General features: G+C 50.5%; 78 protein-coding genes and 2 pseudogenes. 40 read left to right on the top strand and 40 right to left on the bottom strand.

Annotation, left to right across the window (positions count from 1 at the left end; genetic code table 11):
- Positions 1-281 precede the first annotated feature (281 nt).
- Entirely contained in the window at positions 282-1265 is a 984-nt protein-coding gene (gene yiaK / locus P1P86_10580) for a 3-dehydro-L-gulonate 2-dehydrogenase (GenBank protein MDF1575620.1), read from the top strand.
- A 17-nt stretch (positions 1266-1282) separates the two neighbouring features.
- Here yiaK and P1P86_10575 read toward each other — a convergent pair whose 3' ends face one another.
- From P1P86_10575 to P1P86_10565, 3 genes are all read right to left on the bottom strand, one after another.
- Entirely contained in the window at positions 1283-2560 is a 1278-nt protein-coding gene (locus P1P86_10575; GenBank protein MDF1575619.1) for a hypothetical protein, read from the bottom strand.
- Between the two features lie 55 nt (positions 2561-2615).
- A complete protein-coding gene (locus P1P86_10570; GenBank protein ID MDF1575618.1) occupies positions 2616-4007 on the bottom strand; it encodes an aspartate kinase in 1392 nt (463 codons plus the stop codon).
- A gap of 98 nt (positions 4008-4105) precedes the next feature.
- The gene (locus tag P1P86_10565; protein ID MDF1575617.1) at positions 4106-5182 is read right to left on the bottom strand and encodes a hypothetical protein; all 1077 of its coding nucleotides are present in this window, start codon (positions 5180-5182) and stop codon (positions 4106-4108) included.
- Positions 5183-5341: 159 nt separating this feature from the next.
- Here P1P86_10565 and leuC point away from each other — a divergent pair, with 159 nt between their 5' ends.
- From leuC to leuB, 4 genes are read left to right on the top strand one after another with little or no spacing between them, the layout of a single operon-like run.
- Complete coding sequence (gene leuC / locus P1P86_10560) at positions 5342-6742, top strand: 3-isopropylmalate dehydratase large subunit (GenBank protein MDF1575616.1); 1401 nt, start codon at positions 5342-5344, stop codon at positions 6740-6742.
- A gap of 44 nt (positions 6743-6786) precedes the next feature.
- Positions 6787-7380, top strand: coding sequence for a 3-isopropylmalate dehydratase small subunit (leuD, locus tag P1P86_10555; protein MDF1575615.1), 594 nt, complete (start codon positions 6787-6789; stop codon positions 7378-7380).
- Positions 7381-7392: 12 nt separating this feature from the next.
- On the top strand, positions 7393-8910 hold the full coding sequence (locus P1P86_10550; protein ID MDF1575614.1) for an alpha-isopropylmalate synthase regulatory domain-containing protein: 1518 nt from the start codon (positions 7393-7395) through the stop codon (positions 8908-8910).
- Positions 8911-9969, top strand: a complete 1059-nt coding sequence (leuB, locus tag P1P86_10545) for a 3-isopropylmalate dehydrogenase (protein ID MDF1575613.1) — start codon at positions 8911-8913, stop codon at positions 9967-9969.
- A gap of 7 nt (positions 9970-9976) precedes the next feature.
- Here the strand turns inward: leuB and P1P86_10540 are convergent, their stop codons facing one another.
- The 3 genes from P1P86_10540 to P1P86_10530 are packed head-to-tail and all read right to left on the bottom strand — an operon-like array spanning position 9977 to position 12826.
- On the bottom strand, positions 9977-10567 hold the full coding sequence (locus P1P86_10540; GenBank protein MDF1575612.1) for a hypothetical protein: 591 nt from the start codon (positions 10565-10567) through the stop codon (positions 9977-9979).
- 17 nt (positions 10568-10584) lie between these two features.
- Positions 10585-11715, bottom strand: a complete 1131-nt coding sequence (locus P1P86_10535; GenBank protein MDF1575611.1) for an alkaline phosphatase — start codon at positions 11713-11715, stop codon at positions 10585-10587.
- Between the two features lie 58 nt (positions 11716-11773).
- Entirely contained in the window at positions 11774-12826 is a 1053-nt protein-coding gene (locus P1P86_10530) for a hypothetical protein (protein MDF1575610.1), read from the bottom strand.
- A gap of 153 nt (positions 12827-12979) precedes the next feature.
- On the opposite strand from P1P86_10530, the gene P1P86_10525 reads away from it, so the two are divergent.
- The 3 genes from P1P86_10525 (at position 12980) to P1P86_10515 (ending at position 16085) form a co-directional block, all read left to right on the top strand.
- Positions 12980-13705, top strand: a complete 726-nt coding sequence (locus P1P86_10525) for a DUF1080 domain-containing protein (protein ID MDF1575609.1) — start codon at positions 12980-12982, stop codon at positions 13703-13705.
- A 71-nt stretch (positions 13706-13776) separates the two neighbouring features.
- Positions 13777-14769 (top strand): sugar phosphate isomerase/epimerase, encoded by a 993-nt coding sequence (locus P1P86_10520; protein ID MDF1575608.1) that lies wholly within the window; start codon positions 13777-13779, stop codon positions 14767-14769.
- Positions 14770-14771: 2 nt separating this feature from the next.
- Positions 14772-16085, top strand: a complete 1314-nt coding sequence (locus P1P86_10515; protein MDF1575607.1) for a PQQ-binding-like beta-propeller repeat protein — start codon at positions 14772-14774, stop codon at positions 16083-16085.
- Here the strand turns inward: P1P86_10515 and P1P86_10510 are convergent.
- The 5 genes from P1P86_10510 to nikR are packed head-to-tail and all read right to left on the bottom strand — an operon-like array spanning position 16080 to position 19988.
- The gene (locus P1P86_10510; GenBank protein ID MDF1575606.1) at positions 16080-16784 is read right to left on the bottom strand and encodes a sulfite exporter TauE/SafE family protein; all 705 of its coding nucleotides are present in this window, start codon (positions 16782-16784) and stop codon (positions 16080-16082) included. The genes P1P86_10515 and P1P86_10510 overlap by 6 nt on opposite strands.
- 29 nt (positions 16785-16813) lie before the next feature.
- A complete protein-coding gene (gene larB / locus P1P86_10505) occupies positions 16814-17566 on the bottom strand; it encodes a nickel pincer cofactor biosynthesis protein LarB (protein ID MDF1575605.1) in 753 nt (250 codons plus the stop codon).
- Positions 17566-18744, bottom strand: a complete 1179-nt coding sequence (gene larC / locus P1P86_10500; protein MDF1575604.1) for a nickel pincer cofactor biosynthesis protein LarC — start codon at positions 18742-18744, stop codon at positions 17566-17568. Before larC ends, larB begins: the two co-directional genes overlap by 1 nt.
- Positions 18745-18757: 13 nt before the next feature.
- Positions 18758-19585, bottom strand: a complete 828-nt coding sequence (gene larE, locus P1P86_10495; GenBank protein ID MDF1575603.1) for an ATP-dependent sacrificial sulfur transferase LarE — start codon at positions 19583-19585, stop codon at positions 18758-18760.
- 1 nt (position 19586) lies between these two features.
- A complete protein-coding gene (nikR, locus tag P1P86_10490; GenBank protein ID MDF1575602.1) occupies positions 19587-19988 on the bottom strand; it encodes a nickel-responsive transcriptional regulator NikR in 402 nt (133 codons plus the stop codon).
- Positions 19989-20117: 129 nt separating this feature from the next.
- On the opposite strand from nikR, the gene P1P86_10485 reads away from it, so the two are divergent.
- The 9 genes and pseudogenes from P1P86_10485 to P1P86_10445 all read left to right on the top strand — a co-directional run bounded on the left by P1P86_10485 (position 20118) and on the right by P1P86_10445 (position 26321).
- Entirely contained in the window at positions 20118-20327 is a 210-nt protein-coding gene (locus tag P1P86_10485; GenBank protein ID MDF1575601.1) for a dodecin family protein, read from the top strand.
- Positions 20328-20694: 367 nt separating this feature from the next.
- Positions 20695-21603, top strand: coding sequence for a homoserine O-succinyltransferase (metA, locus tag P1P86_10480; protein ID MDF1575600.1), 909 nt, complete (start codon positions 20695-20697; stop codon positions 21601-21603).
- Between the two features lie 84 nt (positions 21604-21687).
- Positions 21688-22569, top strand: a complete 882-nt coding sequence (locus tag P1P86_10475; protein ID MDF1575599.1) for an alpha/beta hydrolase-fold protein — start codon at positions 21688-21690, stop codon at positions 22567-22569.
- 7 nt (positions 22570-22576) lie between these two features.
- A pseudogene (locus tag P1P86_10470) lies at positions 22577-23116 on the top strand (ABC transporter ATP-binding protein).
- 27 nt (positions 23117-23143) lie between these two features.
- Complete coding sequence (locus P1P86_10465) at positions 23144-23434, top strand: hypothetical protein (protein MDF1575598.1); 291 nt, start codon at positions 23144-23146, stop codon at positions 23432-23434.
- A gap of 13 nt (positions 23435-23447) precedes the next feature.
- The gene (locus P1P86_10460) at positions 23448-23597 is read left to right on the top strand and encodes a hypothetical protein (protein ID MDF1575597.1); all 150 of its coding nucleotides are present in this window, start codon (positions 23448-23450) and stop codon (positions 23595-23597) included.
- A 19-nt stretch (positions 23598-23616) separates the two neighbouring features.
- Positions 23617-24279 carry a hypothetical protein gene (locus tag P1P86_10455; protein ID MDF1575596.1) on the top strand — a complete coding sequence of 221 codons (663 nt, stop codon included), beginning with the start codon at positions 23617-23619 and terminating at the stop codon, positions 24277-24279.
- Positions 24280-24299: 20 nt separating this feature from the next.
- Positions 24300-25310: a nucleoside hydrolase gene (locus tag P1P86_10450; GenBank protein MDF1575595.1), complete on the top strand. Its 1011-nt coding sequence runs from the start codon at positions 24300-24302 to the stop codon at positions 25308-25310.
- 48 nt (positions 25311-25358) lie between these two features.
- On the top strand, positions 25359-26321 hold the full coding sequence (locus P1P86_10445; GenBank protein ID MDF1575594.1) for an aldo/keto reductase: 963 nt from the start codon (positions 25359-25361) through the stop codon (positions 26319-26321).
- A gap of 13 nt (positions 26322-26334) precedes the next feature.
- On the opposite strand, the gene P1P86_10440 is transcribed toward P1P86_10445, so the two are convergent.
- The 4 genes from P1P86_10440 to P1P86_10425 form a co-directional block, all read right to left on the bottom strand.
- Positions 26335-28575 (bottom strand): glycoside hydrolase family 2 TIM barrel-domain containing protein, encoded by a 2241-nt coding sequence (locus tag P1P86_10440; GenBank protein ID MDF1575593.1) that lies wholly within the window; start codon positions 28573-28575, stop codon positions 26335-26337.
- A gap of 10 nt (positions 28576-28585) precedes the next feature.
- Complete coding sequence (locus P1P86_10435; protein ID MDF1575592.1) at positions 28586-29398, bottom strand: hypothetical protein; 813 nt, start codon at positions 29396-29398, stop codon at positions 28586-28588.
- Positions 29399-29449: 51 nt separating this feature from the next.
- Positions 29450-30217, bottom strand: coding sequence for a hypothetical protein (locus P1P86_10430; GenBank protein MDF1575591.1), 768 nt, complete (start codon positions 30215-30217; stop codon positions 29450-29452).
- A 176-nt stretch (positions 30218-30393) separates the two neighbouring features.
- Positions 30394-31197 carry an SDR family oxidoreductase gene (locus P1P86_10425; GenBank protein ID MDF1575590.1) on the bottom strand — a complete coding sequence of 268 codons (804 nt, stop codon included), beginning with the start codon at positions 31195-31197 and terminating at the stop codon, positions 30394-30396.
- A gap of 45 nt (positions 31198-31242) precedes the next feature.
- Here P1P86_10425 and P1P86_10420 point away from each other — a divergent pair, with 45 nt between their 5' ends.
- The 4 genes from P1P86_10420 (at position 31243) to P1P86_10405 (ending at position 35250) form a co-directional block, all read left to right on the top strand.
- The gene (locus tag P1P86_10420; protein ID MDF1575589.1) at positions 31243-32325 is read left to right on the top strand and encodes a hypothetical protein; all 1083 of its coding nucleotides are present in this window, start codon (positions 31243-31245) and stop codon (positions 32323-32325) included.
- 72 nt (positions 32326-32397) lie between these two features.
- Positions 32398-34500 (top strand): S9 family peptidase, encoded by a 2103-nt coding sequence (locus P1P86_10415; protein MDF1575588.1) that lies wholly within the window; start codon positions 32398-32400, stop codon positions 34498-34500.
- A gap of 15 nt (positions 34501-34515) precedes the next feature.
- A complete protein-coding gene (gene crcB, locus P1P86_10410) occupies positions 34516-34896 on the top strand; it encodes a fluoride efflux transporter CrcB (GenBank protein MDF1575587.1) in 381 nt (126 codons plus the stop codon).
- A 3-nt stretch (positions 34897-34899) separates the two neighbouring features.
- On the top strand, positions 34900-35250 hold the full coding sequence (locus tag P1P86_10405) for a DUF190 domain-containing protein (GenBank protein MDF1575586.1): 351 nt from the start codon (positions 34900-34902) through the stop codon (positions 35248-35250).
- Positions 35251-35271: 21 nt separating this feature from the next.
- On the opposite strand, the gene P1P86_10400 is transcribed toward P1P86_10405, so the two are convergent.
- A complete protein-coding gene (locus tag P1P86_10400) occupies positions 35272-37086 on the bottom strand; it encodes a glycoside hydrolase family 9 protein (protein ID MDF1575585.1) in 1815 nt (604 codons plus the stop codon).
- A gap of 60 nt (positions 37087-37146) precedes the next feature.
- Here P1P86_10400 and P1P86_10395 point away from each other — a divergent pair, with 60 nt between their 5' ends.
- From P1P86_10395 to P1P86_10380, 4 genes are all read left to right on the top strand, one after another.
- Complete coding sequence (locus P1P86_10395; protein ID MDF1575584.1) at positions 37147-38544, top strand: Gfo/Idh/MocA family oxidoreductase; 1398 nt, start codon at positions 37147-37149, stop codon at positions 38542-38544.
- Between the two features lie 143 nt (positions 38545-38687).
- Positions 38688-40307, top strand: a complete 1620-nt coding sequence (locus tag P1P86_10390; GenBank protein MDF1575583.1) for a LytTR family transcriptional regulator DNA-binding domain-containing protein — start codon at positions 38688-38690, stop codon at positions 40305-40307.
- A gap of 124 nt (positions 40308-40431) precedes the next feature.
- A complete protein-coding gene (locus P1P86_10385; protein ID MDF1575582.1) occupies positions 40432-41070 on the top strand; it encodes a hypothetical protein in 639 nt (212 codons plus the stop codon).
- A 25-nt stretch (positions 41071-41095) separates the two neighbouring features.
- Entirely contained in the window at positions 41096-42586 is a 1491-nt protein-coding gene (locus P1P86_10380; protein MDF1575581.1) for a sulfatase, read from the top strand.
- On the opposite strand, the gene P1P86_10375 is transcribed toward P1P86_10380, so the two are convergent.
- Positions 42583-43716 (bottom strand): ATP-dependent 6-phosphofructokinase, encoded by a 1134-nt coding sequence (locus P1P86_10375; GenBank protein ID MDF1575580.1) that lies wholly within the window; start codon positions 43714-43716, stop codon positions 42583-42585. The two genes, P1P86_10380 and P1P86_10375, sit on opposite strands and share 4 nt — an antisense overlap.
- A 75-nt stretch (positions 43717-43791) precedes the next feature.
- Positions 43792-46125 (bottom strand): glycoside hydrolase N-terminal domain-containing protein, encoded by a 2334-nt coding sequence (locus tag P1P86_10370; GenBank protein ID MDF1575579.1) that lies wholly within the window; start codon positions 46123-46125, stop codon positions 43792-43794.
- A 378-nt stretch (positions 46126-46503) separates the two neighbouring features.
- Here P1P86_10370 and P1P86_10365 point away from each other — a divergent pair.
- Positions 46504-49118, top strand: a pseudogene (locus P1P86_10365) (PAS domain S-box protein).
- A gap of 93 nt (positions 49119-49211) precedes the next feature.
- Positions 49212-49613, top strand: a complete 402-nt coding sequence (locus P1P86_10360) for a response regulator (GenBank protein ID MDF1575578.1) — start codon at positions 49212-49214, stop codon at positions 49611-49613.
- Between the two features lie 23 nt (positions 49614-49636).
- Here the strand turns inward: P1P86_10360 and P1P86_10355 are convergent, their stop codons facing one another.
- Positions 49637-50758 (bottom strand): Gfo/Idh/MocA family oxidoreductase, encoded by a 1122-nt coding sequence (locus tag P1P86_10355; protein MDF1575577.1) that lies wholly within the window; start codon positions 50756-50758, stop codon positions 49637-49639.
- A 4-nt stretch (positions 50759-50762) separates the two neighbouring features.
- The gene (locus P1P86_10350; protein MDF1575576.1) at positions 50763-51794 is read right to left on the bottom strand and encodes a galactitol-1-phosphate 5-dehydrogenase; all 1032 of its coding nucleotides are present in this window, start codon (positions 51792-51794) and stop codon (positions 50763-50765) included.
- Positions 51795-52050: 256 nt separating this feature from the next.
- On the opposite strand from P1P86_10350, the gene P1P86_10345 reads away from it, so the two are divergent.
- Together P1P86_10345 and P1P86_10340 are read left to right on the top strand one after the other, a co-directional pair.
- Positions 52051-52488 (top strand): Dabb family protein, encoded by a 438-nt coding sequence (locus tag P1P86_10345; GenBank protein MDF1575575.1) that lies wholly within the window; start codon positions 52051-52053, stop codon positions 52486-52488.
- 28 nt (positions 52489-52516) lie between these two features.
- Positions 52517-53029 (top strand): VOC family protein, encoded by a 513-nt coding sequence (locus tag P1P86_10340; protein ID MDF1575574.1) that lies wholly within the window; start codon positions 52517-52519, stop codon positions 53027-53029.
- A gap of 123 nt (positions 53030-53152) precedes the next feature.
- Here P1P86_10340 and P1P86_10335 read toward each other — a convergent pair whose 3' ends face one another.
- Positions 53153-54754 (bottom strand): M28 family peptidase, encoded by a 1602-nt coding sequence (locus tag P1P86_10335; protein MDF1575573.1) that lies wholly within the window; start codon positions 54752-54754, stop codon positions 53153-53155.
- Between the two features lie 89 nt (positions 54755-54843).
- On the opposite strand from P1P86_10335, the gene P1P86_10330 reads away from it, so the two are divergent.
- The 3 genes from P1P86_10330 to P1P86_10320 all read left to right on the top strand — a co-directional run bounded on the left by P1P86_10330 (position 54844) and on the right by P1P86_10320 (position 57660).
- Complete coding sequence (locus P1P86_10330) at positions 54844-56112, top strand: paraquat-inducible protein A (GenBank protein MDF1575572.1); 1269 nt, start codon at positions 54844-54846, stop codon at positions 56110-56112.
- Positions 56109-57305, top strand: a complete 1197-nt coding sequence (locus tag P1P86_10325; protein ID MDF1575571.1) for a DUF2961 domain-containing protein — start codon at positions 56109-56111, stop codon at positions 57303-57305. Before P1P86_10330 ends, P1P86_10325 begins: the two co-directional genes overlap by 4 nt.
- Positions 57306-57444: 139 nt before the next feature.
- Positions 57445-57660: a hypothetical protein gene (locus P1P86_10320; protein ID MDF1575570.1), complete on the top strand. Its 216-nt coding sequence runs from the start codon at positions 57445-57447 to the stop codon at positions 57658-57660.
- Here the strand turns inward: P1P86_10320 and P1P86_10315 are convergent.
- Positions 57657-57797 carry a hypothetical protein gene (locus P1P86_10315; GenBank protein ID MDF1575569.1) on the bottom strand — a complete coding sequence of 47 codons (141 nt, stop codon included), beginning with the start codon at positions 57795-57797 and terminating at the stop codon, positions 57657-57659. The genes P1P86_10320 and P1P86_10315 overlap by 4 nt on opposite strands.
- Positions 57798-57885: 88 nt before the next feature.
- Between P1P86_10315 and P1P86_10310 the strand changes: the two genes are divergently transcribed.
- A complete protein-coding gene (locus P1P86_10310; protein MDF1575568.1) occupies positions 57886-60375 on the top strand; it encodes a TonB-dependent receptor in 2490 nt (829 codons plus the stop codon).
- A gap of 8 nt (positions 60376-60383) precedes the next feature.
- Here P1P86_10310 and P1P86_10305 read toward each other — a convergent pair whose 3' ends face one another.
- The 7 genes from P1P86_10305 to P1P86_10275 all read right to left on the bottom strand — a co-directional run bounded on the left by P1P86_10305 (position 60384) and on the right by P1P86_10275 (position 67965).
- Positions 60384-63149 (bottom strand): phosphoenolpyruvate carboxylase, encoded by a 2766-nt coding sequence (locus P1P86_10305; GenBank protein MDF1575567.1) that lies wholly within the window; start codon positions 63147-63149, stop codon positions 60384-60386.
- Between the two features lie 23 nt (positions 63150-63172).
- On the bottom strand, positions 63173-63724 hold the full coding sequence (locus P1P86_10300; GenBank protein ID MDF1575566.1) for an archaemetzincin family Zn-dependent metalloprotease: 552 nt from the start codon (positions 63722-63724) through the stop codon (positions 63173-63175).
- A 5-nt stretch (positions 63725-63729) separates the two neighbouring features.
- Entirely contained in the window at positions 63730-63966 is a 237-nt protein-coding gene (locus P1P86_10295; GenBank protein ID MDF1575565.1) for a helix-turn-helix domain-containing protein, read from the bottom strand.
- A 9-nt stretch (positions 63967-63975) separates the two neighbouring features.
- Complete coding sequence (locus tag P1P86_10290) at positions 63976-65067, bottom strand: sigma-54 dependent transcriptional regulator (protein ID MDF1575564.1); 1092 nt, start codon at positions 65065-65067, stop codon at positions 63976-63978.
- Positions 65068-65078: 11 nt separating this feature from the next.
- The gene (locus P1P86_10285) at positions 65079-66224 is read right to left on the bottom strand and encodes an ATP-binding protein (GenBank protein ID MDF1575563.1); all 1146 of its coding nucleotides are present in this window, start codon (positions 66222-66224) and stop codon (positions 65079-65081) included.
- A 68-nt stretch (positions 66225-66292) separates the two neighbouring features.
- Positions 66293-67696, bottom strand: coding sequence for a hypothetical protein (locus P1P86_10280; GenBank protein MDF1575562.1), 1404 nt, complete (start codon positions 67694-67696; stop codon positions 66293-66295).
- An 11-nt stretch (positions 67697-67707) separates the two neighbouring features.
- Positions 67708-67965 (bottom strand): hypothetical protein, encoded by a 258-nt coding sequence (locus P1P86_10275; GenBank protein MDF1575561.1) that lies wholly within the window; start codon positions 67963-67965, stop codon positions 67708-67710.
- 439 nt (positions 67966-68404) lie between these two features.
- Here P1P86_10275 and P1P86_10270 point away from each other — a divergent pair, with 439 nt between their 5' ends.
- Together P1P86_10270 and P1P86_10265 are read left to right on the top strand one after the other, a co-directional pair.
- On the top strand, positions 68405-70027 hold the full coding sequence (locus tag P1P86_10270; GenBank protein ID MDF1575560.1) for a M20/M25/M40 family metallo-hydrolase: 1623 nt from the start codon (positions 68405-68407) through the stop codon (positions 70025-70027).
- A gap of 22 nt (positions 70028-70049) precedes the next feature.
- Complete coding sequence (locus P1P86_10265; protein MDF1575559.1) at positions 70050-70751, top strand: NUDIX domain-containing protein; 702 nt, start codon at positions 70050-70052, stop codon at positions 70749-70751.
- Between the two features lie 8 nt (positions 70752-70759).
- Here P1P86_10265 and P1P86_10260 read toward each other — a convergent pair whose 3' ends face one another.
- Together P1P86_10260 and P1P86_10255 are read right to left on the bottom strand one after the other, a co-directional pair.
- Positions 70760-72328: a carboxylesterase family protein gene (locus P1P86_10260; protein ID MDF1575558.1), complete on the bottom strand. Its 1569-nt coding sequence runs from the start codon at positions 72326-72328 to the stop codon at positions 70760-70762.
- A 13-nt stretch (positions 72329-72341) separates the two neighbouring features.
- A complete protein-coding gene (locus tag P1P86_10255) occupies positions 72342-73523 on the bottom strand; it encodes an alpha/beta hydrolase-fold protein (protein MDF1575557.1) in 1182 nt (393 codons plus the stop codon).
- A gap of 135 nt (positions 73524-73658) precedes the next feature.
- Here P1P86_10255 and P1P86_10250 point away from each other — a divergent pair, with 135 nt between their 5' ends.
- Positions 73659-74423, top strand: coding sequence for a hypothetical protein (locus tag P1P86_10250; GenBank protein ID MDF1575556.1), 765 nt, complete (start codon positions 73659-73661; stop codon positions 74421-74423).
- Positions 74424-74457: 34 nt separating this feature from the next.
- Here the strand turns inward: P1P86_10250 and P1P86_10245 are convergent, their stop codons facing one another.
- The 4 genes from P1P86_10245 to P1P86_10230 form a co-directional block, all read right to left on the bottom strand.
- Entirely contained in the window at positions 74458-75711 is a 1254-nt protein-coding gene (locus P1P86_10245) for an MFS transporter (protein ID MDF1575555.1), read from the bottom strand.
- 33 nt (positions 75712-75744) lie between these two features.
- On the bottom strand, positions 75745-78504 hold the full coding sequence (locus P1P86_10240) for a glycosyl hydrolase (GenBank protein MDF1575554.1): 2760 nt from the start codon (positions 78502-78504) through the stop codon (positions 75745-75747).
- A 116-nt stretch (positions 78505-78620) separates the two neighbouring features.
- Positions 78621-80375 (bottom strand): DUF5060 domain-containing protein, encoded by a 1755-nt coding sequence (locus P1P86_10235; protein ID MDF1575553.1) that lies wholly within the window; start codon positions 80373-80375, stop codon positions 78621-78623.
- A gap of 177 nt (positions 80376-80552) precedes the next feature.
- Positions 80553-82091 carry a T9SS type A sorting domain-containing protein gene (locus P1P86_10230; GenBank protein ID MDF1575552.1) on the bottom strand — a complete coding sequence of 513 codons (1539 nt, stop codon included), beginning with the start codon at positions 82089-82091 and terminating at the stop codon, positions 80553-80555.
- A gap of 137 nt (positions 82092-82228) precedes the next feature.
- Here P1P86_10230 and P1P86_10225 point away from each other — a divergent pair, with 137 nt between their 5' ends.
- Both P1P86_10225 and P1P86_10220 read left to right on the top strand, forming a co-directional pair.
- Positions 82229-83395: a helix-turn-helix domain-containing protein gene (locus P1P86_10225; GenBank protein MDF1575551.1), complete on the top strand. Its 1167-nt coding sequence runs from the start codon at positions 82229-82231 to the stop codon at positions 83393-83395.
- 13 nt (positions 83396-83408) lie between these two features.
- Positions 83409-85238 (top strand): alpha-L-fucosidase, encoded by a 1830-nt coding sequence (locus P1P86_10220; GenBank protein MDF1575550.1) that lies wholly within the window; start codon positions 83409-83411, stop codon positions 85236-85238.
- A gap of 200 nt (positions 85239-85438) precedes the next feature.
- Here the strand turns inward: P1P86_10220 and P1P86_10215 are convergent, their stop codons facing one another.
- On the bottom strand, positions 85439-85960 hold the full coding sequence (locus P1P86_10215) for a hypothetical protein (protein ID MDF1575549.1): 522 nt from the start codon (positions 85958-85960) through the stop codon (positions 85439-85441).
- A gap of 143 nt (positions 85961-86103) precedes the next feature.
- On the opposite strand from P1P86_10215, the gene P1P86_10210 reads away from it, so the two are divergent.
- A complete protein-coding gene (locus P1P86_10210; protein MDF1575548.1) occupies positions 86104-86427 on the top strand; it encodes a hypothetical protein in 324 nt (107 codons plus the stop codon).
- 93 nt (positions 86428-86520) lie between these two features.
- Positions 86521-87765 carry a PQQ-like beta-propeller repeat protein gene (locus P1P86_10205; protein ID MDF1575547.1) on the top strand — a complete coding sequence of 415 codons (1245 nt, stop codon included), beginning with the start codon at positions 86521-86523 and terminating at the stop codon, positions 87763-87765.
- Positions 87766-87840: 75 nt separating this feature from the next.
- On the opposite strand, the gene P1P86_10200 is transcribed toward P1P86_10205, so the two are convergent.
- The 4 genes from P1P86_10200 to P1P86_10185 all read right to left on the bottom strand — a co-directional run bounded on the left by P1P86_10200 (position 87841) and on the right by P1P86_10185 (position 90435).
- Positions 87841-89061, bottom strand: a complete 1221-nt coding sequence (locus tag P1P86_10200) for an OmpA family protein (GenBank protein ID MDF1575546.1) — start codon at positions 89059-89061, stop codon at positions 87841-87843.
- 137 nt (positions 89062-89198) lie between these two features.
- Positions 89199-89762: a DUF3592 domain-containing protein gene (locus P1P86_10195; GenBank protein MDF1575545.1), complete on the bottom strand. Its 564-nt coding sequence runs from the start codon at positions 89760-89762 to the stop codon at positions 89199-89201.
- Positions 89747-90265, bottom strand: coding sequence for a DUF3137 domain-containing protein (locus tag P1P86_10190; GenBank protein ID MDF1575544.1), 519 nt, complete (start codon positions 90263-90265; stop codon positions 89747-89749). The genes P1P86_10195 and P1P86_10190 overlap by 16 nt, the downstream gene beginning before the upstream one ends.
- Positions 90265-90435, bottom strand: a complete 171-nt coding sequence (locus tag P1P86_10185; protein ID MDF1575543.1) for a hypothetical protein — start codon at positions 90433-90435, stop codon at positions 90265-90267. Before P1P86_10185 ends, P1P86_10190 begins: the two co-directional genes overlap by 1 nt.
- Positions 90436-90626: the final 191 nt, after the last annotated feature.

Raw genomic sequence — 90626 nt, 5'->3', positions numbered from 1 at the left:
AGGTACAAGCTGATTGCTCAAGGGTATGAAGAATTGATCAAATCAACAACGCAAAATTAAACTATAGCCTTTTTCTTTCTATATCTTGTTAGTTTTCAACATCTAAGAGAACTGCGAAACTTTAATAACAGAAAATAAAGCTGGTACTTATTAAAGGGGTGCAGTTTCATATATGGGGGATTTATAAACAGGGCTTGAAGATATAAAAGAATTCCAGGCTTCGTATCTTTGAAAGTAACTTATTAGTCTATGTGCTTTAATAAACCTGCAAAAACTTCCTGATGATCATCCGCTTCCGGACTCTTCTGGACACCTTTAAAACTATCCTTATCCAAAATGGCTTTCCCGGAAGCCAGGCGTCAGAACTATCCCGGGTTTTTGCCGAGACCACCATGGACGGGGTATTTTCCCATGGGATAAACCGTTTCCCCAGGTTTATTGAGGATGTGAAGAAGGGGACGGTATATCCCGGAACCACGCCGGCACTCATCCATAATCATCATGCACTTGAACAGTGGGATGGTCAGCAGGGAGCCGGTATTTCGAACGCCCTTTTTTGTACAGACAGGAGCATGGAACTGGCCACCCTGCAAGGGATCGGAGCTGTGGGCCTCCGCAACACCAATCACTGGATGCGGGGAGGAAGCTACGGATGGAGGGCCGCCGAAAAGGGATTCCTGTTCCTGGGCTGGACCAACACCATGCCTAACATGCCGCCCTGGGGAGCTTCGTCCCCGAGACTGGGGAACAATCCATTCATCCTGGCCATCCCAAAGCGCAGGGGACCTGTGGTTCTGGACATGGCCATGAGTCAGTATTCTTATGGAAAACTGGAGTGGCACAAGAGAAGCGGAACTGAGCTTCCCGAATATGGAGGGTATAACCTTCAGAACAGACTGACAAAGGATCCCGGCGAGCTGCTGGAATCAAAGCATCTTTTGCCTGCCGGACTCTGGAAGGGAAGTGCCCTGGCACTGGTGCTTGACCTTTCTGCGGCCATTATCTCAGGCGGGAACACCACGCAGCAAATTGGAGAACTCAGCTCCGAAACCTCACTTTCACAGGTATTTATCTCCATTGATACCAGGCGGTTCATGGCTGAAGAGCAACAAGAACTGCTTATAAAGGAGACCCTGGAATACATAAAGGCCCGGCAGGAACAGCTTCGCTATCCGGGTCAGAGGGCACTGGAAGACCGGAAAAAAAATATGGCACAAGGGGTGGATATTCCAGATGAGCTGTGGAAGCAGATTATGGCGCTGTAGTGCTCACTACCTTGCCTTTAGAAAAAACCTCTTCTGCCGTTGCCAAAACGGGGATTGACAATATTGTTGTAGATGGAGCCAAAGGTGTAGGTGATCCCAACACCAACTTCAATATTGTAACTGGTTTCAAGCTCCTGCAACTGCAAGAGGATTTCTGCCTCCGAGGCTTCTCCCCTGACCAGGGATAGCTGGTCATTGATTCTGGCCACTCCTCCTCCGACCCGAAGGGAAAGTCCCTTCAGGATCCGAACGTTTACGAAGCCATTTAACTCGACCCTGTTCTTTGTGAAGTCATGGAAAAAATTCGATCCTTCCAAGGCGATGTTGACCGAGCCCCATTTTTCCTGCACCTGGTAGGCCACCTGCAGCTCCTGTTTCCATAAAAGCTCCTCCACCTGATCATAAATGGTCGTATCGTTGTAAAGCTGGTACGAGCTGCCAAGGCCGTATAAGAAACGCAACTGGCGATGGGTCGATTTGGAGTAGGGAAAAAGATTATACTCCACAGATGGTAAAAATTCCACGGCCAGGCGGATATTGTTGTAGGAGGAGGACAGCTGGTTGACTCTCAGGCCGGCGGACCAGTGTTCCCCCAGGCTTTTCACGGCCAGAACTTCCAGTCCCTGGTAACTTTTATCATTGGTATACAGGGTATCATCATAGGTGTACTTGGTCCTGGTGTACCGGTGATCAAAATCAACTTCAAGCTTCCAGTCATGGGTAATTTTGGTTGCCGAGACGGAACTTCGCAAGGAGAGCTCCTTGTAGGACTCTTCACCTTCAAAGTCGGGTTCAGCCTCCAGCTCAAACACCCAGTTGTTCCAGTTATCTTCAACCACCTGGTTCTCAATCCGCCCGGTCGGATCGATCAGCACTTCACTGTAAAGGGGTGTTTTAGCCACATAGGGCATCAATCCCATTTTCAGCATCTGGGTCCTCCATATCCTTTCATAATCCCGGTTATCGTCGGGTCTGCTTGCATAAACCAGGGTATCATTGTAGCCCTGAAAATCCTGCTGACCAACAAATGAAAAGGTATATTTTCTGCCGCCGCTGCCGGTGGTCTCCCGGGTCTCCAGAATGTATAGCTGGGCCTCCTTTACATCCCTGACATAGTTCACATAAGGAATCTCTTTACGGATGTAATTCATATCACAGCGGGCACAATCAATAAATATCCGGAGGGCATTCTCCCGCTGTACCGAAGAGTCTGCCTCCAGATCCTGACCGGCCAGTGAAATGAAGGAAAACAGGAAAAGGACCAGGGAGCTTAGGGAAATAGTGTTCTTTATCATAAAGCAAGGAATCGTTTTCAACTTAAAAAGTTTGACAGCCAAAAAAACAAAAGGTTTAAATTAAACCCTCGTTGCAGAGTGCCTGGTTCAGTGCCCTGACCGCATTGCGGTAGTCCTTCCGGTTAATTACAAACTGCATATTCACCTGCATCAGCGACTGGGAGACCGCCTCCACGTTCACCCCGGCTTTAAAGAGCGCGGTAGCTGCCTTGGCCAGGGAGCCCGGATAGGTAATGTTGGTGCCCAATGCACAGACCAGCGCCGTCTCCTTAACGGTCACCTTGTGATAGAGTCCCTTTAATTCGGTCAGCATTCCGGAGGTGACATCCTTTTGCCAGAAGACCATGGTAATGCTGTTGGCGTTGGTGGCCTTCAGGATATAGGAGAGCTTGTACCTCTGAATCACCTTCATCAGGTTCAAATCGTAGCCCACCTGTCCCACCATAAACGGATCGTGAATCTCCATGGCCAGCACCGCATCGGATCCCGAAATAATCTCCACCCTTGACTCTTCTCCCCGGTAATCCTTGGAAATAAGAGTACCGGGATGATCCGGTTCAAAAGTATTTTTGATCCGGATATTGATCCCTGCAAGTTCCAGGGGTTTTGAGGCCTTGGGATGTATGGCCTCCATGCCGATATCCGCCAGCTGATCGGCTACATTGAAGTTCGTTGCACCTACTGGCCTGGAATACTCCACTCCGACAATGGCCGGATCGGCACTTGAGAGGTGGTACTCCTTATGAATCACCGCCTCACCGGCCTGAACCCGAACGGCAATCTTACTAAATGTAACTTCCGAATAGCCACGGTCAAACTCCCGCATAATTCCCTCCGTGCCTTTTGTATACCCGGTAGCAACGGGAACAATCCTGGAAAAGTCGATGTCAGCAAAAGCCTGTCTGATCCTTTCATCAATGCTCAGATACTCGGCGTCATGAAAGCCGCATAGGTCCACAAAGACAGATTCTATTCCGTTATTTTTCAATATATTAACCGAATTAAAGGCCGAATGGGCCTCTCCGATGGATGCCAGGATCTCCCTGGCAGCCAGGAGTATATTCTGCTTATCCACATATCCGGAGGCCATCACCTCCTCCAGGCTGACCAGGTAGTTCCTGCACTGCTCCACCCGCTTCCGGATAAAGGCGTCGGCCACCTCCAGGTCCAGTCCGATCGCCTCAAAGCCATGATTGATGCCCAGCAGTTTTTCCAGCAGCGCTTCCAGGGCCTTCCGGTAATCCAGGTTCCTTACAAAAAGATCATAAACGCCGGGTTCACCTGTTTTCTTATGCTCAAGCAACCAATTGGTTACATGATTGTAAGCCGAAACCACAAAAATCCGCTTATAATAAAAACCCCCGGGTGCCTGCCTCTTGACAATATTCTCCAATACATCTCCGAATCTGGACATGGATGAGCCACCTATCTTATGAACTGTCAGCATATCGTAATCATTAGTTTCAATCCATCAAAAATATGGAGAATTTTCAGGAAGATTGCACTTTTTTGCTCTATATCCGCGAAGAGCTATAAAAAGCATTCCTAAATGCAGGTCCTTTCCAGGGAGTTGATCAGTGCTCCGGGATAGGCAGAAAGATCAAAAAACTGCTCCAGGTAGGACAAAACCTTTTTCTTGTATTTATCCTCCAGGTATTCAAAATCCCGGACCAGCTGCAGAATCTCTTCCCTGTTCAGGTTAATATGCTCGATGGCTGCCAGATAGGCCTTATCTTCCCGGCAGGGACCCAGGTAATAACGTTCCCTGACCGAGCTGATCCCTAGCTCCTCAGTTGGTATGGCATAGTAAGTATCCACCAGGCCCGTGTAATCAAAATCATAGGGGACCGGAGAATATCCGGCAGATCCGTATGCAGGCAAACCCAGGAACTTCAGATTGTGACGGCCATAAACAGAATAATCGACATTTCCGATCATGTACTGGAACAGGGCCAGGATATCGATCTCCCAGGGCCGCAACAGATGGGTGGTTAAATCATCCCTTTTGATCAGCACTGCATTCAAACGCTTCGCCAGCATCTCCTCAGGTTCAATCATAAAGGCCCATCCCTCCGTTACTTTATTATTTCTTCCGGTATCCACGTAGGTCATCCGGATCAACCTGACCCTGAAACTGACCGGAGAAACAATATTATATATCTTATAACACAAAAACTCCTTCAGTACATACTCCTCATAAGCCCTTGAACCCTTGCAGTGGGTTACAATTTTGATTCGTTCGATATCCTCCAGTTCCTCCTTCCTCAAACTGGTCTTCCGGATATCCAGCCAGAAGGGGGCAAGACTGCAATGGTTTCTCCTGAAACTTCCCCGGGCCTTCAAACGCATCTCCTTCTCCAGAAGAAGGCTGTCATTGATCTGGTAGCTGAAACACACCGGCATATACTCACCCTTGTACTTTTCTCTCTGATACTTCTTCAGGTCCAAAGTCAGTGTAATATGCATGGGGTCCGACTCACCAAAGAGGTCCAGGGATGTTTCAATGGTATCTACCTGCCGGACATGCTCTACCTGAATCTGAGCGTACAGGAGCCCTGAATTCAGAACACCTACGCTGAATATAGCCAGGTACAGGAGATAAGAACTGGGTTTAAGGCGCATATTCAAATATATAAAATTCAGACTTGAATAGAAAGTCTTTTCCATGGGATTCCATTATTGAAACGCAGAGTGATAATTTGATATTAAAACGGTCTGTTTTTTGTCAATTTGTAGCAAATGTTTCTTACATTTGCGGTTTACGTTACATTTTGACACAAAATGGCAGGAAAAACATTATTTGATAAAATCTGGGATCAGCATGTGGTGGAAGAGATCAAAGGAGGGCCCTCGGTGCTCTATATTGACAGGCACCTGGTTCATGAAGTTACAAGTCCCCAGGCCTTTTCCGGTATTGAAAAAAGGGGGATCCGCCTGTTCCGTCCAGAGAAAACAGTGGCAACTCCCGATCACAATGTTCCCACTCAGGATCAGCACCTCTCCATCAGGGATGAGCTCTCCCGCTTCCAGGTGAACAAGCTGACCGAAAACTGTAAGAAACACGGAGTCACTCTCTATGGCCTCAACCATCCCTATCATGGCATTGTGCACGTCATAGGTCCGGAGCTGGGCCTTACCCAGCCGGGACTGACCATGGTTTGCGGGGACAGCCATACTTCCACACATGGCGCCCTTGGGACTGTGGCCTTCGGAATAGGGACCTCCGAGGTGGAAATGGTACTGGCCACCCAGTGCATCCTTCAGCCAAAACCCAGGAAGATGCGTATCACCGTAGACGGAAAGCTAAGCACAGGGGTTACTGCCAAGGATGTGGTCCTTTATATCATCTCCAAAATCTCTGCCAGTGGTGGAACCGGCTACTTCATTGAATATGCCGGTTCGGCCATCAGGAGCCTCTCCATGGAGGGCCGGATGACCATATGCAACATGAGTATCGAAAGCGGGGCACGGGGCGGACTGATTGCCCCGGATGAAACCACCTTTGAATACTTAAAGGGACGTGAATTTACCCCGGCAGGTGCAGATTTTGACCGTGCCGTGGAACGCTGGAGGCTTCTGAAGAGTGACAATGACGCCGTCTTTGATAAGGAACTGCACTTTAATGCCGCCGATATCGAGCCGATGATCACTTACGGGACCAACCCGGGAATGGGTGCAAAAATCAAGGACCGGATCCCGGCACTGGAAGAGATTGATCCTGCTGCCAGGGAATCCTTTAAAAAATCACTTGCCTATATGGATTTTGAGGCCGGAAGTCCTATCGCCGGCCGCAAAGTGGATTATATCTTCGTTGGCAGCTGTACCAACGGCAGAATGGAGGATCTGCGCGAAGTGGCCGGGTTTGTCCGGGGGAAACAAAAAGCCGCTCATGTAACTGCATGGATCGTACCAGGTTCCAAACAGGTTGAGGAGCAGGCCCACAGGGAGGGGATTACGGCAATACTGGAAGCTGCCGGTTTTAAGCTGAGGCAGCCCGGTTGTTCCGCCTGCCTGGCCATGAACGACGATAAGGTGCCTGAAGGAATGCTGGCCGTTGCCACCTCCAACAGGAACTTCGAAGGCCGGCAGGGACCCGGCTCACGAACCATGCTGGCCAGTCCGCTTACTGCAGCGGCTGCAGCTGTTACCGGGAAAGTTACAGACCCGAGAACCCTGTTATAAAACAACAAAAACGGCCCAGAATTGTAATACTTTAAAGACTGCAGATGTCCATTACTAAATTTCAAACCATAGAATCCACGGCAGTACCTCTGCCCATCGAGAATGTGGATACCGACCAGATCATCCCTGCCCGTTTTCTGAAAGCCACCACCCGCGACGGATTCGGGGAAAACCTCTTCCGCGACTGGCGCTTTGATAAAACCGGCAGGCCCATAGAGGACTTTGTACTGAACAGGAAGATCTACTCCGGGAGCATTCTGGTAGCCGGAAAAAATTTTGGCAGTGGATCTAGCCGGGAACACGCTGCCTGGGCCATTTTTGACTATGGATTCAAAGTGGTGGTTTCCAGCTTCTTTGCAGATATCTTCAAGAACAATGCCCTGAACAACGGGCTTCTTCCGGTCCAGGTTCCGGAATCTTTTCTCTCCACACTTTTCAGGGCCCTTGAACAGGATGCCGCGACCCTGATCAGGGTAGATTTGGAAAAGCAGGATATCACCCTGGCTGCCTCAGGTCAATCAGAAAGCTTCGATATAAACCCCTATAAGAAAGAGTGTCTTCTCCATGGATACGATGATATCGATTTCCTCTTGAGCATTAAAGATAAGATCATTCAATTTGAAAAATCAAGAAGTTAAATCTGTCAGCTCATGAAAATCACCATCATGGATACCACCCTGCGGGACGGTGAACAAACCTCCGGGGTTTCCTTTACAGCAACAGAAAAACTCAACATTGCCAAAGTGCTCCTGGAAGAACTTCAGGTGGACCGCATTGAAGTGGCCTCGGCCCGGGTTTCGGAAGGAGAGTACCAGGGGGCCAGGAAGATCTTTACCTGGGCCAGGAAGCATGGTCATCTGGACAAGGTGGAAGTGCTGGGATTTATTGACGGGGATATTTCACTGAAATGGATCAAAGATGCGGGTGGAAAGGTTGTCAACCTTCTGATGAAGGGTTCTCTGAAGCACTGTCAGAATCAGCTCAGGAAAACTCCTGAACAGCATATTGCTGATGTTAAGGAGGTTTTGCGACTGGCCAGGGAGATGGGTATCCGGATGAATGTCTATTTCGAGGACTGGTCCAATGGCATGCGCAACTCCCCCGAATACATGTACCAGTTACTGGATGCCCTGAGGGATGAGAGCATCGACAGGTATATGCTTCCCGATACCCTGGGAATCCTGAACCAGCAGGAAACCTATGATTTCTGTCTGGATATGGTTAGCCGCTATCCGGAGCTCCGTTTCGACTTCCATGCACATAATGATTACGACCTGGCAACGGCGAATGTATTTTCAGCCATCAAGGCAGGAATTACAGGCATCCATACGACCTTGAACGGATTGGGAGAACGGGCCGGAAACGTTCCGCTTTCCAGTGTTATTGGAGTGGTCAAAGACCATTTTAAATATCAGATGAACGTGAAAGAGGACCGGCTCTATCATGCCAGCAAAATGCTGGAATCCTTCTCCGGGGTCCGGATACCACCAAACAAGCCCCTTATTGGCGAAAATGTTTTTACGCAGACCAGCGGGATACATGCCGACGGGGACCAGAAAGACGACCTCTACTTCAACGACCTGCTTCCTGAAAGATTTGGCCGGAAAAGGAGTTATGCTCTTGGGAAAATGTCGGGAAAGGCCAGTATATTGAAGAACCTGGAGGAGCTTGGCATTGAGCTTAGCAAGGAGGATGCCAGGCTGGTCACTGAACGGGTCATTGAGCTGGGTGACAAAAAGGAGATTATCACCAGGGACGATCTGCCCTATATAATCTCCGATGTACTCCGCGGAAAACGGGTTCAGGAGCGAATTAAGATCATGAATTTCCAGCTCTCTGTAGCCCGCGGCCTCCGTTCTGTAGCCACCGTGGCCATAGAGATCGATTGCCAGGTATATGAAGAGACTGCTTCGGGCGATGGCCAGTATGATGCCTTTATGAAGGCCCTGTGGAAGATCTATGATAAACTGCATAAAAAGCACCCGGTGCTTACCGATTATGTGGTTACCATTCCCCCGGGGGGGAAGACGGATGCGCTGGTAGAGTGCATGATTACCTGGAACTACGAAGGAAATATCATAAAGACCCGTGCACTGGATTCGGACCAGACGGTGGCAGCCATTAAATGCACCACCAGAATGCTTAATATTATTGAAACTGATAAATAAATGGATTTTAACATTGCTGTATTACCCGGGGACGGTATTGGTCCCGAAATAGTCGAACAGGCCATTAAAGTACTTCAGGCTGCCGGTGCCAGATACAAGCACAATTTCAGATTTACGCAGGCCCTGGTGGGTGCTGCCGCCATCGACCAGGCAGGAGATCCGTTCCCGGAAGAAACTTTCCAGCTCTGTTTGAAATCTGATGCCGTTCTGTTTGGAGCCATCGGAGATCCCAAGTATGACAACGATCCCAGGGCCAGGGTGAGACCCGAGCAGGGACTGCTGGCCATGCGCAAGAAACTGGGGCTCTATGCCAATATCCGCCCGGTAAGCACTTTCAGCTCACTGATCCATAAATCCCCCCTGCGCAAGGATCTGGTAGAAGGTGCTGATTTTGTAGTGATCAGGGAACTTACCGGAGGTATTTATTTCGGCGAGCCCAGGGGCCGTTCGGAGGACCAGAATACCGCATTCGACACCTGTGTCTATACCCGCCATGAGGTGGAGCGCATCCTGAAGCTGGGATTTGAATATGCAGCCAGGAGAGACAGGCGCCTGACCGTGGTAGACAAGGCCAATGTACTTGCCAGCTCCAGGCTGTGGAGAGAGATCGCCCAGGAGATGAGCCCGGCGCATCCGGAAATCGAAGTGGACTATATGTTTGTGGATAATGCTGCCATGCAGATCATTCAGTGGCCCAGGAAATTCGATGTGATGGTGACCGAAAATATGTTTGGAGACATCCTCTCCGACGAGGCCAGTGTAATCTCCGGATCACTGGGTCTGCTGCCTTCTGCTTCTGTAGGGATCCATACCTCGGTATTCGAGCCCATACATGGCTCCTACCCCCAGGCGGCAGGCAGGAACATTGCCAATCCGCTTGCTACGGTGCTTTCGGCGGCCATGCTGCTGGAACTGGCCCTGAACCTGACTGAGGAAGCACAGGTCATACGAAATGTGGTGAACCGTTCCATGGACGAAGGAGTCGTTACCGAGGACATTGCGGAGGGGAAATCCTATGGCACTTCCGAAGTAGGCGACTGGCTGGCAGCGAACCTGTAGCACAGGATCAGGCCCGCTTGGGAGGATGAACCATCCGCTTCAGGAACCAGACATTGATCCCTGCTCCGGCATCCTCCCACTTATGATACTCTTCAAATCCCACATAATGATAAAGTTTCCGGACTTTATCCACGGTGGTCTCAATCAGGATCGGAAGCTGGAGTTTTTCAGAAAGGCCGAAGAGGTGGTCCCTGATATCGGCCAGGCCCTTGAGGCTTTTATTATTGGGAACACTTCCCAGGACCCAGACATAGATGTAGTCTTTGTAATCGGGTCGTAAACTGGCAATATATTTTTCCCGCCTGAGGGTAGGAAATAACTGGGAAAACCGGATGGCCTGAAGGAACATCCTGGCATAACGGAGATAATCGGTCAATCCTCTTTTATACTGGCTCTTCGTATAGTAAAAGAGCACCGTTGTCTTGTCTTCTGAAAGATAGATCCCATTAAACTTCTCTACCAGGGTATAGGCATATTCAGTCATCAGGCGCACACTTCTGGCGGGATTCTTCTTTTTCATCATCGCCACGGCACGTGGATTCTGTTCAAAAGCACTGGAGACAATCGATATGATAATCTCCCTGTCAGACTGATTCATACTACAGGGTGTTGAGATTACTCAGATTCCATCAATTCTACTAATTTGTGATAAATTTCTGTATTCTCGTACACCCCGATGAAGTTTTCTGCACCGGGACCATAGGCAAATACAGGTACCAGGGCTGCAGAATGATTGGTGGAGGCAAAAGTCGGTTCAATCACCGAGTAGTCAGAAGTCCCCTGACTGTTGTTTCCTGCAGCCCCCAGTGTAAATCCACCCGTTTCATGATCGGCAGTTACAATAACCAGGGTTTCCCCATTCTCTTGCGCATAGTCCATCACGATCCCGACTGTACTCTCAAAATCATTGACTTCTGCTTTCATATACTCCACCTGATTCCCATGACCGGCCCAATCAATCTGTGATCCTTCCACCATCAGAAAATATCCTTCCGTTCCTGTTGCTAGAAAATCCATCGCTATGGAAGTTGCCCGGGCCAGAAAATCTCCACGGCCATGCAGCATGGTTGGCATATGTTCCTGGCCCAGTAAAAAACCATATCGGCGCCCCTCTTCCGGTTTTTTGATTTTCTTCAGTTTGCGATAGTTAATTTCAATGCCATACTCCTCAAAGGGAAAGGCTCCGGTGGAGTCCCTGAAATATTTGGAGCCGCCGCCAGCAAAAAAATCGATCTCCGAGTTTAATAAGTCCTTAGCAATTTCGGCCTGCATATACCGGTCGGGCTGATGGGCATAAAATCCTGCCGGTGTGGCATCGGTAATATGGGAAGTGGCAATGACCCCGGTCATATATCCCCGGAGGGACAGTATTTCGACAATATTTTCACGCACCACGGTATCCAGGTCCACACCAACAGCCATGTTGTAGGTTTTGTAACCGGTAGCCAGCGCTGTTGCTGCGGCGGGGGACTGGGTTACCACTTCCTGCCCGGAAGAAGTCCTGGCAAGTCCGATATACTTAAAACGGCTGAAAGCCGGCTCCTCTTCTTTTCCTTTCTCATCCGGGAAATAGTAGGTGGAAGAGAGCTGTGAAATCCCCATGCCATCGCCGATCATCAGGATCACATTTTTAGGTCGCTCCATCCTGCCAGATTCATATTGCCCCTTTAAGGGCAGCCATAAAAACAGTCCTGACAACACAAATGCCAGAAATCCTGCATGCCTGATAAAAACTAATTGCTTCATCCTGTCCTCCTTTATGAAACAACCTTAGCAAAGCAAAAATGTTTGTTGGAAAATACGCTTAGCGGCAGGTGATATTGATATTTCTTTGAATGAAATTAATATTTTCACTCTCTATGTAATAGCTTTCAAGATAGTTGATCATATCCACTTTCCCATCTTCATCCAGGTATTCAAAATCCATGATCAGGTTCTTGATTTCATCCCGGTACGAGGCAAGCCAGTCGATGGTCTTCTGATGGACCTCTTCACTCCGGCATGCCCCTAAATAGTACCTCTCCCTGACAGAAGTAATACCCAGATTATCACCCGGTATGGCATAATTTGTATGGACCAGACCCGTGTAATCAAAATCGTAGGGTACCGGGATATAACCTGTAGGGCCGTACTCCTTCAATGTAAGAATTTTAAGGTTGTGCCGCCCGGTCACAGAATAGTCGCACTGCCCTATCATATAATGAAAGAAAGCCACCTTGTCTATCCACTCCTTATTGACCGTGCGGATGGATAGTTTATCGCTTTTAATCGACATGGCCTGGTTTCTCTCCGCCATCATAGCCTCCGGCTCAATGATAAAGCCCCAGTCTTCCGTAACCTTATTCTTCCTGCCAGTATCTATATATTTGAGTCTGACCAGCCTGGTATTAAAACTGTAGGGAGAGAGAAGGTTGTATATCTGGTAAACCAGGTACTCCCTGAGTACATAATTCTTATAAACACTTGCTTGCCGGCAGCGGGTCACTACCTTCATCTTTGTTACCCCTCTGAGATCCTCGGCTTCAATTCCGGCATACCGGATATTCAGCCAGTAAGGAGGCATCATGCAGATATCCCTTCTGTTATTTCCGCGAGCCCTGACCCTCACCGTATGGTTCACTTCAAATGAATCGTTCACATGGCAGGTCATTTTCGCCGGATGGTACTTTTCATTTCTTTTGGACTTCTGGAACTCCTTTATATTGAATTCCAGGGTCAGAGACAAGGGCTCCTTAATGCCAAACAGATCCTGGTATACTTCGAGGGTATCTTCAAAGCTTGGAACCTCATCGTACTGCCCGCAAATTGGTGTGAATATAATTAATAACAGTGCGGTTAGAGTGAAAAGGCAACGCATGAAATCAAATTTATAAAATATAACCTGATGTTTCGCGAATTGTTCTCCGCTTTTTGATGCTTTGAATTGAGATTACAATTTAGTCATAGATTTGCAATTCGTAAACTTTATTAAATTAGAGCTCTGTTAGTCATACCAAATCGAAAAGAACCCATGAAAAAAATGATTGCCCTTGCATGCCTGTTTGGCCTGATAGTGAATACTCAGGGCCAGAAACCCGAAGAGACCGAAGACTGGTCCAGAAAGCCGGAGGTGGTCACCCCGGGAAAAGTAACCCTCCCCCCCTCCGATGCCATTGTTCTCTATGGCGGACCCGGGGACCTGGTCAATTGGGAGAGCGAAAGAGAGGGACCTGCCAGGTGGATGGCAGGGGACGAACTGACCGTAGCCGCGGGGACCGGAGGCATTAAGACGAAAAAAAGTTTCGGTGATATGCAGCTGCATATAGAGTGGCGTTCCCCTTCCGAGGTAAAAGGGGACGGCCAGGGCCGCAGCAACAGCGGTATATTCCTGATGGGTAAATATGAGGTCCAGGTTCTGGACTCCTACAACAACGAAACTTACTATAACGGACAGGCGGGCAGTATATACAAACAGACCATCCCCCTGGTAAATGCCTGCCTGCCCCCGGGTGAATGGCAAAGCTACGATATCATTTTCAGGGCACCGGTATTTGCCGGGGACGGATCGAAAATCTCCTCCGCCTATGTGACTGTGATTCATAACGGGGTTCTGATCCAGAATCACGTGGAGATCCTGGGAACGACGGAATATATCGGAAAACCGAAAAACGACTCCCATCCGGAGAAATTACCCCTCCACCTGCAGGATCACGGAAATCCCGTCTCCTACCGGAATATCTGGGTTCGCCCTCTTTAATGCCCTGCCCGTAGCCGGTAAAAATAAGATATACATACGAACTGACTGCATAACTTATAAACTTAAACACCATGCCACGACCAGTAACACTATTCACCGGCCAGTGGGCCGACCTTCCACTGGAAACCCTGTGTGAAAAAGCAAAATCCTTTGGATACGACGGGCTTGAACTGGCCTGCTGGGGAGATCATTTTGAGGTAGAGAAAGCCGACCAAAATTACTGCAACGAGAAACTGGCCCTTCTGGATTCTTACGGATTAAAGGTCTTTGCCATCTCCACCCACCTGGTCGGACAGGCGGTCTCGGACCGAATCGATGAGCGGCATAAAAGCATTTTGCCCGGCTACATCTGGGGCGACGGCGACCCCAAAGGGGTGAATATCCGTGCTGCCGGGGAGGTAATTAAGACCGGTGAGGCAGCTGCCCGGCTGGGAGTGAAAGTGGTAAATGGATTTACGGGAAGCCCTATCTGGCATATGCTTTACAGCTTCCCGCCCACACCTGCATCCATGATCGATGAAGGATTTGAGATTTTTGCAGCACAGTGGAAACCCATCCTGGACAGATACCAGGAACTGGGTGTGAAATATGCCCTGGAAGTACATCCCACAGAGATCGCCTTTGATATTGCTTCCGCGCGCAGAGCGCTGGAGGCCCTGGACCACCACCCGGCCTTTGGATTCAACTACGACCCTTCCCACCTGGGATACCAGGGCGTCGATTACGTGAATTTTATCTCAGCCTTCAGTGAACGGATTTTCCACGTGCATATGAAAGACGTTGGCTGGTCGGACGTACCCGTGGAAGCCGGCGTGTTCGGAGGCCATACCGAATTTGGTGCTCCCGGCCGGTTCTGGGATTTCAGGTCCCTGGGACGTGGAAAGATCAATTTCGAAGAGATCATCAGGGCCCTGAATCGCATGAATTATCAGGGCCCCCTTTCGGTCGAATGGGAAGACAGCGGGATGGACCGGGAACATGGTGCCACGGAAGCAGCCGCTTTTGTAAAAAAAGTCGATTTCCCACCCTCCAGTATTGATTTTGACGCAGCTTTTGAAGAATAAATATGCCTGCCATCACCGTTTACAGAAATATCTTTGTATCACTTCTCCTCCTGCTGCCGGGTTCGATCCTGTGGTCTCAGGAGCCGGCTTCCTGGACCCACTTTCGCGGATCGGAGCTGAACGGGATTACCCGGGAAAAGGGATTTCCAGACCATTGGGATGATTCGCTGAACATCGCCTGGATGCTTCCTGAATCAGGAAAGGGATGGTCCTCTCCGGTGGTTTACGGGAAGCAGGTCTGGTTCACCACTGCTATCGTTGAAAGACGGGAAATGCGGGCAATCTGTGTGGACCTGAGAACAGGCGAAAAGCTGCATGACCGGCTGATTTTTCAACCCGCTGAACTATTCAGGATACATACGGTGAACAGCTACGCAACCCCCACTCCGGCTATCGAAGAGGGCTTTGTTTATCTGCATTTCGGCCGTTACGGCACCACCTGTCTGAACAGCAGCACCGGTGAAACAGTATGGGAACGGACGGATTTGCTCTGCGAACATGTACAGGGACCCGGCTCCTCCCTCTTCCTCTACCGGGATAAGCTTATCGTGCACCTGGAGGGAACAGATGTGCAACAGATCCTGGCACTGGATAAAAAAACCGGAGAGACCCTCTGGATCAGTGAACGACCGGCAGATCTCTATGCTCAAATGCCTCACATCGGCAAAAAAGCCTATATCACCCCCGTGATTTTGAATGTTAAGGGACGCGATTTGCTGATCAGCAATGGCTCCGGAGTATGTATGGCCCTGGACCCGGAAACGGGCCGGGAGATCTGGCGTATCGTCCAGGGAGACGATTCCACTATCTCCATGCCGGTTGCCGGCGATGGACTGGTCTTCTTCTATACCAGCTTTGTCACCGGCATCGACGGGGTAAAGTATGCGGAACTGTTTGCCGTGGATCCGGATGGTAAAGGAGATATCGGGGCCACCCATATCCGCTGGCGTATGAAAGCTCCCATTCTTCAACTTTCCACCCCGGTGTATGTGGATGGACTGCTCTATACGGTCGATTCAAAGGGGGTTTTTTACTGCCTCGACGCCAGGACAGGAAAAGTGCACTGGTCCGAAAACCTGAAAGGCAAATTCCATTCCTCACCCGTTTACGCGGACGGACTTCTCTATATCAGCTCCACCCGTGGTGAGACCTTCGTGTTCCGGGAAGGACCCCGCCCCGAACTGCTGGCAAAAAACGTGTTACAGGGTGAAATCTGGGCTACTCCGGCCTTCACCGGGGGAGCCATTCTGATGCGGACCAGTAAATACCTGTATAAGATTGTCAGGAAAGAAGTCCGGGCGAAAGAAAGCCTATAATCCCATAAACTGCATTCCTGCACCCGCCAGCAGTATGACCACACCGGCGAAAAGATGCAACTGGTGCTCCTTCCCTTTAAATCTGACCAGGGAAAGCCCCTGGTAACCCAGAAATACCACCAGCATCATGGTTCCCACGGTGGCTATTCCAAACACCAGAGCCACCAGGAAAACCCCCAGACCGCTATGATTGGCAGCCGGATAGATAAGCATGGGGATCAGGACCTCACAGGGGCCGAATACAAAAATCAGAAAAAGGATCCATGGCGTCAGCCTGCCGGTGCTATCCTCTTCCATGTTGTTCATATCCAGATGCAAATCTTTGTGCCTGATGGATCTGGGACGCAAAAAAGCGGGAACATGCATATGAACTCCCCCTCTGAAATACTTATAGATTCCATAGGCGCTGTAAAGGATCCCAAAGGCAATGAGCATCCAGCCCACCAGGCTCCCCCTGCTGGCTTCAAATGCTTCCAGTTTGCTCAGGCTGATCCCCATGGCGATCCCGATCATTCCCAGAATCACGGAGCCGGCCACATGGCCCACCCCTGAAACAAAGGTGATCCAGAGGGTGCGGGCCCTGGTCCACTTCCGCGCTTTACTCAATACAATGAAGGGTAGATAGTGATCGGGACCCAGCAGGGTGTGGATTACCCCCAGGCTTGCAGCCGACAACAGAAGGACCATCATTTCACTCATAACACGAAAACTATTTAGTTTAAAACCATTTATCCATTTTGCCTTATAATCAGGTGGGCCTGGCAGGCCGCACCAAAACCATTGTCTATGTTCACCACACTAACTCCCGTGGCACAGCTGTTGAGCATGGCAAGCAGAGCCGATACTCCGCCAAAATTTGCGCCATAACCGGCACTACAGGGCACCCCTATGACCGGTTTATCGACCAGTCCGCCCAGCACGCTGGCCAGTGCTCCCTCCATGCCGGCTACCACGATTACCACGGAAGCGTTTTTGATCAGGTCCATCCTCTTAAAGAGCCGGTGAATGCCCGCCACTCCCACATCGTAAATGCGTTCCACCCGGTTGCCCAGAAACTCAGCGGTCACCGCAGCCTCTTCCGAAACAGGCATGTCAGAGGTGCCGGCGGAGACCACCGCCATATATTTTTCAGAAGCAGCAGAGTTCAAAGTACCATGAACAATGGCCCTGGCCAGTTCATGGTAGATGGCTCCGGGCAACTCTTTCAGAACCGCTTCATACTTTTCCCGGGTAGCCCGGGTGGCCAGAACCGGGATACCCCTGGCATCCAGCCTGGTAGCAATTTCGGCAAGCTGACGGGCTGTCTTCCCTTCCGAGTAGATCACCTCCGGGATCCCGGTCCTTCTGAGACGATCCGTATCCAGGGTGGCAAATCCCATCTCTTCCAGTCCGCCCGAAGAGAGCACTTCTGCAGCATCCTCCAGTTTAAGCTGACCCCTTCCATATTGCTCCAGGAGCCTGATAATTTCAGATCGGTCCATTATAGCTTTTTATATACTTCGTTACGAACCTCCTCCAGGGGGACTCCAAACACGGCAGCCAGTTTGCGGCACTGTTCAAATTCGGGTTTCTCATTAACCACCCTGCCATTCCAGTAACTGCGCTTGACCTCCACATCCCCGAACTTCGTCGAAACCACCACCAGCTCCCTTCGCAACATACTTTTTCTGACCCTGTACTCTCTTAAGCCAATCCCCGTGGTTTCTGTAAAAAGGATCTCCTTCATAAGCTTCACTGTCTGGTGATTGCAAAGGACACCCAGCAGGTGCCCGGGTCTTGATTTTTTCATCACCACAGGGATGATAAACACATCGGCTGCCCCGGCTCCGAACAGCAGGTCCATCACATGGGTATAGCTTTCGGGATTCATATCATCCAGGTTGCACTCCAGCATCACGGCCTCTTCCACCAGGACATCCGGCGAATCTTCTTCCCGACTTTCAGCCAGGTATACACGAAGCACATTGGGAATTTCCCCGTCGCGCTGACCGATCCCATAGCCGGTTTTTATAATGCTCAGCTCCATGCGCTCATAAAACTGGTCCACCGTGGCCGCAAGGATCGCGGCTCCTGTGGGCGTGGTCGCCTCATAGTCCACCAATCCGGACTTCACAGGAATGCCAGCAACAATCTCCGCCGTGGCCGGTGCCGGGACCGGCATGATGCCGTGAGCACATTTTACCATGCCGCCTCCAAGCTGCACCGGAGAGGATAGGATTTTTTCCACCTGCAGGTACTCCTGGCAGATGGCTGCCCCCACAATATCGGCCATGGAGTCCAGGGCCCCCACCTCATGAAAGTGAACCTGCTCTTTTGGTATATGGTGAACTTTCGCTTCCGCCTCGGCGACCAGGTTAAAAATAGCCAGGGACTTCTGCTTGACATTTTCCGGCAGGCTGCTGTCGTTTATCAGGGCTTCGATGTGACTCAGGTGCCTGTGTTTCTCATTATCCGGGTGATCCACCACCACAGTCACTTTTGTTCCGCTGATCCCCTTTCGCATATCGGGCCTTACCTCCAGCCTGAAGCCCTCGATATTCAGTTTTGCAAGTTCCTGTTCCAGATGCCTGGAATCCACACCCAGATCCACCAGGGCTCCCAGGTTCATATCCCCGCTGATCCCCGCAAAACAATCGTAGTAAAGTATTTTCTTTCCCATGATTCCGTACGATTTACTTTTTCAATTTAATGGACCGGTTCAGTTTCCCGGACACCAGTCCCTCCTCATCGATCACTACCGCTGGAAATCCGATCTCCCGGATCTTTTCCTCCAGCATTTCCTTCATTTCCAGCAACCTGGGAAGCTCCTCGCTGCGCACCTCAATTTTTCCATGATCGCCGTAATGCCGGACACGTACATCCTCGAAGCCGAAACTGTTCAGCAGATCCTCGGCCTCCTCGATCTCTGCCAGTTTCTTCCTGGTGATGGAATGAGCATAGGGTATCCTGGAACTGAGGCAGGGACTGGCTGGCTTGTTCCAGTTGGGAAGTCCGAAAAATCTCGCCATCTCCCGGATCTCCGTCTTGGTAATTCCGCAATCCGCCAGCGGTGCCCGCACCTCGTATTCCACAGCGGCCTTCATGCCCGGACGATAATCCCCGTAATCATCGGCATTGGTCCCGTTTAACACAGGAAAGCCCGGATATTTACTACTGATCGTCTTCAGATCCGTATAGAGATGCTCCTTGCAGAAGTAACACCGGTCCACCGGGTTCTGATTGTACCTTTCATCCTCCAGTTCACGTGTTTCAATAAGCTCCAGGATAATATCAAACTGCTTGCTGAATGACTTCGCCAGCTGAAAATCCTTTCTTTTCAGGCTCTCGGAATCTGAAATCACCCCGATGGCAGCCTGCCTGCCCTGCCATTTCCTGGCCAGGAAAAGCAACAGGGAGGAGTCAATCCCCCCCGAAAATGCCACGATGGAGCCTGGTTGTTCCTTAAACCACTCCTCCAGTCTCTGAAGTTTTTCTCCCGTATCTTTTTTCAAAGCTTCCATATCAGTCAAATCTGCTCATTGTCAGTTTTCCGTGCTGGATCCCCTTTTCAGAAATCAGCTTCTCTGCCAGCTCCGTGAGCCTGGCAGAAATTCCATTTAAGGCTACCACCTCCATGCTATACTGCCCGTTCAGGGTAAATCGCTGCACGGAGAGGATCTCTTCCGGATATTGCAGCTGTATGTCTCCCAGGTGGTTGGCGATGTCTCGCCGGTGATGGTCATAGACCAGGGTCACGGTACCGGCCACCCGGTTGTTGCACTGCCACTTCTTCTCCACGATGTGACGGTTCACCAGCTGGCGAAGAGCCTGGGAACGGTTGGAGAACTGGTTCTCAGCAACATATTCATCCAGTGCATCCAGCACCTCCTTTTCAAAGGAAACTCCAAAGCGTAGGACCGACATCGTGCTACTTTTTTATAAAAAGGTGTTAATAGCTGGCAATATAGGGAATTTTCCGGAAGTGCAAAAGTCATCTCCTTGACTTCTTAAACATTAGCTTGTAACTTGCAGTAAACCAAAACTAACAGCCTTATGTCCGACAGCGTTTACAAGATTATCGAACTGGTTGGCACCAGTACCAAATCCTGGGAAGATGCCGCCCAAAATGCCATAAACCAGGCATCAAAGAGTTTGCGGGACCTGCGCATTGCAGAGGTCGCCGCCATGGACATCCACCTGAAGGACGGTAAGATCGAGTTCTACCGGACCAGGGTGAAACTCTCTTTCAAATTTCAGTCCTGACCTTCTCCTGATAACTGGAAAACTGAAAGATCCTCTAAAGGCTCATAAAGACAGTATCGACTTTTTGCGTCCGGTTTTGTCCGGATAGCAGGAAGGGGTATTGTACTTATTATCTTATTGTGTACCTGCATTTTACTTGCTTATGGTACAATACCGGTGCCGGAAATTCCAACACTTCCTGCCCATGATTCCAACAATCCTTTAAATTTGCATCAGATTTTAAAGGCACAGATTGCCGGAAAAGCGGGACAGTGGGAAAGAAGCTTCCGGCCTGAACCAGGTATTAATGGGGCAAAAGCACCTGGACTCAGGCGTGGAAAGAATTAAATAATAAAACACATTCAAGTTAATTAATGAAACAACCGTCATGCCAATAAATGTACCAAGCAACCTTCCGGCCATAAAAGAGCTTAAAAAGGAGAATATCTTTATCATGGAGGAGAACCGGGCCCTCCACCAGGATATCCGGCCTCTGCGTGTGGCCCTGCTGAACCTGATGCCGGTAAAGATGGTAACCGAAACGGACCTGCTGAGGTCCCTGGCCAATACCCCCCTGCAGGTGGAGCTGGACCTGCTATATATGGACGAGCATCATTCCAAAAATACCCCCCGGGAACATATGGAAGTCTTTTATAAAACCTTCGACCAGGTGCAGAATCAGAAATACGACGGACTGATTATTACCGGGGCCCCGGTGGAACTGATGGAATTTGAGGAGGTCGATTACTGGGATACCCTCTGCCAGGTGATGGAATGGAGCAAGACCAAGGTTAGCAGCACCATGCACATTTGCTGGGGAGCACAGGCCGGCCTCTACTACCACTATGGCATTCAGAAGTACCCGCTTCCTTCCAAGGCCTTCGGCATATTCGATCATCAGATTACCGACCGGAAGCATCCCCTGGTGCGTGGTTTTGATGACCTGTTCCCTGCCCCGCACTCCAGGTACACTGAAAACCGGCTGGAGGATATCAAAAAACATCCCGATCTGATCCCCCTGGCCTGGTCGCCCGAGGTGGGATCCAACATTGTCCTTTCCCGTGATAACCGGCAGATTTTTATCTCCGGCCACCTGGAATACAATCCACTCACCCTGAAAAATGAGTTTGAGAGAGACCGGGCCAAAGGGCTGGATACAGCGGTGCCCGAAAACTACTTTCCCGGCAACGACCCTTCGAAAGAACCGGTGATCCGCTGGCGGGCCCATGCCAGCCTACTGTTTTCCAACTGGCTTAACTACTACGTCTATCAGGTGACCCCCTACGACTGGAAGTAAAAAAAAGCCCGGGAGTTTCGGCTTAAATGATTTAAGAGTATACCTTTATGGGCAGACATGTTAAACCCATTTAATCCGACCATCATGATCAGAAATGCTGTTTTTTTTACTGCCCTTTTTATAGCGGCCCTCAACCTGTATGCACAGACAGGTAAAGTATATGACAATCTCTCCATGGAGAGCAAGATCCTGGATATGGAGCGTAAATACGCCATATATCTCCCTCCTGACTATGAAAGTTCCCAGCGGAGCTATCCGGTCCTTTACCTCTTGCACGGAGCCGGAGATGACCAGAGCGGATGGGTGCAGTTCGGTGAAGTACTGCTGATTGCCGATAAGGCCATCCTGGAAGGTTCGGCCACTCCCATGATCATTGTGATGCCGGATGCCAGTGCCGGGCAGCGGGGCTATTTTAACGATCCGAAAAATGAATGGCGCTACGAAGATTTCTTTTTTGAGGAGTTTTTGCCCTATGTGGAAAAAACCTACCGGATCAAGGGAGAAAAAAGATTCCGGGCCATCTCGGGACTCTCCATGGGCGGAGGGGGTACTTTCATGTATGCCCTTCACAGGCCAGACCTTTTCTCTTCTGCCTGTCCCCTCAGTGCCAGCTGTGGCCCGCTGAGTATGGAGGATATGAAGCAGCAGGCACAGCGAAGAGGCTGGAAAGACATGAGCGATAAGCAACTGGAGGCCTGGTACAAAGGTCACAGCGTCCTGGAACTGATCCATGCAGTGGACACGGAAGCTCTGCAGGAGAACCGGCAAAACCAGGTCAGGTGGTACATCGACTGCGGGGATGATGATTTCCTGTTCGAAGGAAATTCCCTGGCCCATGTGGCCATACGCAAAAAAGAGATCCCTCATGAGTTCCGGATCCGTGACGGCGGACATACCTGGACCTACTGGAGAGAATCCCTGCCCGAGGTGCTCGCGTTTATCTCGGCCGCTTTCCACCAGCATTAAGCTTCTTATGATACAGGTTCAAAACCTGAGCTACAGCTATCCGGGAACAGAGAAGCAGGTTCTGAAAAAAATCAGCTTTGAAATCAGGAAGGGAGAGATTTTCGGATTCCTGGGCCACTCCGGAGCGGGAAAAAGTACCACGCAAAAGATACTGATCGGACTGCTGAAGGGCTTCGAAGGGAGCGTCCGTGTCAACGGGACCGACCTCTCACGCATGGAACGTTCTTTCTATGAGAAGATCGGGATAGCCTTTGAATTTCCCAACCTCTACCTGAAGCTCAGCGCCCTGGAGAACCTGCAGCTCTTTGCCTCCTTTTTTAAATCCCCAACCCGTGATCCGGATTAGCTGCTGCATATGGTTCATCTGGAGGAGGACCGCGATACCCGGGTCGAATCCTTTTCCAAAGGAATGAAAATGCGCCTCAGCTTTATCCGGGCCCTGCTGAACCGTCCCAGTCTGCTGTTCCTGGATGAACCCACTGCAGGACTGGATCCGGGCAATTCCCGGGTGATGAAGGATATCATCCTGGATTTACAGAATCAGTGAGTCACCATCTTTCTGACCACACACCACATGGATGATGCCGGGGAACTATGCAACCGGCTGGCTTTTATGGTAGAGGGCACCCTGCCGGTCATCGACTCCCCGCAAGTCCTTCGCTTGCAGCACGGAAAAAAATCCGTGAGGCTGGAGTACAAAGAAAAGCGGGACTCCGTAAGGCCAGAATTTCCCATGGACCAGCTGGCCTCCAACCGGGAATTCCTGGAAGTTTTACAGAACAGGGAGATACTGACCATCCATACCCAGGAAGCCTCCCTGGAGGATATCTTTATCCGGGTCACCGGTCAGTCCCTGAAGCAGTAAAGCAGAGGAAGAAATGAAAGAGTTGTTGAAAAAAGAAATCACACTGCAGTGGCGCCAGGGCTTCTGGCTGGTTTATTTTGTGTTTACAGCCATCTATGTGGCTGTTCTTCTGAACCTGCCCGAAAAAAACCGGATGCTTGTGAGCCATCAGATACGATTATAAACTACTGAAAGGGGATCCCATGCTGATTCTCTGCCTGGCAGTACCCTTTATCCTCTGGTTACTGATGCATTTCCTCTTTCCCTTCCTGGAAACCCTGATGGAACAGTGGAGCCTGGATATCTCCCCTTTTTACAGGCAAACGGGCACCTTTTTCCTGATGCTGATTCCCATGATGACGGGCCTGGTCTACGGATTCATCCTGCTGGATGAACGCGACGGGGGGATCATCACAGCCATATCGGTCACCCCCACCGGAAAAGCAGGCTATCTGAAGTTGCGAATGGGGATCCCGCTGGTCCTCAGCTTCCTGTTTATTCTCCTGTTTCTGCTTTTACTTCGTCTCACGGGAACTCTGAATATCTTTCAGCTGATGGTCATTTCTCTGCTGATTTCCAGCCAGTCCCTGATCCTGCTGCTGGTGCTGGGAGCCTTCGCCCACAATAAGGTGATGGGGATGGCCATTGCCAAGGGTTTCGGTATCCTGCTGATGGGACCACTGCTGGACTATGCCCTGCCGGCGCCCTATAACTGGTGTGGACTCTATTCTCCCCTATTCTGGGCCGGCCGTGCCCTGCTGGCAGAGTCGCCGGGAACATTCTGGCTCAATGCTGGTATTACATTTCTGTTTCACCTGCTTCTTATCTGGATCCTATTTCGTAAATTCACTGCCCGAAGAGACTAACATAAATCCATATATTTACCATGAAAAAATCTTTCCCTCTGCTATCGGTCCTGTTTATTCTTATCCTGGTCAGCAGCTGCAACAGCAGCAAAGATGTCTCCGATCCCGGTATTCCTGTCATCTTCGATACCGATGCCAATAACGAGCTGGACGACCAGCATGCCCTGGCTTACCTCTTGCTCAACGATCAGACATTTAATGTACTTGGCATCACCGTGAATGCCACCTACAATGGCGGAAATATTGAAGAGCATATGAAAGAGGCCCAGCGCGTTGTGGACCTGGTAGGCTGGAAGGGAAAGGTTCCGGTTATACGGGGTGCCAACAGCAATTTTCAGGAAATCAGTGAACAGCTTGGCCAGGAGGTCTTTGATGGATCCGAAGCGGTGAACTTCATTGTGCAGGAAGCCATGAAAAACAGAGATGAGCCTCTGGTGCTGCTGGCCGTTGGAAAACTGACCAATGTGGCTCTGGCCCTTGAAAAGGAGCCATCCATTGCTAAAACCATCCGGATCGTCTGGCTGGGTTCTAACTATCCAGCCCCGGGCGAATACAACCAGGATAACGACATCGCAGCCATGAACTACCTCCTGGACCTCGAGGTACCCTTTGAGATGGTCACCGTCCGGTATGGAGAAAGCTCAGGTACAGCAGCGGTAAAGGCGAAACGGAAGAACATCTATGTTCGAATGCCTGGGCTGGGACCTGTGGTGGAAAAGCCGGTTACCGGAAGACACGGAGGTACATTCACCTGCTTTGGCGACTATTCGGTGGATTTGTTCAGGCACATTACCGAACTGGAAGATGGATGCTTCAGGTCCCTTTTTGATATGGCAGCCGTGGCCATTGTGAAAAATCCTGCCTGGGCAACAGCTGTTGAGACTCCCTGCCCCATTTATAACCACAGGGAATGGATCGACCAGCCCGATAACAGCAGGATGATTACCATCTGGGAAAACTTTGATGCAGAAGCCATCATGGATGACTTCTATGCCACTCTGGAAAAAGTTGCAGAACCTGACTCCGAATAATTTGACATAGAGGATCTGTTTTCATAACTTGGGCTAAAACCACCTGCCATGAGAAGAAGAAAATTTATAGAGACTTCAGCTATGAGCTTACCACTGATCAGCTTGTTTCCGGCCAATCTCTCAGCCATTGCCCGGGAAAGGGGAAAGGGGAAGATTGAAAAACGGGCCCTGGGAAAAACGGGCGAAATGCTGTCGATGATCGGATTCGGGGGGATTGTCGTTGACAATTCAAGCACCGAACAGGCAGCCAGCCGGGTCAGGGAAGCTATCGATTACGGGGTAAACTACTTTGATGTGGCACCTTCCTATGGCAATGCCGAGGAGATGCTGGGTCCCGCCCTGGAGCCCTACCGCAAAGATGTTTTCCTGGCCTGCAAGACCGGCGAAAGAAAAAAAGAAGGAGCCCGGCGTGAGCTGGAGCAATCACTGAAATATCTCCGTACGGACCATTTCGATCTCTACCAGCTGCATGCGGTAACCACCCTGGAAGACGTGGACATCATCTTTGGCAAGGGCGGAGCCATGGAAACCTTTGTGGAAGCCCGCGATGAAGGTAAAGTAAAATACCTGGGATTCTCGGCTCATTCGGTGGAGGCGGCCCTGGCACTGATGGAAGGTTTTGATTTTGATACCATTCTCTTCCCCTTCAACTTTGCAGCCTGGTACCATGGAAATTTTGGCCCCCAGGTCATGGAAGAGGCACAAAAACGGGGGATGGGTATTCTTGCCCTGAAAGCGATGGCCTGGAGAAGATGGGAAGAGGGCGAGGAGAGAACCATAGACAAGACCTGGTACAAACCGCTTACTGAAAAAGAGCAGGCCCGTGAAGGGCTGAGGTTTACCCTGTCGCACCCGGTCACTGCCGCCATCCCTCCCGGTCACGAGGATCTGTTCTCCATGGCCCTGGAGCTGGCCACAGAATTCCATCCCATGGACAAAAAGGAGATTGGAGCCATCAAGGAGAAAGCGATGTTGACCGAACCCATCTTCAGTTATCCCATGCACGGCTGAACTGGCTTACGGACTAATCGGACAGGATAAAGGAATAGCTTGAACTATACTCGGGATGCCCTTCCACCTCCAGGAGAAGGATAAAGCCATCGGATCTCCATCGGGGCAGTAGCTTTTTTAATACAGGCCCTTCCAGATTACTATTTGCGGATACCTTCCCGAACTCCCATGTTCCCAGCTCCTTCAGTTTATTCCCGGACATCAGGATCGCCTTCATAACCCCGGCTTCAAGCTCCTGATAACTGTCATTTAGTATCCATAGCTGGGTGGAAAAGAATTCTTCACGCCTCCATTTCAGCTGATAATTTCTGGCACTGGCCAGAACCGGGCGGCAGGCATTCCTCACTGCCGAGAAAGCAGGCTTGGGCCAGTTGGGCCAGCTGATCAGGCTGTTATTGGCCGCCGCAGGCCATGGCTCATTAAAGCACCAGTTGAGTACCATGGAACAATAGGGCTTCTGTCTGCGGGCTTCTTCATAGATCGCCTTATATCCTTCACTTTGCAACAACTGTCCCTTCTCCACAAGTAAATCCAGGCTTTTAGCTTTGCCAAAATATCCTTCAATCATGTCTTTCATCAGCCAGGTATCTCCTACCCAGGCATTGTAAGCATGGTGGCTCTCCCAGGCAGTTCCGGGAGCCGGGGGCCACAGATCCTCAGGCGGGATAATGGTTTCCAGGATGGCCACCGGGGAGGGTCCCGGGACTCCAAACTCGGTATAGGCCGTGTGGCGGGCCCTCTGCATGATGGAATATACCTCCTCGCCCGTCACCGGGTCGCGAAACACATAGTGTCCATGTCCCATCCCCATCAGCGGCGAAGTACTGATAAAGGGCGTATTGGGGTCCAGCTGCAGGCACTGGCTGTTCAGCATCCTGATAGCCAGGGATTGATCGCTCATCCCGCTCCAGGCATTAAAGAGCTCATTTCCACCCGACCAGATGGCCAGGGAGGGATGCTCCCGAATGCGCCTGATGATCGATTCCGACTCCTGCTCCAGCACTTCCAGGTATTCCGGATTATCCTCGTAATTGTTACAGGCCAGCGGAAACTCCTGCCATACCAGGATCCCTTTCTTATCGCACAGATCATAGAAAACCTCCTTATTCACAATGCCACCACCCCATACCCTGAGCATGTTGAAATTAGCCTCCAGGGCCAGGTCGATCAGCTCCGCGTACCTGGAAGGCCGGATGGTCCCGGGAAATATCTCCGGATTCACCCAGTTGCTTCCTTTGCAGAAAATCTTTCTCCCGTTGATCTCAAGCTGTATGGGAGCCACGCTTCTGGTTTTCGGGAAGCCCACCGGTTCGTTCCATGCACCTTCGTTCATGAGTAGTTTCACCCTCCTGAATCCTATATGACCGCTATGGGTCTCCAGCAGTTTTCCGGACGGGTCAGTAAGTACCAGGGTGTAGGAGTAGAGGTGGGGATCTCCGTGGTCGTGTGGCCACCACAGTACCGGATTGGCCAGTTCACTGTAAAGCACCCCCTGATCCTGGTAGGTGTTCAGATAGCCCATATTCACCTTGATTCCGTCTGAGCCGAATAGATTCCAGGCGATTTTGCATTCTCCAAGATTACGGCCCCTTGCGTCTACCCGGATAAAAGCCTTGTCCAGCTCCTCATTCAGACTGTAACGCACCGAAATATCCTCTACATGCGATCCCGGAAGAATCTCCAGCCAGGTATCCTCCCAGATTCCACTGGGTATCAGACGGGGGTGCCAGTCCCATCCATAACTGACAGCCGGTTTTACCGAAGCCGCGGCCTGACTGCGGTCGGCAGGTTCCGGATGCTTCTTGGGAACGGGGAATATTTTGATTTTCAGACTATTATTTACCTGGAGCCGCGATGTAAGGTCGAGCCGGACCGGCGTAAACATCCCTTCCTGGTGAAGCAGTACCTCTCCGTTCAGAATGATTTCAAATTCATAATCAATCCCCAGGGAACGAAACACCAGCCTCTCACCGGGATCCATCCTGGGCTTGAAAAAACGGGTCACATAAGTAAATTCATGGTCCTCCATCCACAGGTAATCTCTCCAGTTATCTGCATAATAATAGGGACCGTAACCCTCTGCACTGGCAATATCCAGCTGAACAGCTCCGGGAACAGCGGCCGCAACTCTGAGCAGTTCACCTGAATCGCTATCCTTTTTATATTCCACCCACCACTCCAGGTCCAGATTTCCCTGGGCGGAGAGTCCCCCTGATAAAACCAGGCCAGTTAGAATCCAGATGAATTTGCGCATATGAACGGAATTAGACAGTTCCCTTTGCTTTCAAGCTTCTGAACAAGAGCAGTAAGAAACTAATACTGGTGAGCGTTAAGACCCCAAAGACAAGGGAAATGGTGAAGTCCTCCTGGATTCCCCGGACCATCAGCAACAGGACCATGGCTGCCAGGGCCAGGGTCAGCAGCACCATAAATACCAGGGCGATGGAGGCAATGATATAACCTGATCCGCGTTCAATTCTGATCAGCACCGCCCCGATAATCAAGCCCGGCAGGGCAAATACGAGGTCGATCACATGCACCGGATTCACCAGCAGGCCATAATCCGACACATCCCCCGGAACCTGGTTTTGGATAATGGCAGGGATGATGGATTTCAGCCATAACACATAAAAAATGAGTGCCACAACAATCAGGTAGATCGATACAAGCCGGACCGGCGCTCCTTCAAACCACCTCTCCACCTTTTGTTGTCTCAGCTCAGAAAAAAACAGGATAAAGGCATAGAGGGACAGGGAGAGTGTCAGGCAATAAAGGAGGAAGAAGCGATTGAAATGAAAACCAAAACAATAGATTACAAAGGAGTACATGATATAAAACAGGGTACCCCCGTAAATCAGAGCAGCAGCCCGGCTCCCCCTGGCAGTGTAATAAAAGGAGATCAGGAGAAGCGGGACACCCAGGAACAGGTCCACCAGGTCCTGCCCGGCCCCCTGGGCCCCCAGAGAGGGGTTGTCGCGGGCATAAGTCCCTGGAAAAAAGCCACCGGCAATGGAAACCACAGACAAAGAAATGGCAAGCAGGATCGTGAGAATCCTGAGGATCTTTATATTTTTCATGAAATTAAATTAGTAAAAATCCCCAAGATTCTCAGCAGCTGCCCCTGAATCCTATCCCGCGGTCCAGGACCCCGTCTCGTCGAGTCCCCCGAAATAATAATGCCAGGAACCATTTCCTGCTGCATCCCATTCCATATGGTAATAGAGCTCATCCAGAAAGTAGTAATCGAGCTCACCCGAACCATCCGCATTAATCACAATACTGTAATTCATGTAGTAGTCATATTCGATGCCATCCGAATCATAGCTCCAGGTGAAGTAGTAATTACCCATGGAATCCAGATTCCAGCTATAGGTCCAGTGAAGGTCCACATAATCGCTTTGCTCCTGGTCATAGATCTGTACCCAGTTGAAACTGTACACCACCTCACCGCCGGTTCCGTCTTTGTTCTCCCAGGCGGTGATATAGTCGTACCTCGGCCCATCTCCAAACTGGATCTCCATGGTCCAGTAGCGCATCGAATTGTCTTCATCAAAGGTCCAGTAAAAGGTCCAGGTCCCTCCCATATAGGAGAAGGTCCAGTACCAGGTTTCCCCGGATGCCTTCTTTGACGAACGCTGAGCATTGTCGGGCACCAGCAGATTGGACTGAAAAGCCGACATGTCCAGGGCCTCTTCGATCATCTCCACACACTCCTGTGCCTTTGGATCCGTCGAATTCAGCAAGCCATCCGGCAAGCGGTCAAGGACCGCCTGGTCATCAAAGGAGAGCTCTGCAAAATCGGGAGGCAGTTCCTCCTCATCTTTGTTACATCCAGTAACAAGTATGGCGAAAAGGAAGAAAAGCACCCATCCTCTTAATAAATAGTTTCTGTTCATGATCTGTCATTTTATGGATTTATAATATAAGCTTCAGGAACACCCTGGTTTCAAAGATAGCTGAACCGGAGCCAAATATCAATATCCGGGCCATACCATAAAGATGTTAAAAAAGTTAATTGTGCTGTCTGCGCCCGGGGTTGGATGCTCAGGCCGGCTAAACCGAAACAGGAAAGCTATACAGCCTCCTTTTTCCTGATGCCCTCCTGGATCTTCCGAAGCGCCACCAGCATCAGGTTCCGAGGCAGAATCCGGGGAGCCAGGGCCAGGAGTTTATTTGAAAACCCGGGAATTACCCGGATCCTTCCTTTCATCATCCCTCTCAGTGCTGCACGGGCCACCTGGTCAACGGTGGTGGTTACGATTTTCTCTTTTTTCTCCGGTGAACCGGAAACCCTGGCGGCCGTGCTGGCAAAATTTGTGTTAAACAGTCCGGGCAAAAGAACCGTCACGCTAACCCCGGTACCTTTCACTTCGTTGGCCAGCGCCTCGGAAAAAAAATGGATATAGGACTTGGAAGCATAATAAATATTCATCAACGGGCCCGGCTGGAAGGCTGCCAGGGAAGAGATATTCATAATCCTGCCCGAACCCCTGGCGATCATTTTCTGAACGATCAGTTTGGTCAGGTGGGTCAGATTCAGGATATGCAATTGCAGCATGCTCTCCTCCACCGACCAGTCGGTCTCCGCAAAAAAACCAAAAAGCCCGAATCCGGCACTATTGATCAAAACATCAAATTCCAGCTGATCCACCATCCCGAAGAGCCGCTCAGCAGCCCGGTATTCGCCCAGGTCCAATACGACGGCCCTGGTTTCCGCACCATGACTCTCCCGAATGGATTGAGCTGCATGCTCAAGTCGCCCGCCATCCTTATCCACCATGACCAGGGCATATGACTCTGCTGCCAGCAGTCTGCAGAACTCCAGCCCGAGTCCCGATGCAGCTCCCGTGATTAAAGCCTGTTTCCGGATCATCATATATAAAAGTTAAGCACTATATTTAAAGACTGCAATATAGCGACAATGATAAAATATCTCCTTGCCTTCCTGTTTGTTCTCCGGTTTCTGGCACCAGGCTGTTCCCACAAAGCCGACCCTGCCCTTATCGGCGTTAAGATCTATGAACACGAAGGTCCCTGTGAGGAACTGTTCCGGCAATGGAAAGATATGGGCATCAATACCGGATTCTGCAGCGAAAAGCTTATCTCGGACAGAGCGTTTATGGACGCGGCCAGGGAGCATCAGATTTCCACCTTCCTTATATTTCCGGTATTTCATAATCCGGAGGCCATTGCCAGAACACCGGATATTTCAGCCATCACCCGCTATGGAGAACCGGCCGCCGATGAGTGGGTGGAGTTTGTCTGTCCCTCCAGGAAGGATTACCGCCGGGAGGTGGTGGAGCATGCCCGGCAGATCGTCCGTGCATATCAGCCAGACGGGATCAGTATCGATTTTATCCGACACTTTGTATACTGGGAAAAAGTCTATCCTGGCCGGGATCCGGAATCATTCCCCCTTTCCTGCTTTGATTCTGTCTGCCTGACAGACTTCCAGACCGAAACCGGAATTCACATTCCGGAAGAATTAAGCGACCTCCCTGCAAAAGCAGACTGGATCCTGGACAATCATGAAGAAGAATGGACCGGTTGGCGCTGCCGGTTGATCACCAGCATGGCCGCAGAGATTGTCCGGGCGGCCAGGGAGGAAAAACCCGGCATCCTGGTTAATATCCACCTGGTTCCGTGGGCAAAGGATGATTTCAATGAGGCGATTAAAAGAGTGGCCGGACAGGACATTTCCGCCCTCTCAGAATTTGCCGATTTCCTCTCCCCCATGACCTATGCCCATATGCTCAGGCAGCCGCCGTCCTGGGTTCATCACATGGTGGAGGAGGTATTTATGCAAACGGGTGGAACGGTACTGCCCAGCATTCAGGTGGGTCAGGCCTACCTGGAAACCAGATTTGACCTGGAGGAATTCCGGGAGACGGTGGAAGCAGCGCTGCAACCACCCTCCTCAGGAGTGATTATCTGGTCGTGGGAACGTTTGATTAGTGAACCGGCAAAGGCCGACCTGTTCAAGGACATGATCAGATCCCGTTGATTTGCTGCTATCAATGCCGTATACTCCGCTCAATTCTTCCTACATTTATCCGTCGATAAACTCTAAAAAATCATGAAAAGATCTGTTCTTATTCTATCTGTTCTCGGCTTACTTGGCGCCTGCCAGGTCCAGGTAACACAGGAAACCGAATCTCCCCTGATTACTAAAAACCAGCTAAGCCTCAGCTCTGATATTATGAGCCCCGAAGTGCTCTGGTCCTTCGGCCGGCTGAGCGATGTGCAGGTATCTCCCGATGGAGAGAAGATCCTGTACGGGGTCAGTTATTACAGCATGGAGCAGAATCGAAGCAACCGGGAGCTGTTTGTGATGAACAGGGATGGATCGGGGAAGGTACAGTTAAGCGAAACACCTCAGAATGAATTTAATGCCGTCTGGCACCCCGACGGCAGCCGGATCGTCTATTTATCCGGCGCTTCGGGAGAGGTTCAGGCCTGGATAATGAATGGGGACGGAAGCGGGAAAAAGCAGATATCGGAAGTGGAAGGCGGATTTAACAGCCTTATTTTTTCGCCCGATGGAACCCGGGTATTGCTTACCAAAGACGTGAAGATTGATCCCACCACCAAGGATACTTATCCGGATCTGCCAAAGGCAGACGGCCGGATCATAAACGACCTGATGTACCGCCACTGGGATGTATGGGAAGATGGTTCCTACAGTCATATTTTCGTTGCAGACTTCGATGGGGAGAAGATCAGTGCGGAGAAGGATATCATGCCGGGAGAACCCTTCGATTCTCCGCTGATGCCCTTTGGGGGCATGGAGGAAATTGCCTGGAGCCCGGACGGGAAGAGCATTGCCTATACCTGCAAAAAGTTAAGCGGCAGGGAATACAGCTTCAGCACCAACTCGGAGATCTACCTTTACGAGCTGGAAAGCTGGAATACCAGGAACCTGACCCTGGGAATGCCCGGATACGACAAGGCGCCCTTTTTCTCTCCGGATGGGAAAAAAATCTACTGGCTCAGCATGGAGCGGGCCGGATTTGAAGCAGACAAGGACCGCCTGTTTGAGATGGACCTGGAGAGCGGACAAAAACGCTACCTGACTAAAAACTTTGACCACAGTCCCTCAGGTCCCGTCTGGGAAGATGACGGGGAAACACTGCTGTTTGTAGCAGGCGTACAGTCGACCTTCCAGCTGTTCAGAATGCATGTGCCCAGCATGGAAATCGCTCCCATCACCTCGGGCGACCACGACTACTATTCCGTGGCGGTGGCAGGGGAGCAACTGATCGCCACCAGGGTGGATATGACCAGACCCCAGGAAATCTACAGCGTTCATCCCACCAGCGGTGAAGCCAGGGAGCTAAGCTTTGAGAACAAGCATCTGCTGGATCAGCTGACCATGCCCACCGTGGAAAAGCGCTGGATCACCACCACCGACAACCTGGAAATGCTTACCTGGGTGATCTACCCGCCCCATTTCGACAAGAATAAAAAATACCCCACCCTGCTATACTGCGAGGGTGGCCCCCAGTCACCGCTGAGCCAGTTCTGGAGCTACCGCTGGAATTTCAGCCAGATGGCCTCCAACGGCTATATCGTTGTGGCCCCTAACCGCAGGGGAGTGCTCACCCACGGGCAGGAATGGACCGACCAGATCAGCAAGGATAACAGCGGTCAGGCCATGCAGGACCTCCTGGTGGCCATGGATGTAGTCAGCAGGGAAAGCTATGTGGATGAAGAGAGACTGGGCGCTATCGGAGCCAGTTTCGGCGGATTCTCGGTTTTCTGGCTGGCTGGCAACCATCAGAAAAGATTCAAGGCATTCATCGCCCACTGCGGGGTATTCAACTCGGAAATGGAGTACATGACCACCGATGAAATGTTCTTTGACAGCTGGGAGAAGGGTGGCGCCCCCTGGGAGAAGGATAAGCCGGTGGCTAAAAAATCCTATGCCGGATCGCCCCACCAATTTGTGGCAAACTGGGATACCCCCATCCTGGTCATCCATGGAGAGCATGATTACCGGATCCCTTATACCCAGGGCATGGCCGCATTCAACTCGGCCCAAATGCTGGGGATTCCGAGCAAATTCCTGTTCTTCCCTTCTGAAACCCACTGGGTACTGAGCCCACAGAACGGCATCCTCTGGCAGAGGGAGTTCAAGGGCTGGCTGGACCGGTGGCTGAAAGATCCTGCTTATGAATAAAACCGTAAACAGACCATGTTGAAGCAGCTCTTACTGATCGGGACCGGAGGATTTATCGGAAGCGTGGCACGCTACCTGGTTTCCCGTCTAAACACCCGCATCGATTGGCTTTCTATTCCCCTTGGGACACTTACCGTAAATGTAGCGGGGAGTTTCCTGATCGGGTTCCTGATCGGCATCTCCGAGAAAAGTCCCATCCTGACCGTCGAGTGGAGGATGTTCCTGATGGTTGGCCTTTGCGGAGGCTTCACGACCTTTTCCTCCTTCACGGGAGAGAATCTGGTCCTGTTGAAAAACGGTCAGATCCTTCCCATGCTGCTCTACACGGGATTAAGCATCTTCCTGGGATTCGCTGCCGTATACCTGGGATATATTTCCACCAAGTTAATGGGATAAAACATGGCAAAAAAAGATTCCAGATACAGCAGGCTGAAGATCAAAGCCAGTACCACGGATAAGATCGGATCCAAATTACTCTATCAGTACCTGGTTGAGAAAGCAAAAGAAAAAGGGATCAACGGAGCCACGGTTTTTCGCGGAATCATGGGCTATGGTGCCAGCAGCAAGATTCACTCTTCCCGCTTCTGGGAGCTTACCGAAAAACTGCCGGTGGTCATCGAACTGGTCGATGAGACCATTAAACTGAAAGCCTTCTATGCCGAAATTGAAGAGGAGCTGAAGAAGATGCCCAAGGGTTGCCTGGTCACCCTGGAGCCCACCGAGGTCCTCTTGCAAAAAAAAGGCAGCTAACACCCGATCTCCCGGGAATTGCTACTGACCCGCAAAATGGGCCATCATCAGAATGGAACCGGCGGTGCCATCCATGGTGGGTTCATTGGTCGAGTAGTCGCCCATATCATCGTGATAAACCACATAAGGGTTCTGCAACACAGCGAATTCATCCGGATCATTCAGCTGCAGCCCGATTAAAGAGCGGAATATGCTTCCGTACACCGGTCCGTCGACCAGTCCCCCGGGTACTTCCAGACCCCTTAAGGCCCAAATGCTGGTATGTATATCCAGGGGATACTCCCCGTCCGCCGGAATCCCGGTAAACATGGAGGTACCCCAGGGATTTCTTCCGAAGAGCCAGTCGCGCTGTTCCAGCAGAAAAGAATCATATCGCTTATCACCGGTCATTCGTTCATACAGGATCACTTGAGTGATCAGACTGGTAAGCAGGTTGTTGGAACACCATATAAAGGGAATCCCGATCCCGTATGGATTTTTCGATCCTCTGCGGAGGCAGCTTTCAATCCCCTGCCGGTAGTATCCGGAAAGAGTATCCCTGAAGGAGTCTTCCACCAGATAAAAAAGGGCAAAATGTCCCATATTGATAAAGGGGTAATAGCGGTAATGCTCCGCTGTGTCCAGGGGCATCCATGAAACTGTCCCTGCCATCCGGGCATACTTTCGTGCATCTTCCAGGTATTCTCCTTCTCCGGTGGTCTTGTAGAGCTCGGCAGCACCCCATTCCATATCATCCGCCCAGCTTTGCTCTCCATAGCGGTAAGGCGCCCCATAGGAGTTCCCCTGCTGAAATCCCTCCTTCTTCCTTCCAAGGCTATAAAGTGATTTTGCAGCCTCCAGGCATCTTTGTGCAAAAACGGGATCCTCCAGGTCTTCCTCCCAGATTCTTGCTGCCAGGGCCATCGCTGCAGCGCAGCGACCCGCCAGATTGGAAACCCCCGTGGCCTCACTCTGATATCGATTCAGTCCCTGCGGTTCTCCGGTAGCAAAATATGCAGCACGGTAACTATCAGGTCCCCATCCGTAATCGGAGCGGTCCTTATCGGGCATCTTCCATCCCACGTGATCCCGGTCATCGGCCAGCTGGTGCACCAGCTGGTCCGGAGCCGGGTGCAGCTTGAAAATCCAGTCCAATCCCCATCTGGCTTCATCCAGCAGGTCGGGGATCCCGTTGCCCCCGGGCTGCCCCAGGGCATTAAAGCGGTCCTCAAACTTGTCGGGATACAAGTCGTAACTCAGCAGCATATGGGCCGTGGCATAAGATCCTGTAATCAGATACTTGAGCATATCTCCTGCATCATGCCATCCCCCGCTCACATCCAGATAGCTGGAGTCGGGCATGGGACCATAGAAGGACCGGCCGTCGTGCTGGTGACAGACCATATCCAGGGTGGGATTGTATCCGCAGCGCTGCTGGCGCATAAATGCCAGCAGATCCTCCTGCAAATGATCATAGCTGTGATCGGAGATCCGGAAAACCGGGCTGCGGGTTCCCGAGCGTTTCCCTTCCAGCAGGTAGACCCCGGGTTCCGTCACCCGGCTGAAATCGCAGGTGTAATAGTAATCAAATGCCCCCCAGGTTTCTGTCAGACTTCTTTCAGGTTTCAAAATAAGTACTTCCCTGCCGGTTTTCGCCTGAATCAGGGAAAAATTCTCCCGCACAGGGCCAGCGGAAAACAGGATGGCCGATTTATGCTCCCCGGCCAGGTATCCCACCTGGTTGATCCGGATATATATTTCATTCCCCGGATCCCTTGCCCCTTCCATGGACAGCCAGGGAAACAGAAGCAGCCATATTTGTATAAAAACAGACAGCACAGCTCTAAAGTTATGCATTTTTCATGCTAAATTGCATGCTGGACAAATACTTTTCCACTCACCTAAAAGCTCACGGATATGAAAAAAAGCCTGAAAACGACTCTGTTTCTGCTGCCGGCTCTGACCCTGATCATTGGCCTGGGAGCATGTACCAGGACCCATACACCGAAGGATGAAATTTCATTTAAAGCCCGGGAACTATTTCCGGAACCTCCCCGGCCGGAGGGACAATCGGATGTGATTGAACTGCGCTGCGACCCCATGGATACGGTCCGGGTGGCTTTTATTGGAGTGGGCTCCCGGGGCACCGGGGCGGTTCGCCGTTTCACCTTCCTGGAGGGCGTGAAGATTGTGGCACTTTGTGATCTGGAACCGGAAAACCTAAACCGGGCACAGGATATCCTGCAAGAGAAGGGATTCCCGGACGCTGATACCTATTCCGGTACAGAGGACTGGAAGAAAGTCTGTGAAAGGGAAGATGTGGACCTGGTGTATGTATGCACGCACTGGGACCTGCATACCCCCATCGCGGTATACGCCATGGAACAGGGGAAACATGTGGCCACCGAGGTTCCGGCAGCCATTTCCATCGAAGAGTGCTGGCAGCTGGTAAACACCGCGGAAAAGACCAGGCGTCACTGCATGCAGCTGGAGAACTGCAACTACGATTTCTTCGAGCTGGCCACCCTGAACATGGTCAGGCAGGGCCTGCTGGGCGAAATAGTGCATGCCGAGGGAGCCTATATTCACGATCTGAGATCCTCCATGTTCAACGAGGAGGATGGTTACTGGGATATGTGGCGGCTTCGTCATAATGAGAAGCGGAACGCCAACCTCTACCCCACCCATGGCTTCGGTCCGATCTGTCATATTCTGAATATTCACCGGGGAGATAAAATGGAATACCTGGTCTCGGTAGCCAGCGACCAGTTTGGCATGACCGAATTTGCCAAAACAAAATTCGGGGAAGATTCGGGATACGCAAAGAGAAATTACCAAAGGGGCGATATGAATACCACCCTCATAAAAACGGCAAAAGGTAAAAGCATCATGATCCAGCACGATGTGACCAGTCCGCGCCCATACAGCAGGATCCACCTGCTCAGCGGCACCAGGGGCTTTGTTCAGAAATGGCCCGTGCAGGGAATTGCCCTGGATCCCGAAGCACACAGCTTTTTGGATCAGGAGCAGATGGAAGAATTGCTTGCCGGGTACGAGCATCCCATTACCAAAGAGGTGGGAGAACTGGCCAGACGAGTGGGCGGACACGGCGGCATGGATTTCACCATGGACTACCGGCTGATCCACTGCCTCAGAAACGGATTGCCGCTGGATCAGGACGTTTACGATGCCGCTGAATGGTCGTCTATCATCGAATTGTCCGAGAGGTCCATCGCCAACCAGGGAATGCCAGTGAAAATCCCCGACTTCACCAGGGGCGCGTGGAACAAAGTCAGCGAGCTACGCTATCACTGAACCCCGGGAAAAGATTTTAATCCCAAAGTTCCCGTTTATCCGGACATAGGACCACTTATCCCCAGTTTCTGCTGACTCGGAGATATACTTTTTTTTCCGCCTCATGCAGCTCATAATTTTACATAATCAAAAATTATGGACGCATGAGACCAATTTATACCCTGATACTGATCCTTCTGGCCATCAGCGCCAGTGCCCAGCAGCAAATCAACGGAAACATTACCGACCGGAATGGCAGTCCGGTTTCATTTGCCAATGTGTACCTGGAGGGAAGCTACGATGGAAGCACTTCAGATACCACCGGATCCTTTACACTAAAAACCACCCTGTCGGGCAGACAAATACTTATCGCCAGTTTTATCGGCTTCGAAAAACAATTGGTGGAACTGGACCTGGATACTCTTGGATCGCCCCTTCACATCGTATTAGAAGAGGCCGTCAGCGAATTGAACGAGGTGGTCATCACTGCAGGTATTTTCAGTGTCAGCGATGAGAAAAAGTCGGCCACCCTCAGCTCCTATGACATAGCCAGCACAGCCAGCGCGGTGGGTGATATCTACGGGGCCTATGCCACCATGCCCGGATCGCAGAAGGTGGGCGAAGAGGGGATGCTCTTTGTACGCGGAGGAGAAAGCTATGAGACCAGGACCTATATGGACGGGATGGTGGTCCAGTCGCCCTATTTCTCAAGCATGCCCCATGTACCCACCCGGGGGCGCTTCTCGCCCCTGCTCTTCTCTGAAACCCTCTTCAGCACTGGGGGCTACTCGGCCGAGTACGGTCACGCCCTCTCATCCATAGTGGACCTGAGCACTAACGGACTGGAGATTGAAGATAAGGCGAGCGCAGCCCTGATGAGCGTGGGAGCCAACGCCTCCTGGGCCAAACGCTGGGAGAAGAGCTCGCTGGCTGTGACCGGCCTGTATGCCAACAACTTTCTCACCAACAAAGTATTCAAAACCAACATGGACTGGACCAAAGACCCGGTCCTTGGAGACGGGATGCTGATGTTCAGACAACAGGTGGGGGAAAAGGGATTGCTAAAATCGTTTGGCTCCTTTAACTCCATGACGATGCGAATGAATTATGACAACTTTGAAGCCGGTACCCTGGACGATGTACAGATGGACAATCTGAACCTCTATACCAATACCAGCTATACCGATCAGCTGGCCGACGGACTCTCCTTTGATATTTTCGATGCAGTGAAGATCGATGTTCCGGTCATATTTATCACGGCCTTCCAGGAATACGCGATCAAAGCCTTCAAGGTGAACAGCGTGGATTATCTCCTGAAGCCCGTTAGGGTGGAGGATCTGCAGGCTGCCCTGGATAAATACAGGCGCTACTTTAACCGTGAACTTAAGGCACCTTCCATCGGGGGAGACCTGCTTCACTCGATCCGTGAGATGATCAGCAGGCCCTGTAAAACGCGCTTTATGGTCCGGGCAGGCGAGCACATCAGATCCATCGAGGTCGAAGATATCCTGTATTTCTTCAGCCTGCAGAAGGGCACCTTTCTGCACACTTCCGATAAGCGGAATTATGTAATTGATTACACACTCGGGGGACTGGAAGAGGTTCTTGATCCCCGCCTCTTTCACCGGATCAATCGCAAGTTCCTGGTCTCGCACCGTGCCATTACCGACCTGACCACCCTTTCTTCCAGCAAGCTTAAGGTGAGGCTGATGCATGCAGAGGACGAAGATATCTTTATCAGCAGAGACCGGATGGCCAGTTTCAAAGAATGGCTTGACAGGTAGCCGGAACAATTCACCGGTGCATTATCCCGATTCATCCACCAAATACGATAAGCTGCCGAAAATTTCTTTTTTCACTGCACCCTGCCGTATATTTTTACAGTGAACATTTAAAAACCGCTATGTCATGAAAAAACCTCTTTTGTTTGTTGGTCTTCTCCTGCTGGTACTCCCTTTGATGTCCCAATCCAGGAAGTATATAAAAGCCATGAAACCGGCTGTTGAAACGATGCATTCAGCTTTGGACGCTGCCAATGAACTGGAACTTGCCGGCATATTCGAAGAAATCTCGGGCACCTATCCTGACCAATGGCTTCCTGCTTATCACGCCGGACGGATTCTTACGGTGAACAGCTTTGTGGAAACAGATATGAAAAAAAAGGAAGCCCTGCTGGAACGGGCTAAAAAATCTCTGGATATGGCCCTGGAACTGGTTCCGGATGAATCCGAAGTTCAGGTGCTTAATGCCTTGTATTACATAGGTTTAATGAGCACTGATCCTGAAACAATGGGACCTGCTTATTACCAGGATGCCCTGGATGCCATCGAAAAATCAAAAAACCTTAATCCAGGGAACCCCAGAGCGTGGTATATGGATGGAATGATGACCATGAACATGCCTGAGTTCCTGGGTGGCGGTCCGGAAGCAGCCAAACCCGCCTTCCAGGAGGCCATGAATAAGTTCGGGACCTTCCGGAATGAAGATCCTTTCTGGCCCGATTGGGGAAAAGATCTGGTTCAGACCGAACTGGAGAGAATGAAGTAATCGAAAGATTGACTATTTTCAGGCTATGAAAATAGCTCCATTATTCAGAAAAGGTGCACTGCCGGTCCTGGTAGTAATGGCACTGCTTGCAGCCGGATGCAAACAGGAACAGACTCAGAAACCTAACATACTCTTTGCAATCGCCGATGACTGGGGATGGCCTCATGCGGGTATCTATGGCGACCCGGTGGTACAGACCCCGGTATTCGACCGGATAGCCCGGGAAGGTGTGCTCTTTAATCATGCCTATATTTCCTCTCCTTCCTGCACCCCGTCGAGGAATGCCATCCTTACAGGACAATACCACTGGAGACTGGGCCCCGGAGCAAATCTGTGGAGCACCCTGGATCCCTCCACTCCGGTGTATCCCCTGCTGCTGGAGGATGCCGGGTACAAGACCGGACGATTCCGGAAAAGCTGGGGGCCCGGGGATATCAGCAACTGGGAGCGCCACCCGGCAGGCCACGACTATACAGAAAGCGGCTTTGCTGCCTTTATGGCTGAACGCACCGGGGACCAGCCCTTCTGCTTTTTCCTGGGAACATCCGATCCTCACCGCCCCTACGACCAGGGTACAGGGGTTCAGAGCGGTATGGAGCTGGAAAAGATCCGCCTGTTTGAGTGCCTTCCCGACCATGAAGTGGTCCGAAGCGATGTGGCCGACTATTACTACGAAGTTCAGCGCTTTGATACCCTGGTGGCCAACGCTTTGAAGATTCTGGAGGAGTACGGGGAACTGGAGAATACCATTATTGTGATGACCGGCGATCATGGCATGCCCTTCCCCCGCTGCAAATCCAATAATTATGATTCAGGGGCCCGGATCCCCTTTGCAGTTCGCTGGGGATCAAAGATCAAAAAGCCGGGACGGGTGCTGGATGATTTTATCAGCACCACAGACCTGGGCCCTACCTTCCTGGAACTGGCCGGAGTTGATATTCCGGCGGTGATGACCGGACAGAGTTTCGCCGCTTTGCTTGCCGGGGAGGAAGACGGTTTTGTGGACCGGGAGAACCGGAGCTATGTGCTGCACGGGAAAGAGCGTCATGTACCGGGACAGGAAGAAGATCTGGGGGGCTATCCGGTCCGGGCCATCCGTACCCACGACTATCTCTATATCCGGAATTTCAGGGAGGAGCGCTGGCCCTCGGGAACCCCCAATTACCTGGAGGCTGCAATTCCCTACTGCTGGCTGGGAGATTGCGACAATGGACCCACCAAAAGCTACATGGTGGAATACCGGGAGAAGGATCAGCAGCATCAGGAACTCTATGACCTGGCCTTTGGCAAGCGGCCTTCCGAGGAGCTCTATGATTGCCGCAAAGATCCGGAACAGCTGGTGAACGTGGCCGATAATCCTGCTTACCTGGAAATCAGGGAGAAACTTTCCGGATTGCTTTTGGAACAGCTAAAGGCCACGGGCGATCCCAGGGCCACAGGCGGCGGGGAGGAATTTGACCAGGTCCCCTACCTCGGCCAGGGCCCCAGGCACCCTTCCTATAAACCGGAACCTTAATCTCCAAAACTGGTTGCCAGATTCCTGGCGGTGACCACCCAGGAATGATCCGGGGGAACATAGTTGATTTTCCCGGCCACATCCTCCAGGGGAACGGCTTTCGTACCCTCTCTGTCCACTCCCACCATAATCCCGAACTGCTCCTCCCGGATATAATCAATGGCAGCCGTTCCAAGACGTGTGGCCAGTATCCGGTCCAGCGCCGAAGGAGTGCCTCCCCGTTGCAGGTGTCCCAGTATGGTTACCCGGGTTTCCAGACCGGTGATTGTTTCCAGTTCCTGGGCCAGTTGCATGGTGGACCCCCGGTACTCTTTATCCAGGGCTGACAAACGGGCCTTTAATCTGGCCCGCTCCTCCCCCTCCACAGCATCCAGCTTTTTCTCCATGGCCCGGATCTTACTGGATCCTTCCACGGTAATGGCCCCTTCTGCAACGGCAACAATGCTGAATCGCTTACCCCGGCTCACCCGTTCCAGGATGCTGTTGGCAAGCTTTTCAATGGTATAGGGAATTTCGGGAATCAGAATGGCATCCGCTCCACCGGCCATTCCGGCGCCCAGGGCAAGCCATCCCACCCGGTGGCCCATGATCTCAACGATGATGATCCGGTGATGGCTGGAGGCCGTGCTGTGCAGGCGGTCGATGGCATCCACAGCGATTCCGAGGGCCGTATCAAAGCCAAAAGTCACATCGGTGCCTACGATATCGTTGTCAATTGTTTTGGGAAGGTGAATAATATTACAACCGTTTTTTGAAAGCCTGTATGCATTCTTCTGGGTACCTCCACCTCCCAGACAAACCAAAGCATCCAGGTGATTCTTGTGGTAGTTCTCCACAATCACATCGGTCATATCCACCAGTTTTCCTCCCATGGGCATCTTGTGTGGCTTATCCCTGCTGGTTCCCAGGATGGTGCCCCCCAGGGTCAGGATTCCCGAAAGCATACTATTATCCATTCGAACAGAACGGTTTTCCATCAGTCCCCGGAATCCATCCCTGAATCCGATCACCTGCATGGAATACACTTGTGATGCCTTCTTTCCGATTCCCCGGATCGCTGCATTTAATCCCGGGGTATCTCCTCCGGAAGTCAGGATCCCGATATGTCCTGAACGTACCTGTTTGCTCATCATAAAAGAGTTTATATGCTGCAAGTTATGAAAATCAATGATCCGCTGCCAGGCAGATAAAACCCTGGCAGCGGACTAGAGTACCGGAAGAACCTCCTCCAGGGTGATGAACTGGCCCGGTGTGGTAGCCAGAGATGCCTCGCCGGAGCCCAGGCGTAACTCCAGGGTCTGGCCCAGTTTAGATAAGATTCCCAGCTTGATAAGCTCTCCATCCTTCCATTCCATATCAACCTGGAAACCTCCACGAGCCATTAAACCTGTTACTTTTCCGTTCTCCCAGGCTTTGGGAAGAGCAGGCAGCAGTTCCACATATCCTGCATGGGACTGAAGCAACATCTCGGCTATCCCGGCAGTCCCCCCGAAATTCCCGTCAATCTGAAAGGGAGGATGATTATCAAACAGATTGGGAAGTGTGGACTTTTCAAATAGTTTCTGTATATGATAATGGGCCTGTTTTGCATCCTTCAGGCGGGCATAAAAATTGATTATCCAGGCCCTGCTCCAGCCGGTATGGCCCCCTCCGTGATCCAGTCGATAATCAAGCACCTTCTCCGCAGCCTTCATATAATCCGGGGTTTCGGCCCAGTTATACTGAGGCGATGGATAGAGCCCATACAGATGTGATATATGTCTGTGTCCCGGCTCAAGCTCGCTAAGCCCCTCCCCGGACCACTCCAGAATCCTTCCGTCCTGACCAATCTCCACGGGTGCCAGCTGCTCCAGTTGCGAGCTCAGGAGCATTCTGAATTCCTCATCCCTGTGGAGCACTTTGCCGGCTTCTATAACAGAGTTAAAGAGGTGCCAGACAATCTGGAGGTCCATGGCCGGACCCATGTTGATGGCGGCTGTATCTCCGGCCGGTGTGGTAAACCGGTTCTCAGGCGAAATGGAGGGACCGGTGACCAACTTTCCGGTTCCGGGGTGCTCCACCAGGAAATCGGATATAAAGAGGGCCGCTTCCCGCATGACTTCATAGCCATATTCTTCCAGATAGGTGGTGTCGCCGGTAAACAGGAAATGCTCCCAGATATGGGTGCTCGACCAGGCGGCTCCCATGGGCCACATGCCCCAGTTGGGCGATCCAAAAAGCTCGGTCTGGTGCCACACATCGGTGGTATGATGGGCTACGAAACCTCTGCAATTATACGTTTTACTGGCTGTCTCCCTGCCACTCTCCCTGAGTTCTCCGATAAACTCCAGGAAGGGCCGGTGGCACTCCGGCAGATTGGTGATCTCGGCAGGCCAGTAGTTCATTTGCAGGTTGATATTGATATGGTAGTCTGAATTCCAGGGAGGCTGCAGGTGCTCGTTCCAGAGCCCCTGAAGGTTGGCCGGCAGATTCCCCGGACGGGAACTGCTGATCAGCAGGTAACGGCCATAATTGAAATAGAGCGCCGCCAGTCCCGGATCATCCTTCCCTTCCGAAACCAGTACCAGCCGCTCATTGGTTGGCCGGTCGCGGAAGGGTGATGCACCCAGGTCCAGCGAGACCCGGTTAAACAATCCCTGGTATTCGCTTACATGCTCTCTCAGGACCCGGTTGTAGTTGCATTTCATGGAATGGTTCATACACCTCTCGCACTCTTCCCAGGTCGCCTCACCCCTGTAATCCGTGGCAGCAAATATCCGGATTTCCAAATCGCTGGTTCCGTGCACCTCCAGTCCGAATCCGTCTGAGTGGAGATGACCATCCTTCATGATCACTTTTAAGCGGGTTTCAAACAGAACACCCTGTCCATTCTCCACATGCTGTTTCATGATGATCATATCGTCCTTGTACATAATCACCTCCCCTTCGCCCGGTCTGGACAATGTGATGGTACAATCAATTTTTCCTCCATTTACAGCCTTCTCCCTGAAAACAATCACATTGTCAAATGCCGAAGAAAATACGCGACGCTGGTAATCAAACCCACCCCGTGTATAATCCACTTTAACCAGGGCACTGTCGAGACGCAGGGTTCTTTTGTAATTCGACACGGCCGAAGTATCTCCATAGGTAAGGGTCAGATCCCCCATGGTCTGGTAAGCATTGCTCCCATCGGGAAGCCGCTCCTGCAAAAGTTCCTTTACAGCCAGATCCTGTGCTTCCCGGTACTTTCCCTCAAACAGGAGCTCCCTGACTGCAGGAATGGCCTCAGTTCCGTCGCTGTCCTCGTAAGAAGCCTTTCTGCACCAGAGCGACTCCTCATTCAACTGAATACGCTCCACATCGGTCCGCCCGAAAACCATGGCCCCCAGCCTTCCGTTCCCGATGGGAAGTGCCTCGGTCCATTCGGCTGCAGGTTCATTATACCATAAAAGAACCTCTGGTCCGGCAGGTACAGGCTCTTCTGTCGAACAGGAGGAAAAAAACACCGGCATTAAAAATCCGGTCAATAGCATTCGTTTTAGAAAAGATCTATCCATGGCCGATTCAGATTTGGGAAGGAGTGTGGTGACAATATAAGGCTCTTTTGGCTAATTTCCATATGGAATTCTCACTCATCCATCCCTTGAATGAAGCCTTCGTACAACTTTTTATCAGAAAAAGCTGACAATGAAATAAATCGCAGAAGTTTAAAAGCAGTTTATTTCATTTGAAAACTATTATGTTTATAAATGAATCCATCTCCGCTCAAATACATTCCTGTTCCCGCGCTGCTTGTTCAAAAGGACAAGCATAAGATCCTCTAAGGAAACCGTTTTGCCGCTGAAATATTAAACATCCCTACCGGAGAACTTTCCGGAGTTGATGCAACAAGTGTAATTCCGCTTTCAGCATTGAAACCCGGGGAACATGAAGGGGTGCTTTTTAAAGCCCGCCAGGATCACCCATTCGAGGTCGATATCACCGTAAATCCATACGAAAACGAAGGCATATCCTGCTATATCCTCACTATTCAAAAGAAGCTCTGCCACCTGAGAGACCTGATGGAAGGTACTCTGGACGGCATAATTATCACCGACAAAAAACTCAAGGTGCTGGAGGTGAACCCAGCCTTCTGCTCCATCGCTGAATTAAGCCCGGAGGAGATCCTTGGCAGCAGCGGCTTTTCACTTGCGCGCAAGTTTGTCGCCCTGGATTCCCTTAAAACCGTTCTCGCCGCACTGAAAAAAATGACCTCCGGCGAAGCGGTCCAACAGTTTGAAATAGAATACAAAGGGAAAACCCTGCTTATATTTTCCCACATCCGGAAAGAATCCAGGACTTATGTCGGCTTTGTCAGGGATGTTACTCAGGAGAGGAGGATTCAGCGGGAGTTGAGGGAAAGCGAAGAGAAATTCAAGTTCTTTGCAGAATCCTCTTTTGAAGGCATTGTGGTGCACAACAGGGGCATTGTTCTGGAGACCAACGAATCCTTTCTGGAAATGAACGCTTATTCCCGCGATGAAGCCATCGGTAAGAATTTACTGGACTATGTCCCCGGGGCCAGCGACAAAGCTAAAATATTGGCCAATATGCTGAAAAAAAGAGCAAAACCCTACCATGTAACCGCCAGGAAAAAAGATGGGAGCCACTTCATCGCAGAGATCGAATCCAGGGAAGTTATGTTCAAGGATAAGAAGGCCCGGATCTCTGCTATCAGAGATGTAACCAAGCAGATCTCGCTGCAGGAAAAGGTGAAAGAGAGTGAGGAGAGTTACCGGACTGTCTTCGAAAAAACAGGAACAGCCACTGTTATCGTTGAAAAAGAGAACCTGATTTCTCTGGCCAATTCGAAATTCTCCAGGCTGGTCGGATATACGGTCAGGGAGATAGAGAACAGGATGAAATGGTCTGATTTTGTGTTACCGGATGACATTGAAAAAATGAAACGCTGGCATGAAATTCGCATAAGAGAGCCGGACAAAGCCCCGAATGAATATGAATTCAGGCTGGTGGACCGCCAGAACAGGCTCAAATACATCAGCCTGTTGGTGGACCTTATACCCGGTACCGAGCAGAGTATCGCCTCTCTAATAGATATTACATCAAGAAAAGAAGCAGAAGCCAAAATCCGGGAAAGCGAAGCCGGCCTGAAGAAGGCACAGAGCATCGCCAAACTGGGCAGCTGGATCCTCAACCTCCATAACCATGAGGTCACTGGCTCAAAGGAGGCCTTCAAGATATATGGGTTGCCCGGTCAAATCACAAGCTTTGAAGTGATCCGGGAGATCCCGTTGCCTGAATACAGGGAAATGCTCAACCAGGCGATGTCGGATCTTATAAGGGGAAAGGAGAAATACGATATTGAGTTTAAGTTAGAAAATAAGAAAACCGGTCATATTATTGATGTGCACTCCATAGCTGAGTATAACCCGGAAGAAAATATAGTAACCGGAGTGATCCAGGATGTGACCAGCCTGAAGGAGGCGGAATTCCTGATTCATCAGCGGGAACAATACCTCAAGAGTATTTTCCGTGCTGCTCCCGTTGGGATTGGGGTGGTGGTCAACCGGCATTTTACGGCGGTAAATGAAAAAGTCTGCGAGCTGAGCGGTTACACCGAAGAGGAACTCCTGAACCAATCGGCCAGGATGCTTTATCTGTCAGATAGTGACTACGACTATGTGGGTTCCGTAAAATACGGGGAGATCGCTGAACGGGGTACGGGAAGCATTGAAACCCGCTGGAAATGCAAAGACGGAAGCATCAGGGATATCCTGATAAGCTCCACTCCCATGGACGCGGAAGATCTGCAGAAAGGGGTCACTTTTACCGCCATGGATATCACTGACCGCAAACAGGCAGAACTGTATCTGATCTCGAAAGACAGGGAGCTGAGGCTTGCCCGGGACAAAGCGGAGGAGAGTGACCGGCTGAAATCGGCCTTCCTGGCCAATATGAGCCATGAGATCAGAACCCCCATGAACGGAATCCTCGGCTTTACAAACCTGCTTTCCAAGCCCTCTCTTTCAGAGGAAAGCATGCAGGAATATATCGATATTATTAATAAAAGTGGTGAACGCCTGCTGGCCACGGTGAATGATCTGATAGATATTTCAAAACTGGAGACCGGACAGGTAAAAATAGAAATTGACAATGCCAACATTCATGAGTTGCTGGATACCCTCTATCAATTCTTCCTCCCGGAGTCAAGCCAGAAAGGACTTCAGCTTAGCTGTAAAAAAGGCATTCCGGACCGGGCTTTGATCCTCCGGACCGACGAACAGAAACTTCATTCCATTCTGACAAATCTCATCAAAAATGCCATTAAATATACCCGGGAAGGCTTCGTGGAATTTGGCTATACTCTGGACCATGCAGAAGCTGACAAGTTGCTGCAGTTCTATATTAAAGATACCGGCATTGGAATCCCGAAAGAGCGCAAATAGCTGTATTCAATCGTTTCGAACAGGCCGATATTGAGGACCGGAATGCTTACGAGGGATCCGGACTGGGACTTTCCATCGCAAAAAGTCTGGTGGAAATGCTGGGTGGAAAAATATGGCTTGAATCAGTCATCGGCCGCGGTTCGACCTTTTATTTTACCCTTCCGTATATTCGCTCGGAATTGAAGGAGCCAGTCAGAATGGAAGTCAAAGCTGTGAGCCAGAGAGTGGAGTTGCCCGGCCGCCTGAAAATACTGATCGCCGAAGATGACATTTCCTCTTTTTTGCACCTTTCGGTCCTTACCAAAGATCTGACCAGGGAGTTGTTACATGTCACCACAGGAAGGGAGGCCGTGAAAGCCTGCAGGGATCATCCGGATATTGACCTGGTTTTGATGGATATCAAGATGCCTGATATAAATGGCCTTGAGGCGACCAGCCTGATCAGGGAATTCAATCCCTATGTGCCCATTATTGCGCAAACAGCCTATGCCCTGACCGGGGACCGGGAGAAGGCTCTGGAGGCAGGCTGCAATGATTACATCACCAAGCCCATTATCGTTGATGAACTTTTGGATAAACTGAGCCTGCTTATTAAATAGCAGATTTCCGGAACCGGGGAAGGTCAGTCCCGGCCGTCAAAATCATCAAGTTGTTCGGGCTTCAGAGGCCACTTCACAGGGCGGCCGTCACGCGTGGAACGATAGATGGCGGTAAAAATTTCAACGGTAACCCGGCCCTCTTCACCCGTGATCAGGGGCTTCCTGTCCTCCAGCACTGCCCGAAGGAAATCTTCGATATTCCGTTCATGAAAATAGTCCATCTGATTCGGCAGGCTGTTAAAAAAGTGCGAGTCCTCCCTGACCCACTTTTGAAGCATCTTCTCCTCTCCCGGAACGGTCCAGAGATCATTCACCGGCGGCTCCAGAATGGAAGAGACTCCTGCCACAAACATGGCTCCCCCATCGGTTTGTACCCCCACAGAAGCTCCATTTTCCCCATGTACATGGACCTTCCCGAAAATGCCGGGTTTTTGAGAGTTGGATACAATGATATTCGCTACGGCTCCGTTCCTGAATTTTAAGATGGCACTGGCCGTATCATCCACCTCGATATAAGGATGGTTCAGATTGGACCAAAGTCCGTAACACTCCTCAATCTCTCCCATAAACCACTGAAGCATATCCAGCTGGTGGGGAGCCTGGTTCACTAAAACACCGCCCCCTTCCCCTTTCCAGGTACCCCGCCAGGGATCGCTCTTATAATAGGACTCATCCCGCCAGCCCAGCATATTAACAGTGCCAAATACCGGTTTCCCGATCTTCCCGGCATCGATGGCTTTCCTGACCCGCATGGCCGGAGGGTACCACCGGCGCTGACAGACCACCCCGATTTGTTTTCCGCAGGCTTTCGATGCTTCGATCATGGCATCACAGTCTTCCAGGGAAGAGGCCAGGGGCTTTTCGATCAATACATGAGCCCCGGCTTCCATGGCTGCAAGGGTGGGTTCACGATGATTGGGATGCGGGGTGCAGATGATGACCACATCAATCTGCTCCTTTGCGACCATTTCGGACACATCGGTATAGGCTTTGACCCCGTACCTGGCTGAAAAAGCAAGGGCCTTTTCCTTGCTCCTGCTGCAAACAGCAGTGAATTCCGACTCCTTCAGGTTTACCAGGGCCCTGGCATGCATCTCTGTTACCTTGCCCAGCCCTGCCAGGGCTGTTTTTAACCGCTTTTTCATAGTTTCAGGGTTTCAGAACAACTTTAATCAGTCCGGGCTCCTTATTATAGAGGCGCCGGAACCAGGATGCCCCCTCCGACAAAGGAGCCTCTGCACTCAGGATGGCTTCCACCTTCACCTCGCCACGGGCAATCATTTCCAGCACTGCCGGATACTCCCCGCAGATGGCACAGCTTCCCTGCAGCCTGATCTGCTGCGTTACCACTGCCTGCAGCGGGATCTCAGCTGTTTTTGAAAGGTTCCCTACCAGGCTTACCGTGGCTCCTCTTCTAACAGATTCAATAGCCATTTTTACCGTTTCGGTGATTCCCACCACCTCGAATGCCACATCAGCACCCCGTCCCTCGGTGAATTTTTCTACTTCCTGCCGGATATCGTCTATGTTTGGATTCAAACCCAGATCGGCACCGAGCTTCTTTGCCAGAACAAGCTTCTCCTCCTCCAGATCAATCGCAATAATCCTGCCGCATCCCCTGGCCCTCAGAACCTGGATCACAAAAAGACCTATCATTCCGCATCCAACCACCACAGCGGTATCGTTCCACTCCAGCGGACTCAGCCCCACAGCATGGGCAGCCACCGCGACCGGTTCCACCATGGAGGCCTGGGTAAAAGACACACCTTCAGGAATCCTGTAGAGAATGTGCCGGGGTACATTTACAAACTCGGCAAAGGCACCGTGCCGCCGGTACTCCTCCGGGCTTACCCCCAGCACCATCCGCCCATCACTCAGATTGTACATCCCCTTGCGGGTATACCAGTCGTCGAGACTGTAAATGGTGGAGTCAAAGGTCACCCGTTCACCAGGTTTCCAATCCTTCACTGCTTTCCCCACACCGGCAATCACCCCGGCAGCCTCATGTCCCATCACCAGAGGAGGGATCCTGCGTCCCGTGCTCCCGTCCATCCCGTGGACATCCGATCCGCAGATTCCGGCGGCTTCTACCTTGACCAGAACCTCGTCATCAGCGATGACAGGATCCGGAAAATCTTTATATACCAGTTTATTATACGCTTCTAATACCAGTGCTTTCATGACTTAATCTATGCTTATTCCAACTCTTACAAGATCATACAGACCATGGCATCGGCCCCTTTCCCTGTTTCGATCTGCTGAAGCTCCTGCCAGGGCTACAAATCCAGGACGTATACCGGATTTTTATCCTGACAAGATACAAAAACCAGACTGCCGCCCTAGTCATTCCCACAAGTTTCCTCTCCTTCAGTCAGATTTGTGATTACCCCTTTTATGCTTAACTTGATCTGATAAACCTGACAATAACTAATCCGATATGAAAGCACGAAGAACTTTTATCAGAAAATTAAGTGGTATCACCGCTATGCTGGCAATGGGGTCTGCTGCCCGGGCAGGCCAGCTGAACCCCTCAGAAGCCCCGAAGGGGGATCAGAAAGAGCTGGAAGGAGGCTTTTTCCATATGGTATTCTTCTGGCTGACAGACGATACCCCCGAAGTAAAAGAGAAATTCCTGAAAGAGCTGACTCTCTTCATTAAACAGGTGGATGAGATAAAAAAGGTCCATGTGGGCCCGCCGGCAAATACAGATCGTGATGTGATCGACAACAGCTATTCCATAAATCTGCTGGTCACCTTTGACTCCAAAAAGGAGCACGACCAATACCAGGAGCATCCCGCCCATCTGAAGTTCATTGAGAATGCATCCTCCCTTTGGAAAAAGGTGCTGGTATATGATAGTGTAAACCGAACTTAACGCTCTTACCATTTTAAATCTTTACTTCATGAAAAAACGATTTATCCTCCTGTTAATTGCCATCATGACAAGCTCCATAACTATGGCACAAAATGAATTTTCAAGTGGCCTCATCGGTGTAGGTGTGGTCTGCAAAGACATCGAAAAATCCCTGGATTTCTATCTGAACGTAATCGGAATGACCAGGGTGAGTGAATTTGATGTGGACGAAAACTTTGGCAAGATCTCCGGACTCACCGATGGGATTGCCTTTCATGTGGATGTCTTGAAATTGCAGGATAGTCCCGGTGCCAACCAGTGGAAGCTGATGAGTTTTAAAAGAGAGGGCTCCCACCCCATCCCCGGCTACATCCATGATGATACCGGCGTGCAGTATGTCACCATCAACGTGAACAGCCTGGAACCCTTCCTGCAAAGAATTAAAAAGAATCAAGTGAAGCTTTTGGGAGAGACACCCGTCCAACTCAATGAACAGGACCATTTTGTGCTGGTCCGGGATCCGGATGGTACCTTTATTGAGCTGATCGGACCACTACACTAAAGAATAAAAAAACCTTCCATTTTCAAACGAATCTGAACGGTAAAAACTGAAGCAGCCTTCAAAAACAGAGAGAATTGAACTTGGTACACGGGATACTGCCACGTAGCGGCAGTATGGAGCCGGTTATTCTCGTTTCCTGGCTTTTTTTGCCTGTTTTACAGGCTCTTCCGCCTTTTTCACGTAATAGCCCTCCCTGGAGAGTTTATGGTCCAGCATGGCCAGACCATATACCAGTACGGCCGTGGCCGTGGCAGCCTGCTCCTGGTATTCGGGGATGCTCTTGTTATAAAGGTCCCGCTCCGTGTGCCAGATCTCTCCGTAATCAAAGTTATATCCCTTGGGATCAGCGCAATCAAAACCGATGGTTGGAACCCCTTTGACCGCAAAGGGCCCGCTGTCAGTTCCCCAGGGCTTTTCAGGCCTGGGAGCGGGTGTACGCTCCTTTAACTCCAGGGGAAAGTCGGGGTTGATGGTGTTGATCACCTCAGCGATCTCTTTGAAATCGTCCATCTGTGACGCAGCTACAGTCAGGCTCACGGGCACAGTAGGCCCTCCGTCGCGGTTCACCATATTGGAGACCTTCCCCAGGTCCGACTCGAAGCGCTCCACCCAGCTGGTGGATCCATACAATCCGAACTCCTCCCCGGCCCAGAGAATCACCAGGATGGTCCGCCTGGGTTTTCCCCCGGCCTCCATGATCAAGCGGGCAGCTTCCATGGAAGGAGTTACACCCGACCCGTCGTCCACACCCCCTGTGGCCACATCGAAAGCATCCAGGTGCCCACCCACAATCACATACTCGTCCGGAAATTCGCTTCCGGGAATGACTCCGATCACATTATGGTACTTTACCGGGCCCATTTTAAAATGGTTCCGGATATCGAACTCCAGCTGGAAGTAGCGTCGCTCCTCTGTCATCTGGTAGATCTCCCGGTACTGGTGCTCATCCAGTTTGATGTCGGGAACGGCGGGCAGTGTTTCAAAAGTCATATCATGCAGGTTCTTCCGGTCATAGAGTGCCCGGATCGGAGTTTTGGATGACTGTATAATCCCAAGGATTCCCGCCTCCACCATCTCCCTGTAAAAGAGTGCCGGCTCATCCATCAGGGGCAACAACTCTTTTTGTGGTTTATCCGTTCCGCGATTGTTCCTGTTCTCCCTCCTGATCTGGCTGTTTATCTTTTCAGTTTCTGCATTGACCAGTTTGATGGAGTCGCGAAGTGTATCGGCCTCCGCCGAAATATCTATGGGCCAGCCCTGGTTCTCACCTCCTACCAGCACCCAGGCCCCTTTCAGAGCTCCCTTTTTCCTGTTGAACTCAGCCTCTGTCCGGGGCTCAATAAGCACATGACCGCGCTGCACCCCCCTGGTTCCCGAGGTATAGGAGGGCGTTGCAAAGTGCAGGTTCATTCCTTTTTCCCCGATAAGCCTTCCAAACCAGGGACCGCGGTTAAAACCCACCGGCAGCTCACCTATCTCATCCATCACCACCTCCAGGCCCCACTCTTCAAACTTACTGGCTGCCCACATGGCCGCATTCTCATAAGCATCCGAACCGACAAGCCTTCCTCCAAAGCGGTTACAGAGGATATCCAGGTGCTCCATGGTCCGGTTATCGCTCTGACCAATCTCCACGATCTTCTCCATCACAGGATCCCTTTGTGCATGCAGGTTCAGGCTTAAAGCAAAGCCTGACAGGAGCAGGAAAAAAGTATGAAATGTCATTTGTACGGGGTTTTAGGAATTATAAGAAGCATCAAATATAAGAGATAAAATCTTTTTAGTAACTTATGCTGCTTCAATGGGAAAATCCGATGACTGAGCATAGACCCGGAAGGGCCCATCTGAAAATCGCGATCAGCACCGTAGCCCTTGTTGCTGCCATGGTGCTGAACATCGAGTATATATCCCTGGCCAGGCAGAATCAACAGTTAAAAACCGACCTGGCGGAGATCAACCATATCCGGTACGGGCTTCTGAATGTGGATGAATGGAGCAGTCAGCTATCTACCATTCTGAGTATTAAAATACTTGAATTCCAGCTCACCCCCGAAAGCCGGGATAAGGTGCTTCAGAACCTCGAAAACATCCTCTATCAGCTGATTGATGATGTGGAGCAGATGATGAAGACCAGAACATCGGGCAGGCTCTCAGGCATAAAAAGCTGGTTTTCCGGATTTACCATTAACCTGGATCCCCTGCGCGACAGTGTTCCTTCCTATGCCAGCCAGATCGTAAACGAACTGAATAGGCCGGAAAACAAGGCCTTCATCCAGCAGTTCCTCTCCGACAAACTAAATGAATTTGCCTCCTCTACCTATAATCTGGATGAAATGGCCCCGCTACAGGTTATAATGGAACGCTACGACTGTATCGACAAGGATCTATGCAAGGTAATCATACAGGAAGAAATCCAATTAAAAAACAGGGACATCAAGCTGCGTGTGATCCTGATTTTGCTCCTGGTTACCCTTGCCTTTATGGTCAATCTGCTCACAAAACGAAAACTCAACCAGGTGCAGGCCACCCTGCTGATCGCCGCCTCCTTCTGCCTGCTGCTGGGAGGGATCACCACTCCCATGATCGACCTGGAAGCCAGGATAGATCATCTGATGTTACAGCTGATGGGAGAAAAGATCACCTTCCTGAACAACATCATCTTTTTCCAGAGTAAAAGTATTACCGATGTGGTCCGTATCCTGATCGAAGAGGGAACCTTGCCCATGATCTTTGTGGGTGTGCTGGTATTCACCTTCAGTATCATTTTTCCCTCCTTAAAACTGATCAGTTCCCTGCTCTACTCGTACCGAATTAACAAGCTGAGGGAGAACATACTAATTCAATTCTTCGTCATCAAATCAGGGAAATGGTCCATGGCCGATGTAATGGTGGTAGCCATTTTTATGGCCTATATCGGATTCAACGGGATTATCGGTAGTCAGCTCGACCAGCTTACAGAGCTTTCCGAACCGGTTGAAATCTTTACCACCAACGGAACCCAATTGCTGGGAGGGTTCTATCTCTTCCTGCTCTTCTGTGTCTCCAGCCTGGTACTTTCTGAAACAATAACACGAAAATCATGAAACTGAAAAACACCTTTCTCCTGGCGCTGCTTTTACTTCTGCCCTTCACCATCAGTAGTATCGGGGCACAATCCGCCCTGGAAAACATCACCACCATCAAGCAGGGCGTAAAAAGTAAAAGAGTCAGCAGCTTCGATCGCTCGGGAGGAAACAACGATCGCTTTGAGAACATCGAACCCGGTGAAAAGAGGGTGATTGCTGATATAAAAGGAGCAGGATGCATCAACCATATCTGGATCACCATCAGTCCGGAGGCCCCCGGGCTGAACCGTTCGGATATCATCCTCAGGATCTACTGGGACGGAAAGGAATACCCCTCGGTGGAATCGCCCATCGGACCCTTTTTCGGGCAGGGCTGGGATGAGACCTACCCATGGGCCTCTCTTCCACTGGCTGCCTCGCCTGTCAAAGGAAATGCCCTGGTTTCCTACTTTAAAATGCCCTTTGCCAGAGGAGCCCGGATCGAAATAGAGAACCAGGCAGATATTAAGATCGGGGCCTTCTACTTTTACCTGGACTATATCGAGCAGGAGAAGCCCGCCGAAAACCTGGCCTATTTTCACGCCTGGTATAATCAGGAAGTGACAAAAGCCGCTCCCGAAGGGGAGAATGAATGGGGCATCCTTCCGGCAGAAACCGGGGAAAATCCTCTGGGGAAGGGGAATTACAAGATCCTGGAGACAAGAGGCAAGGGACACTACGTGGGAGTAAACTATTTTGTCAACTGCCCTACCCCGGTCTGGTATGGAGAAGGGGACGACATGTTCTATATTGATGGATCGGAGAAACCCGTGCTTCACGGAACCGGCACTGAGGATTATTTCAACTCTTCCTGGTGCCCCAATGAACTCTACAAGCATCCCTACTTTGGCTATGCCCGCGTCCCTGATCAGCTGATGTGGATGGGCCGGACCCACTGCTTCCGTTTTCATATTGAAGATCCCATTTACTTTGACAGGTCCCTGCTTTTTAGTATTGAACACGGACACAACAATGTGCTTACCCTGGAAATGGCATCCGTAGCTTACTGGTACCAGGATGCACCGGTGAAGCTGAAACCCATACCGGACAAGGAGGCACGCAAACTCATGCCGGTGATCAATATGATAGATATCCACCGGTGGCGGCACGAGTGGCGAAAGAATATGGGAGAGGAGAGCAAGCCCTGGGGCAATGAAACTATTCCTCAATAAGATTCCGGAGAAGCAAAGCTCCTTCATGGTTAGAATAAGTTAGATTGTTCAGGGCGGAAAAATACCATGTTTCAGGTATATGGTAAACGCTCAAACTTCTGTTATTTTGCATACGATGAAAGGGAGAACCGTTTTGGTTATGAAGCAGTTGACAGCCAGTCTCATGGTCTTGATCATGAGCTTTGTAATAGTGAACAGGGCGCTTTACATCCATATCCATTTGATGCCAAACGGTTCTCTGGTCAGTCACGCACACCCTTTTTCAAAAACTGCGGATGATCATAAAGCAAAAGATCACCAGCATTCCAGCCTGGAATTATTTCTGCTGGACCAGCTTGATATTATCACCATCTAGGCATGTGCCATATTTGTGCTGAAAGCCTGTCCCCGATCCATTGCCTTCCGTTTCCGGGCCTTAAACAGCCTGCTGCCCTCTCTGGTTCCGGTTTCTCCGGGAAGAGCCCCTCCGGCAAGTGTGTAATTCGTTTTCATTCCTGTATCAGGGCCTAAGGCCCATGTTAAGGAAGTATAGTGTGCCGGCTGGCACGCAGATCCTCATTACAATTACACACAAAAAACAATGTTTAAAGCACATATCATCTCCATTCTGTTTCTGTTAAGCCTCTTTCAATTCATGCAGGCACAAAAAAAGCCAGGTGACGCAAACCTGCTTGGTCATGTAGTAAGTCAGGGTCGCCATATACCCTTTGCCAATGTGGCAGTGAAGGGTACCACCATCGGGACCGTAACGGATGAAACCAGTCACTTCCATCTTTTCAATCTTCCTGTTGGCGAACAGACCATCGCGGTCAGTGTCATTGGTTATAAGCCCCGGGAAATGCCGGTCCATCTAAAAAAACAAACGACTGCCGAACTGAAGTTCGAACTGGAAGAAGATATTATGAATCTGGAAGAGGTGGTGGTCTCAGCCGACCGCAGCGAACAGAAGCGAACCGAAGCCCCGGTCATCGTGAATACCATCGGATCACAGATCTTCCGCAGCACACAGAGCCAGACCCTGGGCGAGGGGTTTAACTTTTCACCCGGACTTCGTCTGGAGAACAACTGCCAGAACTGTGGATTCTCCCAGGTAAGGATGAACGGTATGGAAGGGGCCTACTCCCAAATCCTTATCAACAGCCGTCCCATCTTCAGCGGACTGGCAGGGGTCTACGGGCTGGAACTGATCCCTTCGAACATGGTGAAAAAAATAGAGGTGGTCCGTGGAGGAGGTTCGGCCCTCTTTGGCAGCAATGCCATTGCAGGAACCATCAAAATCATTCTCAGGGACCCGGTACACAACAGTTACCAGGCAGGAGCTTCCTACGCGCAAACGGGAGTGGGTGTGGAAGGTTCAGGGGGTAATTCGGCAGACTATTCCATCACTTTCAACACTTCCGTGGTATCAGACGATCGTAAATCAGGCTTATCTCTCTATGGGTTTTCCCGGAAGCGGGAGATATTCGATGCCAACAAGGATAGTTTCTCCGAACTGGCTCCTCTCGAAAATCTGACCTTCGGGGCCCGGGCTTTCCACCGCTTCGGAAACCGTGACAAACTGACCCTGGATTTCTTCGCCATAAATGAAGAGCGCGACGGAGGTAATATGCAGGACTACCCGGAGCACGAACGGGACATCGCCGAAGCCGTGGAACACCGAATGAAGGTGGCGGGAATCACCTATGAACGTTATCTGCGCGACTATGACCTGCTCTCCTTTTATACCTCCGGGCAATTCCTGGACAGGGATTCATACTACGGAGCGGAGCAATCCCTGAACGGTTATGGAAACTCCAGGGATAAGACCTATAATCTGGGTGTGCAGTACAAGGCAGTTGTCGGAAATTCAAGCCTGGTCAGTGGCATTGAAAACACAAGCGGATTCCTGTTGGACAAAAAGCTGGGCTATCCCGATTGGGACAGGGCTGTTATCTCAGGGGATAACAAGGAGTCCATCCCCCATACGCAAAATACCGTCATTGCCGATCAGTCCTCCCTTACCACCGGGGTGTTCGTCCAGTACGATCTGAAACTGAACAAATTCAAAGCTGCTCTGGGGGCCCGCTTTGATCACTACGCGATCAAAGACCTGGTAAACGAAGATAAGGGATCAAGCAAGGGCACTGTGTTCAGTCCACGGATCAGCCTGATGTACAGGTTACTGGAGTCTCTTCAGGGCAGGCTGAGCTATTCACAGGGTTACCGGGCCCCCCAGATTTTCGACGAGGATCTTCATATAGAGACCTCCGGATCCCGCCAGGTCGTTCATGAGAATGCCCTGGACCTGAGGCAGGAAACAAGTCATTCCATAATGGCCTCCCTGGATTACAACAGACAATTTGGCCGCACCAGTACGGGACTGCTGGTGGAAGCCTTTTATACCCGACTGGAGGATGCCTTTGCCAATGAATACGGGTCACCCGATGAAGGTGGCACGGTCATTTACACCCGGGTAAACGCCGAAGGCCGCGCCTGGGTAAACGGCATCAACATGGAGTTCAAACTCAGGCCGTCGGGAGATTTTGACCTAAGCTCAGGTTTCACCCTGCAGAACCGTGAATTTGAAAAAGCTCAGGAATTCGAAGAGACCCACTTTTTCCGGTCACCCGACTCCTATGGATTCCTGGCCCTGGATTGGGACTTTGCCAGACGTATTTGCCTGTCTGGTACAGGAACTTACACCGGTAAAATGCTGGTTCCCTATTTCGGAACAGAAAACCCGGAAGGAGAACTGCGTACTTCTGATCCCTTCTTCGACCTGGGACTGAAACTCGCATACACTGCAGAACTGAACGGGGCCTCCGTCGAATTTTCAGGAGGCATCAAGAATGTGTTTAATTCCTACCAGGATGATTTTGACAAGGGAATCAACCGGGACCCTGCTTATTTATATGGACCCATAAGCCCCCAGACAGTATTTATAGGCATCCGTTTTGGCAAGCTGCAAAGCCGGGACGGAATACCTTCAGTCAATTCGAAGCAGGGCAGCGTACCAGGCCGGGGCAAGTCGACACGTTCTGAAAGGCGAAAGCAGCATCGCGGAAATCGTCCGGGCAGACAGAATTGGTAATGGCAGCCTCATCCGGTAGTCCCCATGGCACTGGCAATAGCATTCACACTCAAAAGAAGGTCCTGCAGCAATTGATCGGCCCGGCCCTTCTCCCCTTCCTTCTGCGCCTGTCTCCAGAGTCTCAGCAAGTTTACCTGTTCCTGGTGAAGCGGGAGCAGCGCTTCGGCTCTTAAGCGGGTGGAAAGGTGATGATTGACCCTGCGCTCGGAGATGGGGGTATGCAGAAGATCAAGCATCATTTCCCGGGTCAGGGCCAGTTCCTTCAGCAGCATACCCAGGATATCAGCCCTGACCTGTTCCTTTTCAACCAGTTGGGCATACATGCTCATGATGTCCTCATCGGTGGCAGCCAGGCTGGTGTCCACATTGGTGAGTACATACCTGACAAAATCATCCGTTTTTACAAGCTCCTTCAGGAGGGCGTATTTCTCCTGCTCCTCCGTTTTCATCTTCAGCAGGGTGGATCCCACCCCATACCAGCTGGAGACGTTCATCCTGGACTGGGTCCAGCTGAAAACCCAGGGAATGGCACGCAGATCCTCCAGGCTTCGTTTTCCCCTGCGGCGGGACGGACGCGATCCGATCTTGCTTGATTCGATCACATCAATGGGAGTAGCCTGTTCATAAAAACTGATAAAGGAGGGATGCAAAGTCAGTTGCTTAAAGGCTTTGTAGCTCTCCTTTGCCATATAGGAAAAGAGGGTGCTTCGGTCAGGAGCATTCTCCGCCTGTTTCAGGTGATTGAGAATGGTCTGATAGGCCGTACCTGCCAACAGCAACTCCAGGTTATATGCCGCATTTACTTTATTGGCATACTTACGTTCAATGGTCTCTCCCTGCTCGGTAATCCTCAGCTGTCCGTTCAGGGTGCCGGGCGGCAGCGATTTCAGAAACCAGTGGGTAGGACCGGCTCCCCGGCTGATTGTTCCTCCCTTGCCATGGAAAAAACGGATCTTAACCCCGTGTTTCCTTCCGACTGCCTCCAGTTTCACCTGGGCATCGTAAAGGTGCCAGGTGCTGGCCAGGATTCCCCCGTCCTTGTTACTGTCGCTGTATCCGATCATCACTTCCTGCACCGGAAGGTTCCATTTACGTTTTTCCCTGACATATTCCAGGCTGTTTCTGGTCATCTTGTGTGAAAGAAACTGGTCCAGGATTCCGGGTGCCGCTTCCAGGTCCGTAATGGTCTCAAAGAGGGGTACCACCGGAACAGGACAAACCAGTCCCCCCGGAGTCAAGCGGGAGAAACCGGCCTCTCTGGCCAGCAGGAACACCGTGAATAAATCTGTCACGCTGCGGGTCATGCTCACTATCAGTGAGCCCAGTGCCCTTTCGGAATAACTCCGGATATGCCTGCGGAGGGAGTGAAAAACCTCCACGGCCTCCCTGGCCTGATCGGAAGGAAGGAACTCCGTTCGCGCATTAAAGGGCCGGTTCTGTTCCAGCTCGGAAAAAATGAACGATACAAGCCATCCCTTCTTTCCCGACAGCTCTTTATACTGCTCCGGAATACCGCTTCTGATAATATCTGTCAGGGCCTCTTCATAGTAGTGGCTGTTTTGCCTGATGTCCAGACGTGCCAGGTGAAATCCGAAAATCTCCAGGTGCCGGACGACCTGCTGAACATCATCCTGAGCCAGGAAACCGGCCCCAAAACTAAGCAGGGCAGATTTCAGTAAGTTCAGGTCCCGGACCAGCTCATCCGAATGGTGGTAGGAAAAGGGCCTGTCGGCCAGGTCGACACCCCCTCCCGGCTGTTCAGTCACAGGAAGCTTAAGCTTTAACAAGCGGACATAATGCCTGAATGGCTCGGGATGGGGGATAAGAGAGCCGGGCGACAATTCCTTTTCAAGTTCATTCAGTCTCCGGCTGAATTCAGGGCTCAGACAAGCGGGTTCGCAATAGATACTCACCCTGTGGGAGAGTTCATCCAGACGGGCCAGTACCAGTTTCATGGCATGAACCCTGAAGGCTTTCAGTGCCTGGCTTGTAACTTCCGCGGTAACCAGCGGGTGCCCATCCCTGTCCCCGCCCACCCAGTTACCAAAGCTTATGGCAGGAAAGTGTCTGCTGTCCTGCACCGAGGCGGGATCGTATCCTGCCTCTTTCCAGGCCTGTTGCAGCCTGTAGTCAAGCATGGGAAGCACTTCTGGAAAAACCTTGTAGAAATAGTGCAGAACATTCTCCAATTCGGACTCCAGGGCAGGTTTTTCGATAAAAATCTCCCCGATAAACCAGAGCTTATGGAGGATTCTCCGGATATCGTGTTTCACCTCCTCCTGTTCATATTTATTGTACATGGAATTCTCCCTTTTTACCATCAACAGATAAAGCTGACGGTAAAGCGCGAGAACAACGGGTCGTTTGGCCTCAGTAGGGTGAGCCGTAAGCACTGGTTCTACTTCAACTTCAGCGAAAATATCCAGAAGGACCGTCTCTTTTACCCCGAGTTTTTTCAGCTCGGAGAATACACTGCCCCATAATCCGTTCACGCTATCGAGTCCCAACTCATCATGTTTACGCCGCCTGCTCTGAACGGCCCCGTTTACCTCACAGAGATTAAGCAACTGAAAGGCAATGGAATAAAGGCGGAGAACCTTATGTTTATGGGGGCTTGAAAAATCCGGAGCCCTGCCTGAGAGCCAGGGAATCTGCCTGGCCAGATCTGCTTCTCCGTTCTCCTCCAGAACCCCGGCCAGACATTGAAGCAAGAATTCCAGATCGCGGTATGGTTTACCCAACAGCTCCTTAATTTCCGTATATCGGGATCTCATATCTTCTATAACAAGTACCCGGATCAGTAGTTCAATATTCCCTCAATCCTGTTCACCTCTGCTCTGCAACGATAACAGAAATGTTTATTCTTCTGATCCAGGTCCTCCACGTAAGTACTGGAACGCATTACACAGACCGGATTGCTGCAATGGATCAGGCCAAAGCTGTGCCCCAGCTCATGAATGATCACCTTACTGAATCGGTCAATCAATAAATCATAGTCCGGTTCCAGTCCGTAGTGTTCATTACGCAGGCGATAAAGCGAAGCAAGACCGGTATACCCTCCCAGGCTTGCCTGGCCGAAAATATAAGTAAGGATGGGGATGTAGAGATCCACCCGCACCATGCCAATGACCTTCACCGCATTGGCTGGAGCCCGCTGGGTGATCATCTTTAGCAATTTGTTGGCATCATACTGACGGCGTCCCGGATTATAGAAGTGGCTGATATCGAGACTGCAATCTTTCAGTCCCACGGGATAATGAAACTCCCGTGAAACATCCGCAGCGACCTTTCCGGTCAGTTTTTTCTCGAAAAGTCCGCACGACACCAGTATAATGCTCCCGGTCTCCAATCGGATCAGTCCTGATTAAGATTGTATTTTTTAATCTTGTTATACAGGGTTGCCCGGTCCACGCTCAGGGCTTTGGCCGTACGGGAAATATTCCAGCTGTATTTCTCCAGGATCTTGGCAATATGCTTCTTCTCCAGGTCCTCCAGGCTCTCAATGGAGGAGCTGATCACCTCCCTGCCCATGGGCAGATCCCTGAGCTTGATCACATTACCATCTCCCACAACAATAGAACGTTCGATCATGTTCTCCAGTTAACGGACATTCCCGGGATACTCGAAGGATTCGAGGTGTTTCAGGGCCGCCGGATCGATGGAGATCATATCCCTGCTCATGGAGGTACAGTACTTCTTGATAAAATGGTTCACCAGTCCGGGGATATCTCCGGGCCGGTCACGCAGGGGCGGAATTTTGATATTCACCACATTGAGCCGGTAGTACAAATCTTCACGAAAGGTTCCCTTATTAACCATTTCCTTGAGGTCCCGGTTGGTGGCACAGATCACCCTGAAGTCGGAGGCGATCTCCTTATTTCCACCTACCCGGACAAAAGTCTTGGATTCAAGGACCCGCAACAATTCCACCTGCATCTTGGAGGAGATGGTCCCGATTTCATCCAGGAAGATGGTTCCTCCGTCGGCCATTTCAAAGCGCCCTTTGCGGTTGAAGGCCGCCCCTGTAAAGGCTCCTTTCTCATGTCCGAAAAGTTCACTTTCCAGAAGGCTTTCAGAAAGAGCTCCACAGTGCACACTGATCAACGGAAAATACTTCCTGGGGGAATTCGAATGAATGGCCCTGGCTACCAGCTCCTTTCCTGTATTGCTTTCGCCGAATATGATCACCGATGAATCGGCCGGCGCCACCTTTTCCACCTCCTTCAACACTTTCTTCAGTACTTCACTTTCCCCTACAATATCCTCCACATCCACCAGGGTGGTCACACGCTCCTTCAGGTTTTCATTCTCAGCCCTGAGCGCCACCTGAGTGGCTGCGTTGCGGATCAGATGAGAAAGATCGTCCGGGTCAAAAGGTTTGGTCACATAATCAAAGGCCCCCTCCTTCAATGCCTGAACGGCCGTATCAACAGCTGCAAAAGCCGTCATAATGATCACAATGGGAACATGTGGAAGAGCCCGGATCCGGCGGTGCATTTCCATACCATCCATCCCCGGCATTTTAATATCACCAAGCACAATATCAAACTCCTTTTCATTCAGAAGCGATAGTGCCTTCTTGGCATTTTCGGCACATTCGACATGGTAACCATCATCAATAAACCAGTTATAAAGGGAATCCCTCACAGATTCTTCATCGTCGACTATCAGAATGGATACTAGGTTTGACATGATTTTATCTTTTAGACTTCCGTAAGAGAAAGCGTAATTTCAATAGTTGTTCCCTGGCCGGGCTCAGTTTTCACCTCGATCTGCCCCTTGTGGTTCTCCACGATACCATGCACGATAGAGAGCCCCAGCCCTATCCCGCTGGTATCTCTCTTGGTGGAGAAGAAAGGTTCAAAGATATGTGGCATATCTTCTTTGGAAATTCCCGTACCATTATCTATCACACTGATGGTGATATGCTGCTTATCCGGATTTGTGGTACGAATGATAATTTCACCCCGGTACTGGATGGCCTCTGAAGCATTTACCAACAGGGCCACACAGGCCTGCTTTATCTGGTTCGGACTACAGAGCACGCGGTCGTTTCCTGCTTTGAAATCCCTCAGAAAACTGATATCGGCTATTTTGATGGAATGGGTCATTAAACGGTAGGTCTCCTCCAGCAGTTTATGCAGGTGAACCGGCGACAGGTACAGGTATCCCGTTCCTCCTGCCTCATCTTCGCCGTAGATGCCATCGTAATAGAGGTCGGGATTCTCATGGATCCGGCGGCGTGCTTCAGCAATCAGTTCCCTGCGGGTACCGGAGGTAAGTGCCTCAGCCGGACAATCGCTTACACATGCCGGCAACTGGCCTTCCTGCAGGCGGTCGAAGCACATATCGCATTTCACGATATCCGGGTTGGAACTGAAATATTCAAATTTTGGAACATCAAAGGGGCAGGATACCATGCAATAGCGGCAGCCCATACACTTTCGGTCGCGCCAGATCACAGGCCCTTCCACGGTCTTGTGCATGGCCTGAGTAAGACAGGCCGAAGCACAGGCCGGGGTATTGCAGTGCATACACTGGCTCTTTACATAAATCTCTCCCAGCTCCGCATGTTCGTAGGCATTGATTACTGTACGCCTGTTTTCATTGGTCTTCCGTATGGTCCCGGGCATGGGATAATCCTCCGGATCGGGTTCAGGAAGACCTTGAGCCATGACGCAGGCCAGTTCACAACTCTGACATCCCACACAACGGGTCGAGTCGTAAAGAATTCCATAAAACTCTGTTTCAGCTCCTTTCTCAGGAACGGCATTCAGCTCTTTGCCTGTTCCAAGTGCCACCCCGGTGATCCCTAAAGCCCTGAAAAAATTACGTCTGTTAATAGCCATATTTATAAGATTAGTAGGATGAATATTGATTAAGGCCCGGACAGCAGGTCCGGGCCTTGAGTGATTGCTTATTTTTTGGGATTAATGAAGCCTTCCTGAAACTCCTCCCAAACTCGAGGGCCGAAGGATTCCAGCACTCCTTCTTTGATCTCCCCGCCATCCTGCATGACCAGCCCGGGTTCCATATTTTTCTCCGGCTTCAGGACTGAGGCAAAGAAATCTTTGAGTCTGACCCCTTCTTTTTGCAGCCAGTCGGAATAGGACGGGCCCATGAAATAGGACTTCATTTCAGAGATCCAGTTCTGCGGCTCCACCATCAAGATCCAGCCTTCGGAATAGGTATGGCTGTTCAGCAGAGATGCATCATGAAGCAGCTCCTCATTCTGCTCGGTGATTATGCCAGATACAGGGGCTTCGATCTCCAGTCGCTTCCCGTTCTGGATCAGGGTAATAAAGTGCTCCCCGCATCTGATTTGTTCCCCCGGCTGCTTCATGACCACCCGGGTTACCGGTCCGGTTACCTTCGGCAGAAATCCGTCGACTCCAATCCTTACCCTGCCACTTTTCTCCATGAAAGCCCAGGTATGCGACCGGTGGAAAAAGAGTCCGCCGGGAAAAGCTTTGGACCCGGATTCCTGAAAAGTTCCCTCTTCCGGAGCCAGGCCTTTTCTTCCCCTGATCCCGGTCAACAGAAATACCAGCGTCCCCAGCAGGATAAGAAATCCGGCTACTGCCAGGTATACCAAGGCTGGTGAGGATTGTGACGGCACATTGACAATTAAGGGCTCATGACCCGACAATTGTTCCATCCGGGAATTGCGTTCCCCGAAACCAAGCTCCAGAATACCGGCCATAGCCAGGGTCTCCTGTCCCCCGTTAACCAGCCATTCCAAAAAATTCATCTCCGCGGCAGAACCCGGTTGTTTTTCCGTCAGGGCATAAATACGGCTGTAAAGGCTCCGGGGAAAGCGCCCCACAAAAATCGCATGGGACAACATGGACCCGGAGCGGTAAATATCCTCAAAGGCTCCTATACTTCCATCTCCGTCAGCATCCACCGGTACCAGTCCGATACGGCTGTCCACTTCTCCATTCCCCGATTGCATCAAAGATGCCAGACTGCAGAATCCAATGGCCTGGGGATCGTTTCCGATCCGGTTCAGCATCTCATGAGGCTCGATGATCGCTGTACCGTTCCATGCGCCGGACCCGCTGCCTAAAAATTCAGCGAGGTAAGCTGCGGAAGTGGTTTCACCGGGCACAAATACATGTACCTCACTGGCATCTGTACTACCCAGTACCTCCCCCCAGGTCATTGTTCCCTGGCCGGTATAGATATTTCTGAACTGTTCAGGAGAAATGCCCTGCTTCATAATCAGATCCCTTTGCGGGTGCCGGGCATTCATGATCGGAATGATAGCCTCGCGTCCTACCACCAGAGCAAAACTCTGCTCCTCATCCTTTCCGTTCATATATTCTTTGTTTACCAGCGCAATACTTCCTCCTTCAGCGCTCCCCGGACTTCAGTTCCGGGAATCGCCCTGACTTCTATCCGGATCTCCTGGTTTTCCTTCATATAATCATTCGTCAGCTGTTTGGCAAGACTTTCAAGTTGGGGGCTACACACCACCTGTAGTTCACTATTGCCGGTTGTTGCTATTTCCTCCTGTGCTACCAGGACCGATGTGATGGCGAAAAAAAACATCATCATCAGGATTCTCTTTGTTTTTGCAGCTTTCATTGCCTGTCAGTTTTAAATTTGAATTGAACGGTGCCTTGCGGCTCAAATACCTGCACCAAACAACATGCCATAACAGTCTTAATACCTGTTTATCAATTTGTTAAGCGAATATATGGAAGACCCGGACTCCTGCAGGACTGTGGCATTATTCAACACTGTCTGAAAGAAGAGGGTGTGAATGATCTCTCTTGCTGCATTTTACGAGATGTGTTGTATATTTCACCACGTGTGTATTTATTCGGCAGCATGTTGCAAAACCCCTTGTTTTAGTAGTGCTTATAAATGGAAAACAACCGGAGATTGAATCGATACATTTATTACTTAAGACTTATTCTAAATAAGTATGAATTCACACTGGGGCAACTCTCAGGTCGTGCATAAAAGCATTTTTCAATTAATTTCACTCTCTGCAAGCTTTCAATCCCACAAGACAGATCTTATGTACAGAAAAACACATCTTTTCCTGATACTTAGCACAGCCACACTTCTCCATCCTGTTTACGCGCAGAATACCAAACAGAAAGGGCTCGATGCCATTACCCGCCAGGCAGTGAATGGCCAGCTGGAGTTTCTGGCCTCCGACTGGACCGAGGGAAGAGCTGTCGGACAGGCAGGAGCTTATATGGCGGCCGATTACATTGCCAGTCTCTTTCAGGTTTACGGGCTGCAACCCGGAGGAGATATGGAAACCGAAAGGCCAACCCGGGCTGAGCGAATGGAAGGACAGCGCCCCTTATCATACAGAACCTTCTTCCAGAATATGAACCTGGTGGAAACAAGGGCCAGTGATAAGAATGAATTGTCCCTGACCGAAACCACTGCAGGAGGTACGCGTACCCTTAACTTTACTTATAAAACTGACTTTTCCGTACAGGCCTCCGGAGTCTCTGCCGAGCTGGAATCGTCCATCGTCTTTGTGGGCTATGGCCTCACCGATAAAAAAAACAATTATGATGATTTTAAGGATGTAGATGTAAAAGATAAAATCATCCTGAGGTTATCGGGTTACCCGGGTCACAGAGACAAAAGCTCAAAAGCATATGATACCTTCTCGACTAACTGGGGCCGGGGCATATATGCCCTGATGCGTGCGAAAAATGAACGTGCTTCCGAGCTGGGAGCGGCTGCCGTTATTGAGGTGGACCCGGGAAGCGATATCCCCGGATCCTGGGCCGCGAACTTACCCTTCCGGGTGAATTCGGGGAACTTTGAAGGGGTGAAACCAAGGGCCTCCTATTATGAGACACGCATCAGCCTCCCCGGAAATGAACGAAGCAGCAGTGCCATTCTTATTACGGTTTCCGGGAGACTGTTGAGTGAACTAATCAAAGGTTCCGGGGTGGATCCGGACGCCTTCCAGGAAAAGGTGAAAAACTCCCTGAAACCCGAGTCCGCAGTACTTGCCGGGAAAAAACTCCTGATAAAGACTACCGTGGATTCCAGAATAATCCGGGCCAGAAATGTAGTGGGTGTTCTTCCGGGAAAAGATACGACCGGGATCATTGTGATCGGAGCACATTACGATCATCTGGGCATCCATGACGGCTGGATCTGGAACGGAGCCGACGACAACGCCTCCGGCACGGTGGGCGTGATGAGCATCGCCAAAGCATGCATGGCCACGGGCGTAAAACCCGAAAAAACCATCGTATTCTGTGCATGGACCGGTGAAGAGAAAGGACTGCTCGGATCCAGGTACTTTGCCGATCATCCCTATAACGATGCCAGGATGATCCTGAACCTCAACTACCACATGACCTACACCAAGGCCTACCAGGTATTGAAAGATCTGACAGAAAAGAACCTGGAGGAATACCAGCTGAATCTGGATGTGGAGTTCAGAGCCTCCGAACGTCCTCGGGGTGGCAGCGACCATTCCTCCTTCTCTCAGAAGGAAATACCCATCATGTACTTTATGGCAGGCTTTCCTCCCGAGTACCACGAGCCTGACGACCATATCAAGCTGGTTAACTGGGATAAGATGATCCGGATAATCAAGCTGGGCTACCTAAACATCTGGGACCTGGCCAATACGGATTGGGGACCCGGCGAAACCCAATAACAAAGATGAAAGCATTACCCGTATGAGACTACCTTCCGAAAAGGAGTACTTATCGCATATTGCCTACGACTCCGTTATCTTCGGATTCTCCGGGAAGGAGTTAAAGATCCTGGTGATGAAATACCACCATACCGGCCACTATGCATTGCCAGGCGGATTTGTACGGCGCGATGAGGATCTCTCCGCCGCAGTGGAGCGGGGAGTCGGGGAACGAACCGGGCTCAGCAACATCTACCTGGAACAGTTTCATACCTTTGGCAGCCTCCGGCGGCACGATCCGGGTACCATGAGGGATATCCTGGAAGCCCGGGGATTGCATCCCGGGCCCACGCACTGGATGCTCGACCGGTATTTCTCCATCGCCTATTATGCCCTGATAAACTACAAGAACGTGGATCCAAAACCCGATTCTCTATCCGATTCCATCGATTGGTATCACATTCACAGGCTCCCCCCCCTGATGCTGGATCATAATGAGATCGTGTCCATGGCCCTGCAAACCCTACGGAATAACCTGGACCGTAAACTGATCGGAGTGAACCTGCTTCCTGAAAAATTTACCATGAAGGAACTGCAGGAGGTGCATGAAGCGATCCTGGAGAAGAAACTCAGGCGAACCTCCTTTCAGCGCAAAATGCTGAGTCTGGAGATCCTGGACAGACATGAAAAGAGGTATTCCGGGGAAGCTCACAAGGCTCCTTATCTTTACAGTTTTAAGAAGTAAGGTAAATCTTACCCCGCTTCCCGGGCATACCAGGCTTTCCAGAAACCCAGTTTTGCACGGTCGGGCAGAGTTTGTTGCCCGGTAATACGATCCAGTACCAGGAGCTGCTCCTTCACCGCATCGTAGGGATCCCATGCGGGCAGACCGGGTCCGTTCGGATTTCCGGTCTTTGCAAAATTTACCCAGTATGCCGACATCTGACCGGCAATTTTATGATCAACAGCCTCCCAGGGACGGTCCAGTGTATGCAGGTTATCATAGGCATAGACAATCTCACCCGAATGGAATGCACCGAAAGCTGTTTCAGGAGTGTAAGCAGGCAGGGCCCTGTTAAAATTGTACACCCAGGCTTCAGAGTTTCCGGTCCGGGCCTGCATTCCGGCCCAGGTATAGACCTGGATCGCGAAGGTCTGGTCACGGCTCATATCAAACTGGGACCGGGCAGCCTCTTCCTCGGTATCACTGGGATAAACGGCTAAGAAATCATCTGCCGATGCACCAAATCTTTCCCGGATCTGTTCCCGGAAAACAGCAGCCGTCTGCGGCCGTGATAACATTCTGTCGTCCCTGTTCCACCCGATGATCACTGGCACATCATTCTGTTTTCCTCCGGCATAGACATCCATTACTGCCTCCGGTATTACATATCCATCCACATATGGCGATTGAAGCCCCCCCTGTGCCGACAGAACAGAATCGGAAGGAAGTGCTCTCAGATCAGCTACGGAATTCGCCCCCAGACTTTCAGCAAATTCAACTCCCAGCTTTTCGGCATCCTGAAGATTCATTTGCGGCCGGAGCGGACTGGAAACAAAGGAAGCCCCGCTCTCGGCGATGGCCCTGTGGAAAAGTCCTTTGGCCAGAGGAGAAACCGTCAGGTAACTGACTCCGAATGCACCCGCCGATTGGCCGGCAATGGTTACATTTCCCGGATCTCCTCCAAAGCGTTCAATATTCCTGTTTACCCACTTCAGGGCGGCAATCATATCCAGGATGCCATAATTGCCCGAACTGCCATATTCCGTTTCGGCGGATAGGCCTGGGTGGGCCAGAAAGCCAAATAGTCCCACCCGGTAGTTGATGCTTACAAAAACCACTCCCCTGGATGCCATGGAAGTTCCGTCATAAATGGCACATCCGCTCCCACCGGAGCGAAAGCCTCCGCCGTAGATATATACGATAACCGGAAGCTTCTCCCCGGCATTTTCCGCCCGGGTCCATACATTCAGATAGAGGCAGTCTTCGCTGATCGGTTCAGGGGGAATCAGGAACTCCTCTGACCAGAACATAAAGGGCACCGGGGGCCCCTGTACCGGACTTGGACCAAAATCAGTACACTCCAGCACTCCCTCCCAGGCTTCCACTCTCTGAGGGGCTTTCCATCTCAGCTCGCCCAAAGGCGGAGCCGCAAAGGGAATTCCCTTATAAGAAATCACTCCCGATCCGGAGTCCCTTACCCCTTTAATCTGCCCCTCCTGCAGATGTACCAGCTCGCCTACTCCGGCAGGTCTGCCGGTACAGGATCCCAGTAGCAGGACCAGTACCAGACAAATCATATTGTTCCTTAAGTGCATCATCTTTCTGTGCCTCCTATTTAAACAAAAGCGGAGCAAACTCAGAAAGATAGACCCTCCAGTTCTTCCAGATATGCCCCCCTTCACTTTCCCGGTAGGTATAGGGCATTCCCAGAGCATCCAGCTTCTCCCTGTACTCGGTCACATTCCCGTACAGGAAATCCGTTTTACCGATCCCGATCCAGTACAATTTGTAGCCATTTTCCATCTGGGCCTTCAGCGTTCCTTCAATATCCTGATACACCTCTGAGCATATATCCTGTCCGGGCAGTATGGCAGCAGAAAAAAGTCCGACATAGTCAAAGGTATTGGGATAGTAACGGGAGATATGCAGGGAATGGAAACCGCCCATGGATAAACCGGCTATGGCCCTGTGTGCCATGTCTGCTTTGACCCGGTAGTTGCCCTCCACAAAATTAATAATATCCATAAAGGAAGCTTCGTAGCTGCCGTTCATGGTCCCCTCTTCCATAAACTGAGGCTTGTAATAGCCGCGGATTCCTTCACCGGGAGCAGCCTGCTGGGATACATTGCCATTGGGCATGACAACGATCATGGGTTCCACCTTACCCTGCGCGATCAGATTATCCAGAATCTGTGTGGCCCGGCCCAGTTCAATCCAGGCTTCCTCATCTCCTCCTGCACCATGCAACAGATACAGCACCGGATAAGACTCCTGGCTTGTTTCATAAGCGGGAGGGGTATAGATGGTGATACGTCGGGTCATGTCAAGTCCCGGGGAATTATACCAGCGCCGGGTAAGCGATCCGTGAGGAACATCATTGACCCGGTAAAGACCGGCCTGTCCACCCCCGATAAGCAGAATATTGGTATTTGTGGCAATATCACGGCTTACAAAAACATTGTTCGGATCGTTGGTCCGGACCCCGTCAATCATATAAGCATATCCATAGAGTTCCGGTTCCATGGACTCTGTGGTATAGCTCCAGAGCCCGTTCTCATCCTTTTTCATGTCGACCGACCCGGGAACCCAGCCCTCAGCAGGCATCCAGTCGCCCACCAGTTTTACTTCCCCGGCAGCCGGGGCCAGCACCCTGAAGCTTACCGAATGATCCTCATGAATTTCCGGCGAGACAATATCGGTGCCCCCAAACAGGGCTTGCTGGCCAACAGCAGGAAGGGTCAGGGAGGCTATGAATCCCAGTACAATGAACAGTTGTGGTTTCTTGTTTGTCATAATAGTTATCAATTGCTTGAATTTAGTTATAAATTTTTAACACTTTCTATTGTAATCATTTGAGACAATAATACAATTTGTTCCCATGATTTCCAAGTTTGATAATTAATAGCAGGTAGTTTAAATTTATGGAAGATGTCCGGCTTGCTTATTATACTCACCTTGCTGCTTCCACTTCAGGGAAAGCCAGAATACCCGTTAAATAACGGGCGGCCTACCAGCAAAGGGATCGATCTTTATGTGGAAGAAAATGCAGAGGCCCTGATCCGGGAGTTCCAGGCCTTCATTGGCGACACCCTTTACAACGCCAACCTTTATACGGAGAATCTTTCTGAGAACAATGATCAGAACCCGCTGGAACTTGGCAACTACTATCCCAATGAGATTTTTATAAATAATGCGGAGATATTTATTGCCTATGAACTGGACGCGCTTCCTGGAAGCAACCGTGATACAATTCTGAGCAGCAACCTGTTCGTAAAAGCAGCGGTGTTTCATGAGCTGATGCATCACTATATTTACCAGATCAGTATTGAAATGCTGCGGCAGGATCAAATATATGTGGACCGGGCCTACCAGTCCTTTTTCAGGATCTACAGCCACCGGGAGGATCCGGGACCAAGATTCATTGAAGAGGGAATCTGTGAATATGTCACCCGGAAAATGAAACAGACCATCTCCAGAAAGCGACCCTATATCCCAAAAAAAATCCCGGACCTGAACAAGCCTGAAAATGAATATCATGTGTTTTACAAGTATTCTGCCTACTATCTGACCGAATTCCTGGACGAGACCGGTTTAAAGCCAGGTATTAAGATACTTCTGCACAACCGGCCTCCATCTGCGGAAGAGATCCTCGAGCCGGAACTCTTCTTTACCAGGTTGAAGGCTATTGAGTAGCTGTGCGGCCACTGGTCACGGATCAGCCGGACACTCAGCTCTTTTCTCCCGACTTCCGGATGGTGGCATTGCTAACCAGGGGTCTGGCCCAGAAAGCAATGCTCAGGATATAGACCAGCGGCAGGTAAAGAATTACCATCCCGGGCTGCAGTCCGATCATATCCTTCAACCGCCCTATCAACAAAGAAAAGATGGCTCCCCCGGCTATGGCTGTGCAGAGAATTCCGGCAAAAGAGCCATGATACCTGGTGACGCTGTTCAGCGCCAGGGAAAAGATGATGGCGTACATGACCGAAAGACAAAAACCCAGCGCTGCAAAACCAAAGAGGGCCACTTTCACACTCCCAAACAGGGTGAAAGTTAATATTACCAGGGCCGCAGAGGTAAAAATCCCAAGCACCAGCCTGCTATCCAGGAGTTTGAGCAGACCCAGTCCAAGGAAGCAGCCAAGGGTCATCATGCCCCAGAACATGCCAACGGTCCTGGCCCCTTCCAGCTCCGGAGCCAGCCCGTGATAGGTTCTCAGGAATTCAGAAATCCAGTTGGCGATCCCCTGCTCCGTTCCCACGTAAGCAAATATCCCCAGGAAAAAGAGAATGACTTTCCGGCTTCTGAATAACTCCAGATGAGTGGCCCAGGCGCCAACGATCTCATCCTCCCTGCGAATAACAACAGGAAACCTGGTGGAGAGGATGATCACCAACATCAGAAAACTGACCAGTGAAAATACCAGGTAGATTGAGACCCAGGGCAGCTGAAGCGGAGTCAGTTTTGAAATCAGGTCAAGCAAGAATCCTCCTTCAGAAGCAGGATTCCCCAGGTTCGTGACCAGATAAGAGTATACGAAAGGGCTCACAAAGGAGGCCGCTCCGAATACCAGCTGTGCGATAACCGAATTAAAGGCAAAGTGCTCCTCGCCTCCAACCACTCTCAGCAGCGGATAAAGGGCCACCTGCAGCAGGGCCATACCGCTTCCGATCAGAAAAAGCGACCCCAGGAATACTGGAAACTTCGGGAAGGTGGAGAAGATCAGGGCCCCCGAAAAGGCCAGGATCCAGGCCAGGATGAGGCTCCTTTTCTCCCCGTAGCGCTGCACAAACATGCCGGAAGGAATAGACATGATGGCGTAGGCAATGAAAAAGGAGAAGGGAAGCATGCCGGTCAGCGTACCCGACAGTGCAAAACTATCCGTCACATTGGGATTGATGGATCCCAGGATATTGGTCAGAAAGGAGATGGCAAAAAAGACCAGGAAGATCAGGATAAGGAGGTAGAATGAGCGTTTCATATGTTTGTCGTTTATAAAAGCAAAAATGGCAATTTAAAGGCAATTTCCGGGTTTCAGCCGGACCAGTTCCACGATTCCTCCGATGCCGGATGGAAGAATATCCCAGCCGGATGCATCGAAGGATTTGTAATCCACGTTCACAAAGTTAATGTCATGAAACTTTTTCCAGTCAGTCCGGCGCCGGTCCAGTTCCCTGATTGCATTTGCCCCCAGATTCGATACCCGGACCCGGAGTTCATTCTCTCCCTCTTGCAACAAATGCCCCACTTTCATCTCAAAGGGGAAGCTCCAGAGCACACCTGCCTCCTGCCCGTTCACAAATACCCGGGCCGAGGCCTCCACCCCTTCAAAACGGAGCAGGTAATTATCTCCGGGGATTTTGTCCAGGTGAAAACGGGTTGAATACTCGCAGGTCCCTGCAAAGCGTTTAAAGTCAGCCCCGGAGATATCACTCCAGTAAACAGGTTTTACAAGTAAGGTATCCGTCGGATATGCCTGAAAACCCCTGATAGTTTTCAATGACCAGGGGCCCGGAAGCTCCATTTTGTCTTCTTCCCTGTAATAAGGATGCGGATCCACACCGGCCACCTCTTCGTTGGTAAAGAAGATGATCATGGAAGCCCCGGGTTTCAGCACCACGTGTACCCGTCCTGCTTCCCCATCGAACGTTGATTCAGCCTGGCTTACCTGACCGCTCATGGGATCCATGAATAAGGCAGATCTCCCTCCGCGGCAGAAACTTACCCAGGCATCAATCCCTTCCCGTTCGTGATTGGCAATAAAATAGTACGTGCCTTTATCCGTAATCCTGGATATAGCTTTAATACCATGGTCAGCCAGCGTCTCCCTGGTAATGCCGAGAAAAGCCAACACCTGCTGCAGTTCGCCTTGAAAGACAGAACCTTCTCCACGGGAAGCCATACGGATTCCCCGCTGCTCGTCGAATCTCAGAGAGGCAATCAGAGCGGCAAGTTCCGCCTCCTGCATTTGAAAGTCTCTGAATCCGGTAACCCGCTCCGGGATGTTGCTGAAGATTACGGGGGCTCCTTTCTCAGCCATCTGAAGCAGTTTTTTGAAGGTCTCCAGCCGGATTCTCTGAAGCTTCGGTATAAAAATGGCCGTATAAGGCACCTTCCCATGGGTGAAAATCCTTCCATCCCTGACCTCACATGAAGCAATGATCCTGTCGGAAATAAAGTCAAACTGATAGCCTTTGTCGTACAAGCTATCTATTTCCGGCATCCTCATCCAGTTCCCGGCAGTATGCAGGGAAAGTCTCAGCTCCAGCCCCTCCGGCGAGTGATTGTATTCGTCCGGCGACCAGTAAACCAACAGATCGCTGCGGTGCTCTCCCTGCTGAAGCACTGACTGGCAGCGGGTTATATAGCTATTCATAGCACCAATATCTTCCCATTGAGGATTGTTTGGTTCCATGTGCACGGAGGCATAAAAAAGCCAGCCCGGCCATTCAGCCGTTTCGGGGGAGTAGGCCGTACCATGAAAGATAAGATGGTTGATCCCTTCGGCAAAAAGATGATCAATCTCAGGCTTGCACTGGTACAGGGGGGTCCTGAAATGTTCATTCAGCCAGGTAAAGGTTTCACAGGAAACCAGTCTTCCCCCCTTCATATGCGCCGCGGAAGTGGCCAGTTTCCTGAATAAACGATTGCTTTCAGTGTATTTGGTCCCGTTTTTTGCCAGATATTTTTCCAGAAAGGGAAAGAAAGTCGCATTAAAAGTCTCCACTTCAGGCACATCTACCAGGGAATAGAGATCCAGCAGGTTTGCAGGCGAACCGTGTGCCTGATTCCTGGTCCTGATCCCGTAGCTGTGTGCCCGGGAGTTCCATGTTTCCGTAAAATTCTCCAGGAGCATTTTCCCGAGTACATCCCGGTAATCAGCTTTTATTCGGCCGGTAATATCATCACTCCCCTGGCCCGACAACTCCATCAGATAGAGAGATAAATCGTAAGCCTTTCTGCGTTTAAAAGTCTCAAACAAATCGTCTGTACTGCTCGCATAACCCAGTTCATAACTATCGTTGAAAAAGCATCGAATACCTGGATTTATTCCCTGCATGGCAGCATCGAAGCGGTCCAGATATTGTTCCGTGGCCGCCCTGGAAAAATGATTGAAGACGGGTCCCTCGCCTCCCGGAGCTGCCCGTTTCACCAGCTGACCGGTATTCTCCTGAGTCGCGGCATAAAGAGTCCACACGCCGTTATCGAATCCTCCCGGCTTTGCCTGTTGTTGCAGGAGGTTGAGCCGTTCTCCGGATTCGCTGATTCCGGAGAGGGCCAGCAGAGTCTCTCCTTGCTTTGAAGCAAAGCCCTTTATGAAGGATTGGATGGAATCACCAGCAGCCCTCTCCAGGGAATAAAAGCGGAGCCTCTTTGCCGCATGTTCTGAAGTGACATGGGGCCCGCCAAAGGGCCAGCCGGTGCCCGTATTCATATCCACTCCCATTTGATTCCGGGAGGCTGCCCCGATGGTCAGGGAGAGCATCTCCATCCACTCCGGAGAAAGAAAGTCTATATAATTGCTCTCTTCCCCTCTGACCCCGTAAATGGGAGTAATTTCAACACCCCCGAATCCCTTTGAAGCATAATCGTTCAGCAATCGTTCCAGTTCAGCTTCTCTCACCGCACTGCCCATCCACCACCAGCGTGTCCACGGTTTAGACTCCTTCATTACAGGTGGCCAGTATTCTGAACCACCGGACCGTTCCCCACTCCGGGCACAAGCACTCTGAACAGCCAGAACAAGAAAAAGGAATAAAAAAAGCTGTTTCATGCCGTGTAGCCAAATCTTAAATCAGTTGCTGGATAACCATTAAAAGTACATTTTTCCCCAGATCCTGCATGATCCGGGAGATTGAAACGGGAAGCAGGAAAACCGGCCCGGAAAATTTACGGGAGATCCGCTCCTGACAACACGACTACCCAGTCCCTTTCCGGACCGGACAGTGGCGTACCCAGCGCCTGAAGGCCGGCTTCCCCGATGTAGGCGACACTTCCCTGCTGCAACTCACCGCCCTTACGCGGATTAAACCAGGATACTTTCAACGGAACACTCTGGTTCAGAAACAGCCTAGCAGGTGGCGATCCCGCAGGCAGATATACCAGGTAGAGCGCTCCCTCCTTGGCCAGGCAGTATGCCCCGGGGGTATCGACCAGCTCGTCCCGGCTGCTCATCTCTTCCAGCGGAAAGCGGTTCATAAAGCGGGTGGCCAGGGTGGACTGGAACCACCAGTTTTCCCGGCTTCTGAAATCTTCCAGGCCCAGGTCATTGTGGGCATAACGGTAACCAAAATACCACTCCACCCCGGCTCCCCCTGCCAGGAGACTCCCCCACAGGCAATGATTCCGCACGGTATCATGCTCCGGATCATCTGCATCGGGCATGACCCCCTGCCAGTGTGGACCAATCTCGTCCACACAAACCACCCAGCGTTCCCCTGCTTCTTCAGAAGCCCCGATCCATCTCTTCATCCGCTCATGCACGCGGGTGGGATCGGCCACCTGCATGGAAGGTCCATCGATGGAGCCTGTACCCAGCATGGGTAAGAGGTAGGACTCCTGGAGCTCATCGTTGGAATGTGTGTGCAGCATCACCATGACCGGCCAGGGACTGAGTGCCCTGATATAAGCGGCCATATCCTTTTTCTGCTGGTCGGTCTGACCGATGGGCGACCAGTGGGCCGGACCATTTTCTTCGCCAAGGTTCCAGATAACCCCCAGGTGGTGACCAAAGCGGGCCATCAGCTCACGCAGATATACCCGTCGCTGCATATCGGTATACCCTCCATCAAGCAAAACTTCGTTTTCGGTTTCCTGCAGGACAAAATGAGCCATCACCCCCAGGCTATCCATATGATCAAACACCAGCTCCCACTGATCCAGCTTGCTGCAGTCGAACCTGTAGCGCTCGTTATAATCGGTATAAGGCCATACATCCTTCCCGTCTCCCAGGATATTCATGGTCAGCATATAAATGGAATTGACGCCTGCCGACTGAAGATAATTCACCGCTCCGATAATCCCTTTTCCCTTTCCATCCTGCCAGACGGGATCGCCGGCTTTCCAATCGCTTTGGTGAGCTGCATACCTGTGAATCTGCTTTTCCGGATCCGCCTCACCTTCACGAATTTCCGTTTTCAGGCTGAATCTCATGGTCTGGTCAAAATCCTCATAGGCCAGAAAATTTTCGGGACTGTCTGCCCCATTCTTAATCCAGAGCTCATCGCTTCCCTGAATTCTGAAATAACCCTTCCCCCCGTTGATAATCCGGCCGCGGGCACGAAAATCGGGCAGAACCTTATCCGACGGGCCAACCTCAAAAGTCCCTTCCGCCCCATCCGCCCCCACCGGCTCACCGCCCGTATCTCCATCCAGCACCGCTATATTTTTTGCCCTTAAAAAAGAGACCTTATACTTCCAGGAGCCTGTCATATCCGGCCTGAAATGCACCTTCCAGACAGCCCCTTCCCCGGCCGAGCTCTCAGCCGCCCGGCCATCGGCCGCATAGAATCCCGGGACAATGAATGATTCTGTTCCGCGGGAAAAAGTAACATCCAGCCGGTTATCGAGAAAGGGGTTCTCAGCGGCATGCTCCGAGGTCAGGGGACCGGGAACCAGCAGGGTCACTTTATGCCATTGTTTCAATTCCCCCAGGACTGAAATATCTGATTTTGAGTCAGTTTGACATGAAAATGCACACAGAAGAAGTAAAAGAAATGCGAGTTGTCTCATGATTTTTATATATATAACCGGCCCGGAGCCCTGATTGAACCCCGGGTATATAAATATAGGAATAATCCCCTTGAGAAAAAATCAGGGTTCTTATTTCCTGATGAGCCTGCCCTGTTGCTTTATTCCTTCCAAAGAAAGCTGGTAGAGATAGAGCCCCTTTTGCAGATTTGACAAAGACACTGATGCATTATTCTCCACTTCATAGTGCAATACGCAGCGCCCCATCAAATCAAATAACTTCAGGGTGCCGTGATTATGATCTTCAGGAAAGCGGATTGTTACATAGTCACCCGCTGGGTTGGGGTAGATATCAACAGAGAATTCCGGTGCCAGACCAATTCCTGTGGGGTCATATGGCGCAGCAAGATCGATGGTTGCGAAAACCAATGGGTAGGAATACACCGTATTTATATCCCTTCCCTGATAACGGTTGGTAAACGCAAACAGACCCGGTATGCCGGAAAAATTATTCTTCATATTTATCTGGTAAAGGAAACGCATCACATCCAGTGAGTCCTCTGCTTCGAAAGCCGGAAGGTAGTTCGTAAAGTTCAGACCCTCCTGATTTAACTTTAAAATCTCCGGAAGTGAATCCTTAAAATTCAGATATACATAGGCCTCAGCATCCGGATAAGGATGAATACTCATCTTCTGGAGGGTATCCGTGGAGGCAAAGATCTCATATTTTGTAAAGTCGGTAGTCGAGTTGTGCGCCATATGGAGTTCGGGCCCGTCTGGGCCAAACGGGATAAAGTAGCCCAGGTAGAAATGTCCGTGACGGTCATAATCCAGATCAAAACGGTTGTATGTGGAGTAGTCGCTGTTGCCCAGAATTATTTCGGGTTCGGTCCATCCACCCGCACCCTTCTTAATCACTTCAATATTGTTCAAACCCTGGGTGTCAGCATGTCGTTGATAAACACAAATTATGGTATCATTTTGTCCTTCGGCCAGCTTGCAGAGATAGTTGGTACCCCTGTCCACGGGGCGATCATTAAAAATCTTGATGGTTTCTATGGCTGACCATGTTCTCGCACCAGGATCATACATGACTTCATACAGTTCTCCTCCATAATTGTACCATCCATATTTATGCAGGATTACATGGACCAGGCCCGATTTTGTTGTAATAGTTCCAAAGGGAAGCAGACCACTGTTATTTGTATGCATTTTCAGGGGCGTAATGGTCCAGGCATCCTTGCTCTGAACAGCTCCATAAAGGTCGTAGATAAACTCTGAGCCAAAGGAAACCGTTCCATTGGAGAATCCCTGGTTAGCCGCATAGGTAATCACCAGGCTATCGTCCTGAGTAAGGGCCACCATGGCGGTGAAAATCTTTCCATCCTGCGGTGTTGTAAGCTGTTGCTCTGTCCAGGTAAGCCCATTATCATCAGATCTGTGGTAATACAGATTGTAATTATCTACAAAGACAAAATAGATATTCCCCTCACGGTCCATCACTCCCTGGTCCCAGTAGTAGTTTTGTGTTTTGCAAAAACCACTCGAGAGATACTCCCGGGTCTGCCCCACTTCCGAGAAGAAATACTGATGGGTCTGTGAATAACTGTTCAAGGAGAGCAGGATCCACAACAACAAGATGAGTGCCGGGGAAAAAAATGCTCTGGGCATTGTAAAAGTAGAGTTCTTTATCATAATTGCCGGGATTTGGTTTCGAGCTAACAATAATACGCAAAGTGACCCGACCTATCCCATAAGAATTCTCAATTGAATATCAGAAATCACAAAAAATAATTAGTTTTAATGCAATGAGCATCAGCCTAAAGACAATTGCACTCCTAACGCCCATTTTTACGACTTTTTTCTGGGCTCTTGTAATTTTTTTCAGGAACCATTCACGCAGGAATCCGGGGTTCTATATCGCCCTGTTGATGGCCTTCTTTTCCATGCTCTTTTCCTCCATATTTCCCTTCTACACCAGGAACATGGATCTTTACATGGCCATGGAGCCCCTCTTCTTTTTTAGCCTCAACATGGTATTTCCCATGGTATTCTTTTACATCCGTGCGGTCACCCTCAGGCAGAAGTTAATGGTAAGCGACCTGCCCCACATCCTTCCTGCACTTTTACTTACTGTTACGTCCCTGGTTCTGCATACCATCGTTCCGGCAAACCGTTTAACCGGATATGCCCGGGGATCTGTGTCATTTCTTGATGCATCGTATCCGCAATCACTTTTCTTCCTGACAAATTACTTATCAAAACTTGTGGTGGTGATCCAGATTGTTCTGTATTGCTTTCTGTGCATGAAACTTATTGCCCGGCACAAAATTCAAGTTAATAACTACTTCTCCGGCCTTAACCGCAGTCTTTTTAACTGGATACCTTTCTTTTATATGACCTATCCTGCTGCCTCACTGCTGGGTCTGTACCTGATTCTGAAAGGAAACAGCTATATCGACGGCGCAAGGGATATCGAGATTATTGTGTCATTTTTTGGACTCAGCATCATTTTTTTTACCATCGCCTTAGTTACCAATCACCAGAGATACATCGAGAACAAAGAATTCTACCTGATCCCGGACTCATCTGCTCAGGAAACAGTGGAAAGTTCTCCGGGCCGGCTTGGCAAACTCAGGGTTCAGGTGGAGCGATATTTTATCGAAGAACAACCCTGGCTCAATGCCGATCTGAAAATCACTGATGTGGCAGCCCATCTGGATACCAATCGAACCTATATCTCAGAGTTGATAAAGAAGCATTTTAACAAAAACTTCAAAACTTACGTGAACTCCTTCCGGGTGGCTGAAGCAGTGCGCCTCTTCTCTCAAAAGAAATACCACAACTTCTCCACCAAGAGCATTTCAGAACTGTCTGGCTTTAATAGCTATAACTCATTTGTTCATGCCTTCCGTCTTGAAACCGGAATGACCCCCGGGGCATTCCGGGAGAAAAATGCTGAAGATCTCAGGTAATAATTCTATAAATATGGACCCACACCATAAACAAATCGCCATTAAAACAATCGCCATGATCAGTTTTCTGAGCATGCTCGTTATGGAGAGCCCGGGACAGAGAAACAGCAATGAACGTACCCGGTGGTTCACCGAAGCACGCTATGGAATGTTTATCCACTGGGGAGTATACAGCGGGGCTGAAGGAATCTGGAAGGGAGAAAAACTCAGAAACGACAATGATTATGCCGAATGGATCTATTACCGGAACCGTATAGCCAGGGAGGAATATACCACCCTACTCAAGCGCTTCGACTGGGAGTGCATTGATCCCGAACAGTGGGTGCTTCTGGCAAAAAAGGCCGGAATGAAATTTGTCACCATCACCGCCAAGCATCACGATGGTTTCGCGCTGTGGGACAGCCAGGTAAGTGCTTACGATGTGGCAGAATTCACCCATCCAAAACGGGATATCATCCGGGAACTGGCCACTGCCTGCCACAAGCACGGATTGAAGATGGGGCTCTATTATTCGCACTGGGTCGACTGGGAACACCCGGATGGATGGGATCATTCCAAAGAGATTTATGGAATTTCAGCGGAGGATTATGACCGCTACTGGCAGGAGAAAGTGATCCCGCAGATGCAAGAACTTCTGACCAACTACGGAGAAATCGGACTGATCTGGTTCGACATGTGGATCCATCATTCCCAGACCTGTGTCACAAAAGACCAGCTGCTGCAGCTTAAAAGCCTCATCCGTGAACTCCAGCCAGATTGCCTGATCAATTCCCGCCTGGGACTCTCCATCGAGGAGGACAGTGACATTGATTTCAAAACCCTGGGAGACAACCAGCCGGGAAGCAAGAAGGAGGAATTCCCCTGGCAGTCGCCTGCCACCGTGGCACATTCCTGGGGCTATCACGCCCGGGAGCAGCAGTGGAAATCGACCACAACTCTGCTTCATTCTCTGATCGGAAATGCAAGCCTCAACGGCAACCTGATGCTGAATATCGGTCCCCGTGCCAATGGCCAGGTCCCCTATGAAATAGAGAAGCGCCTGGCGGAAATGGGGAAATGGCTTCAGGTGAATGGCGAATCGATTTACGGGAGCCAGGCCTTCGACCTGGCAAAGGATCAGCACGACTGGGGAAAGATCACCTGCAAACAAAATCCGGACGGGACCACCAGGCTCTACCTGCACCTGTATAACTGGCCCCTGAACCAGAGGCTCACTGTTTCCGGCATACAGGGGAGTCCGGTAAATGCCTGGCTGCTGGCCGATCCGGAACAGCAAACTCTTCCTTACAGCAACAAGGAGGTGATCACCCGGATTGAACTCCCGCCAGAGCAGCCGGATCCGCTGGTCCCGGTAGTGGTCCTGGAATATGACCATTACCCCGCCACAGAAGAAGGCCTGGTGGCAGAATCGCTCTACGGGGGCTACTCCCTCACTCCATCCAATGCGACTCTTCTGAAGGGAAGTAAAGAGCTGCAGCCACCCACACGAAGAGGCACCATTCCCGTGCACATCCAGGTGTCTGAAAAGAGCAGCTATCAATGGAAAATCTTCATTGACCATCCGCTTACTTTACAGACCGACCTCTCCTACAATTACCAGGGAGAAGAAGGAAACGGGGAAATCACCGTGAAATCGGAAGCGGGGCTGCTGTCCGGGACCTTCAGGAATACGGGACGATTCGTTGGAGAGCCCAACAGCAACTGGCAGATTGACAGCTTTAACTCCCACCGCCTGGGACAACTGGAGTTCACTGAACCGGGTTACTATACCATCACCCTGGAGATCAAACCGGGGAAGAAAGAAGAAATGGGCTTTCAGTGGCTCTGGCTGGGGCCGGATTAATCTGTTACCGCAGCTTCCGGGGGCTATTCAACTTTCCTGGCCTTGTGTTCCCCATTCTGATAAAGAGTTAAGCCCTCTATTTCATCGTCTGCATTCCTGCTGAATACGATCCTGGAGGATAAGAAGCAAATGCCTTCATCGCTTCAGTTAAAACACCAGGCTTATCAAAGGAAGGTCCTGAACCAGGTATAAACTGCCGCTTATTGCTTCGACAGATTAAGTTCGATGACCAGAGTGGCTGTAAAATCGCTGGAGCCGTCCTCCGTGATATCAACCTCCTGGTCTTCTTTCCAGGAGATCAGTGCAGATGAGCTATCCAGACTTTCAACCGTCATGGGGTCATCCTCCTGCATTTCACCGTTTTTGGTCATGTACAACTTTTCTTCGTCCAGTTCCCAGGTTCCGTTCTCCGCAAAATCACCATGAAGCATCTGGTAGGAATAATCGGCATTGAAAGTGATGGTTCCGCCAAACTCGTCAAATTCGGAGGCCAGCTCATCCACCAGGTCCTGCGCCTCCTGGTCGCTGAACTGAAGCGTGGTTTTTACAAACTGGAAGAGGCTTATGGGCCCCACTTTAATATCCACGGAAGCCTGCCCGATATCCCAGGTACCAATCAGATCAGCTTCGTCGATATCCTGGCTCTTATTACAGGAGCTGACAAAAACCGCAAAGGCTATAAGGCTTAATAGAATTACGGGCTTAATAAAGATTTTTCTCATGGCTGTATATTTAGGTTTACTATAGGAAACGTAAAATGGCGACTCTTATGATTTCAAAGACCAGGAAACAGAAAAAGTAGTTGCATTGCTTTATTAAAACTCTTTGGAAGGCAACCTTTTTAAGTCCGTGTTGTTTACTCAGGATGAAAGACCAGGAAACAAGCAGCCAGGAGACCGCCCGGGTAAGAACCATCCGTGACCTGGCCAATACTCCCTTTAAAAAAGCCATGCTGGTGGTCCAGGTGATCAGTTATGTGCTTATATTAGGATCCCCGGTGATAGGGGGCGCCATCGGCCGCTCTCTGAGTTTAAAGGCAGCTCAGACAGGCGGAATCATACTCGGAGTCTTTATAGCCGGGGAAGTTCTGTTCTATGCTTCGCTGGCCTTTCTTGGAAAAGAGGTGGTCCTGTTAATCAGGGATAAAATGAAGGGGTGGTTTAAAAAGCGAAAGCGATCCATGGAGTAGTTCAGCCGTTCCACCGGAGACTTTGCCCCACTTTCAGGTCCCTGACTGATTTTGAACGATGGTATTGGAAAGTTTCCGTAGTTTTACCGGACCATGAAAAACTTAGCTATTCTAATTCCGGTAATTGCTCTGCTTGCCGGCCAGGGCTGCATGCAGGAGCGTATCGAAAAAAGCGCGCAATGGCGGGGAGCCAATCGCGATGGCATATTTCACGAAACGGACCTGCTGGACCAGTGGCCGGAAGAAGTTCCCGAACTTCTCTGGGTGTTTGAGGGACTGGGCAGAGGTTTTGCTGCTCCTGCGGTAACAGCGGAAGGGCTATTTGTCAACGGCGAACAGGAGGGTAACAGCTTCCTGTTCGCCCTGGATCTGGAAGGCCGGCTACTCTGGAAGTCGCCCAACGGAAAAGAGTTTCTGGGCGAGGGTTTCTCCAGCACCTACCCGGGCGACAGGTCTACTCCCACCGTTTATGGCAAACGCGTTTACAGCTCTTCGGGCCAGGGTCAGATTTCCTGCTTCGAGCTCACTGCGGGGAAGGAATTATGGTCGGTCAATATTACCGGATACCTGGATGGAATACTGGGATACTTCGGCTATTCTGAATCCGTGGCGGTGGATGAAGATCATGTGTACTGTTTCCCGGGTGGCCCCGGCACCAATCTGGCAGCTCTGGACAGGTTCACCGGAAAAATTGTCTGGACACAGTCGGCGCACCGCGACACCTTTGCATACGGATCCCCCGTACTCATTGACCTGAATGAGCGTCCGATCCTGATGACCACCTCCCGTCACCATCTATTTATCGTGGACCGGAGCAACGGCAGTGTGCTTGCCTCCTACAAACTGGAAGGGTATGAATACGATGGAGAACACTGCAATACACCGGTGTATTCAGATGGCCATATCTACTACGTGGCCAACGATGTACCCGGACAGGGGGCTGTAAAACTGGAACTTTCCGGAAACGGGGAGCTGATCAGCGAAGTATGGCGCAATAATCAGGTGCTGAATAATTTCGGGGGACTGGTAGTTGTGGACGGAAAGTTGTTTACTACCGTAAAAGGGAACAGGCTGGTGGCCCTGGACCCGGAAAGCGGAGCAGTGGCCGACACCTTAAAGGTGGCCACCGGGAGTATCATATACACAGATCACAAATTTATCATCTACGGCAACAACGGAACCATCAACCTGGTCAACTATGAACAAAAAAAACTGGAACAGGCCGGTCAGATGAATGTGAAAGAGGGAAGCGGACAGCATTTCGCCCATCCCGTGGTGGCAAACGGAGTGCTGTATATCCGGCACGGCGATGCCCTGATGGCTTACCGGATTAAATAAAGGATGGTGCCTGCAGCCCCTCCGGGCCTTGGCACCATCCCCATTCAGGCACGGATCTACCTAAAACCTAAAAAATTAAATTTTCACAAATTCCACCCTGCGGTTATTTGCCCGTCCTTCCGGATAATTATTATCGTCCATGGGCATAGTCTCGCCCAAACCCTTTGAGCTGAGCCGGTCTGGGGATATCCCCATATCGATCAGGGTTTTCATCACCCGCTCAGCCCGATCGGCCGATAAGTTCAGGTTGCTGGCATCATCACCCACATTGTCGGTATGTCCCTCCACACTGAATTTCAACTCCGGGTTTTGTTCCATCAGGCGATAAATCTCATTGATCACCCCCATGGATTCCGGTTTCAGGGTAGATTTTCCTGTATCAAAGCGGATTCCGTTTGCAATGATCTTGCCATCCTGCATCACCCGGTCGTAATACTTTACCCCTCCCCCGGCGATCCGTATGTTCTTCACGTAGAAAAGTTTGTCATTCCTGGCATGATAGGTATGAAGAGTTATCCCTTTAGGATCAAAATCAATTCGCGGAATGTTTATCAGACGGGTCTCATCCATATAGGCCTTCAGCTTTCCATTGGTATAAGCTATCGATACATGCATCCACCTCCTCTCCGGCAAAGTTCTGGCATCTGGATGGGCGCTGTTTGACTGACCAAAATCCATCCTTTCAGAATCAACCGCCAGGTCTGTATATCCGGTAGGACTTCCCGATTTCTGGTTCTTTCTGTCATACAGGTAGACACAAAAATCCGAATTATCGCAGTAGATATCCAATTCCACGGTAAATACCTCGGGCAGATAGTCCTCCCTGGCCTCTTTAAAGTAAGGAACAATTTCGGGTGCCCCGTCCCTGAACATAATCACATTCTCTCCTCCAAACCGGGCGACCTCCACATTTCCCCTTATCAGGTCCCAGCGGGATGGGAACTCTCCGTTTTCCTCCCCCTCCAGGTTATCTTCAAAAATGACCCGGTCGCCCGGCACAAAATCATACTTGGCCCAGGTCAGTTCCGGCTTATCCTCCTTCGCCTCTTCCCCGGCCTGCTGTACCTGACCGGGAGCCTGCTGCTGTTGTTGAGCTTGCTCTTCCAAAACAGGCTGCGGCTGAGCTGGCGGGGTTTCCTCTTTTCCCTTTTCATCAAACAGCTTCTCAATGTTCTTATTAATCTTCCTGTGGCTCTCTTTCCTGATCTTTTGAAGGGGGTTCTCCTGAGAATATGCCGGTTGTACGATCAGCAGGGCCACTATAACGATCCCCGGAATTAAGGCTGTTGTTTTCATGACAGATCCGTTTATAAATTATGAATCAAGATAAAGGATAGATCAGGGCAGTACCATCCCATGTTTGTGGGATTTGGCAGAGGATCTAGATCTCACCGCTGAGTGATTTGAGGATCAAACATTCTTTGCAATGACCATTATCTTTTCAAAAGATCGCGAATGTCAATTCTTCCGCCCCGGATTGGCCGATTGCTGTATGATCTTGTTGGTTTAATCACTTGAAAAAGAACAAGCAGGCCGATAATAAAAAATATCAGAGGTATTCCGGCTAAGACGATATCACCTCCCCCGACACCTGGTTTAAGCACCGCTGAATCGGGCACCCCAGGATCGTAAAAAACATCCAAGGTTTTTCCCTGGGGGTAGTGCTGAACAGTGCTTTTTGCTCTGGACATGCTAGAACTCGAACCTGATCCCCCCACTGTAATCTTTGAGGAGTTGTATTGTTTCCCCGCAACCTGATAGGAGTAATTTATAACAGCCTCATATTGCGAATTACCGTCTTTCATCCAGCTGTCGACTTCCGACTTTGTAATAGTACCGACAGTTTTAAGCCAGCTTTTAAACACATTGGCATACTTCAAAGGCGGCCAGCCAAAGAAATAGAATATGAATGCCCCTGCAAGTGTGAAAATAATCCCAAAAAATGTGGCATTTGATTTGCGAGGCCGTTTTTCTGCTTGTGTTACTTCTTGGTCCATATCCGTGTATTTAAATTCAGGTCCTCAACAATTCCAGTAAGCAGTACCAGGAAACGGATATTCTCTTCAATAAAGTTATAATCAACAATGCTCTTAAAAAGCCTTGTTTCGAAAAGGTTTTTATTCATTTTTATGGCGATGTAAACTTTTGAATCGCCAAACGAGAGATATACTTTTGTGTTCCATTTTCGTTTGAACTCCACGATGCGCTGCATTAAGGATGGTGATAAGATGTAACGCGCTTCCACTTGGTCGTTTGAATACACACAAAATTCTTTTTCAAATTCGGGGTCTTCGAGTTTGATCAGTTCGCCCCTCGACGAAAAAGCTTGCAGGCTATGCCCAAGTTTACCCAGCATTTTTTCTGCGGTGTCGGGCAAAACAAGGGTGTGCCCATAAAAATGTTTATTGAAATCGGCCACAAAAAACAGGCCTTTGAAAATGGTAGTGTATTGTTTTTTTTGTTTTGAGCCGGATCCACTTGTGCTTACGTGCCTTCCCACTACCTCTGAAAATTCGATGGCTGTTTTCCCGATTTTTCCTTTAAAATGATCTTCACCCTGTAATCGTTGCAGTATTTCTGGAAAATGGCGCTATGGGTAAACTCTTCCCGCGAAACAAAATCCTCCGGGGAATAAACCAGCTTTTCATCTACAAACGCCGCTATCTTCAACACAATTTTGTTTTTGAAGTTCAGCCTGTATTTTTTGCTGCTGACACTTATTGCAATGAGGGCTATTACACCTAGCGTGAGTTTATCACGAGATAAAGTCTAAAACGCTATAACTATCAGGGACACATAAAGATAGGCCTCATTTATTTGTATACACCAACATCTTTGATTTTGGGCCGTTCATTGTGGGC

It is taken from the genome of Bacteroidales bacterium, from assembly GCA_029210725.1.
Lineage (GTDB): Bacteria > Bacteroidota > Bacteroidia > Bacteroidales.
The sequence above is the reverse complement of the archived record's forward strand: the minus strand, read 5'-3'. Positions and strand labels throughout refer to the sequence as shown.

Coding starts and splice junctions, on each gene's coding strand:
- P1P86_10455 (MDF1575596.1), top strand. CDS start 23,617: ATGCTGATTCTCTGCCTGGCAGTACCCTTTATCCTCTGGTTACTGATG.
- leuD (MDF1575615.1), top strand. CDS start 6,787: ATGTCCATTACTAAATTTCAAACCATAGAATCCACGGCAGTACCTCTG.
- P1P86_10335 (MDF1575573.1), bottom strand. CDS start 54,754: ATGACATTTCATACTTTTTTCCTGCTCCTGTCAGGCTTTGCTTTAAGC.
- P1P86_10260 (MDF1575558.1), bottom strand. CDS start 72,328: ATGATGCACTTAAGGAACAATATGATTTGTCTGGTACTGGTCCTGCTA.
- P1P86_10280 (MDF1575562.1), bottom strand. CDS start 67,696: ATGAACGGAAAGGATGAGGAGCAGAGTTTTGCTCTGGTGGTAGGACGC.
- P1P86_10320 (MDF1575570.1), top strand. CDS start 57,445: ATGAAGCAGTTGACAGCCAGTCTCATGGTCTTGATCATGAGCTTTGTA.
- P1P86_10220 (MDF1575550.1), top strand. CDS start 83,409: ATGGACCCACACCATAAACAAATCGCCATTAAAACAATCGCCATGATC.
- P1P86_10270 (MDF1575560.1), top strand. CDS start 68,405: ATGTACAGAAAAACACATCTTTTCCTGATACTTAGCACAGCCACACTT.
- P1P86_10425 (MDF1575590.1), bottom strand. CDS start 31,197: ATGATGATCCGGAAACAGGCTTTAATCACGGGAGCTGCATCGGGACTC.
- larB (MDF1575605.1), bottom strand. CDS start 17,566: ATGGACCGATCTGAAATTATCAGGCTCCTGGAGCAATATGGAAGGGGT.
- P1P86_10570 (MDF1575618.1), bottom strand. CDS start 4,007: ATGCTGACAGTTCATAAGATAGGTGGCTCATCCATGTCCAGATTCGGA.
- P1P86_10550 (MDF1575614.1), top strand. CDS start 7,393: ATGAAAATCACCATCATGGATACCACCCTGCGGGACGGTGAACAAACC.
- yiaK (MDF1575620.1), top strand. CDS start 282: ATGATCATCCGCTTCCGGACTCTTCTGGACACCTTTAAAACTATCCTT.
- nikR (MDF1575602.1), bottom strand. CDS start 19,988: ATGTCGGTCCTACGCTTTGGAGTTTCCTTTGAAAAGGAGGTGCTGGAT.
- P1P86_10350 (MDF1575576.1), bottom strand. CDS start 51,794: ATGAAAGCACTGGTATTAGAAGCGTATAATAAACTGGTATATAAAGAT.
- P1P86_10525 (MDF1575609.1), top strand. CDS start 12,980: ATGAAAAAAATGATTGCCCTTGCATGCCTGTTTGGCCTGATAGTGAAT.
- P1P86_10275 (MDF1575561.1), bottom strand. CDS start 67,965: ATGAAAGCTGCAAAAACAAAGAGAATCCTGATGATGATGTTTTTTTTC.
- P1P86_10540 (MDF1575612.1), bottom strand. CDS start 10,567: ATGAATCAGTCTGACAGGGAGATTATCATATCGATTGTCTCCAGTGCT.
- P1P86_10195 (MDF1575545.1), bottom strand. CDS start 89,762: ATGGACCAAGAAGTAACACAAGCAGAAAAACGGCCTCGCAAATCAAAT.
- P1P86_10460 (MDF1575597.1), top strand. CDS start 23,448: ATGAAAGAGTTGTTGAAAAAAGAAATCACACTGCAGTGGCGCCAGGGC.
- P1P86_10440 (MDF1575593.1), bottom strand. CDS start 28,575: ATGCGCAAATTCATCTGGATTCTAACTGGCCTGGTTTTATCAGGGGGA.
- P1P86_10200 (MDF1575546.1), bottom strand. CDS start 89,061: ATGAAAACAACAGCCTTAATTCCGGGGATCGTTATAGTGGCCCTGCTG.
- P1P86_10530 (MDF1575610.1), bottom strand. CDS start 12,826: ATGCGTTGCCTTTTCACTCTAACCGCACTGTTATTAATTATATTCACA.
- larC (MDF1575604.1), bottom strand. CDS start 18,744: ATGGGAAAGAAAATACTTTACTACGATTGTTTTGCGGGGATCAGCGGG.
- P1P86_10400 (MDF1575585.1), bottom strand. CDS start 37,086: ATGCATAACTTTAGAGCTGTGCTGTCTGTTTTTATACAAATATGGCTG.
- P1P86_10450 (MDF1575595.1), top strand. CDS start 24,300: ATGAAAAAATCTTTCCCTCTGCTATCGGTCCTGTTTATTCTTATCCTG.
- P1P86_10515 (MDF1575607.1), top strand. CDS start 14,772: ATGCCTGCCATCACCGTTTACAGAAATATCTTTGTATCACTTCTCCTC.
- P1P86_10565 (MDF1575617.1), bottom strand. CDS start 5,182: ATGCGCCTTAAACCCAGTTCTTATCTCCTGTACCTGGCTATATTCAGC.
- P1P86_10420 (MDF1575589.1), top strand. CDS start 31,243: ATGATAAAATATCTCCTTGCCTTCCTGTTTGTTCTCCGGTTTCTGGCA.
- P1P86_10390 (MDF1575583.1), top strand. CDS start 38,688: ATGAGACCAATTTATACCCTGATACTGATCCTTCTGGCCATCAGCGCC.
- leuB (MDF1575613.1), top strand. CDS start 8,911: ATGGATTTTAACATTGCTGTATTACCCGGGGACGGTATTGGTCCCGAA.
- P1P86_10415 (MDF1575588.1), top strand. CDS start 32,398: ATGAAAAGATCTGTTCTTATTCTATCTGTTCTCGGCTTACTTGGCGCC.
- P1P86_10210 (MDF1575548.1), top strand. CDS start 86,104: ATGAAAGACCAGGAAACAAGCAGCCAGGAGACCGCCCGGGTAAGAACC.
- P1P86_10535 (MDF1575611.1), bottom strand. CDS start 11,715: ATGAAGCAATTAGTTTTTATCAGGCATGCAGGATTTCTGGCATTTGTG.
- P1P86_10445 (MDF1575594.1), top strand. CDS start 25,359: ATGAGAAGAAGAAAATTTATAGAGACTTCAGCTATGAGCTTACCACTG.
- P1P86_10380 (MDF1575581.1), top strand. CDS start 41,096: ATGAAAATAGCTCCATTATTCAGAAAAGGTGCACTGCCGGTCCTGGTA.
- P1P86_10255 (MDF1575557.1), bottom strand. CDS start 73,523: ATGACAAACAAGAAACCACAACTGTTCATTGTACTGGGATTCATAGCC.
- P1P86_10240 (MDF1575554.1), bottom strand. CDS start 78,504: ATGAAACAGCTTTTTTTATTCCTTTTTCTTGTTCTGGCTGTTCAGAGT.
- P1P86_10245 (MDF1575555.1), bottom strand. CDS start 75,711: ATGAAACGCTCATTCTACCTCCTTATCCTGATCTTCCTGGTCTTTTTT.
- P1P86_10395 (MDF1575584.1), top strand. CDS start 37,147: ATGAAAAAAAGCCTGAAAACGACTCTGTTTCTGCTGCCGGCTCTGACC.
- P1P86_10315 (MDF1575569.1), bottom strand. CDS start 57,797: ATGAAAACGAATTACACACTTGCCGGAGGGGCTCTTCCCGGAGAAACC.
- metA (MDF1575600.1), top strand. CDS start 20,695: ATGCCAATAAATGTACCAAGCAACCTTCCGGCCATAAAAGAGCTTAAA.
- larE (MDF1575603.1), bottom strand. CDS start 19,585: ATGGAAGCTTTGAAAAAAGATACGGGAGAAAAACTTCAGAGACTGGAG.
- P1P86_10485 (MDF1575601.1), top strand. CDS start 20,118: ATGTCCGACAGCGTTTACAAGATTATCGAACTGGTTGGCACCAGTACC.
- P1P86_10385 (MDF1575582.1), top strand. CDS start 40,432: ATGAAAAAACCTCTTTTGTTTGTTGGTCTTCTCCTGCTGGTACTCCCT.
- P1P86_10405 (MDF1575586.1), top strand. CDS start 34,900: ATGGCAAAAAAAGATTCCAGATACAGCAGGCTGAAGATCAAAGCCAGT.
- P1P86_10345 (MDF1575575.1), top strand. CDS start 52,051: ATGAAAGCACGAAGAACTTTTATCAGAAAATTAAGTGGTATCACCGCT.
- P1P86_10465 (MDF1575598.1), top strand. CDS start 23,144: ATGGATGATGCCGGGGAACTATGCAACCGGCTGGCTTTTATGGTAGAG.
- P1P86_10340 (MDF1575574.1), top strand. CDS start 52,517: ATGAAAAAACGATTTATCCTCCTGTTAATTGCCATCATGACAAGCTCC.
- P1P86_10330 (MDF1575572.1), top strand. CDS start 54,844: ATGACTGAGCATAGACCCGGAAGGGCCCATCTGAAAATCGCGATCAGC.
- P1P86_10360 (MDF1575578.1), top strand. CDS start 49,212: ATGGAAGTCAAAGCTGTGAGCCAGAGAGTGGAGTTGCCCGGCCGCCTG.
- P1P86_10370 (MDF1575579.1), bottom strand. CDS start 46,125: ATGGATAGATCTTTTCTAAAACGAATGCTATTGACCGGATTTTTAATG.
- P1P86_10205 (MDF1575547.1), top strand. CDS start 86,521: ATGAAAAACTTAGCTATTCTAATTCCGGTAATTGCTCTGCTTGCCGGC.
- P1P86_10510 (MDF1575606.1), bottom strand. CDS start 16,784: ATGAGTGAAATGATGGTCCTTCTGTTGTCGGCTGCAAGCCTGGGGGTA.
- P1P86_10285 (MDF1575563.1), bottom strand. CDS start 66,224: ATGGCTATTAACAGACGTAATTTTTTCAGGGCTTTAGGGATCACCGGG.
- leuC (MDF1575616.1), top strand. CDS start 5,342: ATGGCAGGAAAAACATTATTTGATAAAATCTGGGATCAGCATGTGGTG.
- P1P86_10230 (MDF1575552.1), bottom strand. CDS start 82,091: ATGCCCAGAGCATTTTTTTCCCCGGCACTCATCTTGTTGTTGTGGATC.
- P1P86_10265 (MDF1575559.1), top strand. CDS start 70,050: ATGAGACTACCTTCCGAAAAGGAGTACTTATCGCATATTGCCTACGAC.
- P1P86_10375 (MDF1575580.1), bottom strand. CDS start 43,716: ATGAGCAAACAGGTACGTTCAGGACATATCGGGATCCTGACTTCCGGA.
- P1P86_10475 (MDF1575599.1), top strand. CDS start 21,688: ATGATCAGAAATGCTGTTTTTTTTACTGCCCTTTTTATAGCGGCCCTC.
- P1P86_10575 (MDF1575619.1), bottom strand. CDS start 2,560: ATGATAAAGAACACTATTTCCCTAAGCTCCCTGGTCCTTTTCCTGTTT.
- P1P86_10355 (MDF1575577.1), bottom strand. CDS start 50,758: ATGAAAAAGCGGTTAAAAACAGCCCTGGCAGGGCTGGGCAAGGTAACA.
- P1P86_10430 (MDF1575591.1), bottom strand. CDS start 30,217: ATGAACAGAAACTATTTATTAAGAGGATGGGTGCTTTTCTTCCTTTTC.
- P1P86_10215 (MDF1575549.1), bottom strand. CDS start 85,960: ATGAGAAAAATCTTTATTAAGCCCGTAATTCTATTAAGCCTTATAGCC.
- P1P86_10435 (MDF1575592.1), bottom strand. CDS start 29,398: ATGAAAAATATAAAGATCCTCAGGATTCTCACGATCCTGCTTGCCATT.
- P1P86_10305 (MDF1575567.1), bottom strand. CDS start 63,149: ATGAGATCCCGATATACGGAAATTAAGGAGCTGTTGGGTAAACCATAC.
- P1P86_10310 (MDF1575568.1), top strand. CDS start 57,886: ATGTTTAAAGCACATATCATCTCCATTCTGTTTCTGTTAAGCCTCTTT.
- P1P86_10290 (MDF1575564.1), bottom strand. CDS start 65,067: ATGTCAAACCTAGTATCCATTCTGATAGTCGACGATGAAGAATCTGTG.
- P1P86_10225 (MDF1575551.1), top strand. CDS start 82,229: ATGAGCATCAGCCTAAAGACAATTGCACTCCTAACGCCCATTTTTACG.
- P1P86_10325 (MDF1575571.1), top strand. CDS start 56,109: ATGAAACTGAAAAACACCTTTCTCCTGGCGCTGCTTTTACTTCTGCCC.
- P1P86_10250 (MDF1575556.1), top strand. CDS start 73,659: ATGTCCGGCTTGCTTATTATACTCACCTTGCTGCTTCCACTTCAGGGA.
- crcB (MDF1575587.1), top strand. CDS start 34,516: ATGTTGAAGCAGCTCTTACTGATCGGGACCGGAGGATTTATCGGAAGC.
- P1P86_10295 (MDF1575565.1), bottom strand. CDS start 63,966: ATGATCGAACGTTCTATTGTTGTGGGAGATGGTAATGTGATCAAGCTC.
- P1P86_10520 (MDF1575608.1), top strand. CDS start 13,777: ATGCCACGACCAGTAACACTATTCACCGGCCAGTGGGCCGACCTTCCA.